This window comes from Streptococcus mitis, from assembly GCF_002860865.1.
Taxonomy (GTDB): domain Bacteria; phylum Bacillota; class Bacilli; order Lactobacillales; family Streptococcaceae; genus Streptococcus; species Streptococcus mitis_AT.
In genome coordinates this window covers 1-115,343 of the sequence record NZ_PKIE01000004.1, presented here as the reverse complement: position 1 = coordinate 115,343, position 115,343 = coordinate 1, and the positions used below count along the sequence as shown (strand labels likewise).

Sequence of the window (115,343 nt, the reverse complement as noted above, 5' to 3'; positions counted from 1 at the left end):
TACAGTTATGGTGCTAGTAGATGTGCCGTTATTTAGAGGATTAGCCTCTACGGCTTCTTTATTTTCAGATGTTTTCTCTCTTTCCTTAGTTTCCTTGGCTACCTCAACTTTTTCAGTTTCCTTGGTTTCCTCATTTTTTGATTTTGGAGCAGACTCTATCAGAGGCGATTTCTCCTCACTTGGATTCGCTGCGCCTATGGCAGGTTGGTTTTTAGCATCTACAACATCCGCACTAACGGCATGCGCACCCAAAAACATCAGTGCAGCTACAGCTACTGAAGCCGCACCGAAACTATACTTACGAATAGAAAAGCGCAAAACTTTTTCACGTTGATGACGCTTGATTCTATTGAGTGAATTTGATTTATTTTCCATTGTTCCTCCTTATGTTAAAACACAAATTCAAATTAAAAAGCAATATTCCCTCTAGGAATAAAACAATAAAAACCACTATGATGGACATTTGGCATCACAGCTATCACAGTTCAATTATAACATTTTTAACATATTCAATCAATCAAAATGGTATAAATATAGCTGTTTTCAAGAAATTTCAAGAAATTCCAAGAAAGCGCAACCAACAAGGATATAATAATTAAAAATAAGTATCCATAACAATAGATATCCAACCCTTAATTTTAGAACATCCTTCAAACGTCTCCTGTAAATATAAACTTATATTATTTAAAAATAAAATTCATAAACTTACGGCTTATAAACAAAAATATGATAGTTTTAATTAAAAAACCAATTATTTATTCATTATGCTTATCATTTCAAAGTATATCCTTATACAACGATATTTCTTGAATAGACTATCAACAAAAGTGGAACTTTGATTTCAAATGAGTATAGTGGATTGAAGCTAGAGTAGTATAAGACAACTTCTAATTCATTTTATACTTCTCTTCAAACCACGTTAACGTCACCTTGCCGTAGATATATGTAACTGACTTCGTCAATCTTATCTACAACCTCAAAGCAGTGCTTTGATCAACCTGCGGCTAGTTTCCTAGTTTGCTCTTTGATTTTCATTGAGTATTAGAAATTTATCTAAGTCCTCTAATCGATTTGTGCACATTTTATTTCAACCCACTATCTCTTAGTACGATTATTGATATCTACTTTTTCGAGAATATAATAACAGCCTTGCACCTCTTGAAATGAGGAACAAGGCTGTTTCTTGATCTTTTACATTCATTGTCCACTTAACAATGAACAGTTCATATTTTGACTACATTTTTACTCTAGTCTTCTTTTTTCTTTCCAAGAGCAAGTCCGAGACCGCCTAATATACCAAGAAGTCCTAGAGATGCAAGAGTCGCATTTGATTCTGTTCCTGTATTTGGCAATACATTTTGAGAATCTTTTGATTTAACTCCATTATCAATAGCATCTGTAGTATTTTCTTGATTTGCATTCGGAGTAACTGCATTTGGAGTTGGAGTAGCTGGTGTTGGTGTAGGTGCATCTTGACCAGAACCTCCATTAGTATCTGCTGTAACTGGAGTTGCTGGAGTTGGAATTGTTGGTGCAGGTGTATCTTGACCAGAATTTCCATTAGTATCAGGTGTCACTGGCGCAACTGGAGTTGGAGTTGTTAGCTCAGGTGTATCTTGACCAGAATCTTCATTAGTATCTGGTGTGACTGGAATTGTATTTGTAGTTCCACTTACTTTGTTGAAAATGTAGGTAATTGCTGGTTCATTTTCAGCAATCACAGTTCGTACAAATTCATATCCTGGAATTGATCCATGTTCAGCATCCTTTTCATTACCTGTCTTAAGGGATGGTTTCAACACATTTCCAGATTCATCAATCCAGCGAACCTCAATCATTAGCTCTGGCAATTCAATTGAATCCGGTAATACACCGTTTTCAGCTGTTACCTTAGGTGGAGTTGATGGAATTGGAGTTGGAGTTCCACTTACTTTGCTGAAAATGTGGGTCATGACGGGTTCATTTTCAGCAATCATTGTTCTTACAAATTCATATCCAGGAATTGATCCATGTTCAGTATCCTTTTCACTACCTGTCTTAAGGGATGGTTTCAACACATTTCCAGCTTCATCAATCCATCGAACCTCAATCATTAGCTCTGGCAATTCAATTGAATCCGGTAATACACCATTTTCAAAAATTGTTACCTTAGGAACTTCCACAGATGGTTTACCTGGTTCTGTAATCTTACCTGTACCTGGTACTTTACCTTCTGGTAATTCACTGTTTGGTACTTTACCTTTACCATCTTCACCGATTGTGACTGTGATTGGCTTGTCGCCTTTAACTGGAATTTCTACAGTAGTTCCTGGTGGGTAGGTTGAGCCATCTGGTTTCTTAGGTGTTACTGTAACGTCACCTGTCTTAGGATTTTGTTCTAACTCTACTGTTGGTTCTTTCCTTGTTCCATAAGTTCGAACAGTTGTTGGAGTTACCTTACCTGTTTTTGGATCAACTTCATAGGTAGTGGTATCAATTACATCGAGACCTTCAGAATCTTTAGATTGTTCAACCTTAGTTTTTGCACCAACTTTAACGATTGTCTTACCTGCTGGGCTGACTACTGGGTTATCAACGTGTTCTGTAATATGACCGTCGTTTGAATCTACATCGTACGTGGTTGTAGTAACTGTTTTACCTTTTTTACCCTCAGTACGCTCATCTGGTGTACCGAATTCTTTTTCAACATCTTTAACATATTCCACTTCTGGTTCAATCGGCATTTCTACGACTTTGTCTTTGGCACCAACTTTAACGACTGTATTCGTTGGTTCTTTCGTACGAACTGGCTTGCCTACTGTTGGAGTAATAGCTCCTGTCTTCGGATCTACTGTGTACGTTGTGGTGATGGTTTCTTCTCCAGGAGTTCCTTCTTTTCTAACTGGTTCTGAATCTTTGTCACGACTATCATCTTTTTCATAGACAACAGGGGATGGTACAGGTCTTGTCTCAGTCGTTGATTCTTTGCTGGTTCCATAAGTTCGAACCGTTGTTGGAGTTACCTTACCTGTTTTTGGATCAACTTCATAAGTAGTGGTATCGATCACATCACGACCTTCAGGATCTTTAGATTGTTCAACCTTAGTTTTAGCTCCTACTTTAACAATTGTCTTACCTACTGGGGTGACGACTGGGGTGCCAACGTGCTCTGTAATATGACCGTCCGTTGGATCTACATCGTAAGTGGTTGTAGTAACTGTTTTACCTTTTTCACCCTCAGTACGCTCATCTGGTGTACCGAAGTCTTTTTCAACATCTTTAACGTATTCCACTTCTGGTTCAATCGGCGTTTCTACGACTTTGTCTTTGGCACCAACTTTAACGACTTTTGGTACCATTTCTGTTCTACTAACGATCGGTGTTCCATCCGTTACCGTACCATTAGTTTCATTAACAAGTGTTGATGTTGTTGTTACTACCTTACCTTCAGATCCATTATTAGTGACCGTATTAGTTCCTACATCTTTGGTTTTATCTGCTTCATACCGTGTTGTTACCGGAATTATTTTGGTTACGACTTTGGATTTGACGCCATTTGGACTGGCAATGTCTTTCCTTACTGTTGGAGTAAGGACACCTGTGCTTGCATTCACTTCGTAAGTTGTAGTCTTCTTAACAACGTCATCGCCGTCTTTTAGGTATTCAACCTCATCTTTAGCTGGCACTTTGACCACTGTCGGAGTTGACGATTTGATAACTGGTTGGCCTTCATGCGGAATAAGACTACCGTCTGCAGGGTTAACAGTATAGGTTGTGGTTACTGTACTTGTTCCTAGTGTACCAGCTGTTGTTACATTAGCTTCACCTTTAGCTCTTGTGGCGTCTTTTTCATAACGAACACTTGGCTCGATTTGCTTAACAATAACTGTTGATTTGGCACCATTTGGACTGACAATGTCTTTCCTTACTGTTGGTGTCAAGTCACCTGTACTTGCATTGACTTGGTAGCTGGTTGTCTTCTTAACAACATCATCGCCTTCTTTGAGGTATTCAACCTCGTCTTTAGCTGGCACCTTGACCACTGTAGGAGTCGAAGGGATGGTAACAGGTTGGCCTTCATGCGGAATAAGTCTACCATCTGTAGGTTTAACTGTATAGGTTGTGGTTACTGTACTTGTTCCTGGTGTACCAGCTGTTGTTACATTAGCTTCACCTTTGGCTTTTGTGGCGTCTTTTTCATAACGAACACTTGGCTCTATTGATGTAACGATAACTTTAGATTTAGCGCCATTTCGCTTGAAGATTTCTGTTGTCTCTGTTGGAGTAAGGTTACCTGTACTCGCATTGACCGCGTAAGTTATGGTTTTCTTAACAACGTCATCGCCTTCTTTGAGATATTCAACCTCATCTTTGGCTGGCACCTTGACCACTGTCGGAGTTGAAGGTTTGATAACTGGTTGTCCTTCATGCGAAACAAGGCTACCATCTGTAGGATTAACAGTATAAGTTGTAGTTACTGTACTTGTCCCTGGAGTACCAGCTGTTGTTACATTAGCTTCACCTTTAGCTCTTGTGGCGTCTTTTTCATAACGAACACTTGGCTCAAGTGGCGTAACCACAACTGTTGATTTAGCACCATTTCTCTTGAAGATTTCTGTTGTCTCTGTTGGAGTCAGGTCACCTGTACTTGCATCGACTTGGTAGCTGGTTGTCTTCTTAATAACGTCATCGCCTTCTTTGAGGTATTCAATCTCATCTTTGGCTGGGACCTTGACCACTGTAGGAGTCGAAGGGATGGTAACAGGTTGGCCTTCATGCGGAATAAGGCTACCATCTGTCGGATTCACAGTATAAGTTGTAGTTACTGTGTTTGTCCCTGGAGTACCAGATACTGTGACTTTTGATCCTCCTTTAGCCTTCGTGGAGTCTTTCTCATAACGTACACTTGGCTGTATTGGCGTAACCACAACCTTAGATTTAGCACCATCTTTCTTGAACACTTCATCAAGTGTATTTTTAGTAATCTGTCCTGTATCAGGATCTTTCATACTCACAGTTGTTGACTTAATGATGTCATCTCCGCGTTTACTATATACAGCAGTTTCTCCAACTTTTTCTACAGATTTAACTGTTGTAATTTTTTTATCTTGATAACCTGTCCCATCTAAAGAAATTCGTTTCCCAGATATAAACTCTGATCGTCTATTAATCATATCGGCTTCAAAATAAGAACGTGAACTATGACCTCCACTGGTTCGTCCAACATTTATAACAACATCACTATCATTGCTGACACCTTTTCTTATCGTCGAATCATTATCAACAATATAATGAGTCAATTTCCCTGACTTAGCTATTTTTTTGCTATCTAAACCTTTCTGCCAAAAGTCACGACCAGAAACCAAACTTGTCACTACTTTTGGGGCATTAAATGTTGTTCCTTTTTTTAATACATTATTATAAAAGTTTCTATAAGTCTGCTGTTCTTTAGGAGACATGACCCTGCTGTCAGAATATGCCAACTGATAGGCTTCAACCATTGCCCGTTGTACTAAATATCCTCCTAAAGAATGGCCTGTCAAATAAAGATTGGTAATACTCTTATCTTTGGCTAGTTCACGCATGATATTTTCTGCATCTTTCCCTTGTTGAGGATTGCTTCCTGTTCCAAGTCTTATATCAGCTCCTATATCTTTGGCATCACTTGTTCCACGAAAGGCTAATACTTGTGCAGTTCCATTTGGTAAATATGAAAAATCACTCTTAGTTTCATACAAAACAGCATCTAGTCCACTGGAGGTATGGTAACTTTTCTTCCTTTCCCAATAAGGCCCCAATTCCTTATTCATCATCATATACTCATAACGTGGTCTACTGTCACCATTCTTTTTATATAACTCTGATTCTGTTAAGGGTTTCTTATGATCCAGCACTCTATCAATATAATTATCATCACGGTAGGACAATTCCATGAACATAATCATATCGCGCTCACTGACGTTCCATTTTAATTTTTCATCTGGTTTTTCTTTACTGTCAATAATACCATCACCATCAGTATCTTCTAATAAGGGATGACTATTATAGCCTACATACTTTTTCCCGTCTTTTTCATAAATATAAAGTTCTTCTTTATCCTTCAAGTAGTCATTATCTGTATAAGATTCTGGACTTAATTGAGGGCCGTTTAACAATAAACTATCAAGCTTATTACCTTCTGAACCGATTACTCCTGCTTTTATTTGCTTAGCATACTCATCAGTTAATTCATACTTTTTAACCTCGGAAGGATTCGATGCTGCTCTCACCGCTGGAGTGCTTGATCTGTCTTCACCCGCCACGAAATCCCTTGTGGTCAAGCTATTATTTTCCTTATCCCCAGATCTGACGGGTTCTGTAGTCCTTGTAGATCCTATTGGAACATCTCTGGTATCTAACTCAGAAGAAGTATTATTTTGATTACCTGGTATAGGTTGCACTTCTTCTCTTTTCTCCACAGAAGGTAGAGAATTTTCCGTAGAAGCAAGCACTCCCTGAGATGGTGTAAACAAGGCAATTCCTATTAATACAGAAGCCACTCCAACAGAAAACTTTCGAATCGAAAAACGTTGACGTTTATTAAAAATATCTTTCATTTTACCAACTTTCTTTCTAACTATTTTTTTACAAAATAGAGGGTTCTAATATTTTGCCTTGACAGAAAACTAGATCATTTCTTGACTAAAATTTTAGAGCTTTTCCTCTACTTGATTATAAGCTACTACATTGATTTCTAATCATAGAAAAATGGATTGCTTAATATTACTAAAATATCAGTAAAATATAAAAAAATGTAAATATTTTACTTTCAACACTGCCATTATACCATAAAAAATCATAACACTCATGTGTTTTAAAAAAGGTTTGTCAAAAAGTTTTCAAAATCAAAAAACGCATAATATCAGGTCTTGAAAACCTTAATACTATGCGTTTTATCTTATACAATTTACTAGATTTGCAACTACTATTGGATTTTTATCCAACTCTGTCAAATCTAGATTTTTTCTTCTTTGATATCAATCACAATCTCTTCTGCTTGGTCAAGAATTTCTGCCTTTTCTTGCCATTGCTCCTTGAGGTTATTGAATTGATTTTTTGATGCTTCTGTTGCTTGACGAGCACATGATTTGGCTTGAGCAAGTACACTGTCCACAGTGATTTCACCTGACTCTACCTGTTCTTTGGTTTTCAGAACAAAATCTGTAGCCTGCTCCTTAACTTCTGTCAGTTTTTCACAGACTTGCTCCTTGGCATACTCAGGATCTTCTCTCAAATCATCTAGAAAATCTTGAGCCTGACTGCAAACTTGTTTGCCCTTGTCGCTTGTTAAAAACAAGGCAAGAGCTGCACCTGAAACGGTTCCTAAAAGGATTGAGGATAGTTTACCCATAAGGATTCTCCTTTTTTATTTTTTGAAAAATTTACTTGCAAGACGAAGAGCTGACAGACTTGCACCAGTCTTGAGTGTTTTTGAACCTGCTGATGAAGCTTTCTTGCTCAAGACACGCGCATGGTCATTGAGGTCTGAAACAGATAGGGATAAATCTGCAACAGCACTGAAGAGTGGATCAATCGTTGCCACCTTGACATTGATATCATCTGCCAAGACATTAACCTTAGCCAGCAATTCATTGGTATGATGCAAGGTCACATCCACATCTGAAGTTAAGGTTTTAATCGTCTTCTCTGTTTCATCGATAACACGGCCAAGCTTTTGTACAGTAATGATTAGATAGACTAAAAAGACAATCAAAGCTAGGGCAACAAGAATATATGCAACTTCTAACATTTAGTTTTCCTCCTCTGAAATATAGTAAGGGGCCTTCTTTCGATTTTGATATAGAATGATAAAAATACCAAGACCGATAAGGACAACTGATAGCCATTGAGACACTCGAAGACCAAAGAACATGAGACTATCTGTCCGCATACCTTCGATGACCATACGACCGAAACCATACCAAATCAAATAGAAAGCAGTGATATGACCTCGTCTAAGGCTCTTCCATTTTCGTCTAAAAATCAGAATCAAGGCAAATCCAAGAAGATTCCATAGAGACTCATAAAGGAAGGTTGGCTGACGATAGCTCCCCTCAATATACATCTGGTCACGAATAAAGCCAGGTAGATAATCCAGATTATCCACTGCTGCACCATAGGCTTCTTGGTTAAAGAAATTGCCCCAGCGACCCAAACTTTGGGCAATCATGACGCTAGGCGCCGCAATATCTAGGAAATCCCAAGTATTGATGAGTTTACGATCAGCAAAGATATAGAGTACAATAGCCCCAGTTATCAAACCACCGTAAAAAGCCAAACCACCATTCCAAATGGCAAAAATTTCTCCCAAGTTCTGACTATAGTAATCAAAACGGAAAATAACATAATAGAGACGTGCTCCTAAAATAGCCAAAGGAAAGGCTATCAAGATAAAATCTAAAATATCGTCTGGTATGATCTTCTTTCTAGGTGCTTCTTTCATGGTCAAATAAACCGCAAGAATCAAGCCTGTCACAATACACAAGGCATACCAACGAATGGCTAGAGGGCCTAGATGAATAGCAATTGGATCAAGCATTAGGCACCTCGTTTTGAGCAATAAGATTGGTCAAGCGTTCTTCGAACAAACGAGTCGCATCAAAGCCCATTTCCTTGGCACGATAGTTCATAGCAGCAGCCTCAATCACAACAGAAATATTACGACCTGTTTTAACTGGAATACGAATACGAGGAATAGATACGCCAGAAATTTTAAGTTCCTCTGCATTGTTTCCAAGACGATCAAAGGTTTTATGTGTATCGTAATTTTCCAAATAAACAGCCAACTGGACTTGTGAAGAATCCTTGACGGCACTCGCACCGTAGAGGCTCATAACATCGATAATCCCAACCCCACGAATTTCAATCAGGTGTCTCAAGATTTCAGCCGGTTCACCCCAAAGGGTAATCTCGTCCTTGGCAAAGATGTCTACGCGATCATCTGCTACCAAGCGGTGACCACGTTTGACAAGCTCTAGACCTGTCTCACTTTTACCAATTCCACTATCGCCCTGAATCAAGACACCCATACCATAGATATCCATCAAGACACCGTGCACACTGGTACGTTCTGCCAAACGAGAATCCAAATAGCTAGATAACTCTCCAGACAATCGACTGGTCGCCGTACGGCTAGTTAAAATAGCAATCTTACATTCTCTAGCTGCCTTTAGCATCTCCTCAGGAACCACCAAACCACGAGCAACAATAACCGCAGGTGTCTCAGGTAGAAACATTTTTTTCAAGACTTGGTAACGGTTGTGAGAGGACATCGAAACGAGATAGGACCACTCCTTCATTCCCAAGAGCTGGATTCGCTCAGGCGTATAATAGTCAAAATAGCCCGTCATTTCAAGACCAGGTCGCGTAATGTCCGCGGTATTAATTTCCTTTTCAAGTAATTCTGGTTCGCCATAGACAATGTCTAGTCTAAGCTTTTCAATCACTTCTTTTACTAAAACCGACATCATTTCCTCCTTCAAATGATTTCTTCTCTCTATTATATCAAATTGTAGGAGGATATTTCAGATTTTTGCAGGCTTTGAAGTATTTATTTATACTCAATGAAAATCAAAGAGCAAACTAGGAAACTAGCCGCAGGTTGCTCAAAACACCGTTTTGAGGTTGTAGATGAAACTGACGAAGTCAGCTCAAAGCACTGCTTTGAGGTTGTAGATGAAACTGACGAAGTCAGTAACCATATCTACGGCAAGGCGACGTTGACGAGGTTTGAAGAGATTTTCGAAGAGTATTGAAAGAAAAAAGACTAGATTTCTCCAGCCTTTCATTTCTAATTAGAATTTTTTACGTTTACGAGCTGCTTCTGATTTACGTTTACGTTTTACAGAAGGTTTTTCATAGAATTCACGTTTGCGTGTTTCTTGAAGAGTACCAGCTTTAGTAACCGCACGTTTGAAACGACGAAGTGCGTCGTCAAGAGATTCATTCTTACGTACTACTGTTTTAGACATTTTTTTCACTCCCTTCAAGTTCAAGATCTATTCTATTTTACACGTAAAGGGAATAATTGTCAAGAAAAAATGCGGTTTAATTTTGATTTTTTCTTCCATTTATACAAGAGTTGAAAGCGTTCAATAGAATATTGCTTTTTATTTTTCAAGTAAGCTAAGCGCCTCAGCATCCGCAATAATCGTCACATCAGGGTGATTTTGGAGGCTACTTGCTGGTAGGTTCTCGGTCACTGGACCAGACACGGTGCCGGCAATGGCTTCTGCTTTTGATTCGCCGTAAGCAAAGAGAATAATTGACTTGGCATCCAAGATGTTTTTAATTCCCATTGAAATGGCTTGGGTTGGGACGTCTTCAATCTTGTCAAAAAAGCGCGCATTGGCTTCAATAGTAGACTGGTCAAGCTCTACAAGGTGTGTTTGACTGTCAAATGGAGTCCCAGGCTCATTAAATCCGATATGTCCATTGCGACCGATTCCCAAGATTTGAAGGTCAACTGGATGGTCGGCCAAAATTTGGTTGTAGCGTTCAACTTCAGCTTCAGCATTGTCCTTAACCCCACGAGGCAAGAAACTTTCTTTAAATGGTTTTTGGTTAAACAAGTTTTCTTGCATGAAGTAACGATAAGACTGTGGGTTGTCCCCATCAAGCCCTACATACTCATCTAGGTTGACACTGGTTAGATTTGAAAAATCAAGGTCGCTCTCAACAATTTCCTTGTAAAATTCAAGTGGACTACTTCCTGTTGCAAGTCCTAGGGTTTGAGCGCCGTTGGCCAATTTTTCCTTCAAAATCTCAAAAGCAACTTTTCCACCTTCGATTTGGTTTTCAACTTTAATAACTTTCATCTTTTCATCCTCCGTTTTAATCTATATTTATTATATGGTATAGACCGATTTTTGTCAAGTGAAAACGATTTAATTTCTAAAAAAAGAGCGTCCAAACTTGAAACATGTTATAATGGATAGGATTAGAACTTAGAAAGAATGAACAGATATATGAATACAGCTGATTTTGATTTCCACTTACCCGAGGAATTGATTGCCCAAACGCCTCTTGAAAAACGAGATGCTTCTAAACTCCTCATTGTCAACCGTGAGACGGGAGAAATGCAGGATAAACACTTCCATTCTATTATTGATATGCTGGAACCTGGCGATGCCCTTGTCATGAATGACACCCGCGTTCTCCCTGCCCGCCTCTATGGTCAAAAGGAAGAAACTGGAGGTCATGTGGAACTTCTCCTGCTCAAAAATACTAGTGGAGATGAGTGGGAAGTTCTGGCTAAACCTGCCAAACGCCTCAAGGTCGGGACTCGTGTCAGCTTTGGTGATGGTCGCCTCAGCGCTGTCGTTACGGAAGAATTGACCCACGGTGGTCGTATTGTCCGCTTTGATTACCAAGGAATTTTCCTAGAAGTTTTGGAAAGTCTGGGTGAAATGCCGCTACCACCTTATATCCATGAAAAACTGGATGACCGCGAACGCTATCAAACTGTTTACGCCAAGGAAAGTGGCTCTGCTGCAGCACCTACTGCTGGTCTCCACTTCACCAAAGAACTGCTGGCAGAAATCCAAGCCAAGGGTGTTCATCTAGTCTATCTGACGCTTCATGTCGGGCTCGGAACCTTTAGACCCGTTTCAGTTGACAATCTGGACGAACATGAAATGCACTCAGAATTCTACCAACTTTCTGAGGAAGCTGCTGCCACCCTTCGCTCGGTTAAAGAAAATGGAGGTCGCGTCATCGCTGTTGGAACCACTTCTATCCGCACCTTGGAGACTATTGGTTCTAAATTTGATGGGCAAATCCAAGCAGATTCTGGCTGGACCAATATCTTTATCAAACCTGGCTATGAATGGCAGGTCGTAGATGCCTTCTCAACCAACTTCCACCTGCCAAAATCAACTCTGGTCATGTTAGTTTCTGCCTTTGCAGGTCGCGAATTAGTCTTAGATGCCTACCACCATGCCATCCAAGAACACTACCGCTTCTTTAGTTTTGGCGATGCCATGTTTATCTATTAATTTCATAATGAAAAAACGCATATTATCAGGCATTATAAAACCTTGATAGTATGCGTTTTGTAATAGATAAAAAATAAATTAGTCTGTTCTCAAGCTCGGATCTTTCAAACTCTGCACACTGGCATTTATTACCGCACCGACAATCAAAATCTTAGCGATAAGAATAAACCAGAACATCATGACCACCACGACAATGGAACTGAAAAAACGGACGTCCACTAGGTGATTGACATAATTGTTGACATAGACTGAAAAGATATTAAGTAGTAAGACCAGAGTCAGCATGACAAAGGCACTACCCGGCAATACAGAGCGAATTCGTCGGACCTTAACATTAGGCAGGAAATAATAAAGCATGACCAAGATTGCAAAAATCAAAGCATAGACCAAAGGGCCTGTTAGGTCTTGCAGATAATCAAAGAGAGGACTATCCGATTTCCAGTAACTTTTGATAAGGTTGAGAAGCATGCGACCAAAAACACTCAAAAATAGAGCCAAGGCAAAGAGAATCTGTAAGCCAAAACTGACAAACAAACTCATGAGTTGATGAGAAATCATCCCACGATTTTTTGCTACTCCGTAAGCTTTATTAAAGGCTTTCTGTAGGAAATTCATGGATTTTGAAAAGGTCCAGAGGGCTGACAAAACCGCAAAACTCAATAAACCCGTTGACGGTTGGGTCAGCACTTCTGTAATAATCTTTGCGACCACATCATACATGGTATCGGGCAAGAATTCATTGACTACCTTTAAAAAATTGGAAACTGGAATCTGAAAATAAGGGAGGATATTGACCACCACCAAAAGAAGGGGAAAAATCGAAATCAACCAATAGTAGGCTACGGCGACACTGGTCAACTCACTATCTGATGCTTGATAATAATGCAAAAAAGCTTTTACTAAAGGCTTGTCTATCAGCTCTTTCCACCACTTTTTCATATCACACTCCTTCACTTACAATCTTATACTCAATGAAAATCAAAGAGCAAACTAGGAAGCTAGCCGCAGGTTGCTCAAAGCACAGCTTTGAGGTTGCAGATAAAGCTGACGTGGTTTGAAGAGATTTTCGAAGAGTATTAACTAATTTCTTCTTACCAATTCCATCATATCATAAGGCAGGGTATTGGCAGCTTCCTTCAAGGAATAGTTCTCTAAGTTATTGACATTTTGTCGTAACTTCTTGGCATACTTGGTCGTAATCAATCGTTTTTCTTCATATTCGAATATCAACTTGCGCTCCAAATAATAGCCTCTCAGCATTTCATCGATATTGTTGGGTTTAACACGATTGATAACCCGTTCGACAAAGGCACCACTGGTGATGATAGCTGTTTCTCGGAGACGAGAATCCTGCATGAAGCTGATTAAAGAACTCTTATAAACCCCTTTAAGGTTCTCCAAACTTTCGATAATCATCTCTGTATTTTCTAGATAGAGCTCTGCAATTTGGTCATAGTCAAGGGCTCTAAGTTTCTGTGATTCTTCATTTTTCCAACTGCGAAAGGTCTTTCCTAAGGTAAAGACTTCGTGAAGGAGAAAACGTAAAATCCGCAAGGAAACAAGGAAATAATAGGTCAATCGTGAAGCAAACTTGCGATTGATACTTTGTTCCATGTTTTTCAAATAACGTTGATAAACTCGATAGGCACGCTCACTCATCTTGCCTTCTTCGTAGGCCTGTTCTAGACCATCACTTTCAATACTGAGGATGAGAAGTTTTAAGGCCTCCCAGTCTTCTTGAGCCCCCTTATTTTCTTGGCTCAGGATGAGATTTTCAATACGTCCATGATAATTGTCAATAGCCGCATAGAGGGGAAGTTTATTTCTGGTGCCTTCCAACTCTTTTTCCAACTCTAGCGTTACTTCATTCAAAATGCCGATATGCATGAGATAATCCTTGCTTTCTTCCTGTTCATCAGAAAGATGAGGCAAGACCACGAGGCCTGTTAAAAAGCTGACAAGCGTCACACCTGCGACAAGGAAAAGTAAGAGAGGATACTCCTGCTCTAGATTACTTGGTATCAAAAGAATCGTAGCAATCGACACCGTTCCCTTGACACCTGAAAAGGTCAAAAGAAGCATGTCCTTCATATACTTATTTAGCTTTTTCTTGAGACGTCTGGTTCTATAGGCATAGTAGCAATAAATCATGACAAAACGAATAGCAAAGAGGACAAAGGTAAGGGCGACAAGAGATACCAGCAAGAGTAGAGGATTATAAATTGGATTGGTTAAAATAGGCTCTGCTATCATTTCCAACTCTATTCCCAAAATCACAAAGACAGAACCGTTGAGCATAAAAGTCACTGTATGCCAGACTGTCTCAGTCACCGTATCCACTTGGGCTTCTAGAAGTGTAATTTTCTTAAAACGGCTTGCCTTTAAAATCCCAGCAACCACAACGGCAATAATCCCTGAAACATGAACTTCTTCTGCCAGGAAGAAGGTCACCAGAGGCAAACTCAATTCTAATAAAAGTTCGCTGGCAATATCCGTTGCGCGCACACTTAACAAAAAAGTATGGAGGAAACGATTGGTCATGGCTGTTAAAAAGCCAATCAAAAAACCACCTAGAATTGAAAAGATGAGCGAGCTACCAGCTTGTCCAAGGGAAAAGGCTCCAGTTGTCCAAGCCGCCAAGGCCACCTGAAAAGCCACCAAGCCAGAAGCATCATTCAAGAGACCTTCACCTTTGAGGATATTGGACACGCGCTTAGGAAAGCTAAAACGCTCCGAAAGAGAAGCAAAGGCAACCAAGTCCGTAGGGCCAAGAGCTACCCCAACAGCCAAGCAAGCCGCCAAGGGGAGACTGAGCCAAAGAAGATGGGCCAAGCCACCCAAACTCAGGGTCGAGATAAAAATCACTGGAAATATGAGATAAACAATGATTCGCCAGTGTTTTAAAATAGCTGTAATGTCCGCTTCTTCCGACTCTCGAAAAAGCAAGGGCCCGATAACCAGGGCCAAAAACAACTCTGTATTGAGGTGAAAGTCGGTATTGGGTAAAAAGAGACCAATCACAATTCCCAAAAGAATTTGCACCAAAGGGAGAGGCAAAAAGGGCAGGAGTTTATTGGTTGTACTTGAGACAATCAAGACCACTAAAAATAGGATGAGGTAAATCAGTAATTCCACGCAAGACCTCCTTAATCTTTTTTACAACAAGATTCAAATATCTCCTTCTGCTCTTTGATTTTTTGGTCAATCTTGGAACAGTCTTTGTGCTCAATTTTTCTCTGGCACCGTTCCATTTCAAGAGCAACTAATTTTTTCTTGATTTTAAGCATTTTTTTGCTCATATGCGCTTGATCTAGCACGCCTACCGCTCGTTCATGGTGGGTTGATTCAACAAAATTCTGGCGCATGGTATCCAGCTTTTCACGTAGGTATTGTTTATCCATGTCTATATCTCTCTAATTTTTCAATCATTACTAAAAACGGTGGGTTGTTGACTTGGTTTAAAGTTCGGTAAATGGCAACTGTGTACTCTTGTTGGTTCAACTGGCTAACAAAATCCAAGACAGCATCCCTCTCGAGATCTCCTCCATTATGACCGTAGTAGATCATAATAGCAATTCGTCCACCTTTGACAAGTAAGCTACACAGCTTTTCTAATGCTTCAATAGTCGTCTGAGGTCGGGTGATGACAGACTTATCAGCTGATGGTAAATAGCCCAGATTGAAAATCCCTGCCTTGGCTTCTGTCACAAACTGGTCCAGTGTCTCATGACCTTGCAAGATTAACTGGGCATTTGTCATTCCAGCTTGGTTCAAATGCTCCTTGGTCTTTTCCAAGGCTTGTTCCTGAATATCAAAAGCATAGACTTGCTTGGCTAGCTTGGCCAGAAAAAGCGTGTCATGGCCATTTCCCATAGTCGCATCCACTACGATATCCTCTTTTGTAACTACTTCAGCCAAAAAATCATGTGCCATCTCAAGTGGTCTTTTCATTTTCAAACTCCTGTTTTACAGCCTTGCATCCTTGAACACTTCCACGACGTCGCATTTCAGTTTCAATAGCATTTAGCACTTCCCATTTATTGAGGCTCCACATAGGCCCAATCAGCATATCTCTAGGTGCATCTCCTGTGATTCGATGGATAACGATATGCTTGGGAATGATTTCCAGTTGATCACAGATGACCTTAACATATTCGTCCTGACTCATCAACTGTAAACGTCCTTCGTGGTAATCTCGTTGCATACGAGTATTTGTCATAAGATGGAGCAAATGCAGTTTAATCCCTTGAATATCGTTATCCGTGACACAGCGACGGACATTTTCAATCATCATCTCATAGGTTTCACCAGGCAAGCCATTAATAAGATGGGAAACAATCTCAATCTTGGGATACTTTCTCAAACGCTTGACCGTCTCCACGTACAACTCATAAGAGTGGGCACGGTTAATCAGGTCAGAGGTTGTTTCATAAGTGGTCTGCAAGCCCAATTCAACCGTCACATGCATTCGCTCCGACAACTCAGCCAAATATTCGATGGTTTCGTCTGGTAAACAGTCTGGGCGTGTTCCGATATTGATTCCTACCACACCTGGCTCATTGATAGCCTGCTCATAGCGCTCTCGGATGATTTCTACCTTTTCATGGGTGTTGGTAAAATTTTGAAAATAAACCAGATACTTCTGAACATCCGGCCACTTACGGTGCATAAAGTCAATTTCCTTATAAAATTGCTCACGAATAGGCGCATCCGGTGCTACGATAGCATCTCCAGAACCTGAAACTGTACAAAAAGTACAGCCTCCATGAGCCACAGTCCCATCACGATTGGGACAGTCAAACCCCGCATCAATAGGGACTTTAAAGGTCTTTTCTCCAAAGAGTTTTCGATAATAATCATTCAAGGTATTATAAGATTTCATAACTTTCATTATAACAAAAATCACCCACAATCTCAAAAGCCTGACTTTCCTATAAATTCCTCTGTTTCTCGTTTCCTTTAGCAATTTTTTATGATACAATATGGATATGATTTTAATGAAATTAGCATCTATTTTATTATTGATACTGACTTTAGTAGTCTGCATCATCATAACCAAACTTTTTAGATTAAAAAAACTAGGACGAAATTTTGCGGATTTGGCCTTTCCAGTCTTGGTATTTGAGTATTACCTGATTACAGCTAAAACCTTTACCCATAATTTCCTCCCTAGACTGGGCCTAGCCCTCTCACTCCTAGCCATTATTCTCGTTTTTTTCTTTCTTTTGAAAAAACGTAGCTTTTACTATCCTAAATTCATCAAATTCTTCTGGCGTGCAGGATTCTTAGTAATCCTTGTCATGTATATCGAGATGATTGTTGAATTGATGGCTCAGAAATAAAAAACTAAATCAAAAACACCTCAATCAAACTGAATACAGTGATTGAAGTGTTTTTTTCTTTATATACTTTTTCATCAATTCCTATTTTCTTTATCAGGAAATAGAGAGCCAATACCTACACAAGCTAGCACACCTGCTCCAATCACCAAGCCACTTGAAATTGGCAAAAGGTCCAAAATTGCATTCGCAATAATAAAGTCAATAATCAAACACATCAGACTAGCCTTGTAATCCTTTTTCAAAAGATTCTCTAGAGTGAAAAAGAGGAACAAGCCTACCGGAATCAATGACCAGAGGTTAATGTCCAAAGTTGGCCAGCCAACAGAACCAAAATACAATACTGTCGCTGCTGCCACTAAAAATACAATCCCCAATATTTTTTTCATTTCTTTATCTCCAATTTCGTTTTTAGGAACTTGAGTTATCTGATATTGATGCCTCCCGTCCCTTACACAAATCATTATAGCAGAGGTCAGTTTCAAGAACAAGTTCTTTTGCCTATCTGGTCTCTATATCGGTCTAAGTGGTTGAATAATAGCAATAAAATAAGGAAGCAGGTGAAAAACTTCCTTCCAAATAAAAAGGAATTAAGCAACCAAACGCTACTTAATTCCTTGAAATTGTCTCATCACCTCCATTAACCTTTAAATTTTGATAGACTCTATTTTCTAATTAATATGACCAATATTGTCAATACTAACCCTTTCAATCAATTCATTAGTTGTCAAAACTAAGTCCATTAATAAATCCAAAAAGAGTATCAATAGTAAAGTAAACTAAATAATTGAGTTATAAATGGCTATTTTCACAAAATTGTTTCATCATCACACTATCTAATCTCAGTACACAAACCATTTTTCTATAGCTTTTGTCTTAATCTTGATCTTTTTTCTTCAATCCAAGAAATGCACCTACAGTAAACATTATTCCGGCAACTAATGACGTGAAGACTTCGCTAACTGTTCCGGTTTTTGGCAACCTATCATTGTTAGTAGTTGATTTACTATCAATATTGGTATGTTTATTATCTATGTTCTCTGGTTCATTAAGATAAACTTCCTTCTTATTTTCAAAGTTTTTATCATTTTCATCAGGAACTGTAACTTTGACATCCTCAGTTGAATCAGATCTTTGACTTTCATCTAATTGACTATAATTTACTTTTACAGGAACTGTAGCTGTGACATCCTTAGTTGAATCAGATTTGTGTGAATGATTTTCTCTTTGTAAATCCTCCTTTTTGTAATTTTCATCTAATTGGCTATGATTTGCTTGCACCTTATCTTTCTTTTTCGATACATCAAAAGTAGGTTTATTTTCCTCCTCCTTTTTCTCCTCTATTTTCTTGAATACAGGTTTTATAAGGGTATCTTTTGATACATTAATAACATAGCCAGCGTCTTTTTTCCCTTCGACACCAGAAATTTCCCAGCCATCAAATTGATAGCCTTTTTCTAATTCCCCCTTATAGACAGGTAAAATAAAATCTTCTTCCGACACTATCGTTGAACTCATTTCTTTTCCATTTTGAATGGTCACAGTCACCGTATGAGCTTTTAATTCGCTCACCTCTCCCGTATCTTTGTTTAAAATGAATTCTTTTACGGTCGTATTTCTTGCAAAATCTTTTACAACAATCTTAATGTTTAGTGTCTTATCTGTTAGTTGTTTAATATCATCAAATGATTTATATTCTTTTCCATTTACATAAATATGTTTGTCTTGAATCTCACCATCGAATCCATTATTTCTTTTATCATTGATGTTAAAGACTACAGATTTGCCATCAGCATATTCAATACTAGTATTTCCCTTAGGATCAATGTTTACTTCTGGTTTAACATTATCATATAAAAATTGATAGTGTACTCCAACCGCTTTCGCGTTCAAATCGCTATAGCCAGTTTTAAGATAAACATTTCCATCCATATCTGTTACCTTATCTGGGAATCCGTTTGCTTTATAGTCTTTCATTCCCCAGTCCATGATGTCACCGTCTTTAACATTAAGCTTAACGTTAAAATCTCTAGTGTTATCAATGTGTAAATCTCCGTAGATTAAATAATTATCTACAACAGATTCATTAACTCTCAACTCCCAGTTAAAACCACCCTTATCAGAAATCTTACCTCTTAAATAAAATTCTGGATTTCGTACATAAATTTTATTAGATTTAGATGGATTAAAGTAGTTCTTGTCCATTGAAAGGTTTACTGGTTTTGCATCAATAAATAACGTAGAGCCATCTTCTTTTATAGCTTCTACATTGGACTTATCCTCTCCAGTGTACTCTTTATCATCTTTACCAAATAATACAAGTTTAGAAGGATCTGTTACAAGATTTCCATCTTTATCGATTGCCTCCCCTTTATCGTTCATTTTAAATCTAAACACTTGATACCTTACAATGTTAAAGCCGTCCAAAGCCGACATTAATACTGATTGAGTACTTCTTCCATCTTCAACATTTCTACTATCAGCATAAATTATTTTTTCTGAAAGGACTCTTAGATTAGGATTGGTCTTTTGGATTTTTGCTATATCTTCCTTGTTATATACTCCATTTCCTTCTAACATATCCGTTTTTCCAGGATTATAGGTAGTCACTTTTAGTGCATAGCCTTTTCTTAGAATAATGTTATCTTTTAACAGATATTGTTGTTTTTCTGAATCAGAATAGATTTTACCAGATTCCATGTCCGTTAAATTGTTTGGTTTGTTTTTTGAAAGATCTCCTTCTCCTAATTCTATTACATTCCCATAACTTGATGCATACGGATATTCTGTCTTAGTTTCCTTATTTTTTTCAGGCATTCTAATCTTCGTTTCAGCTTTTATCTGATCATCATCTTTCACAAAGAATCTCATATCTCCTGAAAAAGCTAATCCATCCACAATATCATTAATATTAGCGTATAAATCAAATATCATCGTTTTTGAGTGGGAATCATACTTGGTCGTTTTGATTTCTATCGATTTATATTTATTACCATAATATACCTTGGCATTTTTAGAAACATTACTTATCTTTCCAAGAATTTCAAAGTGTCCATCTTTAGATGGGCTTAGAACACCATAAATTTTTGATTTTATTTCGTCAAGTTTTTCAGTTTCATATTCTAAGGCACTACCATCGTCATAAGCAATGATATTTCCCTTATCATCATATTTATAATCGTATTCCTCTGTTCTCTTACCAGTTTCACTTGTAAAGTCATCAACTTCTCTAAATTTCTTTTTAATGAGTTTCTTCAAGTCTTTACTTTCAAACTCTCTAATTGTTGAAATAGTTTTATGAATAGTCAAGCTAGATTTTTCTTCGATAGACTCTTCATTGTCTTGATGATTTTCTTCCTCAGTTGTATCTTTTTTAAGACTATCCTCTTTTCTATTTTCTAAATTTTTAAATTTAGATTCGGAAATCTCGCCAAGCTTTTGGTATTTAGATGAATCTTGATCAGGATCTACTAGATAATAGGAAATCATCCCCTTTTCATCAGCATGATCAGCAAATTTAATTCTATGAATCTTTGTGAAATTGCTAGAACCATCTAATGCAATGACTTCAATGATTTTTCCTCTTAAATCTCCTGCACCATTAATTTCATAAATGGTATTTCCATCTTTGTCAAGTTTTCTGTTTCTTCCTTGACCCTCACCTGCATAAGTTACTTCAAGATTTTTCTCAACCTCTCCATCTTCATTAACCAGAGCGGCGCCAGCATACCAAACTTCGTTGGCAATCTCGTCAAATTTTTCAGGATGTTCTTTTTGATCTCTCGCAAATAGAGTTTCATTCTTGTATTGATCTTTTACCTTGTGATAAGTATCCTTTGTGATCAGCTTAATTTTTTCAGGATTTGAAAAATCAATAGAAACAATCTTAGGGGCTGTATTATCAATTTTTACAGGAATATAGGAAACCTGCCATGGGTAATCCTTGGTTAATCTATATTTAAATTTATAGAAATATTGACCTTCTGCAATCGGTTCAAATTGACCTCTTATCCTAGTAGCTGGATCTTGGTTATCCTTACTCTCTGGTGCATTTTCTTCTCTACCTCTAGGGTTATAGATGAGTCCATCCCATTTCAAGTCGCCCCAAACTTTTAGCTTAGAAGATTTGATTCCCTTTGCATCATTTCTTTTAGAGTTTAAAATTCCTTTAACAAAGTGTTCTCTCGAAATGACTTTTAAGTCTCTTTGATTTTCTCCCTCTTTATTTGTATTTACTATTGAAATCATTCCTTCTTCTGCACTTCTTAATACAAGTGGAGAAGGTGTTAATCCTCTCTCAAGTTGAGCATCTTGAGGATTTCCATTTGAATCTAAAGGATAAATTTTAGCAATATTAGAACCACTTGATGATGGTGCGTTGATCCCTTCGTTATTGAAAGCAAATAATTCTGGATTTTGATCTAGGGATGTTGTATTTTTATCTTTTCTATTTTGTATAACTCCTGCTGGATTAAATTTATCTATACCATGTTCTCCACCAATTCCCTTATTTAAGGTTCCTGGAATTTTTGGTTTACCATCATCATCATAACCTTCCATTGTTTTTGATTTTGAACCTTCTTCCCAGGCCCATTTATCAAGAATTGGTTCGTGGTTCCAATTCCCAGCAAATCCCATTAGAGGCATCGATAAAGAAGGTTGGAAATTTATTTTCTTCCCATTGGAGTTTAGAGCTTCCATTTCTTCCACTGACTCAAAATGAATAAATGATTCTACAAATTTATTTTTATTTTTAGCCTCTCCAACGTTTATAACCGCATTTAAATCAAAGCTAGAATTTGGGCTTATAGTGAAAGTATCATGCTCAAATGTGATATTTGCTCCTTTGATTTTTTCTGGGTGGATTTCTGGAACAATTTGCTTACCATCTGGAGATTTTTCGTCTTTGTATGTTTCATCCAGTTTTAGTCTATCAGTTAGAGCATCTGTAGTTATCGCTGATGCTGAAACTTTAAAGGTTAAAGGTCTGTTTGATGTATTGTGAAGCTTAATTGTAAAGTATTTTTTATCTCCTTTTATTTCTTTAAGAGAAATAGAACCATAAGAGTTTACCAAACCTTTAGAATCCGTGTTTTTGAAAGTCGCTACAACTTCATTTCTCAAAGCATTGGCAACATTAATTAGCCCTGCTCCCTGTTGTCTAGGTGATGCAAAGTATTGACTTTTTTCTTTCCAAGAAGTCGCATCCATCATAGGACGTGCAGTATTTTGTAGGGCAATTTTTGTAAGACTTGTAAGATCTATTTTGTCATCTCCCTTAAGATTTTTCAATACAGGTCTTTCAAGCATTTCCTTTAACTTCGGTCTAATCAAAACAGTAGAAGCTGCTACGACTGGAGTTGCCATACTAGTCCCTGACATATAACCATAAGTTGATTTCCCATTAATGACATTAAGAGTAGATTTAATATTTTTACCTGGTGCTGAGACATCAGGCTTTAAAAGCAAATCTGTTCTCGGTCCCCAAGATGTGGATCCTGCTGGAACGATGATATCTTCTTTATACAATTCTTTGTCTGTGTCAGGTGCAAACTTAAAGTCAATCTCTTTTTCGTCACCTACATTCGGTTTATTAGAATTATAGCTTGCCATATCAATTGGATAGTATTGATCCAATTTATCTTTGAAATCTTCCTTACTATTTCTTTTAACTTCAGTTTTTTTATCAGGGTTAATCATGTTCCATAACTTTACACCATCATCTCCTGAAATTGAAAAAACTTGACTAGTAGTTCCTTCATCCTCCTCATATCCCATAGCTGGAAGCTCTGTCCAATTATCTCTATTGTAGTAATTTACAGTATTTACAACCATAATGCCACGTGCGCCCTTATCCGTAGCTCGTTTAAAAGCATCTTTTAAATCCTTGGTATAAATTCTATCCATTACTGCAATTTTGCCCTTAAGATCCAATCCTATCAAATCTTGATCTTGACCTTTGCCTATATATACAAATTTCAATTTATCAGGAGCTTTTGAACCGTCTTCATTTGTTGTGATTTTATTCTTATCGAAAAAGGCCCCTATATTTCTGTATTTAAAATTTTCTCCACCTATGTTGACTTTATCAAACTCAACTGTCTGATTTTTAGCAGAAGCGACCGCTATCGCATCTTCATGTGCTGCAGTTCGCGTTACATTTCCAGTATCTGTCATTTTCAGATTATTATTTGCCACTAAATCCCATGAAGAACTTGAAGCAGAAGTCGCATAGTTACCTGTAGCTACAACCATTGGAATGCCTGCTTTTCTTAATGCTCTAATAGCTTCCCAATATTTCTCACCTACAAGACCTGTTCCTGTAAAACCAGATGATACCGAAACAACATCGACATTGTGTTTAATGGAATCTTCAATAGCATGAAACATTGTTTCATCTCCTGCGAAGCCAGATCCTGCGTCAGAGTACATTTTATAAGAGAAGATCTGTGCATTAGGAGCAATTCCATCTATTCCGTTAAAGTTTTTAATATCTTTTTCAGTATCATTTCCCGCAAGAATCCCTGCAATATGCATCCCATGTGGATCAAAATAATCGCTCCCATCATCAGCTTTTTCTACAGTAATTTTACCACCATTATAATAATTGAAAGCATGAGGGATTTTATCACTCAACCAGAAATTTTTATCAGTACCTTTTAAGTCTTCTTTTTTGAATCTCATTGAGCCTTTAGCATCATCATCAATCCTCATGGCCTTATGCCTATAATCTGTCCCTGTATCGATATTTGAAATGACCATACCCCGGCCATCAAAATTTTTCCCAAATGGAGCATTGATAGATTTTAAGTAATCAATTGCCTCTTCAACTCCAATTTCCTTTCGGGCATGATTCATCATCGGTTGGACTTTTTGTGATCGTTCAACCGATGAGATACCTTCTATTAGTTTAATTTTGTCCAGATTATCTGGAGTTGTTTCTATTGCAACACCATTAAAAACCGTATCATAAGTATATAAAACTTTTGTATCCTTAAGATTGGATAATTCTTTGATTGCTTTTTCTACAGATTCTTTATCTTTAAATTCAGCAATATAGACAAGTTTATCCTCTTTTTTGGGACTTTCTGGGTCTTTACTTGCAGACGAGTCCGCTTTATCTTCTTGGGATTGATTGGAATCTTCTTTGATTTTTTCTTCTTCATTGCTAGTTTTATTATCTCTCACAGATTCTTTACTAACAACTTCTTTTTCCTCAATAACCGTTGTTTTCTTCTCTTCAGTATCCTTTGAAGTTTCTATAGCATTATGAATATCTTCAAGTTTTTCTTTGTTTTCGTTTTGTTTACCTACTACTTTTTCTTTATCAGATATTTTTAAAGAATCTTCAGAACTAGATGTATCTGCTAGGATTACCTCATTAGGGACATATGCTGCTAAAATAACTGCAGCTGTGGTTAATGACAATACTGTACTTTTTTTCATTTTAATTCCTTACATATTTATTTAACTTCCAATAGATAGAAAACTTTAACTTTGCTAGCCTTTGTTATAAAAAGTTTTACTAAGTATTATCTAGGAAATAGAGTAGTGCATTTATATATAATTGTTAACTCTCTGAAAATAGTATATCAATTAAAAAAATTTAAGTCAAGAAAAATTAATATGCATTAATTTATTTTTTAACACACATTAAAAATATAGAGTCAAAAACTTTCGTAGTTAGCTAGGGTACATTATCACAACATTCACACCATCAAAAATAGTAGCAATCAAATTAAAGCACTAGCAACATCACAAAGTCAAACATCATTGATGAAATATCAGCGCTATGAAACAATATAAAAAACCGCTAAGAATAAGACTTAACGGTTATTTTCTACATATCTATTTTTTTCAAATCCTCAGTCGTTTATCTACCTATAACCTAGGCTTTACGAGTGCCTTGCTCTTCCAACTGATACTCAATGAAAATCAAAAAGCAAACTAGCCGCAGGCTGCTCAAAACACTGCTTTTAGGTTGTAGATAGAACTGACGAAGTCAGTTACATATATCTACGGCAAGGCGACGTTGACGTGGTTTGAAGAGATTTTCGAAGAGTATGAGCTAAATAGGCTATTACACTTACAGTATATCACTCTGAGAATAGATATCAAGGAATTTTCATCTCTATTTAAAAAAGCCTGTCCTGAGACAAGGCTTTGAGTTTCTTCATCTTAGGACCCAGCGCTTTCATAAGAATCCAAGCCCCTGTCCCAGAGTTTAAGGGAAATACCAAAAAAGACAAGGGAAATCAAAATCAAACCTCCGACGTTAAAGATTACATCCTTGTCCTGCAAGAAATAGCTAGCAGGATAGTAGGCCGTAAAGGCAAAAGGTACGATAAAGCTAATCAACCAACGAAGAAATGAATTGTAAATGGAAATGGGATACTTGGCAAAATCATTAAACATATAGAAAATGTAAATCATGGCGCCTGACTGTTTGGTCCAAAAAGCGATACTAGCTGTCGCAATTTTTAAAGAAGTATAAATCAAGGTCGCAAAAGGAATACAAACTAGGAAAAGCAGGAATTTTGGAAGAGTCCAATCAATGCTAGTCACTGTTGTTCCCAATAAAATACCACCGACTAAGAGTTCACCCAAGGCATCAATCTGAAAGGTCTCAACCAAGATGTGAAAGAGAGGATTGATAGGACGAGTCAGATACTTGTCAAACTCCCCTTTTCGGACTAGGCGTTGCCCTAGTTCCCAGAGATTGTCAAAAAAGAGATGGTCCAACCCCTTAGGAATCAAGGAAAAGCCATAGATAAAGGTAATTTCTTGAAAAGTCCAACCTTCCAGGGATGGGATGTGTTGAAAGATGACATTGAGAAACAAGAGATTCAAGTCTTGAGTCAAGAAAACTCCCAGCACACCAACCACAAAATCCACCTTGTATTCCATAATTTGTTTGATGTACTGTCTGATAAAAATCAGATGCATGCGTTGATATTTTTTCATACTAACCTCCTTGAATGGTGATAAATGACTGGACTCGTTTCCAAATCAACTGAGAAAAGCCCACCATCACTAAGAGCCAGAAGAACTGCAAAGCGAGCGCCTGAAGAATCTGACTGGCATCGTATTTCCCAACAATAATCATGACCGGAGTATAAATCAAAGATGAAAAAGGCAAGAAAGAAAGAATATCTGAAACCACCTTTGGAAAGAAAGCCAAGGGAATCAAACTTCCAGACATAAAGGCCACTAAGGAAGTCTTGAGTAGATTAGAACCCCAAAGATTTTTAAACACAAAGGCAGAAAATCCAAAGCAGATATTAAAGAAAAAGTTAATCAGATAGGCCAGCGTTAAGCTAAAAAGATAAAGGACAGTTAATCCCAGCACTTCTACAATCCCTTGCCCAGATAAGATTTTCATCAAAACAATGACACTTAAAAATGGAAGGCCAACAGAGATAAAAATCAACCACTTGGACCCAAGCTCGGTAAAGAGGTAAGAAGCCGCAAAATGCACTGGTCTCAACAAGCGCATGATAATGGAACCATCCTTGACCTCCTCCCCAATCATAAAGGAAGAATCTGACCTAGTAAGAAGATTGGTCACAAAACTCATGATAATGTATAGGGTGATATCCGCCATACTGAAGCCCTGAATTAAAGACTCCTGAGAGGAATCAAAGACAGCCTTCCAGAGATAAAAGGCCACAAAAGCACCCATAACATCGCCGATCCGATAAAGAATAAAGTTGACTCGGTAGGTAATCAATTCCTGAACACCTGCATTGATAAAGGGTTTATAACGTCTCCACAATTTGACCATCTTAGAGCTCCTTTCGATAGAAGCGGCGGATAATATCTTCAATATCCGTATCCATCATCTTCAAATCGCGGATTTCAAAATCAGACAGGGTTTGCTTAATAATATCAGCCGATTGGTAGCGAGAACTATCGAATTCAATGTTGAGGCTATTCCCCTGTCTATCAACGGTCATATCAGGCAATCCTTCATAGTGAGAGACGAGATGACTTTGATCTGGTAGCAGTTCAAAGGAGAGCGTCTTCATCTTGCCAAAGGTGTCCTTAAGCTGGCTAACCGTTCCATCAAAAATCTCCTGACCCTTATCAATCATAAAAATCCGATCACAGAGTTGCTCAATATCGCTCAAGTCGTGAGTGGTCAGGAGAATGGTTGTTTCTTCCTCTTGATTGATCTGAGTAATAGCCCGACGAATGTTATCCTTGACCGAAACGTCCAAACCAATGGTCGGCTCATCTAAAAAGAGAACCTTGGGATTGTGAAGCAAGGAAGCCGCAATATCCGCCCGCATGCGCTGTCCTAGTGAAAGAGTCCGTACGGGATCCTTGATAAAGTCCTTCAAATCCAAGACTTCATTCAAAAAATCCATGCGCTTATGAAAGAGCGAGTCTGGAACATCGTAAATCTCCTTCAAGACTGTGTAGGTCTCTTGCAGGGCCAAATCCCACCATAGCTGGGTGCGTTGTCCAAAGACTACGCCAATATCTTTGACATAATCTTGACGATTATCCTGAGGAATCTTGCCGTTAATCCGACAAAAACCAGATGTCGGTTTCAAAATCCCAGTCAGCATTTTGATGGTGGTTGACTTCCCAGCACCATTAGCCCCGATAAAACCTAAAATCTGCCCCTTTGGTACCTCAAAGGTCAAATCCTTGACCGCTTCAAAGGTCTGTTTTTCAGGATGAATAAAGGAGCGTAATGCCCCCTTCAATCCCGGTTCCTTAACAGTCTTCACAAAATTTTTCTGAAGATGTTCCACTTCTATCATTGCCATATCTATCTCCCTATGGTAAGGAATAGAAAATCGTATTTTCAAACACAAATATTCCAAATCCTTACTTTCTACACCTTCTACATTTTATTATTACAGAAAGCTTTATACCAACCTATTATAGTCCAATAAAAACTAGAATGCAAGCGTTTGCTTAAAGTTTATGAAATTGAAATTTTTGATTAAAATCATACTTTTAATCAAAAATTCTGGTTTAATTGTTTCCTTGAAACGCCAAAAAACCCACCCAATGGGTAGGTTGGTGGATAAGAAAAAGAATTTTTTTAATCGAAAAAACTCTCGATTTTACTGTTAATCCTTCAGCATTTAATTATTGTCATCAGTCTAAAATGATTTCTAACCCCTCAATTACTCTTTAAAAAATCTTCAATACGAGAAACAACCTCATGATTTTGATAATGATAAAGGTCGTGTGGTACATCCATATATATGACTTTCACATTAGACTGTTCACTAGCAAATTTCTCTGCAAAATTCTGCCATTCTGATTGACCAAAACTAGTACCTTGACCGTTAGACACCAGTAGTAAGGTGGGAATTTTCGGATTAATGTTTGAGGGAACTTTCTTGGCATTTTCCTTTACCTTTTGGGATTCATGAAGCATGGCTTGTGACATCAACTGCTTATAAGCTAGAAGTTTATATTGTTTTCGTTCACTTTCGATCAGAGTTGGATTTTTTATATAAAAGGACTCAGGGAAGTAGCGTAATAAGCCAATCTTGCTGCTCCAAAATGCCACAGTAATTAAGGCCTGATTGTCCTTTAAATTCTCATAACTAGCTGGCAGTGCCCAATCTAACCCAATCAAGATTTTCACTTCATCAGGATATTTTTCCTGCCAAGCTAAACTCTCAAGACTAGCCATGGAATGAGACAAAATGATAAAAGGACCTTTGACATTTGCTTGTGAAAGAGCTTAACGCGTCTCAGACAAAACCTCCATCACATCTCTTGAATAATTGCTATCATCACTATAACCATACCCTGTTCGCTCCACAATGACTACCTTATACCGTTTCGATAAGGATTCCGATACTTCTTTAAAGTCCAATATAGGAGAAGCAATACCAGCACCTGAGAGAACTACTATAGTCTCAGGACCATTCCCTTCAACGTAAACATTTATTTGATGTCCATCGACGAGAACTTGTTGTCCCATAGGTGTCAGTGAGGCTTGTTCTTTTTCCAAACTGATACGGTGAAAGATGAATGTAGCCGCTAGAAACAAAAGAATGAAACTAAGAAAGGCAAGAAACCATTTTTTCAGTTTTTTCATAGCATTATTGTACAAAAAATAGAACCTTTTAGCAACTTAATATTGGTTCATCTACAATATATTCACACCAAAAAACCCACCCAATGGGCAGGTTTCATCTGTATTATTCAGCTAGATTAAGCTTTACCTTCTGAACCGAATACGTCGATACGTTCTTCAACTGATGCTTGGATAGCTTTTACACCGTCAGCCAAGAATTTACGTGGGTCGAAAAGTTTTTTCTTGTCGTATTCTGCTTCGTTTGCTTCGTAGTCACGAGCAAATTTACGAGTTGCGTTAGCGAATGCGATTTGGCATTCTGTGTTAACGTTAACTTTGGCAACACCAAGTTTGATAGCTGCTTGGATTTGCTCATCAGGAATACCTGATCCACCGTGCAATACGATTGGGAATCCTGGAACAGCTTCAGTCAATTTTTGCAAGTGATCAAGGTGAAGACCTTTCCAGTTTTCTGGGTAAGGACCGTGGATGTTACCAATACCAGCTGCCAAGAAGTCGATACCAGTTTCAACCATTGCTTTAGCATCTTCGATTGGAGCCAATTCACCATCACCGATGATTCCGTCTTCTTCACCACCGATAGTACCAACTTCAGCTTCCACTGATACACCATTCGCATGAGCAAATTCTACAACTTTACGAGCTTTTTCAAGGTTTTCTTCAACTGGAAGGTGTGAACCATCAAACATAACTGAAGTATAACCAACTCGGATACACTCAAGTGCATCTTCGTAGTGACCGTGGTCAAGGTGGATAGCTACTGGTACAGTGATACCCATTGATTCAACAAGGTTAGCGATCAAGTTGCGAGCAACTTTGTAACCACCCATGTATTTAGCAGCACCCATTGAAGTTTGGATCAAAACTGGAGCTTTTTTAGCCTCTGCTGCGCGCAAGATAGCTTGAGTCCACTCAAGGTTGTTTGTGTTAAATCCACCAACTGCATAACCGTTGTCACGAGCTGCTTGGACAAATTTTTCTGCTGAAACGATTGCCATTTTATCAGGCCTCCTGTATATTTTTATGGGTCATCCCATTTACATTGTTCATTTTATCACTTTTTGACAAAAAAATCTAGTTTTTCCCGCAGTTTCGATTGAATTTCTTCTAGCTTCATCTATGTAAACCCTTTCTATCCCTAGTCTTGGGCGACTTTTGGAAAAGCTATGAAGAAGGTCAAACGATTCTCCTTCATCTCAAAACGATAAGGTAATTTTTCATGTTCTAATAGACTCTTAACCACAAAGAGCCCCATCCCAGACCCTTTGACCTTACGACTAGCATTGTCAGAAAAAGATTGAGCTAGTTTTTCTTGTTCCTCTGAGCTACAGCTATTTTCGATAAAAAGTTCCCCTTCTATTTCTCCAATGCGAACTAAGCCACCTGGAACAGAGTGCTTAATGGCATTGCTGATGAGGTTAGACAGAATCAATTTCATGACAGACGGGTTTAGATAGGCCTGCTGATGAGTCAAACTGTTGTCTATCTGGAGCTCTCTATCCTTGGCTAGTAAAGTATAATCCTTAACCAGACTTTGCGTCATCTGGTATAAGTCAATTTGTTCCCTATCATCTCGCAATTCCTGCACAGACGAGAGAGAAAGTATCTGGAGAACGTGGTGATTGAGCTCATCCACAATTCCTAAGGCTACTCCCAGATAGCGGTCTCTATCCTTATAACGACCGACGTTTTCTTTCATGTTTTCGATCAGGATTTTCAAACTAGCCAGCGGTGTTTTCAATTCATGAGAAGCCCCTCGTAGGAATTCGACCTTCATCTTTTCCAGCTGGAGAATGGCTTCATTCTTGTCATGCAAGTCCGCAATGACAGTCAAAAGATGCTGGTAGAGGCTATTGATTTGTTCTTTGAGATCACCGATCTCATCCTTGGAATCCACGCGCAATCGCACTTGGGCATCCAAATCCATCATCCGTCGGGTCACCCGCTTGATTTCCAAAATCGGGGCCACAATGGTCCGAGCATAGATGTAGGCCACCAAGAGGGAAATCAGAAAGGACGCCAGTAAGGTATAGGGAAGAAATTGAAGACTAATCTGCTCTGCTTCCTTTTGCAAGTCCATGGAAGCTAGAAACTGGAGAGTCATGGTGCCACCATCTTGCGTTTTCACCTCCCGTTCCTCAATAAAAAGCGAGGTAGTCTGGCGGTCTGTGTCCAGAGGAAGACTTTCCTTAACCTCCAACTTGTCCTCGGTCATCTCACCCTTAACGGCCCCCTTGATATCACTAGTCTGGGAATACAAGTCTAACACTTGCTCGATGCTCTGCCTATCCTTACCTTCTAGGGACTGGGCAATGGCTGTCGCCTTCTGACCAATGGTTTCCTGACGATGACTCAGATAAGTCGAAGGAAAAAGAAAATAAATTGCTAAATGAAGGCAGATAACCAGAACACTAAATATCGAGAAGGTATAGATAAATATCTTTGTAAATAAACCTGTTCGTTTCATTTTCGCTCCAATTTATAACCAACATTGCGCACAGTGAGGATGCAGTCCAAGCTTAGCTTTTTCCGCAGTTCCTTGATATAAACATCAATGACACGGTCAAAGGGAACCTCATCTGTCGCTTTCCAAACGGCATCGATTATCTGAGATCGAGTCAAGGCCCGTCCTTCATTTTTCACCAGATAGTCCAGAATTTCCAACTCTTTAGCATTAACAGCCACTTCCTCTCCTGCTAGGCTTGCACTGTAGCTTTCAAAGTCTACCTTGGCATCCTTATAGGAGAAGACTCGTCCTGTATCGTAGTAGCGCTTGAAAATCGCGTCCACCCTCACTTTTAAGAGGGAGAGGGAGAAAGGTTTTTCCAGATAGCCATCTGCCAGAGAGGCAAAGGCACTCATCTTGTATTCCTCATCCTGAAAGGCGGTCAGCATCAAGACAGGAACCTGACTGGTTTTACGAATCTCCGCTAGGACTTCTAAGCCATTGAGCTTGGGCATCTGGATATCCAGTAAAACCAAGGCTACTTCATAGCTGGAAAATTGCTCTAAGGCTTCTTGACCATCCGCCGCCTCAATGGTTTCATAACCACAATCCGTCAAATAGTCGCTGATCCCCTCACGAATCATCTCTTCATCTTCTACAATTAAAATTTTCATACTTTAACTGCTCTCTATTTTTTATTTTTCTTATACTCAATGAAAATCAAAAAGCAAACTAGGAAGCTGGCCGCAGGTTGCTCAAAGCACTGCTTTGAGGTTGTGGATAAGACTGACGAAGTCAGCTCAAAACACTGTTTTGAGGTTGTGGATAGAACTGACGAAGTCAGTAACCATACCTACGGTAAGGCGACGCTGACGTGGTTTGAAGAGATTTTCGAAGAGTATTAGAATAAATACCTACTCTATTTTCTATTATAGCCTCTTACTGGCCTTTTGTCTGTAATCAACTGACCACTAGATAAAACAAAGAGAGCCTATCGCTCTCTCTGCTTGCATTTCACTCCCTGTGGAATGAACGTTATTTGGTTGCTTTTGAAAATGTTACAACGTAGTTATAATCTTTTCCATTAGCTTGATAGACATAGTCCTCTTTGAAAGTATAGCCGCGTTTGCTCAACTCTTCTTTCTTAGCATCAACTTGGCTCTTGACAGCTGCTTTAACCTCTTCATTTGTTAAACTTTCCGCGACTTCAAGAGAAGTTCCATTGATATCTCCTAGGAAACCTGCAATATCTTTCATTTGATCAAAGTTATAAAAAACATTGACTTTGACCTTTTGAGGAGCTGGCTGTTCTAGACTTCTACGATTTCTGCTAGCGCGTGGTTGAACTGCTGGCGCCATTCTGAAACCTGTAGTTCCTGTAGCCTCCTTAGTGAAAGTGACTACGTAGTTATAATTTTTCACAGTAGTATCTTGTTCAAAAATAATGTCATTTTTCACATGATACCCTCTAGCAGCTAGGTCTTTTATCTTGGCTTGAATTTTTTCTTTTACTAGCTCTTTTGCCTGTACTTCACTCGTTCCAGCAGGAATTGTGACAGTGTTATTTTCTCCCGGATCAGATAGGAAGCCATGAATATCTGGCATTCCAGCGAAGTTATAGCTAATATTTACAGTTCCATCTGGTTCTGATATTGAACGTGCCACTCTTCTTGCTCTTGCTTGAACTGATGGAGCATTTCTAAAACTTGAACCTCTTTCTGAAGTTGAAGAAGGTTGTGTTGGAGCTTCACCTGATCCATGTCCTATCGCTGTGCTTCCATTGTCAATAGTAGTACCTTCATTACGACCATTTGTTAAATTATCTTTGTTATAATTTGGTGCTGGTAATTCTTCACCTTGAACATCCAATGCATTGATTTCATTTTGATATTTTTCTGTAACAGTAGCTACTTCTTCATCGTCTTTTGCTTTGTTAATTTCTTCTATCGCTTTATCTTGTAACGCCTTTAATGCTTCTTTTAATCTTGCCTTTTCATCTGCATCAGTAACTTTTTCAATCGCATCTGCTTTTATTTTAACAACTTCACCGATATTATCATCTATGCTCTCCTTTTTAGCTGACTTCAAGGCTTCTTCCTTCTTAAGTTCTTCTTCTGATTTTGGCTCTGAAGTTGATGCTTCTGGAGTCGGAGTTGATGTTGCTGCATTCCCTGAATCATTTGTAGCTTCAGCAGATGGAGTATCGGAAGGTTCTGACGTTGTTTCAGAGTTACCTGATTCTCCAGATGGCTGTGTAGCGGAATTTGTATCGCCTGATGTGACCGGTACTTCTTCACTTGGGGTTACCGGTGCTGGTGTCGCTGGCTCGTCTGCTTTCGGTGCTGGAGATGCTGGTTCCTCTGATTTTGGTGCTGTTGCTTCGGTTTTTGGAGCTGAAGTTTCAGGTTGTTCTGTAGTCCCTGTGTTTGAAGTAGTATCATCTGTTGCCGGACTTGATGTTGCTGCATTTCCTAAATCATTTGTAGCATCTGCAGATGGAGTATTGGAAGGTTCTGCAGTTGTTTCAGAGTTACCTGTTTCTCCAGCTGGCTGTGTATTGGAATTGGTATCGCCTGATGTGACCGGTGCTTCTTCACTTGGGGTTACCGGTGTCGAAGTTGAATCACTTGGTTGGGTAGCTGTTGAATCACCTGTAGGAGTTGTAGATGGTGCTCCAGACTCTTCTGAATGATTGCCTGTTGATGGAGATTCAACCGAAGAAGCTGATTCATCGTCTTTCGGTGTTGTGCCTGCTGATGGTTCTTCTGCTTTCGGTGTTGTTGCCGATGGTTTGTCCGCTTTTGGATCAGTCGTTGCTGGTTCTTCTGACTTCGGTGTTGTCGATGGTTCTTCCGCTTTTGGTTCAGTCGCTACTGGTTCGTCTGACTTCGGTGTTGTCGATGGTTCTTCCGCTTTTGGTTCAGTCGCTGCTGGTTCGTCCGCCTTCGGTGTGGTTGCCGATGGTTCGTCCGCTTTTGGTTCAGTCGCTACTGGTTCGTCTGACTTCGGTGTTGTCGATGGTTCTTCCACTTTCGGTGCTGATGCCGCTGGTGCCTCTGGCTCCTCTGCTTTCGGTGCTGGAGTCGTTGGTTCTTCTGCTTTTGGTGCCGGTGTCGATGGCTCCTCCACTTTTGGTGCCGGTGTCGATGGCTCCTCCACTTTTGGTGCTGGTGTCGATGGCTCCTCCACTTTTGGTGCTGGTGTCGATGGCTCTTCCACTTTTGGTGCTGGTGTCGATGGTTCTTCCACTTTCGGTGCTGATGCCGCTGGTGCCTCTGGCTCCTCTGCTTTCGGTGCTGGAGTCGTTGGTTCCTCTGCTTTTGGTGCTGGTGTCGATGGCTCTTCCACTTTTGGTGCTGGTGTCGATGGCTCTTCCACTTTTGGCGCTGGAGTCGTTGGTTCTTCTGCTTTTGGCGCTGGAGTCACTGGTTCTTCCACTTTTGGCGTTGTTGCCACTAGCTCTTCTGCTTTTGGCTCAGTTGCTGCTGGTTCTTCTGCTTTTGGTGCCGGTGTCGATGGCTCCTCCACTTTTGGTGCTGGAGTCGTTGGTTCTTCCACTTTTGGCGCTGGAGTCACTGGTTCTTCTGCTTTTGGTGCCGGTGTCGATGGCTCCTCCACTTTTGGTGCTGGAGTCGCTGGTTCTTCTGCTTTTGGCGCTGGAGTCGCTGGTTCTTCTACTTTTGGTGCTGGAGTCGCTGGTTCCTCAACTTTTGGCGCTGGAGTCGCTGGTTCTTCTGCTTTTGGCGCTGGAGTCACTGGTTCTTCCACTTTTGGCGTTGTTGCCACTGGCTCTTCTGTTTTTGGCGCTGGTGTCGCTGGATCCTCTACTTTCGGTGCTGGCGCTACTGGTTCTTCCACTTTCGGTGCCGATACTGCTGGTGTTTCCACGACTACTGGTGTCGTTTGTTTAACAGTAGTAGTTTGCTCTCCAGTTACAGTATCTGTCTTTGTTTCAACTTCATAACTTTGACAGCTACCAGAATTATCAATCGACACTCGCTGTCTTTTTACTTCTGTATTTCCATCTTTTAGAAAAGCCTCTTCGCTAAAATACAATTTATTATTGGCAAAAATCAAATCTCTATTTGCAATACGATTTATCTCAACCAAACTATCAACAGATAGCCCCGTTGCACCACTAATAGCACTCAGTGTATCTCCCCACTTAATTGTGTAGTGTGACAAATTGTCTATTTTTTGAATATCAGCTTTGACTTCTGCAACTGTTCTGGCTACCCAGACACCATCTTGTTCACTGGCTGACACAGTTGGAGCTAAAAAGCCCAGCCCCAGTAGAATGACACCTGTCGCAACAATTGCACCAGTTCTTAATTTTCTAAAGCCACGGAGGGATAAGCTCCCTCTAACATTTGTCTGTCTCATAATGTTTATTTTTCCTCACTAATCTATATTTTCCAAAGCAGACCCTTCCTAGGTCTACTAGTCTATGTTTGCAATATGGATAGGCTTCTACAGATTTATCTATCTATTTTCAAGATAAGGTTTCTATAGATTTTTATGCAAAATTCCGTATATAAGTTGTGAAATTCCTTTCTAATAAATTCCATAGCTTTAGTATATCATATTGAAGCACTAAAGTACAAAGAAAGCGATTGAAAGCAATGATTTTCACCACTGCTTTCGACTCTATTTTGTATTGTTAAATATCCATTCTCTATCCACCATTCTGGAATAGAAAAACAAGATGCAATCTCTATTTTAGACTAATTTTTTCAAATTTATTCACTATCCAGCAGAAGTTCTTTTGGTTGTTTTCTAAGGAGATTGCTTGAAGCAAGCGCCATAACGAGAACGACTAGAACTAAAGCAAGGACAAAGACGATGATAAAGTCTGATGTCTGAATAGAAATATCTAGGCTCGACAAGGTCTTGCTAAAGCCATCTACTTCTGCACCACCACCAAGGTTAGAGGCTTGAGCAGCCTTGCTAGCCTGTTTGGCAACACCTGAAGTGACATTGGCAAGAACAGTATTTCCAATCGCACGAGCTGTGTAGTTGGCTAGGAAGTAAGCAGAAACAAGAGCAGGGATGGCAATCAAGATGGATTCAGTGATGAATTGACCCAAGATACTTGCCTGCTTGAGACCGATAGAGAGGAGAATTCCCACTTCCTTGCGACGAGCGTTGATCCAAAGGCTGAGCAAGAGGGCAAGGAGAAGGACTGAGAAACTCAAGCTACCCCAGAAGAGGAGATTGGCCATCTTGTACATACCAGAGATGGATTGCTCAAGAGCTGGGTAGTTAGAGGAGCTCTTAACTAAAGTATAGCTCTTCCAATTGATACCACTGATGCCATTCAACTCTTTCATGACGTCATCCAAGTTCTTGTCCGCTGTTACAAAGAAGGTTGCGTCCCCATAAATAGCTGTGTCTTCTGTGTATCCATAAAGTTTTGCAGCAGTGTGAATGTCTGTGATGGCTGTATTTTCATAGAGTTCTTGTGAGTAGGTTACTGCCGACTTATTGTGACCATCAAAGAGTCCCTTGATTGTCACTTCAACTGTTTCCTTGGCTCCTTTTTCATTGTCTGCATCATAGACATTGGAGTCTAGCTTGACCTTATCTCCAACTTTCCAGCCGTGTTTGGCTGCCAAGTCCTTGTGCATGAGAATCTTGTCTTTGTCATCGTTAGTTAAGTGCTCACCTTCGACTAACTTATAAGAACCAGAGACAAACTTGTCTTCTTTAGAGGAGTCATTGACACCAGTGATCATCAAGCTACTTCCAAAATGTTTAGCACGGTCAGGTGTCAGATTTTTCTTGGTTTCTGGCGTTTCAATGAGTTCATATCCAGTCAAATCTCCGATAGCGTTGATGCGTTTCACATAAGACTCGATGGCCTTATTTTCGGTGATTTTTTTGATATCTTCACCCTTGATATTCCCAGCACCACGAGGCGTTCCTTGATTGACGCGACGATTGATTTGCATGGAGAAGCTGTTGGTGATATTTTTAAAGGTCTCCTGAGAAGCCTTGGCAGTAGCTCCCTTGATTGACAAGCCGACCAAACTCAAGATCGCCATGAGGAGAATAATCAGGAAGATGACAATCGATTTGAAAAATTTCCTTGTAACATAGGCAAATGCGTTGTGTAACATAGGTTCCCTTTCTAGATTTTATTCTATTTTATAGTTCTAATACTCAATGAAAATCAAAAAGCAAACTAGGAAGCTAGCCGTAAGCTGTACTTGAGTACGGTAAGGCGACGCTGACGTGGTTTGAATTTGATTTTCGAAGAGTATAACTGAAAAAGCTCATATTATTTCGTCGTATTGCGAGTTTCAGTCAGTTTCTTATCCTTCAACTCAAGTGTAATATCTGACGCTTGTGCCACTTCTTTGCTGTGAGTTACGACGATGACACATTTACCTGTTTTCTGGGCAAGTGATTTGAGCAGTTCGACAATATCTCCAGCAGTTTTAGGGTCCAGATTTCCCGTTGGCTCATCCGCTAGAATTACTGGAGCTTCTGAGACCAAACTACGAGCAATGGCAACACGTTGTTGTTGACCACCTGATAACTGGAGAACATTCCGCTTGATCTGACTTTCATCCAAACCAAGCTCAAGAAGTGTATCCTTACTTGCCTTTTTGTTGACCAAGCGGATATTTTCCAGTGGAGAAAGATAATCTATCAAGTTATAATTTTGAAAGACCAGGGAAATATGGTGCATGCGATGGTAAGAATAGCCCTTCTTACGAATATCCTCTCCTTGAAAAAGGATAGAACCTTCAACAGGACTATCTAGACCAGCAAGTAGGGACAAGAGTGTGGATTTTCCTGCTCCTGACTCACCAATAATACTGTAAAATTTCCCGGGTTCAAAATTATAATTGATCTGATATAGGACTGCTTCAGCAGTGTTCTTATAACGGTAGGTAACATCTTGTAATTGTAATAAAGTCATGATTTCTCCTTCTTAACTAATAGATGATAAAATTTCTTTCGGTGATTTTCTAAATAAGAATAGGAAACAAAGGGCTACAGATAAGCAACTAAGCAGAACTAGAAAAACATAGGATTCTGCAAAAGATAGGATGTTGGTTGATAAACTGCTTGCTTTAGCTAGCGTGTCTTGTAGAGCTGCCTGATCTCCACTTGCTAGTAGGGTTTGGAGTAGGTAAGATGTGATTGTGTTTCCTGCAACAAATGCTGGAAGCAAAGCTCCGAGAGATACCAAAACCACCTCTAAACAGAATTGTAGGAAAATCGAGCTCTTTCCTTTTCCAAGTGCCAGTAAAATTCCCACTTCGTAGACCCTTTCTCTCAACCAGAGAGACAAAACAAGAATTAAGGCCCCTGCTCCTGCTATCAACATCCCATAAAGGAAGATGGTCAGAAAGGTTTGGAAGGTAGCAACTGAGTCTTTGATTTGTTCAAAAGCCTTGCTTTCCTTTTCGACTTGATAGCCTTGATTTTCCAAAGACAAGTTTTCTACCTGCTTCATGAGTTCGTCCATTTCCTTAGGATTTTCTACATAGAAGCGAGCTGCACTGACTAGAGATTCACCATTTCCCAAAAGGCTTTGGCTACTTTCATAGTCTGTAAAGACCTGGTTTTCACTGAAGTCAGAAGACAAGCCTGTAAATTTCTCCTGTTTTTTACCAGAAAAGATGCCGATAATTTCAAACTCAACTGTTTGTCCTTTGCCTGATTCTGACTGTCCAGCATCTAAACGAATCTTGTCATGAAGCGAAAGACCATTCTTCTTAGCCAACTCTTCGTGAATGATGATTTTCTTGGAATCCCCTTTTTGAAGGTGCCGCCCTTCTTTTAGATTGAAAGCTGAACTGGTAAAGGTCACATCCTTGGATGAATCCTCAAGAGCCGTTAAGCTAACCAAATTCTTGTCTGCAGCTGATAAATCATCACGCTCCACGCTCTGCTCGCCACTCACCGCTTCCTTGTCTTTCAGTTTTGTGACCGTCTCCAGTTCAGGAGAAACATTTTCCAGTCCCTTAATCTTGCTGACAGATGCTAGATCTGACAACTTGAAGGTCTGACCATTTTCTATCTTCTTAATAGAAAAAGATGTGTTGAGTGATTTATAAAGATTGGTTTCCACTGTTTTATTGGACTTCATCAGAGTCAAACAGGCTGAAATTCCGGCCAATAGGACAAACAAAATCAGAAATAAAATAAAACTTCTCAGTCGTTTTCTACTGACATAAGCCCACGCTCTTTGGATTGGATTCATTTGTCACCTCCATATTTGTAAGACTATTATAAAATCCAAATATGAAATGTTTATGAAATACGAAAAAAGAGCAAAAATTTTTTACTCTACTTGAATTATATGAAAACAAAAGAGCTAACCTAAGCTAACTCTTATCCTATGCGGAGAGAGGGACTTGAACCCTCACGACCTAAAGCGGTCACAGGATCCTTAGTCCTGCGCGTCTGCCAATTCCGCCATCCCCGCGTCGATTACTTTACTAGTATATCAACTTTTGGGATCCTTGTCAACACTTTTTTTCAATTTTTTTCATTTCACCAACCAAATTACTCAGAAATTTCATTTAGATTTTCATCTACTAACTTAGCTCCAAGTGTATTTTTGAAATGCCCTAGGGCAAATTGGTGATTTTCAGGCCAGATGGAAGCAACAGCTGGTTTAACAATCTCAATGTCATATCCTAGATTATAGGCATCTATAGCTGTGTGCAGGACACAGATATCCGTCAAGACTCCTGTTAAGATAACGGTAGACACTCGACGCTCTCTCAAACGGATATCCAGGTCAGTTCCCGAAAAAGCTGAGTAATGGCGTTTATCCATCCAAAAGACACGACTGTCTGAACCATGCTCTTGATAAAAGGTCCCCAAATCTCCGTATAAATTCCGTCCACTAGTCCCAATCAAATTGTGAGGAGGAAATAGTTTGCTTTCTGGATGGAAACAATCGTTTTCTTCGTGAGCATCTATTGTAAAGAAGATGTAATCTCCTCGTTCAAAAGCTAATCGAGTCACCTTGCTGATGGCATCCGAAATCGCCTGAGCTGGAGCGCCTGCTGTCAATTTTCCACTATCAGCAACAAAATCTTCTGTATAATCAATCGAAATTAAAGCCTTAGTCATTAGTAATCTCTTTTCTTCACTTCTTCAAAAATATCTGAAATCAAGACCTTAAGGTAGGTTCCCTTCATTCCAAGTGAGCGACTTTCAATAATTCCCGCAGACTCAAGTTTACGAAGGGCATTGACAATCACAGAACGGGTGATTCCGATACGGTCTGCAATCACTGACGCAGTCAACTGCCCTTCATTTCCATTTAATTCCCCTAAAATTGCTGAAACAGCACGGAGTTCGGAGTAAGAAAGGGTATTAACCGCCATGGTGACGGCAGTACGGCGACGGATATTTTTCTCATCTTCTTCTCGTTGGAAGTTAAGAAGCTGAATCCCAACAACGGTACTGGCAATCTCAACAAGGATCAAATCCTCATCTTCGAATTTTTTATCATTGCGCCAAATAATCAAAGAACCAAGGCGAATACCTGATACATGAATCGGTGCAATGGTTGTCAAGCCATCTGGAAAGTCGGCACGACTCTCTACAGGGAAAATACTCAAATCATGATCAACTGTCAGATTGGCTTCTGTATCGTAGATCATATTCGCACCTTGAATGTAGTCATCTGGGAAAATCTTAGTTTGGAAGAACTGCTCTACACGATCTGTATTGGTTTTGTAACGCATGAAATAACCAAGGAGACGTCCCTTGCTATTGACGATACAGGCGTTACAGTCAATAATATCTGCCAATTGACGGGTAATCGCATTGTATGGAAGTTCTTCCTGCAACTGCTCCTCTGAGCGCTTCAGGATAGAAGTAATTTTTCTAGTTTTTTCTAATAAATGTGCCATTTTTCACCTCGAATTTAATCGCTATCATTATAACATAAAAAGCTTGAATTTTCAATTATTATCTGAAAATTGCTTATTTAATTGCAATTTAGACTAGCTGAAATATTTTAGAAAAATATATTTTTATCATTGACAAACTAATTTATTTTTGATATTATATTATCATAATAAGATAGATGGATAATACCTTTCCATTTCACCTATCCTTTGCTATCACCATCTTCTTTCACCCTTGGTCTCCTTATATAAAAAAGCGATTCATTTTGAACCGCTTTTTCTTATTTATCGCCCTTATTACGAATAACAAAGCCTGTTTGCTTTTCACTTGAAGTATTGCGTGGTTTTTTATTGTCTTTATTACGGTAACGTCTGTCTTTATCAAAACGATCATTGCCACGACTTCCTTTTTTGAAATCATCACGACGACCACGACGGTTGTCTCCACGGCGATTATCACGACGGTCATCTCCACGACGACCTCCCTTACCTTTACCACCGAAGCCATTACCTGATGGTTTAAATGGCAGTGGTTTTTCACGTGCAATCTCCACTTCAGGAAGACTATCTGGGTCTTGAACAGTCAGACTCAAGATATACATTGCCAATTCTTCTGGAGTAAATTCGGCAGCTAGCTTACGAGCATCCTTACCAAATTTCTCAAAGTTGGCACGGATAGTCTCATCTGCAAAATCACGTTCAATTTTCTTGAGAGCTACGTGTTTTTTTGCTTGGAAGGCTTCTTCTGCACTTGCAGGTTTGAGACCTTTCATGCGTTTCTTAGTCAAGTTTTCAATGATTTGGAGGTAGCCCATTTCATTTGGTGATACGAAAGTAATAGACTGACCTGACTTACCAGCACGACCTGTACGACCGATACGGTGAACATAACTTTCAGGATCTTGTGGAATATCGTAGTTATAGACATGGGTCACACCTGAAATATCCAAGCCACGCGCTGCAACGTCTGTCGCAACCAAAACATCAAGATTGCCATTTTTAAAGTCACGAAGGACACGAAGACGTTTGTTTTGGTCCAAATCACCATGAATTCCTTCTGCACGGAAGCCACGGATTTTAAGACCACGAGTCAATTCATCTACACGGCGCTTTGTACGACCAAATACGATAGCAAGCTCAGGCTGTTCCACATCCATAAGACGAGTCATGGTATCAAATTTTTCTTGTTCTTTAACACGAATATAGTATTGGTCAACCAATTCTGTGGTCAATTCCTTAGCAGCAATCTTCACATGCTCAGGTTCTTTCATAAACTGAACACCGATACGTTTGATGGCATCTGGCATAGTTGCTGAGAAAAGCAAAGTTTGACGGTTTTCAGGGACACGAGAAATGATAGCTTCGATATCTTCAAGGAAGCCCATGTTGAGCATTTCATCCGCTTCGTCAAGGATAAGAGTTTCAATATCTTGTAATTTCAAGGCCTTGCGTTTAATCAAGTCCAAGAGGCGACCTGGAGTTCCCACCACGATATGGGCACCAGATTTAAGAGCCTTAATTTGTTTTTCAATGCTTGAACCGCCATATACTGAGCGGACTTTGACTCCCTTACTACGACCAAAGCGGAAGAGTTCTTCTTGACTTTGGACAGCGAGTTCACGAGTTGGAGCGATGACCAAGGCTTGGATAGTCGCTTCTTCTGTACGGATTTTTTCAAGGGTAGGCAAGCCAAAGGCTGCAGTTTTTCCTGTACCAGTCTGAGCTTGACCGATAACATCCTTGCCTTCGAGAGCCAAGGGAATAGTTTGTTCTTGGATCGGACTAGCTTCTACAAAACCAGCTTTTTCAATCTCTGCTAGCAAATCAGCAGACAAGTTTAATTCATTAAATTTCACGTTATTCTTCTTTCTAAAGGTGGTGCGAAGCCACCCTATAGGGCTTAGTTTATACTTTTCTTTTTATGACGTATTTTCATATACTGGATATAAAATCGTGTTGCTTCTTTTCCACAAAAGAAAAGTACTGTTTTCTTTGCAACCCATCTAGTATAACACAAGAGAGAAGCAAAAGATAGCCTAATCCGTCGATAAAGTCATGTAAACGATTTTTCTGAGAAAATAAAGTTAAACTTTCCACTATTTCATAAACTTTTTTAAAGCGTAGCAGAATTGTGCAAAAGTTTTTTTCTTGTGCTAGAATGAAATTCGAATAGGAGGAACTCTAAATGTTAACTTATGATTTAATCGTTATCGGATTTGGTAAAGCTGGTAAAACACTAGCAGGTAAATTGGCTTCAGCTGGCAAAAAAGTTGCCCTCGTTGAACGTAGCAAAGCTATGTACGGTGGAACTTGTATCAACATCGGATGTATCCCAACTAAAACTTTGCTAGTTGCTGCTGAGAAAGACTTGTCTTTTGAAGAAGTCATTGCTACCAAAAACACTATCACTGGTCGCCTCAACGGTAAAAACTATGCTACTGTTGCTGGTACAGGCGTAGATATCTTTGATGCGGAAGCTCACTTCCTTTCAAATAAAGTCATCGAAATCCAAGCTGGTGATGAAAAGAAAGAACTGACTGCTGAAACAATCGTCATCAACACTGGTGCCGTTTCAAATGTTTTGCCAATCCCTGGACTTGCTACAAGCAAAAACGTCTTTGACTCAACAGGTATCCAAAACTTGGACAAATTGCCTGAAAACCTTGGAGTCCTTGGTGGTGGAAATATCGGTCTTGAATTTGCTGGCCTTTACAACAAACTTGGAAGCAAGGTTACAGTCCTAGATGCCTTGGATACTTTCCTTCCTCGTGCAGAACCTTCCATCGCAGCTCTTGCTAAACAATACATGGAAGAAGACGGTATTGAATTGCTTCAAAATATCCGTACTACTGAAATTAAAAATGACGGTGACCAAGTCCTTGTCGTAACTGAAAACGAAACTTACCGTTTCGATGCCCTTCTCTACGCAACTGGACGTAAACCAAACGTAGAACCACTTCAACTTGAAAATACAGATATTGAACTAACTGAACGTGGCGCTATTAAAGTAGACAAACATTGTCAAACAAACGTTCCTGGTGTCTTTGCAGTTGGAGATGTCAACGGTGGCCTTCAATTTACTTACATTTCACTTGATGACTTCCGTGTTGTTTACAGCTACCTTGCTGGAGATGGCAGCTACACACTTGAAGACCGTCTCAATGTACCAAACACCATGTTTATCACACCTGCACTTTCACAAGTTGGTTTGACTGAAAGCCAAGCAGCTGATTTGAAACTTCCATACGCTGTTAAGGAAATCCCTGTTGCAGCAATGCCTCGTGGCCATGTAAATGGAGACCTTCGCGGAGCTTTCAAAGCTGTTGTTAATACTGAAACAAAAGAAATTCTTGGAGCAAGCATCTTCTCAGAAGGTTCTCAAGAAATCATCAACATCATCACTGTTGCCATGGACAACAAGATTCCTTACACTTACTTCACAAAACAAATCTTCACTCACCCAACCTTGGCTGAGAACTTGAATGACTTGTTTGCGATTTAAGTTGAGTTTAATCGTATCGAACAGCCCTCTTGGGGCTGTTTTTACTTCTGCGGAATCTCATACTCTTCGAAAATCTCTTCAAACTACGTCAGCTTCACCTTGCCGTAGGTATGGTTACTGACTTCGTCAGTTCTATCTGCAACCTCAAAACAGTATTTTGAGCAACCTGCGGCTAGCTTCCTAGTTTGCTCTTTGATTTTCATTGAGTATCAAATCTGTCTTTTCCCTCTTTTGTGATATAATAGAAACATGAAATTAAAAACTACTTTGGGCCTTCTTGCTGGGCGTTCTTCCCACTTCGTTTTAAGCCGTCTTGGACGTGGAAGTACGCTTCCAGGAAAAGTCGCCCTTCAATTTGATAAAGATATTTTACAAAACCTAGCTAAGAACTACGAGATTGTCGTGGTCACTGGAACCAATGGAAAAACCTTGACAACTGCCCTCACTGTCGGCATTTTAAAAGAGGTTTATGGTCAAGTTCTGACCAACCCAAGCGGTGCCAACATGATTACAGGAATTGCGACAACCTTCTTAACAGCCAAATCTTCTAAAACTGGGAAAAATATTGCCGTTCTAGAAATCGATGAAGCCAGTCTATCTCGTATCTGTGACTATATCCAGCCAAGCCTTTTTGTCATCACGAATATCTTCCGTGACCAAATGGACCGCTATGGTGAGATTTACACAACTTACAAGATGATTTTGGATGCTATTCGTAAGGTGCCTACTGCCACTGTTCTCCTTAATGGAGACAGTCCACTTTTCTACAAGCCAGCTATTCCAAATCCTGTAAAGTATTTTGGTTTTGACTTGGAGAAAGGACCAGCCCAGCTGGCTCACTATAATACAGAAGGAATTCTCTGTCCTGACTGCCAAGGTATCCTCAAATACGAGCACAATACCTATGCAAACTTGGGTGACTATATCTGTGAAGGTTGTGGATGTAAACGTCCTGATTTAGACTATCGCTTGACAGACTTGGTTGAGTTGACCAACAATCGCTCTCGCTTTGTCATTGACGGACAAGAATATGGTATTCAAATCGGTGGTCTCTACAATATCTACAACGCCTTAGCTGCGGTTGCCATCGCCCGTTTCCTTGGTGCAGATTCACAACTGATCAAGCAAGGATTTGATAAGAGCCGTGCTGTCTTTGGACGCCAAGAAACCTTCCATATCGATGACAAGGAATGTACCCTCGTCTTGATTAAAAATCCAGTCGGTGCGACCCAAGCTATCGAGATGATTAAACTAGCACCTTATCCATTTAGTCTATCTGTTCTTCTTAATGCCAACTATGCTGATGGGATTGATACTAGCTGGATCTGGGATGCTGATTTTGAACAAATCACTGACATGGACATCCCCGAAATCAACACTGGCGGTGTTCGCCATTCTGAAATTGCACGTCGTCTACGAGTAACAGGCTATCCAGCTGAGAAAATCACTGAAACAAGTAGTCTGGAACAAGTTCTTAAGACCATTGAGAACCAAGACTGCAAGCATGCTTATATTCTGGCTACCTATACTGCTATGCTTGAATTCCGCGAACTGCTGGCTAGTCGTCAGATTGTTAGAAAGGAGATGAACTAATGGTTTATACTTCACTTTCCTCAAAAGCTGGCAATTACCCCTATCAGCTCAACATTGCCCACCTCTACGGTAACCTCATGAATACCTATGGGGACAATGGAAACATCCTCATGCTCAAGTATGTTGCTGAAAAACTGGGAGCCCATGTGACGGTTGACATCGTTTCTCTCCATGATAACTTTGATGAAAATCACTATGATATCGCCTTTTTCGGTGGCGGTCAAGACTTTGAACAAAGTATTATTGCAGATGACCTACCTGCTAAAAAAGAAAGCATTGACAACTACATCCAAAATGACGGCGTAGTTCTGGCTATCTGCGGTGGTTTCCAACTATTGGGACAATATTATGTTGAAGCTTCAGGCAAACGCATCGAAGGGCTAGGTGTCATGGGCCACTATACCCTCAACCAGGCCAATAACCGTTTTATCGGGGACATCAAAATTCACAATGAAGATTTCAATGAAACCTACTATGGTTTTGAAAATCACCAGGGTCGTACCTTCCTCTCGGATGACCAAAAACCGCTGGGACAGGTTGTCTATGGAAATGGAAATAACGAAGAAAAAGTCGGCGAAGGGGTTCATTATAAGAATGTCTTTGGTTCCTACTTCCACGGGCCTATCCTCTCTCGTAATGCCAATCTAGCTTATCGCCTAGTCACCACTGCCCTCAAGAAGAAATATGGTCAGGACATCCAACTCCCTGCCTATGAAGACATTCTCAGCCAAGAAATCGCTGAAGAATACAGCGACGTCAAAAGCAAGGCTGACTTTTCTTAAACAAAGTGAAACCATATCAAAGAACTCCGACAAGATAGCGGAGTTCTTTTTGTCTTTTCTTTTACCCTTCTCCCTTGCATTTTCTCTCATTTTTTGCCAAAATAGAGGAGTAGAAAGAAGGTAGCATATGTCTAAATTACAACAAATCGTAACATATCTTGAATCAGAAAAACTAGACGTCGCTGTCGTATCTGACCCCGTCACAATCAATTACCTCACTGGCTTTTACAGTGATCCCCATGAACGCCAAATGTTCCTTTTTATCCTAGCGGATCAAGAACCCCTCCTCTTTGTCCCAGCCCTTGAAGTTGAGCGTGCAAGCAGCACTGTTTCCTTCCCAGTTGTGGGCTATGTGGATTCTGAAAATCCATGGCAAAAAATGAAACATGCTCTTCCACAGCACGACTTCAAACGTGTCGCTGTTGAGTTTGACAATCTCATCTTGACCAAATATCATGGCTTGAAAATAGTCTTTGAAACTGCTGAGTTTGACAACCTCACTCCTCGTATCCAACGCATGCGCCTCATCAAATCAGCTGACGAAGTGCAAAAAATGATGGTTGCAGGTCTCTATGCTGATAAAGCTGTAAAAGTTGGTTTTGATAATATTTCTCTTGATAAGACAGAGACAGATATCATCGCTCAAATTGACTTTGCCATGAAACGTGAAGGCTATGAAATGAGCTTTGACACCATGGTCTTGACAGGTGATAATGCTGCAAATCCACACGGTATTCCAGCAGCTAATAAGGTTGAAAATGATGCTCTTCTACTCTTTGACCTTGGTGTTCTAGTCAACGGCTATGCGTCAGATATGACTCGTACAGTCGCAGTCGGCAAACCTGACCAATTCAAGAAAGACATTTATAACTTGACTCTTGAAGCCCAACAAGCTGCTCTTGACTTTATCAAACCAGGTGTGACTGCCCATGAAGTGGACCGCGCTGCCCGTGAGGTCATCGAAAAAGCTGGTTACGGCGAGTACTTCAACCACCGTCTTGGTCACGGTATCGGTATGGATGTCCACGAATTCCCATCTATCATGGAAGGAAACGACATGGTCATCGAAGAAGGCATGTGCTTCTCTGTTGAACCAGGTATCTATATCCCTGGTAAAGTCGGTGTCCGTATCGAAGACTGCGGTGTTGTTACCAAGGATGGCTTTGACCTCTTTACAAACACCAGCAAAGACTTGCTTTATTTTGATTAATATTCATCTAATACTCAATGAAAATCAAAGAGCAAACTAGGAAACTAGCCGCAGGTTGCTCAAAACAATGTTTTGAGGTTGCAGATAAGACTGATGAAGTCAGCTCAAAACACTGTTATGAGGTTGTGGATAGAACTGACGAAGTCAGTAACCATATCTACGGCAAGGCGACGTTGACGCGGTTTGAAGAGATTTTCGAAGAGTATAAAATCTTACCACAATAAAACGCATAGTATCAAGGTTTTCAACACCTGATACTATGCGTTTTTTCTGATTTTTAGGACTTTCTCCACATCCTCATTACTTAATCTTCTTGATACTTTGACTAAGGATAAATCCTACAATCATCCCTACAATATTTTGCATGAAATTTGGTAGGATCTCTGGTAGGGCTGCTGCCCAGCCATTCATCAAAGTAGAACCCAAGGCGTAGCCCCCTACCATGGCAACAGTTGCTAAGATAAGGCCTAACCACTGAGTTTTTCCTTTAAATCCTGCGAAAAATCCCTGCAAGCCATGGTTGACCAAGCTAAAGAACATCCACTGAGGATAGCCTGATAAGAGGTCAATCAAGAAACCTGCTAATCCTCCGACTACAGCCCCTTCGCGACTACCAAAGTAAAAGGCAGCAAAGAAGACACCCGCATCTAAAAGAGTTAGAATGCCTGTCGGTGTTGGAATTTTTAAGAAATAGCCTAGAACCACAGAAAGGGCGGTTAAGAGGGATACAAGGGCGATTTTAGTTGTTTTGGTTTGCTTCATATTGTCTTACTCCATACTGATCTGCTTGTGCAATGGCACGATAAACGAAAGCCTTAGAGCTTTCTACTGCTGGTAAAAGTTCATCACCTTTGACTAGGTGACTGGCAATGCTTGAGGCAAAGGTACAACCTGCACCTGCATTTTGCCCTTGGATAACAGGATTTTCCAACACTGTAAAGGTCTGTCCATCATAAAAGACATCTACAGCCTTGTCTTGACTAAGGCGATTACCTCCCTTGATAATGACTGCTGGCGCTCCTAATTCATGCAATTTCTGTGCTGCAGTTTTCATATCTTCAAGGGTTTTAATCTCTTGATCTGCTAGTAATTCTGCTTCAGGAAGATTAGGTGTAATCACACTGACATAAGGGAAAAAACGAATCAGTTCTTGGCAGAGCTCACTAACAGCCACATCGTGAGTTTCCTTGCAGACCAAGACAGGATCCAATACCACAGGCACTCCTGGACGTTGCTTGATAAAGTTCAAGGCCTTCTCAGCCACACTGACAGTAGGAAGAAGACCAATCTTAATACCTGCAAATTCCACATCACGCAAGCTATCTAATTCATGTTGAAAAATGGTATCGTCAGTTGGAAAGACTTCAAAGCCCTTTTCCGTCAAGGCTGTCAAACAAGTCACTGCTACAAAGCCATGCAAGCCGTTCAAGGTATAGGTAGCCAAATCAGCTGACAAACCACCACCACTAAAAATATCATTTCCAGAAAGTGCTAAAATACGATTATTCTTCATAACGAATCTCCTTTAAATATAAACCATTTGGTGCTGCAGTGGGACCTGCAAGCTGCCTGTCCTTTTTCTCCAAGATCAGGTCAATCTGCTCTACTGGCATGCGGTTATTGCCGATTTTGAGCAGTGTCCCCACCATATTGCGAATCTGCTTATACAAAAAACCATTTCCTGAAAAGGTAAAGGTCAAAAACTGGCCTGTCTCATCAACCCTAAGACTAGCTTCTGTGATGGTGCGAACCTTATCCTCTACACTAGTCCCAGAGGCTGTAAAACCGGTAAAATCATGGGTTCCCTCTAACTTTTTGATTGCCATCTGCATGCGTTCCACATCGAGTGGATAGGGAAAGTGAGTGGCATAGTGACGGCGCATAGGATTCTTGGGACGGCCCCTATCCACGATAAACTCATAGGTCTTACTGTGCTTAGCATAACGGCAATGAAAATCATCCGCCACAAGCTCAATCGAAATCACATCAATATCTTCAGGGGACTGAGTGTCTAGAGCAAAACGGAGCTTCTCCTCATCCATTTGATAAGGCAGGTCAAAATGAATAACCTGTCCCAGGGCATGAACCCCACTATCTGTCCTACCAGCACCGTGAACAGTAATAGATTGCCCCTTATTTAACCTGGTCAAGGTTTTTTCAATTTCTTCCTGAACGCTACGCGCATAGGGCTGGCGCTGAAAGCCAGCAAAAGCGTAACCATCATAGGAAATAGTTGCTTTATATCTTGTCATAACTTCTATTTTATCAAGAAAATAATCTCGTAACAAGCTAGAAAATTTACAACTGTCTGGGTACAAATTCAAAAAGAAAAACTTAGGAATCAATCCTAAGCTCTCTTTTGAAGTAGGTACATAACAAAGATAGAGGTTACAATCAACCAGGATCCTAAAATGGCGAAGACCAGCATCCCATTGTGAGTTAGTAATCCAATCGCACCTAGAACGAATGGAGTCGTAAAGGCTCCGAAACTACAGCCTAAAACTGCAAATGAGGTTGCTTGATTGAGGAGTTTAGCTGGAATTCTTTCAGAGACAAGTTGAAAGACCGTCGTCAAGGCTACACTGTAGGCAAAACCAGCCAGAATGCTTCCTGCCACCACCACCCACAAGGATGGAGATAAAGCAATCACAATTTGCCCTAAGCCGAAGGTAATACCAGACCAGAGGAGTAATTTTTCCTTAAAGATAGAAATCAAGAAAGAAAAACTCACCCCAGCCACAATCCCAATCAGCTGCATGATACTTAGGACAAAACTAGATAACTGGGCATCTCCAAGCCCTCTTTCCACCATCAAACTTGGAATACGAATAGTAATAGCCGTATTGGTACAAACTACAACTGCCGCTTCTATAGCTAGGGTAAAAATCAAGCCTTTCATTTCACGAGTTAAACGACTTGCTTCCTTCGCTTTTTTCTTGACTTCTTTCTTTTCTTTTCCATAAGGGACAAAGAGCAGATAAAGGGTCAGCACCAAAAATCCAGCACTATAGGCCAAGAAGGTAGCTGTCCAACCAAAGGCCAACAACTGACCGACTGCCAAGGTAATGAGAGAAGCTCCTACGACCTCTGCAGAACCGCGTAGTCCTAACATCTGAATGCGCGTTTTTCCTTGATAGCGTTCACTAATAATGGAAATGGCCTTGGCATTGATCATCCCAACACCCAAACCAAAAAGAATCCGTGTTCCAAAGACAAAAGGATAGGCCTGATACCAGAAGGGAGCCGTTCCACTCAGTGATAAAATCAACAAGCCCAAACTAATCTGTAAGCGCTCAGGGAATATTTTTTCTAAGAAACCATTTAGTAATAACATAATCATGATTCCAAAGGATGGCAAGCTCGCTAAGAGCTCAATTTGTTCCTTAGGATAACCTTGATAATAGTCAAACATAGCTGGTAGAGCACTTGAAATCGAAAAGGAGGTAATCAAAACGAGGGAGAGAGCCAAAATACTGACCCGTTCTAAAAATTGTTTCATGAAATCTCTTTCTATATTTCTCTTAATCTTCTATTTTTTGATGGTTATCAAGCAAGAAAAGAAGAAGTCTCTTTGGTGTATAGACTCCTTCTTAAACTCGAAAATGAATCCCTTGTGTCTTATACTCAATGAAAATCAAAGAGCAAACTAGGAAGATAGCCGCAGGCTGTACTTGAGTACGGCAAGGCGAAACTGACGTGGTTTGAATTTGATTTTCGAAGAGTATTAGGATGACTTTCTCTTGATTTGCTTGATAAAGTAGAAGATAAATCCTGCCACCATATAGGCAACAAAGATAATCAGACACCACTTAAACACGACATCCCAACCCTTGTTTACATTCAAAAAGAAGTAAGGGAAGGGACTGACCTTAGAATTAGGAACATCAAGTTTCAGTACCAAGCCATTAAAAAGAGCAAAAATCATATACAGCAAGGGTAAAATCGTCCACACAACTGGATCCCAAATCTTGTATTGACCCTGTTTGTCAAAAAAGAGGGTATCCGCTAAAAACCAAAGGGGAACGATATAGTGGCAAAGGAAATTTTCCAGAGTATAGAAATTAGTCGCAATGGGCGCTAAGAGGAAATGGTAAATCACACAGGTAATCATGATACTCATGGTAACCCCACCTTTTAAGCGCAAGAGACTTGGTCTTTGCCAGTTTTCACCTAAACGGCTCATAACCTTTAGGAGATAGAGCGTAAAAATCGCTACTAAAAGATTTGACAAAACCGTATAATAGAGAAGCATCCCAAATCCACCATGCTTGGCGATTTCAAGATAAACTCCCGTAAAAGCCGCTAGAAACAAGAAGATACGGCTATAAAATACTAGTTTATAGTGCTTTGACATGCTTAAATTTTCTTCACAAACTCTGATTTGAGTTTCATGGCACCAAAGCCATCGATTTTACAGTCGATATTGTGGTCGCCTTCTACGATGCGAATATTTTTCACACGCGTTCCTTGTTTCAAATCTTTTGGCGCACCTTTTACTTTCAAGTCCTTGATGAGGGTTACTGTATCACCGTCAGCCAATTTATTTCCGTTGGCATCGATAGCGACAAGACCTTCTTCTACTTCTGCAACTTCAGCAGGATTCCACTCATGAGCGCACTCTGGGCAAACCAGTAGGGCACCGTCTTCGTAGACATACTCTGAGTTACATTGTGGGCAATTTGGTAGGTTGTTCATGGTTTCTCCTTATCATCATTCACTATTCTTTGAAAATCAAAATTTCTCGAACAGCAACTATTATACCTTAAAATTAGTATTTTGACAAATTTAGAAAAAAACCGATATCAATCTATCGGCTTTTCTACATTTACATTCTTTTTTCAGCTTCTGCTTTGATTTTTTCAACTACTTCTTGAATGTTCAAACCAGTTGTGTCAAGGTAGACAGCATCCTCTGCTTGTTTGAGAGGTGAAGTCTCACGATGGCTATCCTTGTAGTCACGCGCAGCAATCTCCTCTTTTAAAGTTTCAAGATCTGTTTCAATTCCCTTGGCAATATTTTCCTTGTAACGACGCTCTGCTCTTTCATCAACAGAGGCTACTAGGAAAATTTTCAATTCTGCTTGTGGCAATACAACAGTCCCGATATCGCGACCGTCCATGACAATCCCACCTTGCTGGGCAATCTCTTGTTGGAGAGAAACTAGTTTCTCACGAACTTCAGGAATCGCCGCAATAGCAGAAACGTGATTGGTCACTTCATTTTCACGGATAGGATGGGTAATATCCACATCTCCTACAAAGACAAGCTGTTCCCCAGTTTCTGAACGCCCAAAACTAATTGGATGCTGGTCCAATAAGTCTAAGAGTTCTTCAACTTGTTCAACTCCTAATTGGTTCCCGAGAGCCATGTAGGTCGCTGCACGATACATAGCACCTGTATCTAGGTAGGTGAATCCAAAATCCTTGGCAATAATCTTTGCGACCGTACTCTTGCCACTTGAAGCAGGACCGTCAATAGCAATTTGAATTGTTTTCATATCAACTCCTATTTGATTTTGACAACATCACCTGGATTAGCAAACCAAGATCCTGTAGCCATATGCCCAGGATTCAAAGCCTCTAACTGAGCAATCGAGATTCCTGCACGAGCGGCAATGGCTGCTTCTCCTTCTCCAGCTAAGACTTTTGTAGTTCCTTCTGGATCAGTTGGATGTTCTGAGCTACTAGATGACTCTTCTGCCTTCTCCTCTGAACTAGAAGATGCCTGCTCTGAACTACTAGAAGTAGAAGAAACTTGCTCTACTTTTGTATCTGAATCGTGAAAATCTTTCAAGGCTGCCGTGCGATTACTCCCACCCGATGAAAGATAAATCAGAACAATAATCATCACGACTACAATCACAAAGAAAATACTTGCTAAAATAGTCAAGATACGATTAGCCAGCACTCCTCCACCTTGTTCTCTCTTACGACGTTCTGATCTTGTTTCTTCCTGATTCTCATAAATATCTTCTTGCCACGGTTCTTTTGCCATACCTTACTCCTTGTTTTTTTTTACTTTTCTTATTACAATATAAATATGAAAATCACACTTATACCTGAACGCTGCATTGCCTGTGGTCTTTGCCAAACTTATTCTGAATTATTTGATTACCACGATAATGGAATCGTACGTTTTTACGATGATCCTGACCAACTAGAAAAAGAAATCTCTCCTAGTCAGGACGTCGTAGAAGCTGTTAGAAACTGTCCGACACGTGCCTTGATTAAAGATTAACTCTAACATCGACAGGAACGTTCCACTCCTTCTAGTTTAGCATATTTCCATGCAAAATTATAGTCTTTTCTCTTTATTTTTTTCTGTAAAATCAGGAAGGTCGCTTTTTTCTTTGATAAGATAAAGTGGTCTTTTTTTAGTCTCTAGATAGATCTTACTGATATACTTGCCAAGAATCCCAATGGTCAAGAGTTGAATGCCTCCAAGAAAGAGAATGACAGCCATCAGAGATGTCCAACCTGATGTCGGATTGCCCAAAATAAGGGTTCGAACCACGACAAAAAAGGTCATAAGTAGAGAAATAAAACAAGATAGGATACCAGCCACAAAAGCTATAATCAAGGGAAAATCTGAAAAATTGACAATACCCTCAATGGAGTAGAAAAAGAGTTGCCTAAAACTCCAACTGGTCTTGCCAGCCTGTCTTTCTACATTAGGATAATCCAGATAGTGGGTTTTAAAGCCGACCCAAGCAAAGAGTCCCTTTGAAAAACGATTGGACTCTGTCAAGGATAAAATGGCATCCACTATGGACCTTCTCATCATGCGAAAATCACGGACACCTGATGGCAAGGCTACTGGACTAATTTTTTGCATAAGGCGGTAAAAGAGATTAGCGCAGAGACTACGTAAAACTGGTTCTCCCTCCCGACTGGTCCTGCGTGTTCCAACACAGTCCAAGTCTGCATTTTGGTCTAGTAAATTTTTCATCTCAAGCAACATACTCGGAGGATCTTGGAGGTCTGCATCCATCACCACCACCAAATCTCCTGTCGCATATTGCAAGCCTGCATAGAGGGCTGCTTCTTTGCCAAAATTTCGAGAGAAAGAAATATAATGAACTGACGGATTTTGCTCCCGATAGGCCTTTAAAAGTTCCAAGGTCCCATCACTTGATCCATCGTCGACAAAGACATACTCGATTTCTGTTTCCAAATCTGGAAGTAAAGCTTCCAAAGCCTGATAAAAAAGAGGAAGTACTTCCTCTTCGTTTAAACAGGGGACAATGATTGACATCACCATCTTAGTCTTCAAATCCATTTGGATGCTTGCTTTGCCAACGCCATGCGTCTTCGCACATTTGGGTGATGCCAAGTTCTGCTTCCCAGCCGAGTTCTGCTTTGGCTTTTGCAGGATCTGAATAGCAGGCTGCGATGTCACCTGGGCGACGGTCTACAATACGATAAGGAATTGGACGTCCCACTGCTTTTTCCATGTTTTGGATAATTTCAAGAACTGAGTAGCCCTTCCCTGTTCCAAGGTTATAAACGTTTAGACCTGAGCCTTTTTGGATTTTTTTCAGAGCTGCGACGTGACCTTTGGCCAAATCGACGACGTGGATATAGTCACGAACACCTGTTCCATCTTCCGTATCGTAATCGTCTCCAAACACTTGCACTTGTTCTAGTTTTCCAACGGCTACTTGCGTCACATATGGCAAGAGGTTATTTGGAATACCGTTTGGATTTTCACCCAAATCACCACTCTCATGGGCTCCGATTGGGTTAAAGTAACGAAGCAAGACCACATTCCATTCTGGGTCTGCCTTGTAGATATCGGTCAAAATTTCCTCAAGCATAAGCTTAGTGCGGCCATATGGGTTGGTCACTGAAAGTGGGAAATCTTCCAAGATGGGCACTGTGTGCGGATCCCCGTAAACTGTCGCAGAAGAACTGAAAATGATGTTTTTACAGTTGTTTTCTTCCATAGCTTTTAGAAGACTAACAGTTCCAGCAATATTATTGTCATAGTAGGCAAGAGGGATACGGGTAGATTCTCCAACAGCCTTCAAACCAGCAAAGTGAATAACACCTGTTGGTTCTTCTTGTTTGAAAATGTCACGAAGAGTATCTGTATCACGGATATCTGCCTCATAAAAAGGCACTTCAACTCCTGTAATTCTCTCAACAACTTCTAAACTTTTACGGTTGCTGTTAACAAGGTTATCCACCACAACAACCTGATGACCAGCTTGGATTAACTCAATAACAGTGTGGGTCCCGATAAAACCTGCCCCACCCGTTACCAAAATCTTTTCTTGCATCTTTTTTCCTCGATTCTCGGATTTTTTCTTATTTTACCATTTTTGATAGGGAATGTCATTTACAATCCTAGGGGGTAGGATAAAATTTCAGTAAAATTCTTATTCGCTTTTTACTCGTTTGACATAGTTTTCAATTGGGTAGTTTGCTGGGTCTAAGGTCATTTCCCTGCTTTGTACCAGTTGTGCTAGGTGGTAACCAATGATAGGACCCGTTGTGAGACCTGATGAACCTAGTCCACTGGCTGCATAGACACCTGCCAATTCTGGCACCTGCCCAAAGAAAGGTGAGAAATCACTGGTATAGGCACGGATTCCCACACGCTCACCAGCTCTGGTAGCTTCTACTAAACTAGGATAGCAAGGCAGGGCTGCCTCCTCCATTTGTTTGAGCAATGTTTCATCTACCGTCAAATCAAATCCCATGTCATTTTCATGAGTAGCGCCTAAGGACAATTTCCCACCTGCAAAAGGAATCAAATCCCACTCCCCTTCGGGCATAACAACAGGGTAAGCTTCCATGTCTTGGGCAAGCTGATAATCTCGGAGTTGCCCCTTTTGGGGACGAACATCTACTTCATAACCTAAAGGCTCTAACAGGTGTCCCAACCAAGCTCCCGTCGCCAGAATAACCTGATCAAACACCTCTTCGTCAATCTGGTAACCTGATGCTAAAGGTGTCAGAGTTACTTTTTCTTTGACCAGCTTGACGTGACTGGCTTCCAGCAAACGAGTCACTAAGAGTTGGCCATCTACTCTCGCCCCACCAGAAGCATAGAGCAAGCGGTCAAATCCCTGCAAGCCAGGAAATAATTCGTTAGCTGATGCTTGGTCCAGAATGGCTAATTGCCCTATCAAGGGAGATTCTTCTCTGCGCTGGTGGGCTAGTTGATAAAGTTCTTCCAACTTAGTTTCATCCTTTTTCAGGAGAAAGACTCCCGAACGCTGGTAAAAGTCGATTTCTTGCCCTGACTTCTCTAAATCAGCTAATAAATCCACATAAAAGTCAGCCCCCAAGCGCGCCATCTTATACCAGGCCTTATTGCGGCGTTTGGAAAACCAGGGGCTGATAATTCCTGCTGCAGCCTTGGTTGCCTGACCCTGTCCATGATCAAAAACGGTTACTTCTAAATCACTTTCTTTAGAGAGGTAGTAGGCAGCTGTTGCACCTACAATCCCTGCTCCGATAATGGCAACTTTTTTCATTGTTTTCACTTTCTAACTAGATATGGTGGAAAGGATTGGTCGATGCTTGACTAGGTAAAATCTCTAGTTCCCAGCCTTTTTCCTCTTTCCATTGACTAAGGAATGCTACGATTTTTTCCACGAAAAGCACTTCAATATAGTGGCCTGGGTCCAATGCCAACAAACCATCAGACAGCATATCCTGAGCAGTATGGTAGTAAATATCACCAGTGATATAGACTTCTGCCCCTTTTTCTAAAGCATCCTTATAGAAAGACTGCCCGCTACCACCACAGATGGCCACTCTTGAAATAGACTTCTGCAAATCAGTCTCTTGATAATGCACCATTCGAAGGCTATCAAGGCCAAAGACTTGCTTGACATGCTGGGCTAATTCTCCAAAGGTCTGAGGCTGAATATTCCCAATACGTCCAATCCCACGTTCAGGACCTGTCTCCTGCAGATAAGTCGTCTCCTCAATGCCTAGCATCTGGCAGAACCAGTCATTAAGGCCATTTTCAACGATGTCAATATTGGTATGGCTTACATAAACTGCGATGTCATGCTTGATGAGATCAATGTAAATCTGATTTTGTGGACGGCTGGATATCAAATCCTTGATGGGACGGAAAATCGGCGCGTGCTTGACAATAATCAAGTCCACACCCTTTTCAATGGCTTCAGCCACCGTTTCTTCACGAATATCGAGAGCCACCATAACCCTTTGGATATCCTTGTCCAAAGTTCCAATTTGCAGGCCACGACTGTCTCCCTCCATGGAAAATTCCTGAGGGCAAAAGGCTTCATACGCGTTAATCATTTCACTTGCTAGCATGGAGAACCTCCTTGATGGCTTGAATTTTATCTACTAGAACTTGACGTTCTTCCAGATTTTTTTCGGGGATTTGTCCGAGGGCGAACTCTAGCTTAGCAGCTTCTTTTTGCCATTTTTGGACAAAGACTGGACTGACCTCTTTGGACAAGAAGGGACCAAAGCGAACATCACTGGCTGATAGCTTCATTTGTCCTACTTCCACCACCAAAATCTCGTAAAACTTGCCAGCTTCTTCTAAGATGCTTTCAGCTACAATCTGAAATCCATTCTCTTGTAGCCAGATACGCAAGTCGTCTTCACGATTATTTGGCTGGAGGATCAATCGTTCTACATTAGCTAACTTGTCCAAGCCTTCTTCTAAAATCCTAGCAATCAAACGACCACCCATACCAGCAATGGTTATGACCGACACTTGGTCTGCCTCTTCAAAAGCTGCCAAGCCATTTGCTAAACGGACTTGGATTTTTTCCTTTAGGTCGTGAGCCTCAACATTTTTAACCGCGGACTGGTAGGGACCTTCTACGACCTCACCTGCAATGGCACTTTCGATTTTTCCTCTTTCGACTAACTCGATAGGCAGATAAGCATGGTCACTCCCCACATCTAGTAAAATGGCTCCCTGTGGCACAAAGGAAGCCACTAATTCTAATCTCTTTGAAATCATCTTCTCTCACTTTCCAAACTCTATTACCTCTTATTATACCACATTTCAGCTGGCAGTCTTTTACCTAAAAAGACCGCAATCCACAGATTGCAGCCTTTCTTTATTTTTTCGCTTGGTAACGACTGGTTAAGATAAATATCACGGTAAAGACCAACATCATGACGCCATAAACAGGCAACGTTTGTCCTGTAAGTGTCGAAATTTCAAGCAGTTTTTGAATTCTTGGGAAGAGAGCTGTGGCTAGGAAGCCTCCTACTGACCAAACAATCAAGAGGACACGCCATAGGGTAAATGGCATGCAGGCTCTAAATACGGATAAGAAACCAATTGACCCCAAGAGATAATAGAGTAGAGTTGAGATTTCTAACTCAGACCAACCTTGGCTACTTCCAAATATTTTCACAAAGAGTACGCTGAAGACGACCATGAGAGCACTTGGTAGGGCACGAAGCATGGATCTTCTGAGGAAGTTTGGCTCGACAGGTTTGATATTTCGCTCAAAAGTCAGAACGAATGGTGGGAAACCTTCCACAAATTGGTCAATCATGGTAATCTGTATCGGAATGAAAGGGAAGATCAAGATCCACTCAGATCGTCCCAGAAGAGCACTGGCGATACAGATAACTGCGAGCAAGAAAGAATAGATGGTCTTAATCAAGAAAATCGGTGCGATATGGGCGATATTATTAACCACACGACGACCTTCAAAGAGAATCTCAGGAACATCATTAAAATCTGAGTTCAAAAGAACCAGATTAGCAATCTGACGAGTCGCAGGATCTCCCTCAGCCATCACGATAGAACAATCCGCCTCACGAAGGGCCAATATATCATTAACCCCATCCCCTGTCATAGCCGTTGTATGCCCCGCTTTTTTCAGTGTTTGGATGATGAGTTTCTTTTGATGAGGGGAAACACGTCCGAAAATCGCAGTTTCCTCCACCATAGCAATCAATTCCTCATCCGTGATTTTGGAGCAATCTACATAGCTGTGATAGTCCGCAAAACCAGCCTTCTGGGCAATGCTAGATACCGTAACTGGATTGTCACCAGAGATAATTTTTAGGCCCACTTCCTGAGAACGGAGATAGTCCAGCGTCTCTGCTGCTCCCTCCCGAATGGGGTCCAAGATTTCCAGCAAGGCTAGAGCCTGAATATCAGATGGTTTCTGTGGTTTGTGATGGTCTAATTTCTCCTGACTGAGAGCTAAGACCAAGACACGTGAACCTCTCTCCAAGGCCTCTCTGGCTTCTGGGATCTCAGAATCCAGCAACATCTCAGGTGCCCCTAAGAAAACTGTTCCCAAACCTTCTAACTCCATGGCTCCCCACTTCCGGTCGCTTGAGAAAGGCAGATTGGAAAGCATAGGGTAGGCTACTTCTCCCACAAAACGCTGGCGAATGGCTTGAGCTGTTGGATTTTTATCCTCACTATGGGCCATATAGCTGGCCAAGAGGCTAGCAAGTGCTGACTCTCCATACTCTTCGGTCAAAGGAAGAACAGCCTCCACCTGCATCTTTCCTTGGGTGATGGTACCCGTCTTGTCCAGACAGAGCATATCCACGCGCGCCAAGGTCTCAACAGAATACATCTCCTGCACCAAAACCTTTTTCAACCCAAGCTTGATAACAGCAGTTAAGAGAGAGGTGATGGTCAACAGGGCGATTCCCTTGGGCAACATTCCCAAAAGAGCTGTTGACGAATTTACAACGGATGACTTGAGAGGCAGGCCTTTTAAAAGCAAGGCTTCTAGCAAGAGAGCTAGACCAAAAGGAATGATAATCTTCCCAGTAAAACCAGCTAACTTGTCCAGCGATTTCATGATACGAGAGTTGATTGGTTTAACGGTCTTGGCTTCCAGCATGAGTTTGGCAGCATAGTTGTCTGCACCGACATGGTGAACTTGAGCTAAAACTGACCCACTAGCTAGGAAACTTCCTGACAAAAGCAAGGCGTCAACTTCCTTTTGCACCAAATCACTTTCACCCGTCAACATGGCTTCATTGACTTCCGCAAAGCCTTCCAAAACCAAGGCATCACTAGGAATCTGCTCTCCTGCAGACAAACGAATGACATCTCCTAACACCAATTCTTCAGGATTCAGAGCAACTTCCTGGCCATCACGAATGGTTTTGACCTTTTCCTTGGTCATGAGATTAAGCTTGTCCACCATGTGTTTGGCCCGTAGCTCAGTCACAATCCCAGAAAAAGTGTTAAAGCAGATAACAGCAAAAAAGACCAAATTGCTCCAAGCCTGCACAAAGGCAAGGGCCAAAGCAATGGCAAAGTTCAAAGCGTTAAAAAGGGTAAAGACATTTCGTTTAACGATTTGCCAAGTGCTAGTACTGGCCGATGCAGTAAAATCATTGACCAAGCCCTTAGCCTGTCTTTCCTTGACATCTCTTTGGGTTAATCCCATAATCTTATTTTTATCCATAAATTCTATCATACCATTTTTTCTAAAAGAATTCTAATTTCATCCCAAATATGGACCTAGTCAAGGGAAAAGTTTGCCAGCCCTCCTTTGATAAGGTATAATAATAACAAGAAAATAATCGAAGGAGATCGCATGTTTTATACTTATTTACGTGGATTGGTTGTCTTACTCCTATGGTCCATCAATGGCAATGCCCATTATCATAATACTGATAAAATTCCTAATCAAGATGAAAATTATATTCTGGTTGCGCCTCACCGTACCTGGTGGGATCCTGTTTACATGGCCTTTGCGACCAAGCCAAAACAATTTATCTTTATGGCTAAAAAAGAACTCTTTACCAACCGTATCTTTGGTTGGTGGATTCGTATGTGTGGCGCCTTTCCCATCGACCGTGAAAATCCTAGCGCCTCAGCCATCAAATACCCTATCAATGTTCTCAAAAAAAGTGATCGCTCTCTTATCATGTTTCCAAGTGGGAGCCGTCACTCAAACGATGTCAAGGGTGGAGTTGCCCTGATTGCCAAAATGGCCAAGGTTCGTATCATGCCTGTTACCTATACAGGTCCTATGACCTTGAAAGGCTTGGTTAGCCGTGAACGTGTCGATATGAACTTTGGAAATCCAATTGATATCTCAGATATCAAGAAAATGAATGATGAAGGCATTGAAACAGTCGCCAATCGTATCCAAACAGAATTTCAACGTCTAGACGACGAAACGAAACAATGGCACAATGATAAAAAACCAAACCCACTCTGGTGGTTTATCCGCATTCCTGCCCTCATCCTTGCCATTATCCTCGCTATCCTAACTATCATCTTTAGCTTTATCGCGAGCTTCGTATGGAATCCAGATAAAAAGAGAGAAAACTTTGGTTAAACAAATACAACAATCCCTTGGCAAAAGCCAAGGGATAAATCTTTTATTCGATTTTCCATTTTTGGGCCAACCAGCTAGAAAAAGCTAGGAATCGTTCAGCTACTTGTTCATGATGTCCATAAGGATCAAAGACAAACTGGCCGTTCGGATAGCATTTCTGAAAACTGGTATGGATCTGCTCAGCATAGACTGGTGCTTGAGCTAAGAGATTACTATGATTGACTCCTTCTGTTTGACCGTTCTGTAAATACAGCAAACAGTCTAGATTTTTCACTGTCTCTTCCTTGCAGTAAGTCACAAAATCAGGATACCAAAAGGAACCGCAGATGGAGAAGACACAGGAAACCTTGTCAAAGCTGAAAAGACTGTAGACTGCCGCCAAACCACCTAGTGAGTAGCCTCCATAAGCAAGGCGAGTTTCGTCCAGGCGATAAAGCGACTGCAACTTGTCTAAAAGATCTCCGAACAAATGATCATGATAGACATTGGCCTGACCGCCAAAATCTGGAGCTCCATCTCTCAGAGCAGCTGCCTTCCAGGGCGTGTAGTCATCTAGGCGATTTTTAGAGGTCAAGCCCACTAAAATCACAGATTCGGAAAGGGACGATAGGAAGTCCAAGTTTCCATCATTCAATAAAATAGCCGGATAGGTTTGATTGGGGTCGTAGCTAGAGGGAAGGCTGATTTTAACTTGAATTCCTTCCCAATCAAACTCATTATTTATTGATAAAGTCATTGATTTTCTCAAGGGAATCAATCACTGCTGGACCATAGTCCATCAATTCATCGTAAGAGATGGTCATGATTTTTTGATTCTTAATAGCAGGAACGCTTTCCAAAACAGCATTTGCCTTCATCAACTCTACTGCTTTTTCATCCAATTTTTTATTGCGATCGCTGGTTACATAGATAATCAATTCAGGATCCATTGACACGAGATTTTCCAAGGTCAAGCCTGATGTACCCGTAGCAACGTTTGTATAACCAAGTTGGTTCAGCAAACTTTCTTGCAAAGCAGACTTGTAGGCACCGAAGGTTTCATCATTATAAGCAACCATAATCAAAGCCTTTTTCTTTTCACCTTGACTTGCTGGGTTTCCTTTCTTAACAGCCTCGATTTTAGCTTGTAATTGGGCTGCGTATTCATTAGCCTTGTCCTGCACATTAAAAATCATTCCAAGATTTTTAACGTCTTCTACAATATTCCCCAAATCTTGCTGAATTGTTGAGAGAGAAGCTTTTTGAGTATAAACTGGGATTTTGTTTTCATTCCAAGTGCTAACTGTCCCCAAGGATTTTTCAGAAAACATCATGTTTCGACCCATCACAGCGTCTGGCTCATAAGAAAGGACTGTCTCTTGTGAGACTGTTTTTTTATCCCCAATTTGAGGAATCGTCGCAATCGCGTCCTTGTATTTGTCCGTCACAGCATTGTCTGGATTGAGCATACCAACAATTTTATCCTTCAACCCCAACTCCAATAAGATTTCAGTGGTTGAAAGATTGTTGGTGATCACTTTTTCAGGTGCCTTGTCAAAGACTTGTTCGACTTCATTTCCTTTAGCATCATAGGTCTTAACCGTTAACGGATAAGTCGTCTCTGCGTTAGCCTTTTGACTTGTCTCTGTGCTAGATTGTGTGGTAGCTTTTTCTGTAGTAGTATTGCCACAAGCTGCCATGGTTAGGGTAGCTACTGTTACAAGTAAAATACTGAGTGTTTTTTTCATCTTGTTTTCCTTTTCATTCTTATAAATAGTGAATCATAGCTTGCTGATCCTCGGTCCAAGTAACCTGACTTTGAACTCCGTATACAGTTTGCAATGACTCAGGGGTGATGGTCTCCTTTGGAGTCCCTTGGTAAAGGATTTCTCCCTCTTTCATCAGATAGAGATAATCCGAATAGCGACAAGCAAGTTGAATATCATGTAGGACAGCTAGAACATTGACCTTGAGCTCCTTCACAATGGCCAATAAGTCCAGCTGGTACTTGATATCCAGGTGATTGGTTGGTTCGTCTAGGAGTAAGAGAGTCGGTTCTTGCGCCAAGGCGCGGGCTAGTAAGACTCGCTGTTTCTCTCCCCCTGACAGGGACGAATAGAGACGAGTTTTCTTCTCAAGCATATCCACCTTAACGAGGGCATCTTGAACAAGGGTATAATCTCTTTCCTTTTCCTTCTGTAAAAAAGAGAGGTGGGGAGTTCTTCCCAGCAAGACGATTTCTTCAACTGTACAATCAAACTGCAGCTGGTTAAACTGGGTTACAACTGCCATTTGCTTGGCTGTTTCTTTGAGTGACCAATGCTCCAGTGGCTTTCCATCTAAGCTTATCAAGCCTTTATCCGCCTTTTCCTGACGATAGAGGAGTTTAAGTAGACTGGTTTTCCCGCTTCCATTTGGTCCTAATATCGTGTGAAATTGATGCCCTTCAACTTTAAGAGAAACTCCCTTTAGGATTTTTTTCTCTCCCAGTCCAAAGTGAATATCCTGACAAATCAAATCCATATCAGCTCCTCACCTCCCTTCGCCGACCTCCAACAATGTAGATAAAGAAGGGAGCACCTACTAAGGCTGTGAAAATACCAATAGGAAGCTCTGCGTTTGGAATGATGATACGGGAGAGTACGTCGGCCCAAATGACAAAGAGGGCACCCAGCAAGGTTGCAACAGGAAAAAGCCTCTTGTAACTCGTTCCTACTAACCCTCGAGCTAAATGTGGAGTAATCAGACCGACAAATCCAATAATCCCACAGGTTGCCACTAATACTGCTGTCAGCACAGCCACCATGGTCACATAAAGATACCAATAAAAGCGTAAAGGAATTCCCAAAGTTAAAGCAGCCTCATCTCCCATCATCATCGCATTGAAAACACGATACTGAGTAGAGAAAAATAGAAAGGCTATTCCTACTACTATAGTTGGCAGGACCAAGTCTGCCCAGGAAGTCCCAGCGAGCGAGCCCATGGTCCAAAACTTAATGGTCATCACACTATCCGCATTAGCGCCAACTGAGATAATAAAGTTGGAAAAAGCTAGAAAGAGAGCATTGACCACCGTTCCTGATAAGATCAGACTAGATGTTGTCATCCTTCCCTGCATAGAGGCAATGATGAGGACAGCAATTGTTGCCAAAATAGCTCCAAGAAAAGCTCCAAGGCTAATCATCACTTTTAAACCAAGAATGATGCTCAAAGTTGCCCCTAGAGTTGCACCCGCAGATATTCCTAAGACATAAGGCTCAGCGATGGGATTGTTCACTGTGGACTGCATCACGCTACCACACATAGAAAGGCCTGCTCCCACTATCAGACCTAACAATACTCGGGGAAATCTCATGTTCCATACAATGACAAGAGTGGACTTGGAAACCTCTCCTATCTCAAGAGGAAATCCTAATCTGCTCAAAATAATCCGATAGGTATCTCCTAGATCAATTGCAACAGATCCCATTGAAACTGCTAGAAAGAGAGAAATCCCTAAAGTAGCTAGCAAAATAACTAAAAGTAACACAAATTGCTGGTCTTGTCGGCTTCCAGAAAATTTGGAAAGCATGCAAACCTCCTATGATAGAATCTTAAAAATTTAGAAAATTCTCATGAAAAAGTATACCATATTTTCAACTGCGTAACAAGATGAGAACAAATGAATATAGTTGGTTTTATTGTGCTAGGAACCGTAACCGAAGATTAAACTTGAGTATGTCGAGGTAAGGTGACAACATAAAAAGCCCTCTGAAAATCAGAGAGCCAATTTGAGCTCGGGATAAAATCCTAGTGAAACAAAAAAATCTACACGGTCAGAAAAGTCTCTATCGTGCCATTTTCATACATGATGTATAGTCCAAGTACAATGAATACTAAGGGCACAATGATTCGCTCGTATTTTTCAATTGTCTCGAATATTAACGGAATAGAGGATAACACCCGACTAATCTCGCATAAGATAATTATGCCGATTACAAACACAAGCAACGCCACGAGGGTCTGTGACCAATCTAACGAAGCAAAATAAGGTATATAGATACCTAAATTATCTCCGCCAGACGCAATTGTTAGCAATGTAACTGTCCAAAACAGTTGATTTGCCTTGCTTTGTTCTAATCTTTCAATAATTTCTTCCTCTTCTTCCTCTTCTTCCTCACCTTCTCCAACAATTGCAAAGCGAATCCCTAAATAGATAGGGATTAAACCAAGCAATCCAATCATCCATTCTTCAGGCACGAAATTAACGACATAAGCAGCAACTAAACTCGCACCTACAAGTAAGCCTGTGCCTAGATATTGCCCCGCATAAATATGCCATTTTTGTTTATTCTGTGATAGCTGTGCAAATAAAATAAATAAAATAATTAAATAATCGATACTGGTGGAAATATAAACACCAATAGCAGATATAATTGTCTGTCCCATAAAAAACCTCCTGTATTGGTCAGTAATAAATCAGCAGATTTTAGGAGAGCACAGACACATTAATTTAGCTATCGCTAGTGGGTAATGTCGAACATAGGAAAGCATTTTACTCCTCCTCAAAACGTAGTTACAAAGTAATTTCTAACTGGAATTCAGTGACTACTTCCATGTAGAGTATAACATATTATACTTTACTTCGTAAAGTGTGGGCTCTCCGAGGGGGCTTGCAGACAGCTACTCGGCTTTTCAATCCGAGTAGCTACGCACCTTTATGGTGTAATTAGCTGATACCATTTGAGGTTTTTGTAGTCTCCAAAATTGTGACCGATAAAACACACAATCCGCTATTAAGGTGGGTTACTCAGTTTTTGTAGTCTCCAAAATTGTGACCGATAAAACCTCAATAAAAAAGCCCTCTGAAGTCAGAGAGCTGATTTGAGCCCGGGCTAAAATCCATACAAAAAAGCTACCCATTTTAGAGTAGCTTCATTATCAAGATATGCTCAATTGAACACGGCCTAAGCACTTGGCAAAAAAGATAAAATTTCCTAAAAACTAAAGTTTCTTCGTCAATTTTCCTATTTTTGCTTTGTGCTTTTGACGGCCTTTGTATCTTGAATTAACGACGAAGTCCTAGAGAGTTGATCAACTCACGGTAACGGTTAACGTCGTTTTTACGCAAGTATGCAAGCAAGTTACGACGGCGACCGATTTTTTTCATCAATCCACGGTAAGTAGCGTGGTCTTTTTTGTGTTGTTTGATGTGTTCGTTAAGGTGGTTGATTTCCCAAGTAAGGACAGCAACTTGAACCTCTACTGAACCTGTATCACCTTCGTGACGTGCATATTGTGCGATGATTTCATTTTTTTTCTCTTTTGAGATTGCCATGATGTTTCTCCTTTTTATTTGGCTTCATCCGAGTGACAGGTTGGCATGCCTGTAACCAAGAAGAAGTTATTTGTCTTTACGACAATCCCTATTCTACCAATAACTAACTTCTTTGTCAACAGATTTACTTTCTTGTTTTAAACATGCTATAATAATCATAGCAAGAGATTTAAGTTATCTGTTTTTTTAAAACGAGGTGATTATCATGCGTAGATTCTATTTCCATCTCCCCTACTATCTGGTCATATCCTTCTTTTATTGGCCACTTTATGAGTTGTTCTTGCTAGTTGTTTCTGACCCCCTTACACTCAAGGGACTCTATATAAACAATCTTCTCTTCTTTACACCTCTGGTAATCTTGATTATATCGCTACTCTATAGCTACCGTTTCCGTTTCTCACTTTGGTGGTTAATTGGTAACGGACTGCTCTTTTGCTTTACTATCATAACCTTTGGTGAATTTATCTGGTTTTACTTTTTAGCCTATGAAATCTTTGCTCTGGTGGGCATGGCTTCCGGTATTGGTATCAAGTATATTCTACAAAAAATGAAAAACAAAAAACTTTCACAAAATCCTTGAAAAATCTCACAATCATGCTATAATAATCCATAGAGACAAGTCACTTAGTCCCTTTCTACTAGAGAGTGCGTGGTTGCTGGAAACGCATAGGAAGCCTAAACTGATACTACTCTTGAGTTTTTTATGAAAACATAAAACGGTGGCCACGTTAGAGCCAATCAGAGGTGTCCCTCTTTTTTGAGGAACATAAATGAAGGTGGAACCACGTTGCGACGTCCTTTCGAGGATGTCGCTTTTTGTTTTTCTAGCTTTCACAGTCCTCTGTCCCTGTTTTCAGAATAGGGTTAACACATTCGTCAATAATATAAGTAAGGAGAACATCATGATTAACATTACTTTCCCAGATGGCGCTGTTCGTGAATTCGAATCTGGCGTTACAACTTTTGAAATTGCCCAATCTATCAGCAATTCCCTAGCTAAAAAGGCCTTGGCTGGTAAATTCAACGGCAAACTAATTGATACAACTCGTGCGATCACTGAAGATGGAAGCATCGAAATTGTGACACCTGACCACGAAGATGCCCTTCCAATCTTGCGTCACTCAGCCGCTCACTTGTTTGCCCAAGCAGCTCGTCGTCTTTTCCCAGACATTCACTTGGGTGTTGGTCCAGCCATCGAGGACGGCTTCTACTACGATACTGACAACACAGCTGGTCAAATCTCTAACGAAGACCTTCCTCGTATCGAAGAAGAAATGCAAAAAATTGTCAAAGAAAACTTCCCATCAATTCGTGAAGAAGTGACTAAAGACGAGGCACGTGAAATCTTTAAAAACGACCCTTACAAGTTGGAATTGATTGAAGAACACTCAGAAGACGAAGGCGGTTTGACTATCTATCGTCAGGGTGAATATGTAGACCTTTGCCGTGGCCCACACGTCCCTTCAACAGGCCGTATCCAAATCTTCCACCTTCTCCATGTAGCAGGTGCTTACTGGCGTGGAAATAGCGACAACGCTATGATGCAACGTATCTACGGTACAGCTTGGTTTGACAAAAAAGACTTGAAAAACTACCTTCAAATGCGTGAAGAAGCTAAGGAACGTGACCACCGCAAACTCGGTAAAGAACTGGACCTCTTCATGATTTCTCAAGAAGTCGGACAAGGTTTGCCTTTCTGGTTGCCAAATGGTGCGACTATTCGTCGTGAATTGGAACGCTATATCGTTGACAAGGAGTTGGCTTCAGGCTACCAACACGTCTACACTCCACCACTTGCTTCAGTTGAGCTTTACAAGACTTCTGGTCACTGGGATCATTACCAAGAAGACATGTTCCCAACTATGGACATGGGTGACGGGGAAGAATTTGTCCTTCGTCCAATGAACTGCCCACACCACATCCAAGTCTTCAAACATCATGTTCACTCTTACCGTGAGTTGCCAATCCGTATCGCTGAAATCGGGATGATGCATCGCTATGAAAAATCTGGTGCCCTTACTGGTCTTCAACGTGTACGTGAAATGTCTCTTAACGACGGTCACCTCTTCGTTACTCCAGAACAAATCCAAGAAGAATTCCAACGCGCCCTTCAGTTGATTATAGATGTTTACGGAGACTTCAACTTGAATGAGTACCGCTTCCGTCTCTCTCTTCGTGACCCTCAAGATACTCACAAGTACTTTGACAACGATGAGATGTGGGAAAATGCTCAAACCATGCTTCGTGCAGCCCTTGATGAAATGGGCGTGGACTACTTTGAAGCCGAAGGTGAAGCAGCCTTCTACGGACCAAAATTGGATATTCAAGTTAAGACCGCTCTTGGAAAAGAAGAAACTCTTTCTACTATCCAGCTTGACTTCTTGCTTCCAGAGCGCTTCGACCTTAAATACATCGGAGCTGATGGCGAAGAACACCGTCCAGTCATGATTCACCGTGGTGTAATCTCTACTATGGAGCGCTTCACAGCTATCTTGATTGAGAACTACAAGGGAGCCTTCCCAACATGGCTTGCACCTCACCAAGTAACCCTCATCCCAGTATCTAACGAAAAACACGTAGACTACGCATGGGAAGTAGCTAAGAAACTCCGTGACCGTGGTGTCCGTGCAGATGTAGATGAGCGCAATGAAAAAATGCAGTTCAAGATCCGTGCTTCACAAACAAGCAAGATTCCTTACCAATTAATCGTTGGGGACAAGGAAATGGAAGACGGAACAGTCAACGTTCGTCGCTACGGCCAAAAAGAAACACAAACTGTCTCAGTAGATGATTTTGTTCAAGCTATCCTAGCTGATATCGCCAACAAATCACGCGTTGAGAAATAAAACAATCACAGTCTGAGAAACATTTTTCAGAGCCAGAAAAAGCAACAACTGAAACAGCTGTTGCTTTTTATATTTTTACTCAATGAAAATCAAAAAGCAAACTAGGAAGCTAGCCGCAAGCTGTACTTGAGTACGGTAAGGCGACGCTGACGTGGTTTGAATTTGATTTTCGAAGAGTATTATTTAACCCGAGCTAGTAGTGATTGATCAAACCACCACACAAGATTTGCTTTCATGAGTTAGATAAAGTCAATATCCTCATTCCTTGTCTGCTTCATTTTCTTTTGCGCGATCGTTTTGTAAATCTTTTTCAGAGAGTTTTTGTTCGATATACTTGTCAATGTTTTCGTAAAATTCCTTGGTCGCCTCACTATCTAATTTTGCCGAATTATGGAATTGCTTGACTTTCAATTGAACAGATTGAATACCGTAAGAGGCTTGTTTTTGACGAATGGTTTCTAATTCTTCTTCTGAAATCGGATCTCCAACAACCGTCAAGACCAATTCATTGTTACTTGACTTGTAGACTTGATTAATAACCGTATAATTGGCGAACTCTTTTCCTACAAACTGTTTGATCCCTTCTTTGCGCGCTTGTTCTATTGTCAGAGTAACTGCCGAATAGCTAGCTGGAAGAATCAACAATACAATCAAAGATATCAAGCCAATTCTCATTTTAATGCTCAGCTCTTTAAATGAAGTTAAAGGAGATTTTCTCATCAAAATTCTTGTTCCAACAATGTTGGCTAGCATGATAAAGACACAGTTGATCAAGAAAAGATAGAGAGCCCCCAATAAAAATCGTACATTCCCATTAGCTAAACCATAGCCAGCAGTACAGATAGGCGGCATCAGAGCTGTAGCAATGGCTACTCCTGGCACGATATTGTTTGCTTCTTTTTTCCTTGAACCGATCACACCAGCAATCCCACCAGCAATAGCAATGAGGACATCCCAAATGGTTGGAGAGGTTCGTGCAATCAACTCGCTACTTGCATAAGACAAGGGAGAAATCCAGAAATACAGAGTCGAGACAAGCAAACTGACCAACACTTGAGTCAATAAAACCTCTAGAGATTGCTTGATTAAACGCGTATCAAAAATAGCTAAACCGAATCCCAGTCCAACAATCGGTGTCATGAGAGGTGAAATCAACATGGCTCCTATAATGACAGCTGTTGAATTCATATTTAGTCCGATAGAGGCAATAAAAATTGCACACATCAAAATCGCTGTATCTCTCAATCGAACATGAAGGTCATCGTATAATTTCTCACGGTATTCCCGTGTTGAATAATTGGCAGTCATTTGTCCTCTCCTCTTTCCTTATTTAAATTGGTATAATAATTAAAAATAACAGCTGATAAACAGCCAAAAAATATGAGCCCATAAATCGTCAAGAAGACACTGGTAATCCTTCCAATCAAGGTCACAGCTAGGAGATCCCCGTAGCCGACAGTCGTCGAAGTCACAAAAGCATACCAAAGACCGTCTCCGTAATTTGTGATAGCAGGTTCAACTAGGAAAAGCACGCCTCCTGACCCAAAAACAAAGGTCACAAAACTCAGAGCAAACCGAGTAAAACCCGTAACCTGCATAATATGCCATAACATTTTTAAACGTCTCATTTGTTCTCCTTATTCATACTAGCTCCTGACCGAGCCGTTTTTTCCAATAATCAAAGTGAAGATAGGACATGATCTCCATCAGAGAAAGATAGACAAACTGATAGATCTGATTTAAGCTGATTATCAACTGATATTGTTTGAAAAATGACTGGAAGAAAGACCAGATATGACTGTCTTGAATCAGTCCCTTCTTAACATCAGACAGGATATTAGCTAAAGCTCCCAAGGACTGAAACGGTAAATCCTTGACATTTATATAGATCCGGTCCACCACATCATTCAGACTGGTATCTTGGATGGCATGAAATTCTCCAAAGAGAACTCCTGCCGCTCCAAGAGTAGAAACAAATTCCACCAAATAATTTCTGAGGAAATTTTCTCAACCTTTTCCCATAATGTGTTTAGTGCCATCCATAACGATCCCAACCAGAAAAAGGAAAGAAAACAAGCAAAGAAATTTTGCCGTAAATCCCAAAAAGCTTTAAGACTTGGTGTTGTTGGTTTTTCTAACTCTAAAATCAAGATGGTCATAATAATTGCTAGAACAGCATCTGTCAATACAATTAATCTGTCTTTCTTCATCGGATTGCATCCCCTTTCTTTTTTGTAACATTCTATCTTATCGCATAATATTGGATATTCTTTCATAATCCGACTACAAACAAAAATAAACCAAAAAGTCTGTCCCTATTATGCTATATTTAACTCTAGAAGTATTCATCCATCTAATTAATAAGTATATCATATTTCACAATAAATGAATACTATCAAAGATTCATCCCCTTTCACTTCATCATTTAGTGTTGCTTAGATTTATCAAAAACAACCAAATTTGTATTAATTTCAAGTATCACCTAGTTACAAAAATTTGGGGTGAACAGAAAAAGCATCCCGTATTTTTGATACGAAATGCTTTCAATAAGTTTAAATAAGTTTTAACGTTTACTAAATTGTGATGCTTTACGAGCTTTTTTCAAGCCTGGTTTGGAAAGTATGAATTTCAGTTGGACTAAAAACAGCGTAATATCAAGACTTTTCTCCGCTTTTATAAAAGCGTTTTTCCAATCAAATTCAACTAATTTTATCTAAATGGTGTGGATTTTACCCCCAAAATTACAGAGAATGGAGCTGATAAACACTAAACGTTCACACCATTAGTTAAATGATTTTTTGTTCATCATTTTTCTTAGATGATAGAACTTCTAATTTATTTCTTATTCAAGCAAAAACAACCTGCTATAAGTAAGAAAGAGGAAGATACAAGAAAAACACGGCGTAAAAACCGATTCAGTTCATTGTCCTCAATCCTTGTCTGCTTCATTTTCTTTTACGAGATCGTTTTGTGAATCTTTTTCAGAGAGTTTTTGATCAATATACTTGTCAATGTTTTCATAAAATTCCTTGGTCGCTTCACTATCTAATGTTGGCGAGTTCTGAACTTGATTGACTTTCAATTGAACAGATTGAATACCGTAAGAGGCTTGTTTTTGGTGGAGCGTTTCTAATTCTTCTTCTGAAATCGGATCTCCAACAACCGTCAAGACCAATTCATTGTTTCTTGACTTGTAGACTTGATTAATAACCGTATAATTGGCGAACTCTTTTCCTACAAACTGTTTGATCCCTTCTTTGCGCGCTTGTTCTATTGTCAGAGTAACTGCCGAATAGCTAGCTGGAAGAATCAACAATACAATCAAAGATATCAAGCCAATTCTCATTTAATGCTCAGCTCTTTAAATGAAGTTAAAGGAGATTTTCTCATCAAAATTCTTGTTCCAACAATGTTGATTAGCATGATAAAGACACAGTTGATCAAGAAAAGATAAAGAGCTCCAAATAAAAATCGTACATTTCCATTAGCTAAACCATATCCTGCAGTACAGATAGGTGGCATCAGAGCTGTTGCAATGGCTACTCCTGGCACGATATTGTTTGCTTCTTTTTTCCTTGAACCAATCACACCAGCAATCCCACCAGCAATAGCAATGAGGACATCCCAAATGGTTGGAGAGGTTCGTGCAATCAACTCGCTACTTGCATAAGACAAGGGAGAAATCCAGAAATACAGAGTCGAGACAAGCAAACTGACCAACACTTGAGTCAATAAAACCTCTAGAGATTGCTTGATTAAACGCGTATCAAAAATAGCTAAACCGAATCCCAGTCCAACAATCGGTGTCATGAGAGGTGAAATCAACATGGCTCCTATAATGACAGCTGTTGAATTCATATTTAGTCCGATAGAGGCAATAAAAATTGCACACATCAAAATCGCTGTATCTCTCAATCGAACATGAAGGTCATCGTATAATTTCTCACGGTATTCCCGTGTTGAATAGTTTCCGGACATTGGTTACTCCTTTTATTTCATATAATCTTGTTTCTGCATGGATGATGGTAGAGAGAGTTCTGTCCAAACTGACATGTTTTTAATTCTTACCTGTGATTCTTTTGAACATTATCATTTAAATATCCATCAGTCCATCCTACATATTATATCAAAAAATTTACAATCTTTCTCTGAAGAAATCAATTCATTTAAAAGATAGAGAAAGGAAGAAATTTTTGTATCCTTATCCGAAAAAGAAAAACGATATCTCCTGAACCTTGATACTATGCGTTTTATTCTTTATAATTTAGCTATTTCAAAATTACAAGTTCTCCATTCTTAATTTCCCAAACTTGGTCAAACTTACTTAATAATTCGTTTTGGCGATGTAAAGTAACAATGACGGCACTTGGTAGTTCCAGAACTCTTTCCAATTCCATTTTAAACTGATTAGTATCCAATGCAGAGAAAGGTTCGTCTAGGATAAGCAATGGATTTTTACGATTTTTCTCACGATTTAAATACATTCGTTGTTGCTGACCACCTGACAGGGATTGTGGTGGAATTTTTTCAAAATCTTCTTCTCTGAATTTTTCATTGAAACTATTGAATAGCGTTACATTATTTTCATAACTTGAAATAAATGTATGTTCTTGTTGCAGAATCATACCGAATCTTCCCCAAAGATGGTCCAAAACAAGCCCATCTAGCACAATTTGTCCTTCAAAATCTTCATCTGTTCCATTTAAAATGTTGAGAAGACTACTTTTTCCAGACCCATTCTTACCAATAAGCGCAATTTTATCCCCTTTTTGAATCGTAGCGGAAGTAATTATCAATTTTGATTCTCCCAGTTGTTTGGAAATGTTTTTCAAAGTAATCGTATCAAAAGAATGTTGAGGTGCTTGAACTGAAACGGGTCTCCCAACAATGTTTTGAAAACTCTTGATTACAGGCTTTACGGACTCTAACATTTGTAAATCATAAAGGATTTCCTGTATTGGTTCAGAAAAAGCATTAATATATCCGAAACTCGCCACCACCTCAGGAATACCGAGTTGCTGGTGAGATAAAGAGTAGGCTAAATAAATAAACAGAACAAGACTAATGAATTCAAAAGAAACACCTGTCAATAAGATGCCTGTAATTTTTGTCAAACCATACTTAAAATACTTATCCTGCAAATTCTTTAGAGAGCTCTTTTGTTGATTCAAAAAATGCGACATAGTTAGTTTATTTACCAAATGATGTCCCATGAGCAAATCCTCCAAAGTTCGATAGTAATCTCCTTGTTTTTTCAAGTAAACCTGTCTACGATTAGCGGTCAACTTCCCAACGATTTTAGGAATTTGAATACTAATTCCAGTGGAAAAGATTAAAATCAGTGATACAATAGGATTAATTGTTCTGCTAATAATGAAAGCGTAAATGATGATACGTAAAATTTGTTTGATAAAACTCATCAATGGAGGAAGGTAATCCTTTTCCAACGAATCTAGGTCATTAGATTGATAGGAAATATACTCTGCTACTGTTTTCTGCTTGAAATCGTGGTGACTGAGTCCCAGAAGTGAACGAAACCACTCATTTTTCAAAGTAGTCGAAAAGATAATCCCCTGCTTCCAATCAAGTATCATTTGGATATAGTTACAACTCAAATAGCCTGCCACTGACATAGAGTAACCATATAGAGCTACTTGATAATCCCCTTTGATTAATGCCTGCGTGAAATACGGTAACAAAGCTGTGCAGATATTCGATACTACACCAAAAAGAAAATTAAAGAAGAGATACCATCTAATAGTTTTAAGATATGGTAGCATATACGATACTCCTTGCTAATGCGTTTTTTTACATATCTCAGAACAATCTCTACTATTCCTTATTTCAGACAGTGCAATACTCAGACATTGAGTGCAATAATTGTAAATCACACAAGTTCTGCAGTTTTTACTATCATTCAAAATATAATTTGCTATTTTGTAAAATATAGGTCTATCCCATGTTTCTTTGATAGATGTAAAATGAATATTTCCAACACTTCTATTGAAAGTAAGCTTTTTCAGTTTTTCTAACGATTTAGGCTATTTCGTGACACACCCACAATCCGTGAAAATTCTGGTTATATCAGATTATGTGATTTTCGTAAGAATTTTATATTGTCTCCAATCATGGTAGTCTCCTTTTACTTGATAAAACTATTATAACATTTAGAAATTAAAAACTGGTTCAAAATCAATAGGATGTGTGTATTCGATACATTCAATAAATTCTTGGAAACAGTTCTACACCAGTTACACAAATCTATATACACCTATCTCATTCAAAATAAAAAGAAAGCTGCAGTTCTTTTAATCCTGTATCAACGATTCATTCTGAAATCGAATAGGAGACATTTCCCAAGTCTACAATTCACTTCATCTCAAATTAATTTTTGTAATTCACCCTTAGTTTATAGATTTTATACTCAACAAAAGTATAAAGCATACAAAACTTCACTTTGAACCAGTATTTATACTATATTCCGTATTAAAAATTCTATTATTGGTTTTGTAAAAAACAGTCTTCAAATATCCTGAAATATAGCAAAAAGAGATTGGGTAAAAACTCATTGTCTCTTCTCACTCAAGGACTAAGTTTACTTGAGCAAACTGAATCCGCACTATCGTTCCTTTTCCAACCTCAGACTCGATACGAATCTGGTGCCCCAGTTCTTCAGAAATTTTCTTAGATAGATAGAGGCCAAGTCCAGATGACTGCTGAGTTAGGCGTCCATTATATCCTGAGAAGCCACGTTCAAAGACTCGGAGGACATCACTGTTTTTTATCCCGATTCCCGTATCCTTGATACAGAGTTCCTGGCCTTCCATATAAATCTCCAGACCACCTTCCTTGGTGTACTTGAGACTATTTGAGATAATTTGTTCAATGACCACTAGTAACCACTTCTTATCCGTCACAATTTCTTTATCAAGGTCATATAGGTTGACATTTAGGCCTTTTTGAATAAAGAAAAGAGCATATTTACGAATTATTTCCTTGACCAAGTCCTCAATTTGCACCTGCTTCAAGACCAAATCATCATGGAAACTTTCTAAACGCAGGTACTGTAAAACTAGATTGGTATAGGAATCAATCTTGAAAATTTCCTGTTCTAATTGCTGCTTCAGTTGGCGGTCGGCTACTTCTGCAACTAAGAGTTGACTGGCTGCAATGGGGGTCTTAATCTGATGGACCCACAAGGTATAGTAATCCAGTAAATCCGTCAGTTTTCTTTCTGAATCTGATCTCTGCTGATAAAGTTCCATCTCACGCGCTTCTAATTTTTCTGCTAAAACTCTTTCCAAAGGAGACTGAGCTTCCCTCTCCCCATAGAGAATTTCCTGACGATATACCTGCATTTCTACCAATATGTCCCAAGCGAAAAATAAAATGGTTACAAAGCAACACAGCAGGAAAAAGTAGAGAAAGTAAATTCCCAAACTGGCAAATAAAAACTGAAAGAGTAAGAGCAGAAACGTCAAAGAAATCAGATAGACAAACAGACGACTACGGGAACGCAGATAGGCTAGAAAAAATTGTTTCCAATCAAGCATGCTTCAGTCCGTACCCTATCCCTTTCTTGGTCTCGATAAATCCTACCAACCCCTGCTCTTCCAACTTTTTACGCAATCGAGCCACATTGACAGATAGGGTATTGTCATCAATGAAAAAGTCACTGTTCCAAAGTTCCCGCATCAGGTCATCACGCGCTACGATATTGCCTGCATGCTCAAACAAAACTCGTAAAATCTGGAATTCGTTCTTGGTCAAATTCAAGACTTGCCCTTGATAATGTAAATCCATGGATTTGGTATTGAGGATAACACCAGCATATTCCAGTAAACTCTCGTCACGCCCAAACTCATAGGAACGACGCAACAAGCCCTGAACCTTGGCTAAAAGAACCTGCTGGTCAAAAGGCTTGGTCACAAAGTCATCCGCCCCCATATTGATTGCCATGACAATATCCATAGCCTGGTCTCTCGAAGACAGAAACATGATGGGGACCTTGGAAATCTTGCGAATTTCCTGACACCAGTGATAGCCATTAAACAAGGGCAAACCAATATCCATGAGGACCAGATGAGGTTCCGACTGAACAAATAGACTCAAAACTTCCATAAAGTCTTCTACCAGGACCACTTCAAATCCCCATTCAGAGAGCATTTTTCCGACTTGTTGACGAATAACCTGATCATCTTCTACTAATAAAATCTTGTGCATCTGATTCTCCTTTGCTAATTTTAGGAGTCTTAAATCCTTTAGTATAAATAGAGGGCTTAGTATCTAATACTTTTTTGACATTTCCTTGTCACAACAGCTCAAAAACAGATAGTGAATAACCCCATTGATATCATACCTTATTTTTAGACATAGTGCCAGCACTACCCTTTTATTTTTAATTTTTTCAACCTTCATTTCAGTTCTTTTATCCATCCCCTTAACCAAAATTTATATCTATTCTTCCAAACCTTGAGTGTAGTTAAAACGACACTCTATACTCTTCTAACATTGAAACGCTCCTTATCGAGTGGTATCCGTAAAAAGTTCTGGCTTTCAGATTGACAATCTGAAAAAGATTTGTTAAGATGTGAATGAACAATATTTAATATTCATTCAGAAAAGAGGTGAATCAAATTGGACAAAAAACAGACTTTGAAATCCGCAGCTTATGAAGTTTTTTCAAAAAAAGGATACAAGGCGACAGGAATTTCAGAAATTGCTAGACAAGCTCATATGGCAGTCGGATCTTTTTATAACTATTACGAAAGTAAAGAAGCTATTTTTTTAGATATCTATATTGATGAAAACAACCGTGTTCGCCAAACTATGGTCGAAGAACTGGATTGGGAAATTGATATGATTGATCTTATTAGTCAACTCTTTGCTCAATCCAGAGCACTCGTTTCTTCCAATAAAATCCTTGCAGAATGGTACAATCCTGCCATAGCAGATGAGTTGCATAGCTACTATTCCTCAGAAGAAGGAAAAGTCACGAATCCATTTCATCAATTTCTCGTGAAAACCTTTACTCATCGTTTGCAGGCTGAAGGCCATTCTCCAGAAAAAATTCAAGATATTTTACAAGTTTACAACCTATTTTACTACATGGATATGCATATCACAGAAAATGATTTTCCAGATATTAGCAAAACTGTAGAAATACTAGCAACCAACTTCATTAAAGGAATACTGAAATAAAGAAATCTTTTCTTTATTTTTTGGAAATTATTGAATGAAAAAAAATATTATTCATTCATAGAAAATTACTACACTATAGGAGTTAAAAATGAAACGAGGGAAAAAAATGTTCATAATTATTCTAACTACACTTGGAGTGCTCGGCTTTATATCTTGGGGAATCATTACCTATCTTGGACGAAGTCAAACTTTATCGATAAAATCCATTGAAAATCCCAGCGGAGATTTGTATTTAGTTCACATCACAAAACCAAAAAATCAAATATGGAAAGCTGGCTCCTATGCTCAGTTTAAGCTTCCTGACAGCTCGTTTGGTCCAGACAAAAGTCCAGTAAAGGAGGATCAGGCTAGCCGATGGCTAACCCTTGCTTCCACTCCTGATGAGGATGAAATTCTTATTGTAACCCATAATAGTGGTAGCGTGTTTAAGGAAACCTTAACACATTTACCAGCTGGTAGTAAAATTGAGATGAGTTGGCTGGAGTCATCTTTATCTGTTAAAGACAATGACCAAGCACTGGTTTGTTTTGCCTCTGATGTCGGTATTTCTACTCTACGTCCAGTTGTGAAAGAGTGGGCTGGTAAGCGCTCCATCATTCTTAATCATTTAGACAAAGGAGTAAACATTTTTGATAATGAGTTAAGAGAGCTTAGTAAGAATAATCCGAATCTAACTTATAAAACTAGCGAAACCTTTTCTCAAAGCCAAGCATTTTTAAAAAATGCGGTTATGAAATACGGTAACCAAGCTATTTATCTCTTAACCGGCCAACCTGATGATATAAATGAGATGAAAAATTTCTTAAAAGAGAATGGGATTGACGACAAACAGATACAAACAAGTATGTTTAGAGGTTTGAAATAAAAGCAAACTGTCTTCTATGTGTCTGAATCATACCATTATAGGTTAGTATGTAGAGAGCTCGTACAAACCAACTAGTAAATTATATGTGATTGTGATAAGATAAATAAAAAGAAAGGAGTTCTTATGACCAATATTTTTGACTACCTGAAAGATGTCGCACACGATTCCTTTTACGACCTTCCTTTAAATGAATTAGACATTCTAGCCTTAACAGAAATCACCTACCTCTCCTTTGATAATCTGGTCTCCACAGCTCCTCAGCGACTTTTAGACCTGGCACCTCAGGTTCCAAGAGAACCTAACATGTTGACCAGCAAAAATCGCCTCCAGCTATTGGATGAGCTAGCTCAACACAAGCGCTTCAAAAATTGCAAACTCTCCCATTTTATCAACGACATCGACCCTGAGCTGCAAAAGCAATTTGCTGCTATGACCTACCGCCTCACTCTTGATACCTATCTGATTGTCTTTCGTGGGACAGATGACAGTATCATTGGCTGGAAGGAAGATTTCCACCTGACCTATATGAAGGAAATTCCTGCTCAAAAGCACGCCCTTCGCTATTTAAAGAACTTTTTTGCCCAACATCCTAAGCAAAAGGTCATTCTGGCTGGGCATTCCAAGGGAGGAAATCTAGCCATCTATGCTGCTAGTCAAATTGAGAAAAACTTGCAAAATCAGATCACAGCAGTTTATACCTTTGATGCTCCCGGTCTCCACAAAGAACTGACACAAACTGAGAGCTATCAAAGGATAATGGATAAAACCAAGGTCTTCATACCACAAGGTTCCATCATCGGTATGATGTTGGAAATTCCGGCCCACCAAATCATCGTGCACAGTACTGCCTTAGGTGGTATCGCCCAGCACGATACCTTTAGTTGGCAGATTGAGGACAAGCACTTCGTCCAACTGGATAAGACCAACAGTGATAGCCAACAAGTTGACACAACCTTCAAAGAATGGGTGGCCACAGTCCCTGACGAAGAACTCCAGCTCTACTTCGATCTCTTCTTTGGCACCATTCTTGATGCTGGTATTAGCTCCATCAATGACTTGTCTTCCTTCAAGGCTATTGAACACATTCATCATCTCTTTGTCCAAGCGCAATCCCTCACTCCAGAAGAAAGGGAAACCATGGGACGCCTTACCCAGTTATTGATTGATACCCGTTACCAAGCCTGGAAAAATAGATAGTACCTTTCAAAAATCAAATGAATACAAAACAAAAGACCTAGAATACATACTTTCATATGCATTCTAAGTCTTTTTTAATAAAATCTAACTACCAAATAACCCCTTTATAGGCTAGCAAAATGATAGCTAATATCGGAACATAAAAGGCGAGGAAGAGCCATTTCATTTTAACACAGAGAGCCACGTACTCCCGAATAAAAGCAGATGGTATGTAGTAGCCTGCCGTCCTACATCCGAGGCCATCTCCCTTCATTTTTAACTTACGAGCATAGGTACTTGTTCTAAAGACATGATAATCATTTGTTACAAAGAGGAATTGAGGTTTGGCTACCAGCTTCTCACCAAGTTCCTTAGAAAAGAGAAGGTTCTCGTAGGTAGTCCTTGATTGGTCCTCCAGGATAATCCCATCTTGGGGAACATCGGTCTCTTCAAGCAGATAGTTTGTAATAGCCTGCGCTTCAGAAATCTTCTCATCTCCTCCTTGACCACCACTAGCAATGATTTTGATATGAGGATTCTTAGACTTGTGATAAGCTTCCACTGCCTTATCAATTCTCCTCTTCAGCAAAGGTGTTACCTTTTCTCCGTCTAACAAACCTGCACCATGAATGATAATAAAATCATAATGCTTCTTCTTAGGAATAAAGAGATACAAGATAGAGTACAGAATAAAAGCCACAAAAGCAAAACCAAAAATAAAGTAAGAATAAGCAATAAATGCAAATAAAATATTTAGAAAGTGATTGGTGTAAAATAATTCATGTCGTCCTCCCAATCGAAATGACATCAAAGCAAAAAATAGCAAAATGACTATTCCAAGGAGCATGGAGAGATAATTAGCCTTTGAACGTCCCTCTCGCTTCAACAAAATGACCCCATTATAGATTAGAAAGATGCCACTTAGAAAAAGCAAAAAAGGAAGTAAAATAAAGGGAAATATAAAAAAAGCGAAATGAATCTTCTCATACCCATTTTGATAAAAAAGGTAGCCTAGATAAAAATAACTGGAAATGAGGGATAATAAGAATAATACTGGATTCCACAAACTTCTATTATCCTTCCAAAATGACACTATAAAGGCTAATACAATTCCTATAACGAGATACATTTCTTCCTCCTTTAATGATTCTATTTTATCACAATTTTACATAGAGAAAAAGAGGGCATCTATCCCTCTCACTCCTTCATTTGACTCTCTGCATCGGCCACAACTTGCTCTAGACTAGTCTGACCAAGTTCAGCCTCCATAGCCAGCTGGATTCTCTCCAATTTTTGATCCAAAACATCATGAATATGGGCTCCAACTGGGCAATTTGGATTTGGATTGTCATGGAAACTGAAGAGTTGACCAGTCTTACCAAGACACTCAACCGCTTGATAAACGTCTAATAGACTAATGTCCTTGAGGTCCTTGACAATCTCTGTTCCCCCTGTTCCACGCGCTACTGAAATCAACTCTGCCTTCTTCAACTGGGACAAGGTCTTTCTGATAATGACAGGATTGACCCCGACACTAGCAGCTAAAAAATCACTGGTCACCTTGCTTTCCTTCCCCTCGAGGGCAATAATTATCAGCATATGAGTCGCAATGGTAAATCTACTTGGAATTTGCATCCTCTTCTCCTTTTTACGAGGCTCCCCTGCCTCTACTCTTCTTTTTCTATTATTATACCCTTTTTAGTTGTAATGTCAATCATTACCACCCTTTAACCAGGTATCTAACTCCCTATCATAGCCCTCTTTCTGGGCCAATTCTCTCAGAAACTCCTGATGATGAGTATGGTGGATACCATTGACCAGACTTTCATAGTAAACCTCAAAATAGGGAAGTTTAAGATCTTTAGCCAGCTGCAATTCAGCTGCCACATCGTAGTCTACCCGTCGGAAGTTCATATCTACCAAGCCCTTGTCATCAAACTCCAAAATCATATACTGGGCCCGCAAGTCCTTCCGCAACTGGGCATCTAGAAAGAAAGGTTGCCCAATCGAACCCGGATTGACAATCAATTGCCCACCAGTCCCATAACGAAGCAACTGCTGGTGAATATGACCATATACAGCGATATCACAAGGCGGGTTTGTCACCAAGCGGTCAAAATCCTCTTGCGCTCCAGTATGAATCAACTCTCGCCCCCAGTTCTTATCGGGCAGATGATGGCTAATTCCAACCGTCAAATTCCCAAACTGACGATGGATCTGGAGTGGTTGATTGTGGAGCAGTTCAATTTCTTCTAGGGATATTTCCTCTAAAACATACTGGCACTGGCGCAAGAGATAGCGTTGACTGGGACGAGTACTATCCAATTCCTTACGGACACCATGCCAAAGACTGTCTTCCCAGTTTCCCAAAACTCTAGCCGTAATAGGTAGTTGAGCCAACAAGTCCAAAATCCTTCTACGCCCTGTCCCTGGCATGAGAATATCTCCCAAAAGCCAGTATTCATCCACTCCTAGCTGCCGAGCATCTGCCAAAACAGCCTCCAAGGCGGTGGTATTTCCATGAATATCTGAAAGAAGAGCTATTTTCGTCATATCCATCTCCTCGTTTTTTCTCTTGCAATAAGTATAACATAAAAAGTCATAGCTAGAGAAATCTAGCTTTTTTTGATATACTAGATAGAGATATTAGACAAGAGGAAACGAATGACCCCGAATAAAGAAGATTATCTAAAGTGTATTTACGAAATTGGCATAGACCTGCATAAAATCACCAACAAGGAAATTGCGGCCCGCATGCAAGTCTCTCCCCCTGCCGTAACTGAAATGATTAAACGGATGAAAAGTGAAAATCTCATCCTCAAGGACAAGGAATGTGGCTATCTACTGACTGACCTCGGCCTCAAATTGGTCTCTGAGCTCTATCGTAAGCATCGCTTGATTGAAGTTTTTCTAGTCCATCATTTAGATTATACAAGTGACCAGATTCACGAGGAAGCTGAGGTCTTGGAACATACTGTATCTGACCTGTTCGTGGAAAGACTGGATAAATTGCTAGGGTTCCCTAAAACCTGCCCCCACGGAGGAACCATTCCGGACAAGGGAGAACTTCTAGTTGAAATCAATAACCTACCACTAGCTGATATCAAGGAAGCTGGCTCCTATCGTCTGACTCGGGTGCACGATAGTTTTGACATTCTCCATTATCTGGACGAGCACTCACTTCACATCGGTGATCCGCTCCAAGTCAAGCAGTTTGATGGCTTCAGCAATACCTTCACTATCCTCACTAAAAATGAAGATTTACAAGTGAATATGGACATTGCCAAACAACTCTATGTCGAGAAAATCAACTAATTTCTCAAGTCCCCTACCAACCCTGAAAATCAAATTTTCAGGGTTTTATTTCTAGCATTTGATTTTACTCTCATTTAGTTGTAGAATGTTTGTAAAAAACAAGAAAGATACCTTAAACTATGAAAAAATCACTAAAAATTTTTGCGACATCTAAATGGTTTGACCTCTTCGGAGTTGCTCTGGTCGTTGGGATTGCGATTGCATCTGGCTACCTCAACTCCCGTCTCGATAAATTCGTAGACTGGGGACCATGGACTGCCCTTGTACCCTTTGGATTGATTTCCGTAACCAACGTTGGGATTTCCATGTTGTCCACTCGTTTCACGGGAAAATTAAGCAAATGGGGAAATTACTTTGGGATTGTCAATACGATTTTGTCTGGCAGCATTGACTATATCCTTGGAAATAAGGCAGCCATCATTACCTATCCTGTCACCTTCCTCATTTATACCTTTGCTATTAAGAAATGGGAAGCTTCGCAAGAAGGCAGACCCAACCAAATGAGCCAAAAACAACTAAAATTGGCTGCCATCATCATTTCAATCATCGCCTTCCTCTTTGCCTTTGTGACCAACTATATCGGCTATGGGGGCAAGATGAATCTCCTTTCATATGTAACAACCATTGCCTTTGCACTGTCCCTCATTGCCAATGCTTTGAATGCATTAAAATTAACAACTCAGTGGGGCTTTTGGTTGATTTACAATTTCGTTCAGCTGACAAAGGCTGGCATTCAAGGAAACTTCGCCAATATCGGAAAATACATCTTTTATATCCTCAATGCAATCGGAGCTTTATTTGTCTGGAATGATGAAGAGGTGGAACAATAAGAGGGAAATCAAATAAAGAAATCTAACAGAATCTCCTTACTAAAATTTTTTATCATTTTACTTGTAACTCCCATTCTTTTGGAGTAGAATGAAGTTAGATAAAAGAGGGAGGTCTTGTCATGAAAAAACTCTATAGAATCCATTTTATAGCAATTGCAGTCATCGATTTGCTACTACTTGTATTTTTTAGCACTAGATCCGAGACAGCTTTCGACTGGCTCTTGCTCACTGGTTTTATTTTCCTCCTTGCTCAGGGACTCCTGCTATTTCGCTTGGTCGTCCAACTAAAAAATCAATTTGCTGAGATTTATCCTCAAATCAATAAAATGATTCGCTTCTACTATTTAGGGGTGCTCATCAGCGACTTTCTATTATTTGTTCTCTTAGCCTTCACTAGTTCTCAGCGATTTTCCACTCTTATGCCAATCGTCACTGCTTGTCATTATACTTTATATTATCTGACGACTGACTATCTAAGAGAAAACTATCCAGACTTTTACGATAAACACATCACTTTATGGGAGTGTCTCTAAGGAAAAGGAGGTTTTAGCATGAAAAAAATCATCTTCATCAAAACCATTCAACTCCTTGTCATTGATGGAATCATGCTGGCATTTTTGACATTTAAAGAGGGGCTTACTTGGGACTGGATTTTGATTTATAGCGGTTGGCTCATCTTCTTTCATCCTGTACTATTGACCTATCTTTCCAATCAACTTTGTGACCACTTCAGTCAACTCTATTCCCAGATTAGACCGCGATTCTGGCGTTTTGCCTTACAAATCCTCCTATGGGATAGCCTGATGATTCTCTCCTTGATATGTTTGAGTGGTGTGCCACTTTTCCTTCAGGGAACTCTCCTCATCCTAGGACACATCATCCCTTCCTATCGCACTTGCCAAAGCCTGAAACAAGATTTCCCCAAGGCCTATCAAGAACCGATTTCTTTTTGGAGCATTTTATGATAGATAAGAAAAACCAAGCCGGCTGGGCTTGGTCTTTCTTATCTATTTTTAGTATCTAGGATAATGGTAACTGGCCCATCATTGACCAGCTCAACCTGCATATCCGCTCCAAAGATGCCTGTCTGAACAGGCACTTCTTGCGCTAATTTTTGATTGAAAGCATCATAGAAGTCTGATGCCATATCAGGCTTGGCTGCGCCTATGAAGGCTGGACGATTGCCTTTCTTGGTATCCGCAAAGAGGGTAAACTGAGAAATAGAGAGGATTTCTCCTTCAATATCTTTGACAGACAGGTTCATCTTACCTTCTGCGTCTGAAAAAATCCGCATATTGACAAGCTTTCTCACAGCATAGTCCAAATCTTCCTCTTGGTCCTCTGGTCCAACACCAACCAGCAATAAGAGCCCCTGATTGATTTTCCCATGAACCTGCCCTTCGATACTCACTTGGGCCTTTTTAACCCGTTGGATAATGATTTTCATAATAGCCTTTCTAGTAAGAGCTAGGACAATTAGCCGTTGGTCCGTTTGACAGAATAAACCTCTGGCACGGTCTTAATCTTGTCCACAACCGTAGTCAGCGTAGAGAGGTTAGCAATGCCAAAGGATACATGGATATTAGCAAATTTCATATCCTTAGTTGGTTGAGCGTTGACCGTTGAGATATTCTTGGTTGTGTTTGAAAGAACTTGCAGTACATCGTTCAACAGTCCTGTACGGTTGAGGCCGTAGATATCGATATGGGCCATATACTCCTTATTTGAGCTAGAGTACTGGTCTTCCCATTCCACATCAAGGAGACGTTGCTCGTAGTTTTCTTGAGCGCGCAGGTTCATACAGTCTACACGGTGAATGGCTACACCACGCCCCTTGGTAATGTAGCCAACAATATCGTCACCAGGCACAGGATTACAGCACTTGGCAATCCGCACGAGGAGGCCTGAGGCACCTTCAATGACCACACCACCCTCATGCTTGACCTTGAGGGTTTCTTTATTTTCAACCTTGATCTCGCCACCTTTGACAAGCTCCTCTGCCTCAGCCTTGGCCTTGGCACGCTCTTCTTCACGGCGTTCCTTTTCAGTCAGACGGTTAAAGACGGTAATCGCACCGATTTCTCCAAAACCGATGGCCGCAAAGAGGGATTCTTCTGTCTTGTAGCTGGTCTTTTGAAGAACTTGGTCCATGTGGCGCTTGTCCATGAATTTATTGGCCACATAGCCATTTTCTTGGAACTGAGCCATCAACATTTCACGACCCTTATTGACAGATAATTCCTTGTCTTGATTTTTAAAGAACTGACGAATCTTATTGCGCGCCTTGCTGGTCTTGACCATGTTGAGCCAGTCACGACTCGGTCCAAAGGAGTTCGGATTGGTGACAATTTCAACCTGATCCCCTGTCTTGAGCTTGGTTGTTAGTGGGACCATGCGACCATTGACCTTGGCCCCAGTCGCTTTTTCACCGACTTTGGTATGGATCTCGTAGGCAAAATCAATCGGTCCTGAATCTTTTGGAAGAGAACGGACAGCACCATCTGGAGTAAAGACGTAAATCTCCTCAGCCAGATAGTTTTCCTTAACTGAATCAACAAATTCCTTAGCATCATCAGCCTGATCTTGGAGCTCCATCATCTCCTTGATCCAGTTCATTCCAATGGCTGATTCCTTGCTGTTAACCTGCCCCTTAATGCCTTTCTTATAAGCCCAGTGGGCCGCAACCCCGTACTCAGCCACCTCATGCATTTCCTTAGTGCGAATCTGGAATTCAATCGGCCCTTTCGGCCCATAAACAGTCGTATGGATAGATTGGTAACCATTGGCCTTGCGGTTGGCGATATAGTCTTTGAAACGACCTGGCATTGGTTTCCAAAGCTCATGCACGTAACCAAGCATGGCATAGACATCACTTTGGGTATCTAAAATACAACGAATGGCAATCAGGTCATAGATTTCCTCAAACCGTTTTCTCTTGTCCTGCATTTTGCGGAAAATAGAGTAAATATGCTTGGGACGACCATAAATCTTCCCTCTCAAGTGATGATCCGTCGTATATTCCTCTAATTTTGTGACCACCTCATCCACCAAGGCCTCACGCTCTCTGCGTTTTTCCTTCATCATATGGGTAATCTTGTAAAACTCCGTTGGATTGAGATAACGGAAAGACAGGTCTTCCAATTCCCATTTGACGCTGGAAATCCCCAAACGGTGAGCAAGAGGTGCATAGATTTCCATAGTTTCTTTGGAAATGCGCTCCTGCTTGTCTTTTCGAAGGTGTTTCAGGGTCCGCATATTGTGCAAGCGGTCAGACAGTTTAACCAAGATAACGCGGATGTCCTCAGACATGGCCATGAGCATCTTGCGATGATTTTCTGCCAACTGCTCCTCGTGAGACTTGTACTTAACTTTACCAAGCTTAGTAACCCCATCTACGATTACCCGCACATCAGGACCAAACTCTCTTTCCAAATCATCCAAGGTCGCATCTGTATCTTCTACTACATCATGCAAGAAACCACAAGCTACCGTTACAGCATCCAGCTTAAGCTTGGCTAAAATACCTGCCACTTGGATAGGATGAATGATATAAGGTTCGCCTGATTTGCGATATTGACCACTATGACAATCCACCGCATAGACCAAGGCCTTATGGACAAAATGAACATCCTCTTCTGTTAAATATTCTTTGGTTAAGGCGACAACTTCTTCGCCTGTTAAATTCACTTCTTTTGGCATCTATACTCTCCAATTCTTCCTACCATTTTATCACTTTTTTAAGAATATGAAAACTAGATTGGAACAGAATAAGAAAAAAATAATTCAGAATTGCTTGATAATTCTGAAATGTTTTTTTATAATATGTTATATAGTTAGATTTTCTATTTAGGTGATAGAAGGAGAGATAGAAGAACGGAAACCATATTGTAATCTAAATATAATTTAACTCCCTATGCTTATCACTCTTTCATTCAAGTCAATATATTTGAATGACATCATTTTACAAAGGAGTATCCTATGAAAAAAATTGTACTAACACTATTAGGAGCTACTGCTCTATCCATTGCCGTTCCAATCAATGCTGCTGAAACCAATACAACAAATAACTTTGAAGGTCCTCGTTATGAGCGTATATATTCTCATAGTTATAGTAAAACAGTAACAAAATACTATAACGATGATGGTTACATCCCACCAACTATCTACTATTCAGAATATAATGATGGTTTCCATTCAACCTTCAAAGGAACACTTGAAATAGATAGTGTACGAAGATCAAACGGTGGAACTCGTGTCACATACACTGGTACCTTGACTGGATTTTGGAATTAAAAATCCTCAAGATACTTTCTTTTATCATTTAGTTTATAAGGAGAACACCTATGAAAAAAACTGCTATTTCTATTTTTGCTCTCCTAGTGTTAGGAGTTAGCTGTTTGTTCCTATTCAGCCAGCAAGGCTATAAAAAAACAGTCGTTCAATACTATGCTAACGACCAGAACCTGCCCAATAGGATAAGTTATAGTGAATATAGCGACAAACGAGAAGCCAACTACGGCGGCACTCTAAACATCACGTCTATCAAACAAGCTAATGACGGAGTTTATGCAACCTATGAAGGGCAATTAACACCTCTCCAATATTGATAAATTGATAACCAGCCTGTCTTCATCTAGTCATGCTGGTTTTTTAATTCATTCTAAATCCTTACCTATTCTCCCTAACTGTGCTATACTTATCTTAGTACATTCTTTGAGATTGGAGCCAATATGAAAATCCATAAAACCGTCAATCCTGTTGCCTATGAAAATACCTATTATCTGGAAGGTGAAAAGCATCTCATCGTTGTCGATCCTGGTAGCCATTGGGACGCTATTCGTCAGACCATCGAGACGATCAACAAACCGATCTGTGCCATTCTATTGACCCACGCCCATTATGACCATATCATGAGTCTGGACTTGGTGCGCGAGACTTTTGGCAATCCTCCTGTCTATATCGCAGAGAGCGAAGCCAGCTGGCTCTATACTCCTGTCGATAATCTCTCTGGCCTCCCTCGTCATGATGATATGGTAGATGTAGTCTCAAAACCAGCTGAACACACCTTTGTCTTCCATGAGGAATATCAATTAGAGGAATTTCGTTTCACTGTCCTACCAACTCCTGGTCACTCTATCGGTGGTGTTTCCCTAGTCTTCCCTGATGCTCACCTAGTCTTGACTGGAGATGCTCTTTTCCGAGAAACCATCGGACGGACCGACCTTCCTACTGGTAGCATGGAGCAACTCCTTCACAGTATCCAGACTCAACTCTTCACCCTACCAAACTACGATGTCTATCCAGGACATGGTTCAGCTACTACTATTGCTCATGAAAAGACCTTCAATCCTTTTTTCTAGCAAGATGATGATAATGACTATCGCAATTTAAGTAAACTATCCAGCAAATCTTTCCATTACAAAAGGCATCCTATCAAGGTTTTTCACACCTGATTGGATGCCTTTTTCTGATGACTAGATTTTTTGCATTACCAAATAATCACGCGCTCTTCTGGCGAACGCCACATACCGTCTCCTTCTTTGACATCATAGGTTGTAAAGAAATCATCGAAGTTTGGCACTTGCACATTGACACGGAGTTTGGCTGGCGCGTGCACATCGACGCTAGCCAAGAGTTTCATAAATTCTGGACGACCTTTCATGCGCCAGATGCGACCAAAGTTGTAGAAGAATTCTTCTGCGGAGAAGTCTGGTTCTCTCTTGGCTGCTTCAAGAGCTGCAGCGATTCCTCCCAAGTCAGCCACGTTCTCTGACACAGTCAATTTACCGTTGATGGTTGCACCATAAGAATCCTGTCCATCAAACTGGTCAATAACTTTTTGTGTTTTCTCCTTGAAGGCAGTATAGTCGCTCTCTGTCCACCAGTCCTTGAGACTACCATTTTCATCAAAGGAAGCCCCGTTGGTATCAAAAGCGTGGGAAATTTCATGGGCAATAACCGCCCCAATACCACCGTAATTAGCAGAAGATGACTGATGCAAGTCATAGAAAGGCGCTTGCAAAATGGCCGCTGGGAAGACAATCAGGTTCTTCTGTGGATTGTAGTAGGCGTTGACCATATGAGCAGGCATACCCCATTCCTTATAGTCTACAGGCTGGTTCCACTTGCTCCAACTGTGCTTGATTTCCACACGCGCAAAGGCAAGAGCATTGTCAAAAAGACTAGCAGTCTCATCCACTACCTTGTCCTTGTAGCGTTCTGGCAATTCTTCTGGATAACCAATATAAGGCTTGATGACATTGAGTTTGACGATGGCCTTGTCACGAGTTTCAGGAGTCAGCCAGTCATTCTTGGCCAAACGCTCCTTATAGACATCAATCATGGTTGCCACTTTTTTCTCCACGTCTGCCTTAGCTTCTGGGGAGAATTTTTCATGGGCATACCAGAGACCCAAGGCTTGTTTGAAAGGACCTTGTGCTAGCTGGTAGGCTGCCTTGACCTTGTCTTTGGCTTCTGGAACTCCTGAAAGCGCACGGCTATAGGCACCTGACAAGACACGGATTTCTTCTGTTAAATAGCTGGTTGAAAGATTCACAACACTCAAAATCAAGGTTGCCTTGAGGAGAGGCCAAGCTTCTTCACTATAGAATTGATCTGCTGCTTGCCAGAAACGTTCCTCGTCTACAATAACCTTGTCTGGTACTTGTCCAAGAACGGCTTGGAAGAAGTCATCCAGAGGTAGGGCAGGCGCAAATTTCTTGAAATCTTCATATGAATATGGATGGTAGAGTTTAGCATACTCTGAACTTTCTTCATTAGAAAGCACCACTGCCGCGATTCGGCGATCCAATTCTAATCTTTTCTCTAACAAGTCTTCAATTTCTTCATCAGAGAAATCATAAGCCTTGAGAAGATTTGCGCTGGTTTCTTTCCAAAGAGTCAAGAGCTCCTCGCGCTGAGGATGGTCTTCTGCATAGTAGGTCGTATCTGGAAGGATCGTGCTTGGAGCGCTAGCCCACAGAACATTGATTCTAGCATCCATAAAGTCTGGTGATACCCCAAAAGGAAGGAAGTTTGGTTTTCCAGCAAGCTCAAACTCTGCTAGTCTAGCTGTAAAATCAGCAAAAGTCTCCAATTCTTGGAATTCTTTAAGAAGAGGTAAGACAGGTGTGATACCGTCAGCTTCTCTCTTATCAAAATCACGAACTAGGCGGTGGTATTTGACAAAGTTTGCCAAGATAGCATCCTCAGGAACCTCTTCACCTGCCAACCACTTGTCTGTTGTCGCTAGCATCAGGTCTTCAATTTCCTGGTCTAAATCAACAAAACCTCCCGTTTGAGACTTATCTGCTGGGATTTCAGCTGTCTTCTGCCATTCTCCATTAATAGCATCATAAAAATCATCTTGATAACGTGTCATCTTGTTCTCGCTTTCATTTATACTTGTTTTTAGCTTAACAAAAATTACCTGGGAATGCAATTAAAAATGAACTTTCCTTTTCCATCATTTTTCAGTTATTATTTTAATTTTTTCAAAAATTAACTTGACTTAATTTTTTTTTTAATGTATATTAAGAGGCAGGAGGAATACAAGCTTATGATACGTATCGAAAACCTCAGTGTCTCCTACAAAGAAACATTGGCACTTAAGGATATTTCACTAGTGCTTCAAGGACCAACAATTACCGGTATCATTGGTCCAAACGGTGCTGGAAAATCAACATTATTAAAAGGTATGCTGGGAATTATCCCACATCAAGGTCAGGCATTTCTCGATGACAAGGAAGTTAAAAAATCCTTACACCGAATCGCCTATGTCGAACAAAAAATCAATATCGACTACAACTTTCCCATCAAAGTCAAGGAATGTGTCTCGTTAGGACTCTTTCCCTCTATCCCTCTCTTTCGAAGTTTAAAGGCTAAACATTGGAAGAAAGTGCAAGAAGCCCTTGAAATCGTCGGTCTAGCTGACTATGCTGAACGGCAAATCAGTCAACTGTCTGGAGGTCAATTCCAGCGGGTCTTGATTGCCAGATGTTTGGTACAGGAAGCCGACTATATCCTCTTGGATGAACCCTTTGTTGGGATTGACTCTGTCAGTGAGGAAATCATCATGAATACGCTGAGAGATCTGAAAAAAGCTGGGAAGACGGTTCTCATCGTCCACCACGACCTCAGCAAGGTTCCCCACTACTTCGATCAAGTCTTGCTTGTCAATCGAGAAGTGATTGCCTTTGGTCCAACCAAAGAAACCTTTACCGAAGCCAATCTCAAAGAAGCTTACGGTAATCGACTCTTTTTCAATGGAGGTGACCTATGATTGCAGAATTTATCGATGGATTGCAAAAATTCCATTTCTTACAAAATGCCTTGATAACAGCCATTGTCGTCGGGGTCGTAGCTGGAGCTGTAGGATGTTTCATCATTCTACGCGGGATGTCACTCATGGGAGATGCCATTTCACATGCTGTCTTACCAGGTGTAGCCCTCTCCTTCATCTTGGGCGTTGACTTCTTTATCGGAGCCATTGTCTTTGGATTGCTAGCTGCCATCATCATTACCTACATCAAGGGGAACTCGATTATCAAAAGCGATACCGCCATCGGCATTACCTTTTCTTCTTTCTTAGCCCTCGGTATCATCTTGATTAGTGTCGCTAAAAGTTCAACTGACCTTTTCCATATCCTTTTTGGTAATATCCTAGCCGTCCAAGATACGGATATGTTTATTACTATGGGTGTTGGGGCAGTCATTCTCTTGTTAATCTGGATTTTCTTCAAGCAACTCTTGATAACTTCCTTTGATGAACTCTTGGCTAAAGCCATGGGAATGCCTGTCAATTTCTATCACTACCTTCTCATGGTACTCCTGACTCTCGTGTCTGTGACAGCCATGCAAAGTGTCGGAACTATCCTGATTGTAGCCATGCTGATTACCCCAGCTGCAACTGCTTATCTGTATGCTAATAGCCTGAAAAGCATGATTTTCCTTTCCTCAACCTTTGGAGCGATAGCTTCAGTTTTGGGGCTCTTTATCGGCTATAGCTTTAACGTTGCGGCAGGTTCTAGTATCGTGCTTACAGCCGCTAGTTTCTTTCTCATTAGCTTCTTTATCGCTCCAAAACAACGATATTTGAAACTGAAAAATAAACATTTGTTAAAATAAGGGGCAAAACCCCAATAAATTGGAGGATCTAATGAAAAAATTAGGTACATTACTCGTTCTCTTTCTTTCCGTCATTGCTCTTGTAGCATGTGCTAGCGGAAAAAAAGATGCAGCTTCTGGTCAAAAACTAAAAGTTGTTGCTACAAACTCAATCATCGCTGATATTACTAAAAATATTGCTGGTGACAAGATTGATCTTCACAGTATCGTTCCTGTTGGTCAAGACCCACACGAATACGAACCACTTCCTGAAGACGTTAAGAAAACTTCTCAAGCTGATTTGATTTTCTATAACGGGATCAACCTTGAAACAGGTGGCAATGCTTGGTTTACAAAATTGGTAGAAAATGCCAAGAAAACTGAAAACAAAGACTACTTTGCAGTCAGCGAAGGCGTTGATGTTATCTACCTTGAAGGCCAAAACGAAAAAGGCAAAGAAGACCCACACGCTTGGCTCAACCTTGAAAACGGTATGATTTTTGCTAAAAATATAGCAAAACAATTGAGCGCTAAAGACCCTAGCAACAAGGAATTCTACGAAAAAAATCTCAAAGAATATACTGAAAAACTAGACAAACTTGATAAGGAAGCTAAGGAGAAATTTAACAACATCCCTGCTGAGAAAAAACTTATCGTAACCAGCGAAGGATGCTTCAAATACTTCTCTAAAGCCTACGGTGTCCCAAGTGCCTACATCTGGGAAATCAACACTGAAGAAGAAGGAACACCTGACCAAATCAAGACTTTGGTTGAAAAACTTCGCCAAACAAAAACTCCTTCACTCTTTGTAGAATCAAGTGTGGATGACCGTCCAATGAAAACTGTTTCTCAAGACACAAACATCCCAATCTACGCACAAATCTTTACTGACTCTATCGCAGAACAAGGTAAAGAAGGCGATAGCTACTACAACATGATGAAATACAACCTTGACAAGATTGCTGAAGGATTGGCAAAATAAGCCTCTGAAAAACGTCATTCTCACACGTGAGATGACGTTTTTTCTATGCCCATATTTCCGGTCAAATCATTGGAAAATTTCGACTGTTTCAGCTAAAATGGAAGAAAAAAGATTGGAGTATCTTATGGTAACTTTCCTCGGAAATCCTGTGAGCTTTACAGGTAAACAACTACAAGTCGGCGACAAGGCGCTCGATTTTTCTCTCACTGCAACAGATCTTTCTAAAAAATCTCTATCTGATTTTGATGGCAAGAAAAAAGTCTTGAGTGTCGTTCCTTCTATCGATACAGGTATCTGCTCAACTCAAACGCGTCGCTTTAATGAAGAACTGGCTGGACTGGATAATACAGTTGTCTTGACTGTTTCCATGGACCTCCCTTTTGCCCAAAAACGTTGGTGTGGTGCTGAAGGTCTTGAAAATGCCATCATGCTCTCAGACTATTTCGACCATTCCTTTGGACGTGATTACGCTCTCTTAATCAATGAGTGGCACCTATTGGCACGCGCAGTCTTTGTCCTCGATACCGACAATACTATTCGCTACGTTGAATACGTGGACAATATCAACTCTGAACCAAACTTCGAAGCCGCAATTGCAGCTGCTAAAGCCCTATAGAAAAAATCCTCTGTCACAAAGAGTTCCCTACTCTTTGAAACGGAGGATTTTTGTTTACGTGTAAATACAAGGGCAATCAGCTAAAAACAATCGCCTTACTCTACAGATTTCAAGGCTTCAAGCATATCAACTTTTCTCAGATGATGATTGACAAAGAAACCAAGTAGGGTCAAAATGATACTTACTGCTGCCACTGGGATTACATATACTTCCCAGCCTACCTGCGGATAAAAGAGAATAGTCGCAGGCGAAATCATTTGAATCAAAAATTGGTGTAAATAGAAACCAGATACCAGACCAAGTACAATTCCCACAAGGGACAGCACAATCGTCTCACGATAAATGTAGAGGGTGACTTCATTATTATGAAAACCGAGAACCTTGATAGTGGAGAGTTCACGGATTCTCTCAGCCACGTTGATATTGGTCAGATTGTAAAGGATAACAATAGCCAATAGAACCGATACGATGACCAAGATGGTCATGGTATGATTGAGTGAGCTAGCGACGGAGTCAAAGAGTCGAATAGCTGAAGCATTCTGGACAACGCTGGACACCGCAGATTGATTCATGAGTAAACCTGCCTGCCTTTCGATACTAGTCGCACTAGAATCCTTTAACGTAACCAGATAAGTGTTGGCTTGAGGTAGCTGTCCGTAAAGTTGCTCATAGTTAGATTGACTCATATAAATAAAGTGACCAACGTAATTCTCAGCAATGGCAGCGACCGTTAGTTCCTTACCTTCAATTTCTAGACTCTGTCCAACCTTGACACCTGCTAGCTGGGCGAGTTTAGCTGTAATAACGACCCCATCTTTTAATGTCAGCTCCTGCTGATGGTCTTGCAGATGGATAAAGGGAGTCAAATCCTCCTTCTCTGTCATCATAAGGGTAATGGTCTGGAGACCAGCCTTACCTTTGAAATCCTTGTCTAGCGTTTTAGAATAGATTTTCTGATAGGCTTGGATATCCTGCCCTCTCAACACTTCTGCTAGCTCTACCTTGTCCTGATTGGTCGCACTAGGATTTTCAGAGACTAGCATCTGATACTGTTGAATTTGTTGAAACTGTCTAGACGGAACTCCTGCTACAGAGGATTGGATTCCCAAACCTGCAAAGAGCAGAGCGACTGAACCTGCCACACCAAAGATCGTCATCAACATCCGCTGCTTATAACGGAAGATATTGCGAGCTGTTACCTTATGAGTAAAACTGAGACGGCGCCAGATAAAACCGATACGCTCCAGTATGATTTTAGCTCCTTTAACAGGAGGTTTAGGCAGTAAAAGCTGGGCTGCTTCATCATGAAGTTCCCTACGAGCTACCAAGTAGGCTGGTAACACACTCGCCAACCAACTCAAGACAAGAGCCAGTAAGCTATAGGTCCAATAGAACTGAATCTGGGTTTCTCCCACCACCATGCCTTTTGTAATGACACTTGAAATCACACCGGCTAGTAAATAATGTCCAAGTATACTACCTAGAGCTGTTCCTACAGTCCCAGCTACTAGACCATAAAGGAGAAACTTGACAATAATATCCTTGCTACGATATCCCAAGGCCTTAAAAATCCCTGCATGAGTTCGCTCTTCATCCACAAAACGAGTCATAGTTGTGAAGGTCACCATAGCCGCTACGGCATAAAGCACTACAGGAAAGATATTGCCCACTGCCCGAATACTGGCTGAAGCATTACTGTACATGAGGTAGCCTTGACCACCTGGCATGGTCTGACGATTATAGACTTGATACTTGGGCTCAGCTAATTCATCCAAGGCTTGCTGATGTTTTTCTAATTTTTCCTTTTCTTGGGCTAGATTTTGTTCAGCCTGCTTTAGTTTGTCCTCTTCCTTGCTCAATTCCTGCTTAGCTTGGGTAAGTTGAGCACTAGCCTGCTCTCTCTGAGCTTGAGGAAGCAAGGCTAGTTGACTTTCCTGAGCCTGTAAACGAGCTTGAGCAGCTGCTAAACGATGCTTGCCTTCCTGCAAATTAGTCTCAGCCTTGTCAAGGGTCTCTTGGCCTTTGTCTAAAGACTCTTGTCCTTCTTTTTTCAAGAGTTGCAAACGTGCCTTGCCATTATCTGACAAAGCTTGTTCAAGGTCTTCCTGATGTTGCTTGGATTTTTCTTCATAAGCTACTGAGAAGGCATTTAAACCTGACAAATCTTGGTATTTTAAACGAGCTATATTGTAGACTTTCTGATCAAACTGACTAGGTAAAATGACCCCGTAGGCTGTCAGAGTCCCGCTTCCACTTGCTGCGTAGCCCATATCTCGCTGGGAGAGGATTTCAGCCGAATCCACAAAACCAGTAATGGTATAAGTATGGTCTTTTAAAGAGGAATGACCCTCTTCTTTTTCTTTAAAACTAATCTCCTGTCCCACGCTGTATTGGCCTTGCAAATGAGTAGCCAAAGCGATTTCCTTGTCTGACTGAGGAAGTCGTCCCTCTCTTAGCTGAAAGGTTGAAATTCGCTCTGGTTTAGAATACAGCCTAATGGCATCCTGCCCATTATCCATAGTCACATCTGTCAAATAGCCAAACTCAACCTCTGCTCCCTCTATCTGTTCTAATTCTTCTTGATCTGCTTGATCCAAACCATAGTTAGACATGACTGCCAAATCCAAGGTTTGAGCAGTTGTTAAATAAGCATTAGCTGTTGCCTCCATGTTGGGGCTAGTCACTTTGAGGCCTACAAGGGCTAGAGATCCCAACATCATCAAAGTCAAGATGGATAAGAAACGCCCCTTGGAGCCTGTGAAGGACTGAATTAAGTCCTTCCAATAGGTTTTTCGCTTGATCATGCTAGTACTCCAAACTGTCGATATCCTGAGGATGCTGGTTGATCACCACATCCTTGACACTGGCATCGTGCATATGAATCACGCGATCCGCAATGGGCGCCAAAGCTCCATTGTGAGTCACGATAATCACCGTCGCTCCCTTTTGACGAGACATATCTTGGAGAATTTTCAAAACCTGCTTACCTGTCTGATAATCCAAGGCGCCTGTCGGTTCGTCACAAAGGAGGATTTTAGGATTTTTGGCTACCGCGCGTGCAATGGAGACTCGCTGTTGCTCCCCTCCAGAAAGCTGGGCTGGGAAATTATTGAGACGATGAGCCAGACCTACATCTGTCAAAACCTGTTCAGGATTCAAGGCATCTGTCACGATTTCTGAAGCCAACTCCACATTTTCCTTAGCAGTTAGATTGGAAACTAGATTATAAAACTGAAAAACAAAACCGACATCATTGCGGCGGTAATTGGTCCTCTGGTGGGAACTATAATCTGCAATATTAACACTATCGATCCAGATTTCCCCCTCATCATTAGTATCCATTCCCCCAAGAAGGTTAAGAACCGTTGACTTGCCTGCACCAGATGCACCTAGAATAATCACCAATTCACCCTTTTCAATTTCAAAATTCACATCACGATTGGCCACAATCTCCGTATCCCCAACCTGATAACGCTTATAACAGTGTTTCATCTCAATATAAGCCATAAGACTCACCCTCTCTCAAACAAATTACTTTCTACTACCATTATAACGCTTTTTCAAATAGTTGGAAACTGCTTACATTCTCAAATCCTTATTAAAAGGCAGTCTCAAACTACTGCCTTCTAATACTCAATGAAAATCAAAGAGCAAACTAGGAAGCTAGCCGCAGGTTGCTCAAAGCACCGCTTTGAGGTTGTAGATAAGACTGACAAAGTCAGTCACATATATACGGTAAGGCGACGCTGACGTGGTTTGAAGAGATTTTAGAAGAGTATAACATCTTCTTAAAAATAAAATTGAACCAGATCGCCTTCTGCTGTTGCCACTGAAATACAATCTTTCTCTATGCATTTCACTTTTGCTTTTTCTTGATTCACTTCAATCACACTTTTTTCAATACCTGGATAAGAGACTCGCAAATCTCCTCCACTTCTTGATAAAATGGTCATCTGTAAGAGTTTTTTATTCTCCCACCGCATACTAACTTCAAAATGTCCACGTGCCATTAAACCTGAAACGGAACCTCTTGACCATGCATCGGGTAGGGCGGCTAGAGGTACCAGATAAGCTGTATGAGACTGGAGTAACATTTCTGCCATGCCACTAGTAGCACCAAAATTACCATCTATCTGAAAAGGAGGGTGGCTACACCAAAGATTTGGCAAGGTGGATGACTTTAACTGCTCTGCTAATAATTTATGGGCTCGATTGCCATCTCCCAAACGCGCCCAGAGATTGATCTTATTAGCCTTGGACCAACCTGTGCCCCCATCTCCACGATCATTGAGGCTAGCACGCGCCGCATCAAGATACTCTTGCCCCTTATGACTAAAGAGAGTTCCAGGATAGAGTCCCACCAGATGAGAAGCGTGACGATGTTGGGCCTCCACTTTCTCATTTTGAAAATGTTGCTCTTCCTCCTCATACCACTCCCTGATTCGACCAGATTGAGTGATTTGAAGAGGATTAAGCAAGTCAAACTTCTCCTTGACCTCAGTCAACAAATCCCCATCCAGCCCCAATTCCTGAGCAGCCTGAATAAAATCATGAAATAACTGCCAAATCAGAGATTGGTCATAGGTATTGCCAATCGAAATCGGCCCATGTTCTGGAGAATAAGACGGAGAAGAGACCCAACGTTGCGCCTGCTGATCCTCATGTAAAAAAGCATTCCAAAAACGAACCGTTTCCCTCAACATGGGATAAATTTTCTCCCTGAGATAGTCTTGGTCCCTGTAAAATGAGTAGGCCTCATAAACCGTTTGCATCATCCACGCATTGGCAGCTGGCGACCAGCCCCAGTAGTAGTCCCAACCAGGTGCCGTCCAGCCAAAAGGAGTCGCTTGCGTATGAACCAACCAACCGTTCTCCTCCCCTTTCTGAGAAATGATTCCTGCATACCTTGCAGCCGCTATGCGACCATAAACACGCAAATCATCGATATAGTTGATGACCGGAAAAGCCGTCTCTAAGAGGTTAGTCACATAGGCTGGCCAATAATTCATCTGCAGGTTGATATTCAAGTGATAGTCCGAATTCCAAGGAGGATTGTCGACCGCATTCCAGACCCCTTGCAGGTTAGCTGGTAGCGAATCTGGGCAATCTCTGGAAGAACTAATCAATAAATACCGCCCATACTGGAAGAACAGCTCCTCCAAAGCCTGCCCCTCTTGTGGATTATAATTTTTTAACAAATCATCTGTAGTGGATGCGTCAACTTCAGCCCCCAAATCCAATTGAACACGCTGAAATAAAGCTTGGTAGTCCTGAATATGCCTTGATTTCAATTGGTCATAGCCCTTTTCTTTAGCTGTCTCCACCAGATTTTTTACTTGTCGCTCCAAATCTAGTTTCTTGCGATAATTGCTAGCAGGATTTTGGGCAAAATTCGTCTTAGCTGCCAAGAAGAGATTGGCATAACTGGCTCCTGATATCTGAACCTTATCCGACCAGACTCTAATGTCTCCATCCGTTTGCCAAGCTAGACAGCCAGCAAACTGCAGGTCATTGTCCTTAACCCGTCCCTTCATCAAGATATAAGAATCAGTAATATCCAGCTGGCACTCCTTGTAATCAGATTTTTCCTGCTCATACTTTCCATCAGAAGCTAAATCGCGGGTCAAGGACAGTTCTATAGTAAAATCTAGAGTTTCCGCCCCTTCCTTAGTAAAACGCTGAACCAAGAGATCATCTGGAAAACTGGCAAAGGCTTCTCGTTTAAACATAGTCCCTTTATAGGCATAAGAAGTCGTCGCAAGCGCCTTACTGATATTCAACTGTCTCTGGTAATCCGTCACCTGGGACAAAGTCTTACCTTGCTGGCTGAACTCAATGAGAAGATCTCCAAAGGACAGATAGGTCCCATATTGACTCGTTTTTGGCCCGACTAGATGCTGCTCAGCCAATTCCTTAGCCAGATTGTAATCTCTCTTTTCCAAAGCCTGCCGAATATCAGCTAAAAAACCATACTGATCCTGAAGATTTCCACCCTGATAATCTGAACTATCAGGAAGTGGACCTCCAGACCAGAGACTTTTTTCATTGAATTGAATCCGCTCAGCCCCTATAAGCCCAAATACTTTTGCCCCTAAAGAACCATTGCCTATCGGTAAGGCCTCTTCTTCCCAACCCTTATATGTTGTTGACGCTGGTTGCTTGTAGGCCAATACATAATCTTGTTTTTTATTTCTTATCATACTACCATACTAACATAAAAAGCCTAGAAATCAATCCTAGGCTTACAAGATTTATTTTCCAAGGTAGTATTCAGAAACTACATTCAATTTTTCATCGAATTCGAATACCAATGGTGGGAAGTTAGGGATTTCCACGTCCATGATTTCGTCATCTGACAAACCTTTGATGTGTTTTACAAGGGCACGGATTGAGTTACCGTGAGCTCCTACGAATACGTTTTTACCATCTTTAAGAGCTGGAGCGATTTTATCTTCCCAGAATGGAAGGGCACGTTCCAAAGTCACTTTCAAGTTTTCAGCATCTGGGATAACTGAGTCGTCAAGTGAAGCGTAACGACGGTCTGTGTGAGCTGAGTGCTCATCATCACGGTCCATGTTTGGAGGCAATACATCGTATGAACGACGCCAGATGTGAACTTGCTCATCACCAAATTGTTCAGCAGCTTCAGCTTTGTTTTTACCAGTCAAACCACCGTAGTGACGTTCGTTCAAACGCCATGATTTTTCAACTGGAACCCACAATTGGTCAGAAGCTTCAAGAGCCAAGTTAGTTGTTTTGATAGCACGTTTCAATACTGAAGTGTAAGCTTGGTCAAATTCGATACCAGCTTCTTTGATCAATTTACCAGCGTCAATCGCTTGTTGTGTACCTTTTTCAGACAAATCAACATCAGCCCAACCAGTGAAAAGGTTAGCTTTGTTCCATTCAGACTCACCGTGGCGAGCAAAAACCAATTTTACCATTAGATGGATTCTCCTTTAAATTTTCCGAGGTTTCCCCTCGTTTATCTATTCTATTTTACACAATTTTTCACAAAAAAGCTAGTCAAAACCAAAAAGGAAAGGACTGTTTGACAATCACATTGTTTTTGGTAGTTTCTATTCCATCTTCATTATTTAATCTCTAAAAAACACCCCAATTTCTAACATTTGGGGTGTAATTTTACCAATTGTTCTCAGTTACTACAAAAAATAATTTCTATCTTATTGTAGCTGAGCTGTCAAAGTTTTCAACTGTTTTTGCAAATTGTCTCTAAAATCTTTCAATTGTTGAGACAATTTTGATTTATCATCTTCCTTGATTTCAGTAGACCCTAGCAAATCATACAATTTTTTCTGCGCACCGAATAATTTTTGAGTTGACTCTTTTAGTTTAGCGAATGACTCATTATTTTCCATAGCTGTGCCTTTGAAACTTTCCTCAGCTTTAGTAAAATAATCATCAAAAATCTTTTTATAAAGATCTATATAATCTGCATAAGTACGTATTGATTCAATCGCATCGTCTGTTACAACCGGTGTATCAAGAGTGATTGTTTCTTTTGAGGTATTAGATGTTGCTACTGTCTTCTCATCATTACTTGTTGAAGCGGTCTTTGAACTTTGTGATCCACATGCAACGAGAAGAGAAATAGATAATAGGACTACTCCTAGACCGATAAAATGTTTTGTTCTTTTCATGCTAAAACACCTTTTATTCTTCTGATTTGAATTTCTTCAATGTTGCAAGAAATAGAGATCCTCCAATAATAGCAAGAATCCCCCCAACCCATCCTAAGAATGGAATGAGACTAACTCCACCTGAAACAATCATTAGTACAGACGGAGCTGCACCTACACGATTATCTCCTTTATAGTAAACAATAGCAATGATACCAAGAACAAGATTTGCAATCTTCAAGGCATTCAAGAGTAAGGCAACACCTGAAACAGCCCCTGCAGTAGCTCCTCCATTAAGAGTTGTAGCAGCTGTATTTACCGCTGTTCCCAACAAGACAAAAGGACCAATAAGAAGTAAAATTCCTCCCACAAGACCGACGATACCACTAATTAAAGCAAGTGTTTTTGATTTCATAATAAAATCTCCTTTTTATTTTTTTTCAAATAAAATTGTATCATATTTGCTAAAAAAAAAAAGTATTTTCTGATATTATAAAATAAAAATTTGTATAATATGAAATAAAATATAATACTTTTCAGAAATCAAAAGCAATTACACAAATTTATTATTGTAAAAATGTGACACAATTTACCAATCTTATCCGCAATATCAAATTCGTATTTTATCTTACTGCTGTTAGCTTGCTAAGTTTCTCTTTGATTCTTGTTGAGTATAAAAAGTCACACCTCGCAAATTTTCAAAATAAATAAAAACGCATCGTATCAGATGTTCAAAAACGTGATACAATGCGTTTTATAGTCTATAAGATTAGTTGTCTTTTCTTCTCAAATTGAGTTTTCCCTAGACTTTTCAACCTTATTTCTCTTCAAATCCTTCTGCGACTGCGTCCGCAAAGTTTTCTTCTACGATGCTTGCACAGTGGTCACAGATAACTGCATGGTAGCTGCGTTCTGCTGTTGTTGGGTCGATGCGACGGCAACGGTCACATACTTGGCCTGCAGCGCGTTCAACAGTGAAGGCTACATCTTCAAAGCTCACAGCATTTTCCGGAGCTGGTTCTTCTGCGATGGTCAATTCTGACACGATCAAAAGTTGAGCTACATTGCTGTTTACTGCTTCGAGCAAAGTTTTCACAACTTCATTTGGATAAACTGTCAAGTGAGCTTCAAGCGATTTACCGATTACTTTTGCATTACGAGCTTCTTCCAACGCTTTTTGAGCTTGTCCACGGAAGTCCATGAAGGCTGCCCATGTATCCAAGATTTCTTCTTGATTAGCAAAAGTTTCTGCTTCTGGCAATTCTGACAATTGAACGAAGTCTTCGGCTTCAAACTCTAGATATGACCAGATTTCTTCCGCAGTGTGAGGAAGGATTGGTGTCAAGAGTTTGGTGATTTTGACAAGAATGTCATAGAAGACAGTCTGCATTTGACGGCGTTCCAGTGATTTGGCACCTTCAATGTAAACAACATCTTTGGCAAAATCAAGGTAGAAGGCTGACAAATCAACGTTGATAAAGTTCACCAAGGCCTTGTAGATTGTCAAGAATTCAAAGTTAGCATAGGCATCACGAATGGTCTTAACAAGCTGGTTAAAGCGAATAGTCATATACTTATCAACTGAACGAAGTTCTTCGTAAGCTACTGCATCCTCAGCTGGGTTAAAGTCAGACGTATTGGCAATCAAGAAACGAAGAGTGTTACGGATCTTACGGTAAGTCTCAGAGACTTGGCTCAAGATATCCATAGAGATACGCACGTCGTTGCTTGAGTCAACACTTGTTACCCAGAGACGCAAGATTTCAGCACCAAATTGTTTTTCAACATCACTTGGAGCAATGGTATTTCCAAGAGATTTAGACATCTTCTCACCTTTACCATCAAGGGCAAAACCTTGTGACAAGATTTGTTTGTAAGGAGCCACGCCATGGTTGGCAACAGATGTGATGAGTGATGAGTTGAACCAACCACGGTATTGGTCTGAACCTTCTAGGTAAAGGTCTGCTGGGTAAGTCAATTCAGGACGGTTTACCACAACTCCATTCCATGATGAACCTGAGTCAAACCAAACGTCCATGATGTCTGTTTCTTTCTTGAATTCGCCATTTGGTGAACCTGGATGAGTAAATCCTTCTGGTAAGAGGTCTTTGGCATCACGTTCCCACCAAATGCTTGAACCATGTTCCTCAAATAGTTGAGCCACATGTTCAATCGTTTCAGCAGTCATGATCGCTGTACCATCTTCAGCGTAGAAAATTGGAAGCGGAACACCCCAAGCACGTTGACGAGAGATAACCCAGTCGCCACGATCACGGATCATATTGTAAAGACGAACTTTACCCCATTCTGAGTGGAATTTCACCTTTTCAATTTCGTCCAAGATTTCTTGGCGGAATTTAGAAACTGAGGCAAACCATTGTGGTACTGCACGCCAGATGATTGGTTTCTTAGTACGCCAGTCAAATGGGTATGAGTGAGAGATTTCTTCTTGGGCAAGAAGGAGGTTACCAAGTTTTTCAATAACAGTTGGAACTACCTTTTCATAGAATTGACCTTCAAACTCAGGGCCAGCATTCTTCATCATGATACCACGTTCATCAACAGTCACTGCAACTTCAAGACCATTAGCAATACCAACATTGTAGTCATCCTCACCAAAACCAGGGGCTGTATGGACAATACCTGTACCAGAGTCAGTTGTAACGTGGTCACCAAGGATAACGAGCTCATCTACAGCTGTATCCCATGGGTGTTCTGTTACGATGTGGTTGAGTTCTTGACCACGGTAAGTTGCCAAAACTTGAACATCAACCCAGCCAAATTTCTCAGACAAGCTAGTCAACAATTCTGCAGCAACGACAAACTTACGAGTTTCACCAGCAGGTTGAACCAAGACGTAATCAATATCCGCTCCGACAGTCAAACCACGAGAAGCAGTGATGGTAAATGGAGTAGTTGTCCAGACAACAATGTAAGTATCTGTATCAAGAATACCTTTGCCATCTTTTACCTTGTTGGCATAGTAAAGGGAAGTTGAGACCAAATCATGGTATTCAATCTCCGCTTCAGCAAGGGCTGACTCAGATGACCAAGACCAGTAAACTGGTTTGGCACCACGGTAGATATAACCTTTATTAGCCATCTCACCAAAGACACGGATTTGGGCTGCTTCATAATCAGGAGTCAAAGTCACATATGGATTTTCCCAGTCACCAGAAACCCCCAAACGTTTAAAGTCTTCACGCTGTTTATCGACTTGAGAAAGAGCGTATTCACGGCAAAGTTTCAAGTACTCAACCAAGTCCATTTCTTTACGTTTAACACCTTGTTTTGCCAAAACTTGCTCGATTGGCAGACCATGAGTATCCCAACCTGGGATAAATGGTGCGTAAAAACCTGACATAGACTTAGAACGAACAATGATATCTTTTGAAATCTTGTTCATAGCGTGTCCAACGTGGATATTTCCGTTCGCGTATGGAGGGCCATCATGCAAGGTGAAATGAGGTTTTCCTTGGTTCAATTCTTGACGACGTTGATAAAGTTTTGCATCTTCCCATTCCTTTTGCCAAACTGGCTCTTTGGTAGGAAGTCCTGCACGCATTGGGAAAGCTGTTTTCCCAAGATTAAGGGTATCTTTGAGTTTCATGGTATCTCCTTTATAAATAATAACAAATTAAAAACCACGACTGCCAAAAAGGACGAAAATCGTGGTACCACCTTTATTCGGAAAAAGATTTAGTCTTTCTCCCTCTTATCCCGTAACGTGGGGAACGTCAAATCTTACTAGCTTCAGACTTGAGTTTTTGAGAGGATAATCTTATCATTAGGGAATGCAGGACTCACACCATCTCCTGCTCGCTGGAAATATAAGGATAAGATATTGTTCTCAGATTATTTCTTATAAAATTGTAACGGATTCTTGCGGTGCATCAAATCCTGGTGCTGAATCAAACGTTTCTGTAGCTGGTGTTGGAGCCGAAGGATGTACTGGAGCTACTTCTGGTTCTTCATACATTGGACCAACTGGATGAGCTGTCTCTTCTTCAATTTGAGGACTCGATACAGGAGTTGGGTTTTCCACTTCCTGTTTAGCTTGAGCTTCAAATTCAGCCAATTCTTTATTGGCTGCCTCAATACGAGCCTGTAACTCTGTCATTTCTTCTTGAGAAAATTGACGTGTCATATCAATTGGTTCTTCCTCAATTGGAGCTGGAATCGGTTCTCCAAGTACTTCGCTAACAACTTCTTTAAAGGCTTCATCACTTGTCTGAAGATAAGTAGCTGTTGGACGAAGAATATCTTCCCAATCTGAAGATTCAACAATAGCCAACTGACTCTCAATTGTAGATTTGAGACGTTGGTGGAAGACACGACTCTTGTTCTTCAATTCTTCGGTTTCAACAGCAACTTTCTTAGCATTATCAGCTGCCTGACGAAGAATTTCATTTGCCTTGTATTTTGCTTCTTCCAATAATCGATGTGCATCCTGTTCAGCTTGATGAATAATATTATTTGAACGATCGTGTGCTGTTTGTTTCACTCTCTCAGCTGTATCTTGGGCAATCAATACAGACTGGCTCAACGAATCTTTCATCTCATCAAAGTAAGACAAACGCTCTTCCAAATTTTTAATATGTAAATCCTTATCATGATTAGAACGAACTAAATCTTCATAATCACGAACTACAATATCTAAAAATTCATCTACTTCTTCTGGATCAAAACCTCTAAAACGTGTGCTAAAGGTTTTATCTTTGATTTCTAACGATGTAATTGGCATATTTTTCCTCACTTACTTAATAATAACTGGACGGTTATTTTTTTCTTCTCTTTTTTTGTTTGTCCCTTATCTTGAAGCAATCTCAAGCGCCCAAATTTTCTCACACTAATCAAGTCTCCAACTTGAACAGTATAATCTGATTTGTCTACCACATGATAATTTACTTGGACAAGTTTCTTTTCAATCAACTGGTTTGCTTGATTTCTAGATAGTTTCAAAACATTTGATAAAAGAACATCTAATCTAAAACTAGACACGCATAAATCCAGCTCTCTATACTGTTCTAGCTTATCTATTTTCTCGGTGAAAGGACGTTCCTCCAGCGAAACAGGTATACGGCCAATTTTCTTTAATCCATCTTGAAAGAGAAGAAGAAACTGCTGATTAATCATAATCTGCGCCCGTTCTTCATCTACTAGGATATCTCCAAAAAGTTTCCGTTCAATCCCCAATTGATTGATGACTGTCCCTAAAATCTTAGCATGCGTTAAGTGTTCAAATTTATTGGAATACACTATTTCCTGGAGAGATATTTCAAAATCTGAAAACTCTGGCTGGAAATAATCTGGGTATAATAAAACTCGAACATACTCACTCGAGACGAATTCCCCACTACTGCTACAAGCAAGACCATAGGTTTTGGCCAAAATCTTTAATAGCTTCTCCTGATGAGGATTGATAAAAGGAGTTAAAAAAGGAGCATAGCTATCTTCTACCTTCTTTATCCATTCCATTCCCTTGTCAAGAAATGGACGATCTTCTATGGAGAAATGCTGGTAAATCCCTTTATTCATCCTATCATCGCCAGAAAACGGACTAGATTTTCTCCTAAAAATCGAATCAAAACAATCGCAACCCAAACAGATAAATCAAGACCTGCTATCTGTAAAGGCAGGCGTTGCAAAGGAGCAAGCACTGGTTTTACCAATGCTACAATCCAACGACCCAAACTTGATTCGTAGGCGCCTGGAAACCAAGACATGACAGCAAAGGCTACCAAAATCAGGGAGTAAATATCCACTGCATTATAAATCATACGAATTAAAAAAATCATTATCGTACTCTATTTCGTCTCATATCAAAATCAAACTCACCCTGTTGATCTTCATCTGGTAAACGAATATCTTCAACATTTACAATAACATTCACTGGTGTCAACAGGTACATGGTAGAAGCTACCTTTTTCAAATTTCCAGCTAGAACATGGCAAGCTCCATCCAGATAATCTAAACAACGACGAGCTTGCACTTCAGTCATATATTGAAAATCAATCAAAATACTTTCGTTTCCTGCTAATAAATCAACAATTTCTATCGCATCTTCATATTTTCTAGGATAACGAACATCAATTGTTACTTTTTCAGTAGAATGCTGATTTTGCTTTGCTAACTCTTGTTGACGTGCATGCAGTCTAGTAATATTATTTTCTTTTGTACTACTTGTGCTTGGTGTTTGATTCGTTGAGAGAGCCTTTTCCTGTGTAGAATTTACTGGAGTTAAAATGGGCTCATCTCGTTTTTCATTAGGGAGACTTAAATCCTCATCCTCCGTAAAATAATCTATAAATCTATCGAATCTATCTTTTAAAGACATGGTTCTCTCCTACTTAAAAAATGCTGTACCTATGCGAACAAAGGTGGAACCGAATTGAATCGCTTCTTTATAATCACGACTCATTCCCATGCTTAAGTCGGTCATAGGCATATTTGGAATTTGTTTTTCTTGGATTTCTTTTTGTAAATCTTGGGTCGCCTTGAAAATTTCTTTCAACTGCTCACTGCTAGCCTCAAAAGGTGCCATCGTCATTAAACCAACATATTCAATCTTATCTAGTTTGGCTAACTCCGGCAAGACTTCCAATAATTCTTCTCTCGAAAAGCCGTGTTTACTTTCTTCTTTAGAAATATTTACTTGAAGGAAACACTTGATGACTCGGTCACTTCTTTTTTGGATTTCCTCTGCTAGCTTTACTGAATCCAATGCATGGAAATAATCAACGTATTGAATGACATCTTTCACCTTACGTCTTTGCAAGGTACCAATCAAATGCCAAGTCACATCTCGATCTTTTAAAGCTTGATATTTCTCTAGAAACTTATCTACACGATTTTCACCGATATGATGAACCCCTAGCGGAAGCAAGGCTTCCGCTGTCGGTACATCTACATACTTGGTAACTGCAATGACAGAGACTGAGCCACTCTCGCGATGAGCACTCAGACTTGCTTCTGCGACTTCTCGAAAAACACGTTCTGTATTTTCTTTTACATTCATTTACTTAACGATTTTTGAAAAATGGAGGTGTATCCAACTCATCTTCATCTTGTGAATTTGGAATTTCAAAACGTTCTACCGGTGACACTACTGAATCAGTCGGACGAACAATTGTCTCGCGACGTAAATCCCAATCACCAAAAGCAGATCCTTGAGCTTGTTCCGAGCGACGTTGATTTTGTTTTGGCAATTCAGCCGTTTCTGCCATATCAAAATGACGATCAAAGCCATGTGAATGAGATGGTTTCACTGTCTCACGGTAGTTGGTAGTAGGTCTAGCTTGTGGAGCCACAACCTTTTCTACACGGTCTTGACGAACACCCGTTGCGACAACTGTTACACGAATTTCATCACGCATACTTTCATCAATTGAAGTACCGAGCCAGATGTTTACTCCTTGTCCCGCTGCCTGGTTCACAATTTGTGAAGCCTCTTCTGCCTCAATCAAGGTTAAGTCGAGACCACCAGTTACGTTAACAATCACATCTTCTGCTCCATCAATTGTTGTTTCAAGAAGTGGTGAATAGATTGCCTTACGTGCTGCTTCTACCACACGTTCTTCTCCACTACCGATACCAATACCCATAAGAGCATTCCCTTTATTTGCCATAACTGTTTTCACATCGGCAAAGTCAAGGTTAATCAATCCTGGATTGGTAATCAAATCGGTAATTCCTTGAACACCTTGACGAAGAACGTTATCTGCCTCGCTAAGAGCTTCAAGAAGTGGAGTTTTCTTATCAACAATTTCAAGCAAGTTGTTGTTTGAAATAATCAATAGAGTATCTACATGCTCACGCAGTTGATTAATTCCTTCTACAGCAAATTGTCCACGTTTGCTTCCTTCAAAACCAAACGGACGTGTTACAACACCAACTGTAAGAGCACCTAAATCTTTAGCGATACGAGCAATAACAGGAGCAGCTCCAGTTCCAGAGCCTCCTCCCATACCAGCAGTGATGAAGACCATATCTGCGCCACTGATAGCTTCAGTCAGTGTTTCTTCGCTTTCTTCAGCAGCTTTACGACCAACCTCAGGTTGACCTCCTGCACCCAAACCACGAGTCAATTTAGGTCCCAACTGAATAACAGTCTCAGCTTTTGTACTACTCAATGCTTGTACATCTGTGTTTGCTGCGATAAATTCTACGCCTGTAACACCTTCGTCGACCATACGGTTGATGGCATTGCCACCACCTCCACCGACACCAATTACTTTAATCACTGCACCTTGAGCAGCAGCTGTATCAAATGAAAATGTCATAATTTATTTTTCCTCTTTATTCGTCAAACATGCTTCCGATCAAGCCACGGAAACGATCTGCTAATTTCGGTTTATTTTGTGAAGCTTGTTGGAAATCCGCCATTGGTTCTGTAGACGCCACCGGCTCTACTTCTGGGGTAGGGGCTGGTTGAACAGGCGTTGATTGTACAAACTGAGCTGTTTTCTGAATCATTCCCCCAAAACTAAGCGGTTGTTGGAATAATCCTTCATCACCCTTGACTGCTCGTTGAGCCAAGAGATGTACTTCTGTCAATTGTCCCGCGAATTCTGATAGACTAATCACATGCGCAAAGGCTGGATTACGAATTCCAACTTGGTTTGGAACATAGAGTTTCACACGAACACCAAAAACTTCTTGAGCAAGTTCCACAATACCCGGTAAAATAGCGGTTCCACCAATCAAAACAATGCCACCAGGAAGATCCAATAAATGTCTCCTGTCTAAGTCTTGTTTGATTTGTTCAAAAATATGCTTAATTCGTGCAGAAATAATCTCTGACAAGTAATTTTCTGTGACTTCAACAGGTTCTACTTCCCCGATCACTTCGACTTGGAATGTTTCCTTACTTGCAAGGGGAGGATAAGCCTCTCCATAGTTTAATTTCAAACCTTCGGCTAGTTTCTGTGATGTCTTCAAGACTTTAGAGATATCCTTAGTTACATAATCTCCGCCTTCTTGGAGAATATTGGTAAACTGGAGTTCTTGGTTACGAATTGTAGCGACAGTCGTTTGACCTGCCCCCATATCAATCACTGTAGCACCAAATTCACGTTCACCTTCATTCAAAATAGATTGAACCATTGCTAGTGGTGAAATAATAATATTTTCAACCTGAACACCTGCACGTTCAACTGTCTTACGTAGGTTATGTAAAATAGTGCGAGGACCTGTATAAAGTAAACCACGCATTTCAAGGCGAACCCCCATCATACCACGTGGGTCACGAATCCCTTGAAAACCATCCACAATAAATTCCTCAGGAATGAATGTGATAACTTCACGATCAGGTGTCATACTCTTTGTCAAAGCTGATTTGACAACATTTTCGACATCTTGATCCATAATTTCCTTGGTATCAGATGTTACTGGAATCATTCCTTGAGTTGGTTCTACCTGTAAGAGATTAGCTGGTAAACCAACATTCACTGATTTAATTGAGATGCCTGCTTTTTCTTCTGCTTGGGAAATTGCTGATTTGATAGCAGTTGCTGCTGCATCAATATCAACAATAATTCCATCCTTTACACCTTTACTTTTGGCATTACTCACGCCAATTACATTTAATTCACCATTTCTCTGCTCAGCTACAAGCACCTTGACAGAGCTTGTTCCAATATCTAGACCTGTAAAAAAGCCTTCTCTAGCCATTACATCGCATCCTCTCTATCTTCCAAGTTTCTAACTTCGTAATATTCAATAGCTAAACGTAGGCATAGCTATTCACAGAATATTATAACACAAAAAATCTCATCGTGCTCAGTTTTTTCCTAAATTTACCAGCCAATTTTTTAGTTTTTCTGTTCAGAAATTCATTCACTGTAAACTTTGTCAACAATCTGTCTATTGTACAAAAAAGAAAGCTCATTTCTCAATGTCATTAAGTTAGTGATCTAACTACTTGAATAGGAGGTGTGATTGAGATCATCAAAGTGATTCTCTATCGTATCTTCTATTTTTTTGCATGACAAATAAAGGTTTTTTCACCCTATTTTTTGAGATTTATGTTACTCTATAGATGAAATCAACTACCGATTGGGTCTTTATCTTTCTTTGATATTTTCGATTCGGTCGAATAATAGATAACTGTTTCTTGAGGTAGTTTTTCAACTGGAGAGAAGAAAGGGAACAGTTAAAAAACAAACGGCAGGCATAAGCCGCATCTGAGAAACACACTTTGTATCTTTGTTTTTTACGACTACTGTCGATGGCAACTTGCGAGATTACCCAACGATAAAAGTTAAAATTTGTAAAGCGAGCAAAGATTTCTTGGAGAATCCCTTCCTTCTTTTTTGCATGAAAATTGACCAAGCCAACACTGTATTT

The 115,343-nt window shown here is 40.2% G+C and carries 102 protein-coding genes, 1 tRNA gene and 4 pseudogenes (1 of these 107 running past the window's edge); 28 read left to right on the top strand and 79 right to left on the bottom strand.

The window, feature by feature from the left end; all coding sequences use genetic code 11:
* From CYK18_RS07630 to hprK, 6 genes are all read right to left on the bottom strand, one after another.
* On the bottom strand, nt 1–375 hold part of the coding region annotated (locus CYK18_RS07630) for a YSIRK-type signal peptide-containing protein (protein ID WP_142374386.1) (this coding region is incomplete at its 3' end). The annotated region extends 8,120 nt beyond the left edge of the window; 375 of 8,495 annotated nt are visible.
* Between the two features lie 872 nt (nt 376–1,247).
* Nucleotides 1,248–6,575, bottom strand: coding sequence for a G5 domain-containing protein (locus CYK18_RS07625; RefSeq protein WP_101785939.1), 5,328 nt, complete (start codon nt 6,573–6,575; stop codon nt 1,248–1,250).
* 398 nt (nt 6,576–6,973) lie between these two features.
* A complete protein-coding gene (locus tag CYK18_RS07620) occupies nt 6,974–7,369 on the bottom strand; it encodes a YtxH domain-containing protein (protein WP_101785937.1) in 396 nt (131 codons plus the stop codon).
* Nucleotides 7,370–7,384: 15 nt separating this feature from the next.
* On the bottom strand, nt 7,385–7,768 hold the full coding sequence (locus tag CYK18_RS07615) for a DUF948 domain-containing protein (protein ID WP_000895040.1): 384 nt from the start codon (nt 7,766–7,768) through the stop codon (nt 7,385–7,387).
* Nucleotides 7,769–8,557 (bottom strand): prolipoprotein diacylglyceryl transferase, encoded by a 789-nt coding sequence (gene lgt, locus CYK18_RS07610; RefSeq protein WP_101785935.1) that lies wholly within the window; start codon nt 8,555–8,557, stop codon nt 7,769–7,771.
* Nucleotides 8,550–9,485: an HPr(Ser) kinase/phosphatase gene (hprK, locus tag CYK18_RS07605; RefSeq protein WP_024057508.1), complete on the bottom strand. Its 936-nt coding sequence runs from the start codon at nt 9,483–9,485 to the stop codon at nt 8,550–8,552. Before hprK ends, lgt begins: the two co-directional genes overlap by 8 nt.
* A gap of 96 nt (nt 9,486–9,581) precedes the next feature.
* On the opposite strand from hprK, the gene CYK18_RS11130 reads away from it, so the two are divergent.
* Nucleotides 9,582–9,773 (top strand): hypothetical protein, encoded by a 192-nt coding sequence (locus CYK18_RS11130; protein ID WP_101785933.1) that lies wholly within the window; start codon nt 9,582–9,584, stop codon nt 9,771–9,773.
* A 39-nt stretch (nt 9,774–9,812) separates the two neighbouring features.
* Here the strand turns inward: CYK18_RS11130 and rpsU are convergent, their stop codons facing one another.
* Together rpsU and CYK18_RS07590 are read right to left on the bottom strand one after the other, a co-directional pair.
* A complete protein-coding gene (gene rpsU, locus CYK18_RS07595; protein ID WP_000048054.1) occupies nt 9,813–9,989 on the bottom strand; it encodes a 30S ribosomal protein S21 in 177 nt (58 codons plus the stop codon).
* A gap of 138 nt (nt 9,990–10,127) precedes the next feature.
* Nucleotides 10,128–10,835: a glucosamine-6-phosphate deaminase gene (locus tag CYK18_RS07590; protein WP_049516047.1), complete on the bottom strand. Its 708-nt coding sequence runs from the start codon at nt 10,833–10,835 to the stop codon at nt 10,128–10,130.
* 150 nt (nt 10,836–10,985) lie between these two features.
* Here CYK18_RS07590 and queA point away from each other — a divergent pair, with 150 nt between their 5' ends.
* The gene (queA, locus tag CYK18_RS07585) at nt 10,986–12,014 is read left to right on the top strand and encodes a tRNA preQ1(34) S-adenosylmethionine ribosyltransferase-isomerase QueA (protein ID WP_101785931.1); all 1,029 of its coding nucleotides are present in this window, start codon (nt 10,986–10,988) and stop codon (nt 12,012–12,014) included.
* Nucleotides 12,015–12,092: 78 nt separating this feature from the next.
* Here queA and CYK18_RS07580 read toward each other — a convergent pair whose 3' ends face one another.
* From CYK18_RS07580 to mnmL, 5 genes are all read right to left on the bottom strand, one after another.
* Nucleotides 12,093–12,953, bottom strand: a complete 861-nt coding sequence (locus CYK18_RS07580; protein ID WP_101785929.1) for a YihY/virulence factor BrkB family protein — start codon at nt 12,951–12,953, stop codon at nt 12,093–12,095.
* 141 nt (nt 12,954–13,094) lie between these two features.
* A complete protein-coding gene (locus CYK18_RS07570) occupies nt 13,095–15,149 on the bottom strand; it encodes a cation:proton antiporter (RefSeq protein ID WP_101785928.1) in 2,055 nt (684 codons plus the stop codon).
* A gap of 11 nt (nt 15,150–15,160) precedes the next feature.
* On the bottom strand, nt 15,161–15,415 hold the full coding sequence (locus CYK18_RS07565; RefSeq protein ID WP_101785926.1) for a hypothetical protein: 255 nt from the start codon (nt 15,413–15,415) through the stop codon (nt 15,161–15,163).
* Nucleotides 15,408–15,965: a tRNA 5-(aminomethyl)-2-thiouridylate-methyltransferase MnmM gene (gene mnmM, locus CYK18_RS07560; protein ID WP_180948027.1), complete on the bottom strand. Its 558-nt coding sequence runs from the start codon at nt 15,963–15,965 to the stop codon at nt 15,408–15,410. Before mnmM ends, CYK18_RS07565 begins: the two co-directional genes overlap by 8 nt.
* Nucleotides 15,949–16,905 carry a tRNA modification radical SAM protein MnmL/YtqA gene (mnmL, locus tag CYK18_RS07555; RefSeq protein ID WP_101785922.1) on the bottom strand — a complete coding sequence of 319 codons (957 nt, stop codon included), beginning with the start codon at nt 16,903–16,905 and terminating at the stop codon, nt 15,949–15,951. The genes mnmM and mnmL overlap by 17 nt, the downstream gene beginning before the upstream one ends.
* 91 nt (nt 16,906–16,996) lie before the next feature.
* On the opposite strand from mnmL, the gene CYK18_RS07550 reads away from it, so the two are divergent.
* Entirely contained in the window at nt 16,997–17,356 is a 360-nt protein-coding gene (locus tag CYK18_RS07550; protein ID WP_101785921.1) for a DUF3397 family protein, read from the top strand.
* A gap of 74 nt (nt 17,357–17,430) precedes the next feature.
* On the opposite strand, the gene CYK18_RS07545 is transcribed toward CYK18_RS07550, so the two are convergent.
* The 9 genes and pseudogenes from CYK18_RS07545 to vncR form a co-directional block, all read right to left on the bottom strand.
* The gene (locus CYK18_RS07545) at nt 17,431–17,742 is read right to left on the bottom strand and encodes a hypothetical protein (protein ID WP_101785919.1); all 312 of its coding nucleotides are present in this window, start codon (nt 17,740–17,742) and stop codon (nt 17,431–17,433) included.
* A 487-nt stretch (nt 17,743–18,229) separates the two neighbouring features.
* Nucleotides 18,230–24,799, bottom strand: coding sequence for a S8 family peptidase (locus CYK18_RS07540; RefSeq protein WP_101785917.1), 6,570 nt, complete (start codon nt 24,797–24,799; stop codon nt 18,230–18,232).
* A 732-nt stretch (nt 24,800–25,531) separates the two neighbouring features.
* A complete protein-coding gene (locus tag CYK18_RS07535; protein WP_101785916.1) occupies nt 25,532–26,317 on the bottom strand; it encodes an ABC transporter permease in 786 nt (261 codons plus the stop codon).
* A gap of 1 nt (nt 26,318) precedes the next feature.
* Nucleotides 26,319–27,137 carry an ABC transporter permease gene (locus CYK18_RS07530; RefSeq protein ID WP_101782739.1) on the bottom strand — a complete coding sequence of 273 codons (819 nt, stop codon included), beginning with the start codon at nt 27,135–27,137 and terminating at the stop codon, nt 26,319–26,321.
* Nucleotide 27,138: 1 nt separating this feature from the next.
* A complete protein-coding gene (locus CYK18_RS07525; protein WP_101782738.1) occupies nt 27,139–28,131 on the bottom strand; it encodes an ABC transporter ATP-binding protein in 993 nt (330 codons plus the stop codon).
* Nucleotides 28,132–28,493: 362 nt separating this feature from the next.
* Nucleotides 28,494–29,426, bottom strand: a pseudogene (locus CYK18_RS07520) (alpha/beta fold hydrolase).
* A 116-nt stretch (nt 29,427–29,542) separates the two neighbouring features.
* A complete protein-coding gene (locus CYK18_RS07515; RefSeq protein WP_001019006.1) occupies nt 29,543–30,424 on the bottom strand; it encodes a class II fructose-bisphosphate aldolase in 882 nt (293 codons plus the stop codon).
* Nucleotides 30,425–30,564: 140 nt separating this feature from the next.
* Nucleotides 30,565–31,893, bottom strand: a complete 1,329-nt coding sequence (gene vncS / locus CYK18_RS07510) for a sensor histidine kinase VncS (protein ID WP_101785914.1) — start codon at nt 31,891–31,893, stop codon at nt 30,565–30,567.
* Nucleotides 31,890–32,546 (bottom strand): response regulator transcription factor VncR, encoded by a 657-nt coding sequence (vncR, locus tag CYK18_RS07505; protein WP_101785912.1) that lies wholly within the window; start codon nt 32,544–32,546, stop codon nt 31,890–31,892. Before vncR ends, vncS begins: the two co-directional genes overlap by 4 nt.
* A gap of 39 nt (nt 32,547–32,585) precedes the next feature.
* Here vncR and CYK18_RS11125 point away from each other — a divergent pair, with 39 nt between their 5' ends.
* Nucleotides 32,586–32,777, top strand: coding sequence for a hypothetical protein (locus CYK18_RS11125; RefSeq protein ID WP_101785910.1), 192 nt, complete (start codon nt 32,586–32,588; stop codon nt 32,775–32,777).
* Nucleotides 32,778–32,907: 130 nt separating this feature from the next.
* On the opposite strand, the gene CYK18_RS07495 is transcribed toward CYK18_RS11125, so the two are convergent.
* The 8 genes from CYK18_RS07495 to cshA all read right to left on the bottom strand — a co-directional run bounded on the left by CYK18_RS07495 (nt 32,908) and on the right by cshA (nt 43,612).
* On the bottom strand, nt 32,908–36,255 hold the full coding sequence (locus tag CYK18_RS07495; RefSeq protein WP_101785908.1) for a LysM peptidoglycan-binding domain-containing protein: 3,348 nt from the start codon (nt 36,253–36,255) through the stop codon (nt 32,908–32,910).
* 356 nt (nt 36,256–36,611) lie between these two features.
* On the bottom strand, nt 36,612–37,991 hold the full coding sequence (gene vex3, locus CYK18_RS07490) for an ABC transporter permease subunit Vex3 (protein WP_101785906.1): 1,380 nt from the start codon (nt 37,989–37,991) through the stop codon (nt 36,612–36,614).
* Nucleotides 37,992–38,152: 161 nt separating this feature from the next.
* Nucleotides 38,153–38,800 carry an ABC transporter ATP-binding subunit Vex2 gene (vex2, locus tag CYK18_RS07480; protein ID WP_000173751.1) on the bottom strand — a complete coding sequence of 216 codons (648 nt, stop codon included), beginning with the start codon at nt 38,798–38,800 and terminating at the stop codon, nt 38,153–38,155.
* A gap of 12 nt (nt 38,801–38,812) precedes the next feature.
* Entirely contained in the window at nt 38,813–40,090 is a 1,278-nt protein-coding gene (locus CYK18_RS07475; protein ID WP_101785904.1) for an ABC transporter permease, read from the bottom strand.
* Between the two features lie 139 nt (nt 40,091–40,229).
* Nucleotides 40,230–40,315 (bottom strand) — tRNA-Leu (locus tag CYK18_RS07470).
* An 80-nt stretch (nt 40,316–40,395) separates the two neighbouring features.
* On the bottom strand, nt 40,396–40,971 hold the full coding sequence (locus tag CYK18_RS07465) for a cysteine hydrolase family protein (protein WP_070526965.1): 576 nt from the start codon (nt 40,969–40,971) through the stop codon (nt 40,396–40,398).
* On the bottom strand, nt 40,971–41,759 hold the full coding sequence (codY, locus tag CYK18_RS07460) for a GTP-sensing pleiotropic transcriptional regulator CodY (RefSeq protein ID WP_000940738.1): 789 nt from the start codon (nt 41,757–41,759) through the stop codon (nt 40,971–40,973). The genes CYK18_RS07465 and codY overlap by 1 nt, the downstream gene beginning before the upstream one ends.
* Nucleotides 41,760–42,037: 278 nt before the next feature.
* The gene (gene cshA, locus CYK18_RS07450) at nt 42,038–43,612 is read right to left on the bottom strand and encodes a degradosome RNA helicase CshA (protein ID WP_101782513.1); all 1,575 of its coding nucleotides are present in this window, start codon (nt 43,610–43,612) and stop codon (nt 42,038–42,040) included.
* A 329-nt stretch (nt 43,613–43,941) separates the two neighbouring features.
* Here cshA and CYK18_RS07445 point away from each other — a divergent pair, with 329 nt between their 5' ends.
* The 5 genes from CYK18_RS07445 (at nt 43,942) to CYK18_RS11120 (ending at nt 49,067) form a co-directional block, all read left to right on the top strand.
* A complete protein-coding gene (locus CYK18_RS07445) occupies nt 43,942–45,258 on the top strand; it encodes an FAD-containing oxidoreductase (RefSeq protein ID WP_000958933.1) in 1,317 nt (438 codons plus the stop codon).
* A 249-nt stretch (nt 45,259–45,507) separates the two neighbouring features.
* Nucleotides 45,508–46,851, top strand: coding sequence for a lipid II isoglutaminyl synthase subunit MurT (gene murT, locus CYK18_RS07440; protein ID WP_101785901.1), 1,344 nt, complete (start codon nt 45,508–45,510; stop codon nt 46,849–46,851).
* Nucleotides 46,851–47,633 (top strand): lipid II isoglutaminyl synthase subunit GatD, encoded by a 783-nt coding sequence (gene gatD, locus CYK18_RS07435; RefSeq protein ID WP_101785899.1) that lies wholly within the window; start codon nt 46,851–46,853, stop codon nt 47,631–47,633. Before murT ends, gatD begins: the two co-directional genes overlap by 1 nt.
* A gap of 127 nt (nt 47,634–47,760) precedes the next feature.
* Nucleotides 47,761–48,843, top strand: coding sequence for a M24 family metallopeptidase (locus tag CYK18_RS07430; RefSeq protein ID WP_101785897.1), 1,083 nt, complete (start codon nt 47,761–47,763; stop codon nt 48,841–48,843).
* Nucleotides 48,844–48,860: 17 nt separating this feature from the next.
* A complete protein-coding gene (locus CYK18_RS11120) occupies nt 48,861–49,067 on the top strand; it encodes a hypothetical protein (protein ID WP_257960174.1) in 207 nt (68 codons plus the stop codon).
* Between the two features lie 76 nt (nt 49,068–49,143).
* Here CYK18_RS11120 and CYK18_RS07420 read toward each other — a convergent pair whose 3' ends face one another.
* The 8 genes from CYK18_RS07420 to CYK18_RS07385 form a co-directional block, all read right to left on the bottom strand.
* The gene (locus CYK18_RS07420) at nt 49,144–49,605 is read right to left on the bottom strand and encodes an ECF transporter S component (protein ID WP_101785895.1); all 462 of its coding nucleotides are present in this window, start codon (nt 49,603–49,605) and stop codon (nt 49,144–49,146) included.
* Nucleotides 49,583–50,356 carry a bifunctional hydroxymethylpyrimidine kinase/phosphomethylpyrimidine kinase gene (locus CYK18_RS07415; protein WP_101785893.1) on the bottom strand — a complete coding sequence of 258 codons (774 nt, stop codon included), beginning with the start codon at nt 50,354–50,356 and terminating at the stop codon, nt 49,583–49,585. The genes CYK18_RS07420 and CYK18_RS07415 overlap by 23 nt, the downstream gene beginning before the upstream one ends.
* Nucleotides 50,346–51,095 (bottom strand): tRNA pseudouridine(38-40) synthase TruA, encoded by a 750-nt coding sequence (gene truA, locus CYK18_RS07410; protein ID WP_101785947.1) that lies wholly within the window; start codon nt 51,093–51,095, stop codon nt 50,346–50,348. The genes CYK18_RS07415 and truA overlap by 11 nt, the downstream gene beginning before the upstream one ends.
* A 95-nt stretch (nt 51,096–51,190) precedes the next feature.
* Nucleotides 51,191–52,342, bottom strand: coding sequence for an MFS transporter (locus CYK18_RS07405; protein ID WP_101785892.1), 1,152 nt, complete (start codon nt 52,340–52,342; stop codon nt 51,191–51,193).
* 225 nt (nt 52,343–52,567) lie between these two features.
* Nucleotides 52,568–53,197: a Pr6Pr family membrane protein gene (locus CYK18_RS07400; RefSeq protein ID WP_000033944.1), complete on the bottom strand. Its 630-nt coding sequence runs from the start codon at nt 53,195–53,197 to the stop codon at nt 52,568–52,570.
* A gap of 2 nt (nt 53,198–53,199) precedes the next feature.
* Nucleotides 53,200–53,538 carry a zinc ribbon domain-containing protein YjdM gene (locus tag CYK18_RS07395; protein ID WP_020903640.1) on the bottom strand — a complete coding sequence of 113 codons (339 nt, stop codon included), beginning with the start codon at nt 53,536–53,538 and terminating at the stop codon, nt 53,200–53,202.
* A gap of 130 nt (nt 53,539–53,668) precedes the next feature.
* Nucleotides 53,669–54,340, bottom strand: a complete 672-nt coding sequence (cmk, locus tag CYK18_RS07390; protein ID WP_101785890.1) for a (d)CMP kinase — start codon at nt 54,338–54,340, stop codon at nt 53,669–53,671.
* 8 nt (nt 54,341–54,348) lie between these two features.
* Nucleotides 54,349–54,837: an SAG1386/EF1546 family surface-associated protein gene (locus CYK18_RS07385; RefSeq protein WP_180948026.1), complete on the bottom strand. Its 489-nt coding sequence runs from the start codon at nt 54,835–54,837 to the stop codon at nt 54,349–54,351.
* A gap of 45 nt (nt 54,838–54,882) precedes the next feature.
* Here CYK18_RS07385 and CYK18_RS07380 point away from each other — a divergent pair, with 45 nt between their 5' ends.
* Nucleotides 54,883–55,080, top strand: coding sequence for a ferredoxin (locus tag CYK18_RS07380; protein ID WP_004235080.1), 198 nt, complete (start codon nt 54,883–54,885; stop codon nt 55,078–55,080).
* A gap of 57 nt (nt 55,081–55,137) precedes the next feature.
* Here CYK18_RS07380 and CYK18_RS07375 read toward each other — a convergent pair whose 3' ends face one another.
* The 6 genes from CYK18_RS07375 to CYK18_RS07350 form a co-directional block, all read right to left on the bottom strand.
* A complete protein-coding gene (locus CYK18_RS07375) occupies nt 55,138–56,103 on the bottom strand; it encodes a glycosyltransferase family 2 protein (protein ID WP_101785888.1) in 966 nt (321 codons plus the stop codon).
* Between the two features lies 1 nt (nt 56,104).
* A complete protein-coding gene (gene galE / locus CYK18_RS07370; protein WP_101785886.1) occupies nt 56,105–57,124 on the bottom strand; it encodes a UDP-glucose 4-epimerase GalE in 1,020 nt (339 codons plus the stop codon).
* Between the two features lie 99 nt (nt 57,125–57,223).
* A complete protein-coding gene (locus CYK18_RS07365; RefSeq protein ID WP_180948025.1) occupies nt 57,224–58,327 on the bottom strand; it encodes an NAD(P)/FAD-dependent oxidoreductase in 1,104 nt (367 codons plus the stop codon).
* Nucleotides 58,328–58,343: 16 nt separating this feature from the next.
* On the bottom strand, nt 58,344–59,141 hold the full coding sequence (locus CYK18_RS07360; RefSeq protein WP_101785882.1) for a Nif3-like dinuclear metal center hexameric protein: 798 nt from the start codon (nt 59,139–59,141) through the stop codon (nt 58,344–58,346).
* Nucleotides 59,128–59,805, bottom strand: a complete 678-nt coding sequence (locus CYK18_RS07355; RefSeq protein ID WP_101785880.1) for a tRNA (adenine(22)-N(1))-methyltransferase — start codon at nt 59,803–59,805, stop codon at nt 59,128–59,130. Before CYK18_RS07355 ends, CYK18_RS07360 begins: the two co-directional genes overlap by 14 nt.
* Nucleotides 59,806–59,905: 100 nt before the next feature.
* Nucleotides 59,906–62,242 (bottom strand): cation-translocating P-type ATPase, encoded by a 2,337-nt coding sequence (locus CYK18_RS07350; RefSeq protein WP_101785943.1) that lies wholly within the window; start codon nt 62,240–62,242, stop codon nt 59,906–59,908.
* 132 nt (nt 62,243–62,374) lie between these two features.
* Here CYK18_RS07350 and CYK18_RS07345 point away from each other — a divergent pair, with 132 nt between their 5' ends.
* Nucleotides 62,375–63,124, top strand: a complete 750-nt coding sequence (locus tag CYK18_RS07345; protein ID WP_101785878.1) for a lysophospholipid acyltransferase family protein — start codon at nt 62,375–62,377, stop codon at nt 63,122–63,124.
* A 43-nt stretch (nt 63,125–63,167) separates the two neighbouring features.
* Here the strand turns inward: CYK18_RS07345 and CYK18_RS07340 are convergent, their stop codons facing one another.
* The 6 genes from CYK18_RS07340 to rpsO all read right to left on the bottom strand — a co-directional run bounded on the left by CYK18_RS07340 (nt 63,168) and on the right by rpsO (nt 68,420).
* The gene (locus tag CYK18_RS07340; protein ID WP_101785877.1) at nt 63,168–63,860 is read right to left on the bottom strand and encodes an alpha/beta hydrolase-fold protein; all 693 of its coding nucleotides are present in this window, start codon (nt 63,858–63,860) and stop codon (nt 63,168–63,170) included.
* Nucleotides 63,841–64,851: an ABC transporter substrate-binding protein gene (locus tag CYK18_RS07335; RefSeq protein WP_101785875.1), complete on the bottom strand. Its 1,011-nt coding sequence runs from the start codon at nt 64,849–64,851 to the stop codon at nt 63,841–63,843. The genes CYK18_RS07340 and CYK18_RS07335 overlap by 20 nt, the downstream gene beginning before the upstream one ends.
* A gap of 19 nt (nt 64,852–64,870) precedes the next feature.
* Complete coding sequence (locus CYK18_RS07330) at nt 64,871–65,626, bottom strand: ABC transporter ATP-binding protein (protein WP_101785873.1); 756 nt, start codon at nt 65,624–65,626, stop codon at nt 64,871–64,873.
* A gap of 1 nt (nt 65,627) precedes the next feature.
* Nucleotides 65,628–66,674 carry a FecCD family ABC transporter permease gene (locus CYK18_RS07325; RefSeq protein ID WP_101785871.1) on the bottom strand — a complete coding sequence of 349 codons (1,047 nt, stop codon included), beginning with the start codon at nt 66,672–66,674 and terminating at the stop codon, nt 65,628–65,630.
* Between the two features lie 236 nt (nt 66,675–66,910).
* On the bottom strand, nt 66,911–67,531 hold the full coding sequence (locus tag CYK18_RS07320) for a CadD family cadmium resistance transporter (RefSeq protein WP_101785869.1): 621 nt from the start codon (nt 67,529–67,531) through the stop codon (nt 66,911–66,913).
* A 619-nt stretch (nt 67,532–68,150) separates the two neighbouring features.
* Nucleotides 68,151–68,420, bottom strand: a complete 270-nt coding sequence (gene rpsO / locus CYK18_RS07315) for a 30S ribosomal protein S15 (RefSeq protein ID WP_001018251.1) — start codon at nt 68,418–68,420, stop codon at nt 68,151–68,153.
* A gap of 205 nt (nt 68,421–68,625) precedes the next feature.
* Between rpsO and CYK18_RS10820 the strand changes: the two genes are divergently transcribed.
* The 3 genes and pseudogenes from CYK18_RS10820 (at nt 68,626) to thrS (ending at nt 71,266) form a co-directional block, all read left to right on the top strand.
* Nucleotides 68,626–69,000, top strand: coding sequence for a hypothetical protein (locus CYK18_RS10820; protein ID WP_001252466.1), 375 nt, complete (start codon nt 68,626–68,628; stop codon nt 68,998–69,000).
* A 73-nt stretch (nt 69,001–69,073) separates the two neighbouring features.
* Nucleotides 69,074–69,282 (top strand): annotated as a pseudogene (locus tag CYK18_RS11205) (hypothetical protein).
* Between the two features lie 40 nt (nt 69,283–69,322).
* A complete protein-coding gene (gene thrS, locus CYK18_RS07295) occupies nt 69,323–71,266 on the top strand; it encodes a threonine--tRNA ligase (protein ID WP_042900582.1) in 1,944 nt (647 codons plus the stop codon).
* A gap of 258 nt (nt 71,267–71,524) precedes the next feature.
* Here thrS and CYK18_RS07285 read toward each other — a convergent pair whose 3' ends face one another.
* The 8 genes and pseudogenes from CYK18_RS07285 to CYK18_RS07245 all read right to left on the bottom strand — a co-directional run bounded on the left by CYK18_RS07285 (nt 71,525) and on the right by CYK18_RS07245 (nt 79,489).
* Complete coding sequence (locus CYK18_RS07285) at nt 71,525–72,574, bottom strand: DUF389 domain-containing protein (protein WP_101785867.1); 1,050 nt, start codon at nt 72,572–72,574, stop codon at nt 71,525–71,527.
* The gene (locus CYK18_RS07280) at nt 72,571–72,894 is read right to left on the bottom strand and encodes a potassium channel family protein (RefSeq protein WP_101785865.1); all 324 of its coding nucleotides are present in this window, start codon (nt 72,892–72,894) and stop codon (nt 72,571–72,573) included. The genes CYK18_RS07285 and CYK18_RS07280 overlap by 4 nt, the downstream gene beginning before the upstream one ends.
* A 13-nt stretch (nt 72,895–72,907) precedes the next feature.
* Nucleotides 72,908–73,249 carry a hypothetical protein gene (locus CYK18_RS07275; protein WP_000397556.1) on the bottom strand — a complete coding sequence of 114 codons (342 nt, stop codon included), beginning with the start codon at nt 73,247–73,249 and terminating at the stop codon, nt 72,908–72,910.
* On the bottom strand, nt 73,174–73,476 hold the full coding sequence (locus CYK18_RS07270; protein ID WP_080976003.1) for a TMEM175 family protein: 303 nt from the start codon (nt 73,474–73,476) through the stop codon (nt 73,174–73,176). The genes CYK18_RS07275 and CYK18_RS07270 overlap by 76 nt, the downstream gene beginning before the upstream one ends.
* Nucleotides 73,477–74,195: 719 nt before the next feature.
* Nucleotides 74,196–75,244, bottom strand: a pseudogene (locus CYK18_RS07260) (DUF389 domain-containing protein).
* A 290-nt stretch (nt 75,245–75,534) separates the two neighbouring features.
* The gene (locus tag CYK18_RS07255; protein WP_004242726.1) at nt 75,535–77,046 is read right to left on the bottom strand and encodes an ATP-binding cassette domain-containing protein; all 1,512 of its coding nucleotides are present in this window, start codon (nt 77,044–77,046) and stop codon (nt 75,535–75,537) included.
* 798 nt (nt 77,047–77,844) lie between these two features.
* Entirely contained in the window at nt 77,845–78,819 is a 975-nt protein-coding gene (locus tag CYK18_RS07250; protein ID WP_049493965.1) for a sensor histidine kinase, read from the bottom strand.
* Nucleotides 78,812–79,489: a response regulator transcription factor gene (locus tag CYK18_RS07245; protein WP_000548991.1), complete on the bottom strand. Its 678-nt coding sequence runs from the start codon at nt 79,487–79,489 to the stop codon at nt 78,812–78,814. Before CYK18_RS07245 ends, CYK18_RS07250 begins: the two co-directional genes overlap by 8 nt.
* Before the next feature lie 408 nt (nt 79,490–79,897).
* Here CYK18_RS07245 and CYK18_RS07240 point away from each other — a divergent pair, with 408 nt between their 5' ends.
* The 3 genes from CYK18_RS07240 (at nt 79,898) to CYK18_RS07230 (ending at nt 82,529) form a co-directional block, all read left to right on the top strand.
* Nucleotides 79,898–80,467 (top strand): TetR/AcrR family transcriptional regulator, encoded by a 570-nt coding sequence (locus CYK18_RS07240; protein WP_101785863.1) that lies wholly within the window; start codon nt 79,898–79,900, stop codon nt 80,465–80,467.
* Nucleotides 80,468–80,555: 88 nt separating this feature from the next.
* A complete protein-coding gene (locus CYK18_RS07235) occupies nt 80,556–81,332 on the top strand; it encodes a ferredoxin reductase domain-containing protein (RefSeq protein ID WP_020903273.1) in 777 nt (258 codons plus the stop codon).
* Between the two features lie 123 nt (nt 81,333–81,455).
* Nucleotides 81,456–82,529: a DUF2974 domain-containing protein gene (locus tag CYK18_RS07230; protein ID WP_101785861.1), complete on the top strand. Its 1,074-nt coding sequence runs from the start codon at nt 81,456–81,458 to the stop codon at nt 82,527–82,529.
* A gap of 88 nt (nt 82,530–82,617) precedes the next feature.
* Here CYK18_RS07230 and CYK18_RS07225 read toward each other — a convergent pair whose 3' ends face one another.
* The 3 genes from CYK18_RS07225 to CYK18_RS07215 all read right to left on the bottom strand — a co-directional run bounded on the left by CYK18_RS07225 (nt 82,618) and on the right by CYK18_RS07215 (nt 85,061).
* Complete coding sequence (locus CYK18_RS07225) at nt 82,618–83,637, bottom strand: YdcF family protein (RefSeq protein WP_101785859.1); 1,020 nt, start codon at nt 83,635–83,637, stop codon at nt 82,618–82,620.
* A gap of 68 nt (nt 83,638–83,705) precedes the next feature.
* Nucleotides 83,706–84,143, bottom strand: a complete 438-nt coding sequence (locus CYK18_RS07220; RefSeq protein WP_001166788.1) for an Rrf2 family transcriptional regulator — start codon at nt 84,141–84,143, stop codon at nt 83,706–83,708.
* 75 nt (nt 84,144–84,218) lie between these two features.
* The gene (locus CYK18_RS07215; protein ID WP_180948024.1) at nt 84,219–85,061 is read right to left on the bottom strand and encodes a metallophosphoesterase family protein; all 843 of its coding nucleotides are present in this window, start codon (nt 85,059–85,061) and stop codon (nt 84,219–84,221) included.
* 111 nt (nt 85,062–85,172) lie between these two features.
* Here CYK18_RS07215 and CYK18_RS07210 point away from each other — a divergent pair, with 111 nt between their 5' ends.
* From CYK18_RS07210 to CYK18_RS07195, 4 genes are all read left to right on the top strand, one after another.
* A complete protein-coding gene (locus CYK18_RS07210; protein ID WP_101782542.1) occupies nt 85,173–85,823 on the top strand; it encodes a metal-dependent transcriptional regulator in 651 nt (216 codons plus the stop codon).
* A gap of 119 nt (nt 85,824–85,942) precedes the next feature.
* The gene (locus CYK18_RS07205) at nt 85,943–86,653 is read left to right on the top strand and encodes a nicotinamide mononucleotide transporter (RefSeq protein ID WP_180947967.1); all 711 of its coding nucleotides are present in this window, start codon (nt 85,943–85,945) and stop codon (nt 86,651–86,653) included.
* A gap of 119 nt (nt 86,654–86,772) precedes the next feature.
* Nucleotides 86,773–87,186: a hypothetical protein gene (locus tag CYK18_RS07200; RefSeq protein WP_101782543.1), complete on the top strand. Its 414-nt coding sequence runs from the start codon at nt 86,773–86,775 to the stop codon at nt 87,184–87,186.
* 18 nt (nt 87,187–87,204) lie between these two features.
* Nucleotides 87,205–87,618 carry a hypothetical protein gene (locus tag CYK18_RS07195; protein WP_101782544.1) on the top strand — a complete coding sequence of 138 codons (414 nt, stop codon included), beginning with the start codon at nt 87,205–87,207 and terminating at the stop codon, nt 87,616–87,618.
* 38 nt (nt 87,619–87,656) lie between these two features.
* On the opposite strand, the gene dtd is transcribed toward CYK18_RS07195, so the two are convergent.
* Complete coding sequence (dtd, locus tag CYK18_RS07190) at nt 87,657–88,100, bottom strand: D-aminoacyl-tRNA deacylase (RefSeq protein ID WP_101782545.1); 444 nt, start codon at nt 88,098–88,100, stop codon at nt 87,657–87,659.
* Nucleotides 88,101–88,129: 29 nt separating this feature from the next.
* The gene (locus CYK18_RS07185; protein WP_101782546.1) at nt 88,130–90,352 is read right to left on the bottom strand and encodes a RelA/SpoT family protein; all 2,223 of its coding nucleotides are present in this window, start codon (nt 90,350–90,352) and stop codon (nt 88,130–88,132) included.
* Between the two features lie 279 nt (nt 90,353–90,631).
* Between CYK18_RS07185 and CYK18_RS07180 the strand changes: the two genes are divergently transcribed.
* The 3 genes from CYK18_RS07180 (at nt 90,632) to CYK18_RS07170 (ending at nt 92,013) form a co-directional block, all read left to right on the top strand.
* Complete coding sequence (locus CYK18_RS07180) at nt 90,632–90,946, top strand: hypothetical protein (protein WP_101782547.1); 315 nt, start codon at nt 90,632–90,634, stop codon at nt 90,944–90,946.
* Nucleotides 90,947–90,996: 50 nt separating this feature from the next.
* Nucleotides 90,997–91,260, top strand: a complete 264-nt coding sequence (locus tag CYK18_RS07175) for a hypothetical protein (protein WP_101782548.1) — start codon at nt 90,997–90,999, stop codon at nt 91,258–91,260.
* A 123-nt stretch (nt 91,261–91,383) separates the two neighbouring features.
* Nucleotides 91,384–92,013 (top strand): MBL fold metallo-hydrolase, encoded by a 630-nt coding sequence (locus CYK18_RS07170; protein ID WP_101782549.1) that lies wholly within the window; start codon nt 91,384–91,386, stop codon nt 92,011–92,013.
* A 128-nt stretch (nt 92,014–92,141) separates the two neighbouring features.
* Here the strand turns inward: CYK18_RS07170 and pepO are convergent, their stop codons facing one another.
* On the bottom strand, nt 92,142–94,034 hold the full coding sequence (gene pepO / locus CYK18_RS07165; protein WP_101785855.1) for an endopeptidase PepO: 1,893 nt from the start codon (nt 94,032–94,034) through the stop codon (nt 92,142–92,144).
* A gap of 177 nt (nt 94,035–94,211) precedes the next feature.
* On the opposite strand from pepO, the gene CYK18_RS07160 reads away from it, so the two are divergent.
* From CYK18_RS07160 to tpx, 4 genes are all read left to right on the top strand, one after another.
* Nucleotides 94,212–94,934 (top strand): metal ABC transporter ATP-binding protein, encoded by a 723-nt coding sequence (locus CYK18_RS07160; protein ID WP_070842407.1) that lies wholly within the window; start codon nt 94,212–94,214, stop codon nt 94,932–94,934.
* On the top strand, nt 94,931–95,779 hold the full coding sequence (locus CYK18_RS07155) for a metal ABC transporter permease (RefSeq protein ID WP_049500957.1): 849 nt from the start codon (nt 94,931–94,933) through the stop codon (nt 95,777–95,779). The genes CYK18_RS07160 and CYK18_RS07155 overlap by 4 nt, the downstream gene beginning before the upstream one ends.
* 31 nt (nt 95,780–95,810) lie before the next feature.
* On the top strand, nt 95,811–96,740 hold the full coding sequence (gene psaA / locus CYK18_RS07150) for a metal ABC transporter substrate-binding lipoprotein/adhesin PsaA (protein WP_000733078.1): 930 nt from the start codon (nt 95,811–95,813) through the stop codon (nt 96,738–96,740).
* A 124-nt stretch (nt 96,741–96,864) separates the two neighbouring features.
* A complete protein-coding gene (tpx, locus tag CYK18_RS07145) occupies nt 96,865–97,356 on the top strand; it encodes a thiol peroxidase (protein ID WP_101785853.1) in 492 nt (163 codons plus the stop codon).
* Nucleotides 97,357–97,451: 95 nt separating this feature from the next.
* On the opposite strand, the gene CYK18_RS07140 is transcribed toward tpx, so the two are convergent.
* The 15 genes and pseudogenes from CYK18_RS07140 to CYK18_RS07065 form a co-directional block, all read right to left on the bottom strand.
* Entirely contained in the window at nt 97,452–100,160 is a 2,709-nt protein-coding gene (locus CYK18_RS07140) for an ABC transporter permease (RefSeq protein WP_101785851.1), read from the bottom strand.
* Nucleotide 100,161: 1 nt separating this feature from the next.
* A complete protein-coding gene (locus tag CYK18_RS07135; protein WP_101785849.1) occupies nt 100,162–100,863 on the bottom strand; it encodes an ABC transporter ATP-binding protein in 702 nt (233 codons plus the stop codon).
* Between the two features lie 281 nt (nt 100,864–101,144).
* Complete coding sequence (locus CYK18_RS07130; protein ID WP_101785847.1) at nt 101,145–103,556, bottom strand: glycoside hydrolase family 95 protein; 2,412 nt, start codon at nt 103,554–103,556, stop codon at nt 101,145–101,147.
* A 51-nt stretch (nt 103,557–103,607) separates the two neighbouring features.
* Nucleotides 103,608–104,300: a phosphoglycerate mutase gene (locus tag CYK18_RS07125; protein ID WP_000240129.1), complete on the bottom strand. Its 693-nt coding sequence runs from the start codon at nt 104,298–104,300 to the stop codon at nt 103,608–103,610.
* 240 nt (nt 104,301–104,540) lie between these two features.
* Entirely contained in the window at nt 104,541–105,017 is a 477-nt protein-coding gene (locus CYK18_RS07120; RefSeq protein WP_101785845.1) for a hypothetical protein, read from the bottom strand.
* Between the two features lie 13 nt (nt 105,018–105,030).
* On the bottom strand, nt 105,031–105,411 hold the full coding sequence (locus CYK18_RS07115) for a hypothetical protein (protein ID WP_000837844.1): 381 nt from the start codon (nt 105,409–105,411) through the stop codon (nt 105,031–105,033).
* Between the two features lie 402 nt (nt 105,412–105,813).
* On the bottom strand, nt 105,814–108,606 hold the full coding sequence (ileS, locus tag CYK18_RS07110; protein ID WP_101785842.1) for an isoleucine--tRNA ligase: 2,793 nt from the start codon (nt 108,604–108,606) through the stop codon (nt 105,814–105,816).
* A 252-nt stretch (nt 108,607–108,858) separates the two neighbouring features.
* A complete protein-coding gene (locus CYK18_RS07100) occupies nt 108,859–109,740 on the bottom strand; it encodes a DivIVA domain-containing protein (protein ID WP_308300783.1) in 882 nt (293 codons plus the stop codon).
* 8 nt (nt 109,741–109,748) lie between these two features.
* Nucleotides 109,749–110,534 (bottom strand): YlmH family RNA-binding protein, encoded by a 786-nt coding sequence (locus tag CYK18_RS07095; RefSeq protein ID WP_050203631.1) that lies wholly within the window; start codon nt 110,532–110,534, stop codon nt 109,749–109,751.
* Nucleotides 110,531–110,794, bottom strand: a complete 264-nt coding sequence (locus tag CYK18_RS07090) for a YggT family protein (RefSeq protein ID WP_000576512.1) — start codon at nt 110,792–110,794, stop codon at nt 110,531–110,533. Before CYK18_RS07090 ends, CYK18_RS07095 begins: the two co-directional genes overlap by 4 nt.
* Nucleotides 110,794–111,333, bottom strand: a complete 540-nt coding sequence (locus CYK18_RS07085) for a cell division protein SepF (protein ID WP_000053379.1) — start codon at nt 111,331–111,333, stop codon at nt 110,794–110,796. The genes CYK18_RS07090 and CYK18_RS07085 overlap by 1 nt, the downstream gene beginning before the upstream one ends.
* 9 nt (nt 111,334–111,342) lie before the next feature.
* Nucleotides 111,343–112,014 carry a YggS family pyridoxal phosphate-dependent enzyme gene (locus CYK18_RS07080; RefSeq protein WP_101785838.1) on the bottom strand — a complete coding sequence of 224 codons (672 nt, stop codon included), beginning with the start codon at nt 112,012–112,014 and terminating at the stop codon, nt 111,343–111,345.
* 4 nt (nt 112,015–112,018) lie between these two features.
* On the bottom strand, nt 112,019–113,278 hold the full coding sequence (ftsZ, locus tag CYK18_RS07075; protein ID WP_023943741.1) for a cell division protein FtsZ: 1,260 nt from the start codon (nt 113,276–113,278) through the stop codon (nt 112,019–112,021).
* A 16-nt stretch (nt 113,279–113,294) separates the two neighbouring features.
* The gene (gene ftsA, locus CYK18_RS07070; RefSeq protein ID WP_101782314.1) at nt 113,295–114,668 is read right to left on the bottom strand and encodes a cell division protein FtsA; all 1,374 of its coding nucleotides are present in this window, start codon (nt 114,666–114,668) and stop codon (nt 113,295–113,297) included.
* Between the two features lie 351 nt (nt 114,669–115,019).
* Nucleotides 115,020–115,343: pseudogene (locus tag CYK18_RS07065) on the bottom strand (IS4 family transposase); the annotation flags it as partial.

Excerpts from the sequence above, each read along its gene's own strand:
- CYK18_RS07625 (WP_101785939.1), bottom strand. The coding sequence starts at position 6,575 with ATGAAAGATATTTTTAATAAACGTCAACGTTTTTCGATTCGAAAGTTT.
- CYK18_RS07620 (WP_101785937.1), bottom strand. The coding sequence starts at position 7,369 with ATGGGTAAACTATCCTCAATCCTTTTAGGAACCGTTTCAGGTGCAGCT.
- CYK18_RS07615 (WP_000895040.1), bottom strand. The coding sequence starts at position 7,768 with ATGTTAGAAGTTGCATATATTCTTGTTGCCCTAGCTTTGATTGTCTTT.
- lgt (WP_101785935.1), bottom strand. The coding sequence starts at position 8,557 with ATGCTTGATCCAATTGCTATTCATCTAGGCCCTCTAGCCATTCGTTGG.
- hprK (WP_024057508.1), bottom strand. The coding sequence starts at position 9,485 with ATGTCGGTTTTAGTAAAAGAAGTGATTGAAAAGCTTAGACTAGACATT.
- CYK18_RS11130 (WP_101785933.1), top strand. The coding sequence starts at position 9,582 with ATGAAAATCAAAGAGCAAACTAGGAAACTAGCCGCAGGTTGCTCAAAA.
- rpsU (WP_000048054.1), bottom strand. The coding sequence starts at position 9,989 with ATGTCTAAAACAGTAGTACGTAAGAATGAATCTCTTGACGACGCACTT.
- CYK18_RS07590 (WP_049516047.1), bottom strand. The coding sequence starts at position 10,835 with ATGAAAGTTATTAAAGTTGAAAACCAAATCGAAGGTGGAAAAGTTGCT.
- queA (WP_101785931.1), top strand. The coding sequence starts at position 10,986 with ATGAATACAGCTGATTTTGATTTCCACTTACCCGAGGAATTGATTGCC.
- CYK18_RS07580 (WP_101785929.1), bottom strand. The coding sequence starts at position 12,953 with ATGAAAAAGTGGTGGAAAGAGCTGATAGACAAGCCTTTAGTAAAAGCT.
- CYK18_RS07565 (WP_101785926.1), bottom strand. The coding sequence starts at position 15,415 with ATGGATAAACAATACCTACGTGAAAAGCTGGATACCATGCGCCAGAAT.
- mnmM (WP_180948027.1), bottom strand. The coding sequence starts at position 15,965 with ATGAAAAGACCACTTGAGATGGCACATGATTTTTTGGCTGAAGTAGTT.
- mnmL (WP_101785922.1), bottom strand. The coding sequence starts at position 16,905 with ATGAAAGTTATGAAATCTTATAATACCTTGAATGATTATTATCGAAAA.
- CYK18_RS07550 (WP_101785921.1), top strand. The coding sequence starts at position 16,997 with ATGGATATGATTTTAATGAAATTAGCATCTATTTTATTATTGATACTG.
- CYK18_RS07545 (WP_101785919.1), bottom strand. The coding sequence starts at position 17,742 with ATGAAAAAAATATTGGGGATTGTATTTTTAGTGGCAGCAGCGACAGTA.
- CYK18_RS07540 (WP_101785917.1), bottom strand. The coding sequence starts at position 24,799 with ATGAAAAAAAGTACAGTATTGTCATTAACCACAGCTGCAGTTATTTTA.
- CYK18_RS07535 (WP_101785916.1), bottom strand. The coding sequence starts at position 26,317 with ATGAAAAAATATCAACGCATGCATCTGATTTTTATCAGACAGTACATC.
- CYK18_RS07530 (WP_101782739.1), bottom strand. The coding sequence starts at position 27,137 with ATGGTCAAATTGTGGAGACGTTATAAACCCTTTATCAATGCAGGTGTT.
- CYK18_RS07525 (WP_101782738.1), bottom strand. The coding sequence starts at position 28,131 with ATGGCAATGATAGAAGTGGAACATCTTCAGAAAAATTTTGTGAAGACT.
- CYK18_RS07515 (WP_001019006.1), bottom strand. The coding sequence starts at position 30,424 with ATGGCAATCGTTTCAGCAGAAAAATTTGTCCAAGCAGCTCGTGACAAC.
- vncS (WP_101785914.1), bottom strand. The coding sequence starts at position 31,893 with ATGAAACGAACAGGTTTATTTACAAAGATATTTATCTATACCTTCTCG.
- vncR (WP_101785912.1), bottom strand. The coding sequence starts at position 32,546 with ATGAAAATTTTAATTGTAGAAGATGAAGAGATGATTCGTGAGGGGATC.
- CYK18_RS11125 (WP_101785910.1), top strand. The coding sequence starts at position 32,586 with ATGAAAATCAAAAAGCAAACTAGGAAGCTGGCCGCAGGTTGCTCAAAG.
- CYK18_RS07495 (WP_101785908.1), bottom strand. The coding sequence starts at position 36,255 with ATGAGACAGACAAATGTTAGAGGGAGCTTATCCCTCCGTGGCTTTAGA.
- vex3 (WP_101785906.1), bottom strand. The coding sequence starts at position 37,991 with ATGTTACACAACGCATTTGCCTATGTTACAAGGAAATTTTTCAAATCG.
- vex2 (WP_000173751.1), bottom strand. The coding sequence starts at position 38,800 with ATGACTTTATTACAATTACAAGATGTTACCTACCGTTATAAGAACACT.
- CYK18_RS07475 (WP_101785904.1), bottom strand. The coding sequence starts at position 40,090 with ATGAATCCAATCCAAAGAGCGTGGGCTTATGTCAGTAGAAAACGACTG.
- CYK18_RS07465 (WP_070526965.1), bottom strand. The coding sequence starts at position 40,971 with ATGACTAAGGCTTTAATTTCGATTGATTATACAGAAGATTTTGTTGCT.
- codY (WP_000940738.1), bottom strand. The coding sequence starts at position 41,759 with ATGGCACATTTATTAGAAAAAACTAGAAAAATTACTTCTATCCTGAAG.
- CYK18_RS07445 (WP_000958933.1), top strand. The coding sequence starts at position 43,942 with ATGTTAACTTATGATTTAATCGTTATCGGATTTGGTAAAGCTGGTAAA.
- murT (WP_101785901.1), top strand. The coding sequence starts at position 45,508 with ATGAAATTAAAAACTACTTTGGGCCTTCTTGCTGGGCGTTCTTCCCAC.
- gatD (WP_101785899.1), top strand. The coding sequence starts at position 46,851 with ATGGTTTATACTTCACTTTCCTCAAAAGCTGGCAATTACCCCTATCAG.
- CYK18_RS07430 (WP_101785897.1), top strand. The coding sequence starts at position 47,761 with ATGTCTAAATTACAACAAATCGTAACATATCTTGAATCAGAAAAACTA.
- CYK18_RS11120 (WP_257960174.1), top strand. The coding sequence starts at position 48,861 with ATGAAAATCAAAGAGCAAACTAGGAAACTAGCCGCAGGTTGCTCAAAA.
- CYK18_RS07420 (WP_101785895.1), bottom strand. The coding sequence starts at position 49,605 with ATGAAGCAAACCAAAACAACTAAAATCGCCCTTGTATCCCTCTTAACC.
- CYK18_RS07415 (WP_101785893.1), bottom strand. The coding sequence starts at position 50,356 with ATGAAGAATAATCGTATTTTAGCACTTTCTGGAAATGATATTTTTAGT.
- truA (WP_101785947.1), bottom strand. The coding sequence starts at position 51,095 with ATGACAAGATATAAAGCAACTATTTCCTATGATGGTTACGCTTTTGCT.
- CYK18_RS07405 (WP_101785892.1), bottom strand. The coding sequence starts at position 52,342 with ATGAAACAATTTTTAGAACGGGTCAGTATTTTGGCTCTCTCCCTCGTT.
- CYK18_RS07400 (WP_000033944.1), bottom strand. The coding sequence starts at position 53,197 with ATGTCAAAGCACTATAAACTAGTATTTTATAGCCGTATCTTCTTGTTT.
- CYK18_RS07395 (WP_020903640.1), bottom strand. The coding sequence starts at position 53,538 with ATGAACAACCTACCAAATTGCCCACAATGTAACTCAGAGTATGTCTAC.
- cmk (WP_101785890.1), bottom strand. The coding sequence starts at position 54,340 with ATGAAAACAATTCAAATTGCTATTGACGGTCCTGCTTCAAGTGGCAAG.
- CYK18_RS07385 (WP_180948026.1), bottom strand. The coding sequence starts at position 54,837 with ATGGCAAAAGAACCGTGGCAAGAAGATATTTATGAGAATCAGGAAGAA.
- CYK18_RS07380 (WP_004235080.1), top strand. The coding sequence starts at position 54,883 with ATGAAAATCACACTTATACCTGAACGCTGCATTGCCTGTGGTCTTTGC.
- CYK18_RS07375 (WP_101785888.1), bottom strand. The coding sequence starts at position 56,103 with ATGGTGATGTCAATCATTGTCCCCTGTTTAAACGAAGAGGAAGTACTT.
- galE (WP_101785886.1), bottom strand. The coding sequence starts at position 57,124 with ATGCAAGAAAAGATTTTGGTAACGGGTGGGGCAGGTTTTATCGGGACC.
- CYK18_RS07365 (WP_180948025.1), bottom strand. The coding sequence starts at position 58,327 with ATGAAAAAAGTTGCCATTATCGGAGCAGGGATTGTAGGTGCAACAGCT.
- CYK18_RS07360 (WP_101785882.1), bottom strand. The coding sequence starts at position 59,141 with ATGCTAGCAAGTGAAATGATTAACGCGTATGAAGCCTTTTGCCCTCAG.
- CYK18_RS07355 (WP_101785880.1), bottom strand. The coding sequence starts at position 59,805 with ATGATTTCAAAGAGATTAGAATTAGTGGCTTCCTTTGTGCCACAGGGA.
- CYK18_RS07350 (WP_101785943.1), bottom strand. The coding sequence starts at position 62,242 with ATGGATAAAAATAAGATTATGGGATTAACCCAAAGAGATGTCAAGGAA.
- CYK18_RS07345 (WP_101785878.1), top strand. The coding sequence starts at position 62,375 with ATGTTTTATACTTATTTACGTGGATTGGTTGTCTTACTCCTATGGTCC.
- CYK18_RS07340 (WP_101785877.1), bottom strand. The coding sequence starts at position 63,860 with ATGACTTTATCAATAAATAATGAGTTTGATTGGGAAGGAATTCAAGTT.
- CYK18_RS07335 (WP_101785875.1), bottom strand. The coding sequence starts at position 64,851 with ATGAAAAAAACACTCAGTATTTTACTTGTAACAGTAGCTACCCTAACC.
- CYK18_RS07330 (WP_101785873.1), bottom strand. The coding sequence starts at position 65,626 with ATGGATTTGATTTGTCAGGATATTCACTTTGGACTGGGAGAGAAAAAA.
- CYK18_RS07325 (WP_101785871.1), bottom strand. The coding sequence starts at position 66,674 with ATGCTTTCCAAATTTTCTGGAAGCCGACAAGACCAGCAATTTGTGTTA.
- CYK18_RS07320 (WP_101785869.1), bottom strand. The coding sequence starts at position 67,531 with ATGGGACAGACAATTATATCTGCTATTGGTGTTTATATTTCCACCAGT.
- rpsO (WP_001018251.1), bottom strand. The coding sequence starts at position 68,420 with ATGGCAATCTCAAAAGAGAAAAAAAATGAAATCATCGCACAATATGCA.
- CYK18_RS10820 (WP_001252466.1), top strand. The coding sequence starts at position 68,626 with ATGCGTAGATTCTATTTCCATCTCCCCTACTATCTGGTCATATCCTTC.
- thrS (WP_042900582.1), top strand. The coding sequence starts at position 69,323 with ATGATTAACATTACTTTCCCAGATGGCGCTGTTCGTGAATTCGAATCT.
- CYK18_RS07285 (WP_101785867.1), bottom strand. The coding sequence starts at position 72,574 with ATGACTGCCAATTATTCAACACGGGAATACCGTGAGAAATTATACGAT.
- CYK18_RS07280 (WP_101785865.1), bottom strand. The coding sequence starts at position 72,894 with ATGAGACGTTTAAAAATGTTATGGCATATTATGCAGGTTACGGGTTTT.
- CYK18_RS07270 (WP_080976003.1), bottom strand. The coding sequence starts at position 73,476 with ATGAAGAAAGACAGATTAATTGTATTGACAGATGCTGTTCTAGCAATT.
- CYK18_RS07255 (WP_004242726.1), bottom strand. The coding sequence starts at position 77,046 with ATGCTACCATATCTTAAAACTATTAGATGGTATCTCTTCTTTAATTTT.
- CYK18_RS07250 (WP_049493965.1), bottom strand. The coding sequence starts at position 78,819 with ATGCTTGATTGGAAACAATTTTTTCTAGCCTATCTGCGTTCCCGTAGT.
- CYK18_RS07245 (WP_000548991.1), bottom strand. The coding sequence starts at position 79,489 with ATGCACAAGATTTTATTAGTAGAAGATGATCAGGTTATTCGTCAACAA.
- CYK18_RS07235 (WP_020903273.1), top strand. The coding sequence starts at position 80,556 with ATGAAACGAGGGAAAAAAATGTTCATAATTATTCTAACTACACTTGGA.
- CYK18_RS07230 (WP_101785861.1), top strand. The coding sequence starts at position 81,456 with ATGACCAATATTTTTGACTACCTGAAAGATGTCGCACACGATTCCTTT.
- CYK18_RS07225 (WP_101785859.1), bottom strand. The coding sequence starts at position 83,637 with ATGTATCTCGTTATAGGAATTGTATTAGCCTTTATAGTGTCATTTTGG.
- CYK18_RS07220 (WP_001166788.1), bottom strand. The coding sequence starts at position 84,143 with ATGCAAATTCCAAGTAGATTTACCATTGCGACTCATATGCTGATAATT.
- CYK18_RS07215 (WP_180948024.1), bottom strand. The coding sequence starts at position 85,061 with ATGACGAAAATAGCTCTTCTTTCAGATATTCATGGAAATACCACCGCC.
- CYK18_RS07210 (WP_101782542.1), top strand. The coding sequence starts at position 85,173 with ATGACCCCGAATAAAGAAGATTATCTAAAGTGTATTTACGAAATTGGC.
- CYK18_RS07205 (WP_180947967.1), top strand. The coding sequence starts at position 85,943 with ATGAAAAAATCACTAAAAATTTTTGCGACATCTAAATGGTTTGACCTC.
- CYK18_RS07200 (WP_101782543.1), top strand. The coding sequence starts at position 86,773 with ATGAAAAAACTCTATAGAATCCATTTTATAGCAATTGCAGTCATCGAT.
- CYK18_RS07195 (WP_101782544.1), top strand. The coding sequence starts at position 87,205 with ATGAAAAAAATCATCTTCATCAAAACCATTCAACTCCTTGTCATTGAT.
- dtd (WP_101782545.1), bottom strand. The coding sequence starts at position 88,100 with ATGAAAATCATTATCCAACGGGTTAAAAAGGCCCAAGTGAGTATCGAA.
- CYK18_RS07185 (WP_101782546.1), bottom strand. The coding sequence starts at position 90,352 with ATGCCAAAAGAAGTGAATTTAACAGGCGAAGAAGTTGTCGCCTTAACC.
- CYK18_RS07180 (WP_101782547.1), top strand. The coding sequence starts at position 90,632 with ATGAAAAAAATTGTACTAACACTATTAGGAGCTACTGCTCTATCCATT.
- CYK18_RS07175 (WP_101782548.1), top strand. The coding sequence starts at position 90,997 with ATGAAAAAAACTGCTATTTCTATTTTTGCTCTCCTAGTGTTAGGAGTT.
- CYK18_RS07170 (WP_101782549.1), top strand. The coding sequence starts at position 91,384 with ATGAAAATCCATAAAACCGTCAATCCTGTTGCCTATGAAAATACCTAT.
- pepO (WP_101785855.1), bottom strand. The coding sequence starts at position 94,034 with ATGACACGTTATCAAGATGATTTTTATGATGCTATTAATGGAGAATGG.
- CYK18_RS07160 (WP_070842407.1), top strand. The coding sequence starts at position 94,212 with ATGATACGTATCGAAAACCTCAGTGTCTCCTACAAAGAAACATTGGCA.
- CYK18_RS07155 (WP_049500957.1), top strand. The coding sequence starts at position 94,931 with ATGATTGCAGAATTTATCGATGGATTGCAAAAATTCCATTTCTTACAA.
- psaA (WP_000733078.1), top strand. The coding sequence starts at position 95,811 with ATGAAAAAATTAGGTACATTACTCGTTCTCTTTCTTTCCGTCATTGCT.
- tpx (WP_101785853.1), top strand. The coding sequence starts at position 96,865 with ATGGTAACTTTCCTCGGAAATCCTGTGAGCTTTACAGGTAAACAACTA.
- CYK18_RS07140 (WP_101785851.1), bottom strand. The coding sequence starts at position 100,160 with ATGATCAAGCGAAAAACCTATTGGAAGGACTTAATTCAGTCCTTCACA.
- CYK18_RS07135 (WP_101785849.1), bottom strand. The coding sequence starts at position 100,863 with ATGGCTTATATTGAGATGAAACACTGTTATAAGCGTTATCAGGTTGGG.
- CYK18_RS07130 (WP_101785847.1), bottom strand. The coding sequence starts at position 103,556 with ATGATAAGAAATAAAAAACAAGATTATGTATTGGCCTACAAGCAACCA.
- CYK18_RS07125 (WP_000240129.1), bottom strand. The coding sequence starts at position 104,300 with ATGGTAAAATTGGTTTTTGCTCGCCACGGTGAGTCTGAATGGAACAAA.
- CYK18_RS07120 (WP_101785845.1), bottom strand. The coding sequence starts at position 105,017 with ATGAAAAGAACAAAACATTTTATCGGTCTAGGAGTAGTCCTATTATCT.
- CYK18_RS07115 (WP_000837844.1), bottom strand. The coding sequence starts at position 105,411 with ATGAAATCAAAAACACTTGCTTTAATTAGTGGTATCGTCGGTCTTGTG.
- ileS (WP_101785842.1), bottom strand. The coding sequence starts at position 108,606 with ATGAAACTCAAAGATACCCTTAATCTTGGGAAAACAGCTTTCCCAATG.
- CYK18_RS07100 (WP_308300783.1), bottom strand. The coding sequence starts at position 109,740 with ATGCCAATTACATCGTTAGAAATCAAAGATAAAACCTTTAGCACACGT.
- CYK18_RS07095 (WP_050203631.1), bottom strand. The coding sequence starts at position 110,534 with ATGAATAAAGGGATTTACCAGCATTTCTCCATAGAAGATCGTCCATTT.
- CYK18_RS07090 (WP_000576512.1), bottom strand. The coding sequence starts at position 110,794 with ATGATTTTTTTAATTCGTATGATTTATAATGCAGTGGATATTTACTCC.
- CYK18_RS07085 (WP_000053379.1), bottom strand. The coding sequence starts at position 111,333 with ATGTCTTTAAAAGATAGATTCGATAGATTTATAGATTATTTTACGGAG.
- CYK18_RS07080 (WP_101785838.1), bottom strand. The coding sequence starts at position 112,014 with ATGAATGTAAAAGAAAATACAGAACGTGTTTTTCGAGAAGTCGCAGAA.
- ftsZ (WP_023943741.1), bottom strand. The coding sequence starts at position 113,278 with ATGACATTTTCATTTGATACAGCTGCTGCTCAAGGTGCAGTGATTAAA.
- ftsA (WP_101782314.1), bottom strand. The coding sequence starts at position 114,668 with ATGGCTAGAGAAGGCTTTTTTACAGGTCTAGATATTGGAACAAGCTCT.